A 115,343-nucleotide genomic window follows, 5' to 3' on the forward strand; every position below is an offset into this window, starting at 1 on the left:
TTTCTGGTGAAATGCGACGAGTGATGGGTAGAGAAATCCCCGACACCATATTCCACCAATTAAGTCCGGTTGAGTTTATGAATTATGACAATAAACCGGTTAAATTCCTAGGTACTGACACAGCCGTTTCAGTAGTTCATTTATTCTATACCAGAGATCAAGGTCTTTCTAAGCAATTGGTTCATGATATGAGTACCATTGCAGCTAGATTCAAATCGAATCCGAAGGTGGAACTTTATTCTATATCAGTTGACCCGAATGATTCTTCAGCAGATTTGGAAAAGTTTATTGCGCCTTACAAGAAAGACAAAAATCCACATTGGTTTGTCGTGAACAAACCAAGTGTAGATATCTTTGAATTTGCAAGAACCGCGATGCTCATTGAAGCCATGCCGGTACCAGCGGATAGCACAAAATTTATTATCAGCAACCAATTTGTCTTGATAGATTCCGAGAAAAGGATCAGAGGTTTCTATGATATCAGTCTTCGGTCAGAATTGGATCGCCTAGAAGATGAGATCAAGGTACAGTTGGTTGAAGAGGTTAGAAATAATCCATTAAAAGTAGAGAGAAAGTAATTATGGGAATGACTGAAGAAGAAAAGAAATATAAAGGCGTAATCTGGACCCTGTCTGTAATTATTCCTTTAGCGGTTGCTGCCTTATTTGGCATAAACCTACAAAAGATGGGCTATGATGTGGAACCCCTTAGTTTTCTGCCTCCGATTTATGCTACCATCAATGGATTGACAGCAGTATGTTTGGTAATCGCAGTTGCAGCTATCAAAAGAGGAAATGTCAAGATGCACGAAAACTTGATTAAGTTGTGCATGGTTTTCTCTTCCTTGTTTCTGCTGATGTATGTAGCTTATCATATGACTTCCACTTCAACAAGTTATGGTGGAGAAGGAGCAATTAAATATGTGTATTTTTTCATTCTTGTGACACATATCATTTTATCGATCGTCATTATCCCATTCGTATTATTTACTTTTGTTAGAGGGATTGCTGGTGCCTATGAGCGTCATAAGAAGCTAGCACGCATCACTTATCCTATGTGGCTTTATGTTGCAGTTACAGGAGTAATTGTGTATCTCATGATTTCTCCGTATTACACGCATTAATAAATTGAGATATGAAGAAAGTTTGGATTTATCAGGCAGATCGATTTTTCACACAACCCGAGCATGAGATCGCTCAAGCAAAATTAGATTCCTTTATCAGAGAATGGACTGCGCATGGTAGTCAGTTAGCAGGCAAGGCAGAAATTATCAATAACCTTTTTATTATATTAACTGTTGACGAAGAGATCGCTCAGGTCACTGGATGTTCTATTGATAAGTCAGTAAGGATCCTAAAGGAGCTGGAGGAAGAATTGAACATTGGTCTATTCAACAGAACCTTGATCAGTTACCGTGATAGTGAAAACAATATACAATTGGTTTCAAGGGATGTTTTTGAAGCGCTGTGCAAAGAAGGTGAAGTAAATGCTGAAACCATTGTCTTCAACAATTTAGTGCAAACAGAAGAAGAATTAAAGAGCAATTGGCAGGTCCCAATGAAAAACAGTTGGCATGCCACTGTATTTAAATAGAAATTCGAATCAAGAAAACCAGAAGGGCTTTGCAATTTGCAAAGCCCTTCTGGTTTTATAACTGTTATTTCGATTACTTTTTGTCGATGCTAAGTTTTCCAGGACCCATAATGGCGAATGCGATATAAACGATCATAAATTCAATCGCGTGTGATGCTCCAGACAGACCATCACCTTTGGCAAGATGGTTCAATGTAGCCACCAACATGGTCAAGGCCAAAATAATGGCCGCTGGTCTTGTCCACAAACCTAATATTAACAACAGAGATCCCAGGGACTCTGCTAATCCTGCGGTAAATCCAAAAATAGTAGGCATAAAGTCAATTCCTAAGTTTCCCATTGATTTACCAATTGCAGTCCATTTTTCTGGACCACCCATTAACTTCTGTAGGCCGTGAAAGGCAATCATGGTCAATCCGAATCCTATGCGAATTATTAATAGACCTAAATCTGTTCTTGAATTTTTCATATTGAATAATAAGTGTCTGTAACTGAAGCGAAGATACATATTTTCAGAAATAGCCTCCATTATCATAGATCAAGAAGATAAACTTTTTAAATAATGAAATTATTTTTTTGTATTCTTCATGAAAATCACCCTAGAAATAGCAGAATACTCCAATTTGCCTTATCTTTGTTCTCTGAGCTGAAAATGGCTCGATATTAATCATTAATTGCAATCAAATTGGATATATTCAGTAAACAACGTTATACCATTACATCTGCATTGCCGTATGCCAATGGTCCACTTCACATAGGCCACCTTGCTGGGGCTTATATTCCAGGAGATATTTTCGTGCGATTCTTAAGATTAAACAACAAAGACGTTGTTTATGTTTGTGGATCTGATGAGCATGGCGCTGCAATCACGATTAAAGCCAAGAAGGAGGGCGTAACTCCTCAAGAAATCATCGATAAATACAACCAACAGATTAAAGAGAGTTTTGAGCAGTTTGGTATTTCTTTCAATATCTATCACCGTACTTCTGAGCCTATTCACCATCAATTGTCCCAAGAATTCTTCTTGAACCTTTATGAAAAAGGAGAGTTTATCGAACGATATTCAGAACAATATTATGATGAAGAATACCATCAGTTTTTAGCAGACCGTTATATCGTAGGAACTTGCCCACACTGTGGAAATGAAGGTGCCTATGGTGACCAATGCGAAAAATGTGGGACGTCACTTAACCCGACAGATCTGATCAACCCTAAATCAACCCTAAGTGGTAAAGCTCCGGTTCTAAAGGAAACAAAACATTGGTATTTGCCATTGGATAAATATCAACCTTGGTTAGAGAAATGGTTGATCGAAGGGAAGAAAAACGAATTAAAATCAAATGTATTCGGACAATGCCAATCATGGTTGAAATCCGGATTGCAACCGCGTTCTATGACCCGCGATTTGGATTGGGGGGTAGATGTTCCTCTTGATGAAGCTGAAGGAAAGAAATTATATGTTTGGTTGGATGCACCAATCGGATATATCTCTGCGACCAAGCAATGGGCTATCGATGAAGGAAAGGATTGGGAGAAATATTGGAAACAACAATCCAACCCTGAGGACAATTCAACATTGATCCATTTCATTGGAAAAGATAATATTGTTTTCCACTGTATCATTTTCCCAGCGATCTTACATGCTCATGGCGAGTATATCCTCCCTGAGAATGTTCCTGCCAATGAATTTTTGAACCTAGAAGGTGATAAACTTTCCACATCAAGAAACCATGCCGTATGGTTGCATGAATACTTAGAGGAATTCCCAGGTAAACAAGATGAATTGAGATACATGCTGACCTCTATCCTTCCTGAAACCTCAGATTCTGAATTTACTTGGAAAGACTTCCAGGCACGTGTAAACAATGAGCTTGTGGCCATCTATGGTAACTTCGTTAACCGTGTGATGGTACTTTCCCATAAATATTTTGAAGGAAAGGTACTATTGGGTTCTCCATTGACTGAATCTGATCAAGCGGTCTTAAATGAACTTGCTACCTATCCAGGATTAATCAAGCAATCGCTATCCCAATACAGGTTCCGTGAGGCCCTTGCGCAGTTTATGAGCGCAGCTCGCTTAGGAAATAAATACTTGGCTGATGAAGAACCTTGGAAAGTAATCAAACAAGACGAAGAACGTGTTAAAACCGTATTATTCGTAGCAAGTCAAATTGTTGCAAACCTTGCATTATTAGGCCAGCCTTTCTTGCCTTTTACCTCTACGAAAGTCTTTGAAATGCTAAACTTGGCCGCTCAGAATTGGGGTGAAGCTGGAAAATCTGATCTATTGGAATCCGGTCATCAATTAGGAGAAACCCAATTGTTGTTTGATAAGATTACTGATGAACAAGTAGAGTTTCAATTGAATAAATTGGCCAATGCCAAAGCAAGCAATGCTTTAGCAGCACCTAAAGCGGAACAAAAACCGAATATCAACTTCGATGAATTCATGAAAATGGATATCCGTGTTGGTCGAATCCTGACTGCAGAGAAAGTCGCTAAAACTAAAAAGCTTTTGAAACTGACCATCGATACAGGCATTGATAAGCGTACAGTCGTTTCTGGTATTGCGGAATACTTTACGCCTGAAGAAATCGTAGGTAAGCAAGTGTCCATCTTAGTCAATCTCGAACCAAGAGAAATTAAGGGAATCCAATCTCAGGGTATGATCTTAATGGCTGAAGATGCAGATGGCCGTCTAGACTTTGTTAGACCAAATACAGATATTTCCGCTGGAAGTATTGTAAGATAGTCAATAGCATTATTGATAAATGAAAAGGCTGGTCACATCGACCAGCCTTTTCATTTATAGCATTTTTTCTTCTTCTTTTTTGTGCCCAGTACCTGTAACCAAGATCAACAAAACAAACAACACAAAGGAAGGGACTACCCAACCTAATTCATATTGAAAGAATGGAATATGGTTCAGGGTTGAAATCATGCTTTCACTCAATAAGTTGAAATGTTTGGCCAATGATAAACAGGCAATAACGGTTGAACCGATCAAAGCAGCCACATAAGGCTTTTTGTTTTTCACAAAGCTTCCAAAGAAAACCGTGTATAGAACCAATGTGATGACAATCGGATAAACAAAAGTTAGGATAGGATAAGCAAAGGAAATAATATTATCAACTCCTGTAATAGAAAGCACACAAGATGCTATACAACATACAGTCACCAAAAGCTTATAGCTCAATTTTCCTTTTGTCAGTGAGGAAAAGAAGGTTCCCACAGCAGAAGTCAATGCAATGGCAGTAGTCAAACAGGCCAGAGCGATACTGACTGCGATAGCAATGGTTCCAAATGGTCCCATGATGGCACGAGAAATACGGATCAGCAATTCCGATCTCTTGATCGCTAAATCCTCGATTCCAGAAGTTGCACCAAGATAGATCAGACCTCCATATATTATAAAAAGACAGGATGCAGCCAAAATACCAGCTGCGATTACCACTTGGTTCTTTGATTTCACGCTCGTATAGCCCTTTGTGCGGGATGCCGTAATGATAATCCCAGCAAAGATCACAGAAGCCAGTACATCCAAGGTTTGGTAGCCATCTACAAAACCTAAGGTAAAGGACTGCGCCGTATCCAAGGAAGATTCACTGAAATCTCCCATAGGGGAGAATATGCCCATGGCAATCAAGCTAATCAATAAGACCAGCAGCAATGGCGTCAATAGATTCCCGATAATATCTACCACTTTTGATGGTGCAATGGTCAGTAACCAAGTCACTGCAAAGAAGGCAATCGAGGTCCAAAGGGGATCTGCATTAGGGAATGATGGCAATATACCAACTTCAAAGGTTGTAGCTGCTGTCCTTGGAATGGCAATCAGAGGCCCAATGCAGAGCATGATGACGGTTCCTAAGATAGGCGAAAGGAATTTGTTGATCCTAGTCCCAAGATCCTCAAATGATTCCCCTGAATTTACAACAGAGAGTATTCCGAAAAAAGGCAATAATATTCCGGTCAGACCAAATGCCAAGATGGTGATCCAGACATGGTCTCCAATTTGTATTCCGATGTAAGGGGGGAGTAATAAATTTCCAGCTCCGAAGAACATGGCAAATAAGGCAAAACCTATCGTGATTATGTCTCTAGTTTTCTTCAAAATGATTAGGTATAAAAAATTTCAATTAATTGTTTGGCCTCCTTGACATCATGGCCCCTCAATATTTGGGCTCCACGTTCTAGAAGCAAGGTGTTAAGTGCGATTGTTCCAGGTAATACTTGGTCAGGGGTAGATTTTATTTTTTTGTAGAGCATCGATTTTCTGGATATACCTCCTAAAAGGGGCAATCCGAAATAATGTAGCTCTTGGATGCGCATCAGTAACTCATAATTCTGGTCAATGGTCTTGGCAAAACCATAACCAGGATCAAGGATGATATCCTTTACCCCTAATTCCCTGAGTTTTGCAACACTGTTTCCCAGACTTACCGCTACATCATTTACGACATCATCATAATCAGTCATTTGCTGCATGGTAGCGGGTGTTCCGCGCATATGCATCAAAATATAAGGAACTTGAAGCCTAGCAACCATATTGAACATATCCGCATCTAGACTCCCACCTGAAATATCATTGATGATATGGACCCCAGCCTTTACGCAGGCCTCGGCAACATCAGCTCGAAAGGTGTCAATGGATAGAATAGCTTTTGGAAATTGCTTATGTATAGCTTCAATAATTGGTATAGCGCGATCTAATTCTTCTTGATGACTTATTTCCTTTGCTCCAGGTCGGCTTGAGTAAGCACCGATATCAATGATATCTGCCCCTTCGCCAATTAATCTCTCCGTATGCTCCAAGGCCAATTCCAGCGATTGGTGCTGGCCCGCATCATAAAATGAATCTGGAGTCAGATTGAGAATGCCCATGATCCTCGGGACTTCAAAAGTCATAAGTTGATTACCAAGGCGAATGCTTTGACAAGGAACAGGCTGAAAAACTGACATTTACGTAAGATTAATAAAAAAATAAGGCTGCAAATTCTCATTTGCAGCCCCCAAAATAAGTCTTTTGCGTCTACTTTACAACAAGAACACCATCTGCAACCAAAGAAATATCTTTTCTTGGCTGGTTAATTTTAGCAATTTCTTCTTTGCTCTTGCCCATATCCTCAGCATAATGCTTTTGCCACTCTACTGTGGTTTCTTTCACTTTTGCCTTGCCTTCCAATACCACAGTCTTGCCAATGATATCTTGAGGAACGAAATAAGCATAGTCTGTAAAACGTACCATGATCGGTTCCTTGCCTTCTTCTGTTTTCAGCGTCAGGAAACAACCTTTTTTCGTACATACCTGAACAACCTCGCCTTGAACTTTCCCTGTATAGGATTCTTTTCCAGTTAGGTTCTTTTCAAGTTGTTTGACAGAGATAGCGCCATTTTTATCTATTTTCTTGCCATAGCTAACACCAGCTTTTGCTGGTTGAATGGCAGTTTGTGCATGGCTAAATGCAATGAATGCAACTGCACAGATCAGTAAAGAGATAATCTTTTTCATATTTATTTTCTAATAAATTCAAATTTTCCACTCGGATCCAATTTCATGATCGTCGATGCCGTACCATTTGATGGATCCTGTTGCCCAAATTTAACGACATAGTCCACTCCATTTACAATCTCATCAGAGACTTCCACGAAATTCCTTGCTGAGGCATCACCGCTGATGTTTGCCGAGGTAGAAACAATAGGTTTTCTGAACCTTTGTAACAACTGCTCGCAAAATGGATGGTTCACAATACGGATTCCAATACTGCCATCCTCTGCCACGACATTGGCGGCCAAGTTCTTTGCTTTGGAATAGATAATGGTCAAAGGCTTATCCGTTGCTTCCAATAATTCATAAGCAACTTCAGGAACCTCGCTCACATAGCTTTGTAATTGATTGTCATTGCCCAAAAGGATGATCATGCTCTTGCCTTTATCTCTTCCTTTCAATGCAAAAATCTTTTCAACAGCTTCCGGATTAGTCGCATCACAACCGATTCCCCAAATGGTATCGGTAGGATACAAGATCAATCCCCCAGACTTCAGTGTTTCCAAAGCCTGATTCAAATCCTCTTTATCTATATAAGGTCTTTGCATCAGTGTGCTATACTGCTACATTATGATCACGAAGCGCATCGTTTAATGAAGTCTTCTTATCGGTAGATTCTTTTCTTTGCCCAATGATCAATGCACATGGTACTTGAAATTCTCCAGCTGGGAACTTCTTGGTATACGAACCTGGAATTACCACAGAACGCGCAGGTACATAGCCTTTGTATTCTACAGGCTCAGAACCTGAAACATCAATAATTTTGGTTGATGCTGTCAAGACCACGTTAGCACCTAATACAGCTTCTTCCTCAACACGAACGCCTTCAACGACAATCGCTCTTGACCCAACGAATACGTTGTCTTCAATAATTACTGGCGCTGCTTGTACAGGTTCTAATACACCACCAATACCAACACCACCGCTTAGGTGAACATTCTTGCCGATCTGAGCACATGAACCAACGGTTGCCCATGTATCCACCATCGTACCTTCACCAACATACGCACCAATATTGACATAAGAAGGCATCATGATGACTCCCTTAGACAAAAAAGCACCGTAACGGGCTGAAGCTCCAGGGACAACACGAACACCTAACTCCTTGTAGTTTGTTTTTAATTTCATTTTGTCATGGTAGACAAAAGGATCATTCTTGATCACCTCCATATTACGGATAGGGAAATAAAGAATTACAGCTTTTTTAATCCAATCATTGACATACCAAGATTCTCCAACAGGTTCAGCAACACGTAATTCGCCTTTGTCCAAGTGCTGAATTACGAATTCAATCGCCTCGTAGTATTCTTTGTACTCCAATAACTGTCTGTTCTCCCAAGCTTCTTCTATTAATTTTTGAAGGGTTGTATTATCTACCATAATATTCTTAAAAGTAATTTTAAATTATTAACAAATATGGAGATTTTTAATGATATGTAAGTTACAGAAGGGGCAAAATTAAGAAGATATGACTATTTTTGTAGGATGGCAGAGGCAGCAGACAAATTGCGGATTGATAAATACTTATGGGCAATTCGTATATTCAAAACCAGAAGTTTGGCAACAGAAGCTTGTAAAGCAGGGAAAGTTAAACTCAATGGCCAAAATGTAAAACCTTCAGCAATCGTCAAAGTAGGGGAAACCTATAGTATTCAGAAGGGAATTGAGCGTAAGGTCCTTAAGGTTACTGGATTGCTCGAACGTAGGTCTGACGCCAAAACGGCCGTGCAATTTTATGAAGATCACACACCAGTAGAAGAAACCTATGCTTTCAAATCATCATTCCACGCACCTGTCCTGAAAAGAGACCGTGGAACTGGTCGGCCTACTAAAAAGGATAGAAGGGAAATTGATGATCTGAAAAGTGATTGGTGGGAAGAAGATAATGATAACTAAACTTGAATTAAAGAAAGTATTCTTTTCTATTTTATATTTATTGGCACTGGTAGGACAAACTTCCTTTGCCCAATCTGTCGTGGATGTGAGCCCTAAAGACTCTGTGGAAAGAGAACTTAAAAAGGTGCTAGGCAGAAAGATTGAATTTGAAAAGGAAAAATTGATGAAGATCTTCGAAATCAAGGAACGCCTGAAACTAATGCCTTCTCCTGCCGATCGGTATAACTTCCAAGACAAACTTTATAACGAGTTCAAGACCTATCAAATCGACTCTGCTATCTTTTATGTCAATGAAAATAAAAAGCTAGCCCTACAATTGAATGATAACTTTAAAAAGAATGAAGTCGATATCCAATTGGCAAGCTTATATTCCTCTGCGGGGCGATTCATCGAATCAAACGAAATCTTAAAAGGTATTCCAAGACATAGCCTCTCCAGTGAACAGGAGGCTGATTATTACCGGGCCTTCTCCGATTTCTATTCCCATTATGGACAAAGTACCAACCACTATAATTATTTTAGCCTGAGCGAAGTCTACCGCGATTCCTTGCTCAACGTTCTTCCTACTGATTCCAAAGAACATCGAATAAGTTCTGCAACAAGAGCATTATTTGGAAATAATTTCGAAAAAGCAGAAAAAGAACTCCTGCAATTATTGAGTGAATATAAAGACACCGACCATGAACGTGCTGTAATTGCCTATTTATTAGGGCTACTCTATAAAAACAAGGATGACCAAGAAAAACAGATTTACTATTTAGGCCTTTCTGCCATCACCGATGTTAAAAATACGGTTAAGGATAATGCTTCTATGCAAAGTCTTGCTCTGGTCTATTTTGAAAGAAATGAAATCGATAAGGCCTACCTCTTTATTCAGGAAGCCATGGAAGACGCCCTTTTCTGTAATGTGAGATTTAGGACCATAGAAAACTCCTCTTTTTATCCGATTATCAATTCTGCTTTTCAGGAAAAAGAACAAGCAAATAAAAATCAGCTCAAAAACTTCCTGTACACCATATCCCTGATGTCTATCCTGCTTCTGGTCGCCTTCATCATATTATATATGCAGATGAAACGGTTGAAAAAAACCAGAAAGGACCTGAAAAACCTAAATGACGAACTGCAAGGCCTTAATGCCCAATTGTTAAAAGTCAATCAAGACCTTCAGGAGTCAAACCATATTAAGGAAGAGTATATGGCGCAGTTTTTTGAATTATGCTCCGCCTATATCGATAAATTAGATAATACCCGAAAAGGGATCTTAAAAAAGATCTCCAATAACCAATTGGATGAACTCAGTAAGGAATTGAAATCCCAAGATTTTATCAAGACCGAACTTGACGACCTATATCACAACTTCGACGTGATTTTCCTGAACCTTTATCCAACCTTTATACAGGAGTTCAACAACCTGTTAAAACCCGAAGAAAGATTGAGCTTGAAACATGATGAATTGCTGAATTCCGAACTCCGTATTTTTGCGTTGATCCGTCTCGGTATTTCTGATTCCACCAAGATTGCTCGGTTCCTTCGCTACTCTTTGCGTACGGTTTATAACTATAGAGTTAAGGTCCGTAACAAAGTTTTAGGTACCAAAGAGGACTTCGATGAACAGATTAAGGAGATTGGTAACCTAAAATTTTAGCATATCCCTTTACTTTTTTTCTTTTTAAAAGCGCCTAATAACCTGTAAAACAATGCTTATTGATTTACTTTGGTTACTTTTTTGTTTTGGCCCGCCTCAAATGCTAACTAAAAATTAGCACCCTGCTTAACTTTGGAATGGGAAGTTTAGGTATACCCTAAATTATTTTATTAATCTCATAACTGATTATAAGACGTATGAAACTTTTTACTAAAGTTAGTATCGGTCTTTTCCTTTTTATGGTATCTGTTTTTTCAAATTTTGCATTCGCGCAAAATGGAATTCGAGTTTCAGGAAAGGTTATAGACGAAGCCAGCAATGAACCAATTATTGGGGCTACCATTACTGTTATCGGAGGTTCTGCATCTACCTCTTCAGATAACACGGGACTATTTACACTCGAGAATGTTCCAGCAAATTCAAAACTTCGAGTTTCTTATCTAGGCTATAAAAGCCAAGAAGTAATTGCACAAGCAGAATTGACCATCACTTTGACTCCAGAAACAAATGCGCTGGAAGATGTCGTTGTTATCGGTTATGGTGCAGTTAAAAGAAAAGATGTAACAGCCGCTATCTCCTCCGTATCCTTGGAAGACATTGACGAAAGACCAATTGTCAATGCCAACCAAGCTATTCAGGGTAAAGCAGCAGGGGTAACCGTTTCTCAACCTTCTGGTGCTCCAGGTGGTGGAACTTCTATCCGTATCCGTGGTACCACTTCCTTCAACGGAAGTAATGACCCGCTTTATGTGGTTGACGGAGTAACAGTTGACAATATCAACTTCCTTTCGCCTAATGATATCGCCGATATGCAGATCCTAAAAGATGCATCTTCAGCTTCTATCTACGGGTCGAGGGCTGCAAACGGGGTTATCTTGATCAGCACAAAACAGGGTAGAGTTGGAAATCCAAAGATTACTTTGAATGCTTTAGCGACTCAAAATAGAGTGACCAACAGCATTACGCCCTTAAACACGGCGCAATACAAAGAGTTGATGGATGAGATCGGTATTGTGAAATTGCCCGATGGATTGACAGACCAAACCGATTGGTTCGATGAAACCTTCAGCAATGGATTGACCCAAGATTATCAGCTTTCCATTTCAGACGGTTCGGATAGAATCAAATACTTCCTTTCCGGTGGCTATGTAAATGATAAAGGGATTGTCCATTCCACATTCTATAAACGTTATAACTTCAGGGGTAACATTGAAAACAAAGTGAGGGATTGGTTAACTGTGAATGCTAACTTCTCCTATGCTGACTATAACGGAAACGGAATGGTGGAAGGTACAGGTTCCAATAGAGGTGGGGTTGTCCTGTCTGCAATCAATACGCCGACTTTTGCGCCGATCATGGATCCTTTCAATCCGAAACAGTTCTACAATAACTTCTACGGTCTGAACGTGACTTCTCCACTGGAGAATTTAGCAACGACAGGAAATAACCGCAACCGTGAAAACAGATTGATTGGATCAGGTTCAGCTACAGTTCACATTACTCCAGGATTGAACTTCAAAACGTTGTTCGCCCTAGACAGAAGAAATGCTTTTTCTTCTACTTTCTTGGACCCATTGTCTACTTCTTGGGGTAGGAACCAATTCGGTGAAGCAACGGATTCTAGAAACATGAATACCGTCATCACTTTTGATAACACCTTGACCTACAATAAAAGCTTTGATAAACATAACTTCGAAGCCATGGCAGGTACAGCTTGGTTAAGCTCAAACTATACCAACAGTTATATCCTCGGTTCGCACTTTAGAAATGATTTGATCGAAACCTTGAATGTGGCCAATAAAATCTCCTGGACTGGTACCGGTTCATCAGCATCTGATTGGGCAATGATGTCTTATTTCGGACGTCTTTCCTATAATTATGATGGCAAATACTTGGTAACTGCCAATTTAAGATCAGATGGTTCCTCTAAATTACACCCTAGCAAAAGATGGTCTATGTTCCCATCGGTTTCAGCCGCTTGGCGTTTATCATCGGAGGAATTCCTAAGTGATGTGCCTTGGATGAACGACTTAAAACTTCGTGGAGGTTGGGGTCAAACAGGTAACCAATCGGGTATCGGTGACTATGCTTACTTACAACGCTATAATATTATCCGTTCACCATGGTTCGAAGAAGGTAAAACCAACGATTTAGCTTCCGTTACTCCAGAAAACCTAAGAACAATTGACTTAGGATGGGAAAGAACCACACAAACTGGGGTAGGTTTGGACTTTACAGGTTTCAATAATAGATTGACCGTGAACTTGGATTACTACTACAAGAACACAACCGACATGTTGATGTGGGTGGATCTTCCAGGTAGTGGTAATATCTCCCAAATCCAAAGAAATGAGGGTGAAATGACCAACCGCGGTTTTGAAACCAATATCAATGCTGATATCTTAAAAGGCGAAGGTCTAACTTGGTCTTCAGGTTTTAATATCTCTTTCAACAGAAATAAATTCACCAAATTGGTGCTGAAACCTGTTTATTTCGATGCTAGAACCACGGATTATGTTAATGAAACCGTAGTAAGAAACGAGGCAGGAAGACCTGTGGGTGGTTTCTTTGGTTATATCAGCGAAGGGGTAAATCCTGAAACTGGTGATATGATCTATTCCGATATCAATGGCGATGGAAAAGTGACTGTCAATGATAAAACTTACATCGGTGACCCTAACCCTAACTTCACTTTCGGATTTACCAATAACCTTTCTTACAAAGGATTGAACCTAAATATCTTTATCCAAGGTTCTCAAGGCAATGATATCTACAACGTTTCCAGAATGGAAATGGAAGGCATGTACGATGGGAAAAACCAATCTACACGTGTCCTTCAACGTTGGAGAGTCCCAGGTCAAATTACCGAAGTCCCTCGTGCAGGTTATGATATGAAAAACTCCTCATACTTCGTAGAAGATGGAAGTTATATCCGCTTGAAAAACATTTCCCTTTCCTATAACATCAAAGCTCCAGCCTTGTCAAAAATTGGAATTAACAAATTGGCTCCGTTTATCTCAGCCACCAACTTAATTACCTTGACAAAATACACCGGCTTGGATCCAGAAGTTAACCAATGGGGGAATTCAGGTAGGGTGCAAGGTTTAGATTGGGGTACATATCCTCAAACTAGGTCATTCGTGTTTGGATTAAATATGGAGTTCTAAGATTATGATGATGAGAACAATGAAATTTAATATAATGAAGAAGATGCTGATCGCAGTACTCGGTACTGTGGCCATCTCAAGCTGCTCTCTTGATAAAGATCCTCTTGGTCAATATTCTGACGTGACCGAAGGGGTAAATGAAGAAGGAAAAAAAGTAGTCTTTAAAGACAAAGCTGCGGTAGACAACTACATGCAAGGCTTATATAACATCCTACGTGATAGACAGGAACATTGGTATCTTGACCAAATGTTGATTGCTGAATCGCATTCAGATAATGCTTACGCAGGAACCACTGGTGCCGAAGTAGTGCCTTATGAAAATAACGGCATCGAAGGTTCCAATTCAGTTGTTCAGCGCGATTGGATCCGTTACCTGGAGGATGTTGCCAAACTGAATATCCTGATCGTTAATGTGGATTCGGTGGCTGACAATTCCCTGTCCTCTGCATTACGTAAGCAATACAAAGCGGAAGCAAAAATTCAAAGAGCTTTGATTTTCTTTGATATGGTGCGTTTGTGGGGCGATATTCCTTTGGTGACCACAGTGGGTAAAGATATAACCGCAGAAAATATCGAAGAGGTTTACGACGATTATTTCCCGAGCCAGACGCCTGAAAAGGAGGTTTATGAATTCTTGGCCAAGGAATTGGAAGAAGCCATCGTCGATGCGCCATCCAATAATGCCGCTAACAAAACAAAATTCTCAAAATCCGTAGCCAAAGCTTTATTGGCCAAGGTCTATGCTGAAAAACCAATCCGTAACTATGCAAAGGTTATTCAATATGTGGATGATTTGGCAGCAGATGGATTTGCTTTAGATGCAGATTATAAAAATTTGTTTGGCGTTCAAGAAGGAAATGCAGAACCATTGATCAGAAATAGCAAAGAAGCTATTTTAGAAACCCAATTCTTTGCGGGTAATGGAAACTGGGTAACCTGGATGTTTGGACGTGACCTATCAAACTACAATAGCAATTTTACATGGGCAAAATGGATCACTCCTTCAAGGGATTTAATAAATGCATTCACCCGCGAAGGAGATGAGATCCGCTACACAGAATCTATAGTGTATTATCAAGCTGGTTGGAGCAACTACTACCCGGCAAGCAACTACCCATTCATGTATAAAACTCGTTCGGCATTCAGTAACATCATAAAAATTCGTTATGCGGACCTGTTATTGCTGAAAGCTGAAGCGTTGATCAATGGCGATAGCCCTAATCTTACAGCAGCAGCTGCAATTATCGATCAAGTTCGCCAACGTGTGAAACTTCCGAAATTGAGCAATGCCGTTAAAGGAAGCAAAGACGCCATGTTAAATGCCTTGTTGAGTGAAAGAAGATTAGAATTGGCTTTCGAAGGGCAACGCTGGTATGACCTTGTGCGCTTGAATAAAGTTGAATCGGTGATGAATGCAGTATATGCAAAAGATTCAGGCAGAAAAGCCCAAGTTTATCCATTTACAGAGAACTCATATCGCTTGCCGATTCCGCAATCGATTATAGATGAAAACCCTAAAATCAAGCAAAATCTAGGATATTAATACTGAAACTATGAATAATTTAAAGAAATATATATTTGTTGCAAGCTTGTTCTCCTCGATTTTTACGGCTTGTGGAAATGACACGAATATCAATGGCGGAGACCCAGTTCCTGTAGACCCTACATCAGGAGATGTATTAATCTATACAACAACCGGATCACTAAGCCATGATTTCAAAAAATCCTATGTGGACTTTAGCAAGACCAGTAACATGGGTACTAAGACCATTAAGATCGATGAAAGCAAAACATTCCAAACCATGGATGGATTTGGTTCTGCTATCACCGGTTCTGCAGCCTTCAACTTGTTGAAAATGGCACCAGAGGACCGTACGAAATTCCTAAAAGAAACATTCTCTCCAACAGAAGGAATGGGGCAAAGCTATATCCGTATCGCTATTGGCTGTTCTGATTTCTCATTGGATGAATATACCTTGGCCGATAAACCAGGAATTGAAAACTTCGCACTTCAATCGGAAGAATTGGAATATGTGATTCCAGTTTTAAAAGAGATTATCGCCATCAATCCAGAAATCAAGATCATGGGCTCGCCATGGACTCCTCCAAAATGGATGAAAGTGAATAACTTGACGGAATTGAAACCCTACGATTCTTGGACAGGGGGGCACTTGAACCCTAAATACTACCAAGACTATGCAACCTATTTTGTAAAGTGGATCCAAGCCATGAAAGAACATGGAGTTAATATTTACTCCATTACAACACAAAATGAGCCATTGAACGATAAGAACTCGGCTTCATTGGTCATGTTTTGGAATGAGCAACAAGCATTTGTTAAAAATGCGCTTGGTCCTAAGATGAAAGCAGCTGGATTAACAACCAAAATCTACGCATTCGACCATAACTATAACTATGATAATATGCCAGAACAACAGGATTATCCAATCAAGATTTTTGAAGATCCTGCTGCAGCTGCTTATTTCGCTGGTTCTGCTTACCATAACTATGGTGGTGACAAGGCCGAGTTATTGGATATCCACGCCAAAGCACCGAACAAAGATTTGATCTTTACCGAAACTTCCATTGGAACTTGGAATGACGGCCATGCTCTAGGAAAAAGATTGTTGGAGGATATGCGTGAAGTAGCCTTAGGAACAGTAAACAACTGGAGCAAAGGGGTGATCGTATGGAATTTAATGTTGGATTCGGAAAGAGGCCCTAACCGTGAAGGTGGTTGCCAAACTTGTTATGGTGCCGTTGATATCAGCAAAGCCGATTACAAGACCATTCGCAGAAACTCACATTACTACATCATCGGACATATGTCAGCCGTGGTAAAACCAGGTGCAGTACGCATTGGGTCTGAAGGTTATACAGATGCTGGATTGTCATATGCTGCTTTCAAAAACACCGATGGTAGCTATGCTTTTGTGATTGCAAATGCAAATGGAAGCAATTCTAGAATTGTTATTGAGGATGGGAAAAATCATTTCAGTTATGATGTTCCTGCAGGTTCTGTTGTTTCTTATTCTTGGAAAAAATGAAAAAATTAATCAATTATTTAGCCTTTTCACTTCTTTTGAGCTTGATGTTCTCTTGTAAAGAAGATGAATTAATCGTGCCTTATGGCGCTGGGGAGCCTGCCATTGAAATAGTTAAAAGTCCAACTGCTTCTTTGTTTGGCGATAGTTTGCAATATACCGTGAATGTTTCGGATAAAAGCGTAGACCTTTCTACCTTAAAAGTACAATTGTTGTTCAGTGATGAAGTCGTTTCGGAACAGACCATACGTACAAAAGAAGCTGGATCGTACTCTGGGAAATTATATGTTCCTTACTTAAAGAACATTCCAAATGGTTCTGCCTTATTGAAATTTACCCTTCAAAATGTGCAGATGGTGAGTAAAACGGAAGAAAAAGTCCTGAATATCACGAGACCAGATTTTCCTTATTTAAACTTAGTAGCTGAAGGAAAGACCTATCGCATGAACAAGGTTGGGCCTAACCAGTACGAGGTTTCTGATGAATTTAAGATGAAAGCTCCGGCTTATATCGAAGCGCCTAAAGTAGGTGAGTTCGGAAATAAGATCCAATTTGGATGGGAGAATAAAGCGATCCTACAAGGGGTAAATACGCCAATTCCCTTTTCTAATGCTTTCGATGGAGTTTATAAGATCAGTTTCAATACCTTGACTTATGCGGCTTCACCTTTCCTTCGTTATGCAATCAATGATACAGATATGTCCATGGTTGAAGATGAAATCTTCTCAGTTGACCTAACGATCAACAAAGATGAAGAATTGACCTTTGAAGGAATGCCAGCGGGATGGTGGGTCGATAAGGACTATATCCGTCAAGATGGTGATAAATACTACTTCAATGCCATGTCTGGAAAATACCGCTTCATTGCCGATCTAGGAAAAAAATATATTAAGGTAGAAGCTATGAACGGAAATGATCTAGCAAGATTGAATGCCGATGGTACCGGAGCTATCTGGATTATTGGTGAAGGTATCGGTAAACCAACTGTTGCAGACAATCAGGTAGGTTGGGATCCAGGAAAGGCCATCTGTGTGACACCAATTGGAGGTAAGAAATACCAAGTGACCGTAGTGGCTGGACAATCCATCAATACCGATAATATCAACTTCAAATTCTTCCATGAAAAAGGATGGAACGGTGAATTCAAGAATACAGACTTGACAACCTCTAGTGACATCATTTTGATTGGAGATGGAACAAATGGCCGTGACCCAGGCAATTTAGGTCTTCAGGCTGGTAAAAAACTGGAAGCAGGTGCAACTTATGTATTCGTAGTTGATCTGTCTGAAGGAAATAACAAAGCAAAACTTAGTGTGACAAAACAATAAAACAACTAACAGTTTAGATTGATTAGGGGTGGATGAAGGCGTTTCCACCCCTTTTGTTTTTTAGGTATTTATTGCGTTCTTTGTTTAAAACTGAATCTAATTATGAAAAAAAGTGTAACCTACTTATTAATCTTAATGTGTGTAACGATGAATTTAACGCCTTCTTCTGCACAGAGCAATTCAAAACCAAAGTATGTTTTAGCCATTCATGGAGGTGCAGGTACGATACTAAAAAAGAATATGACGGACTCCCTGGAGAAAGCCTATATTGAGAAACTGACCGAATCCCTTCAGGCTGGTTATGAACAGATCAAACAGGGAAAATCTAGCTTAGACGCCATCGAAGCAGCTATCCATATCATGGAAGATTCACCACTTTTCAATGCTGGCAAAGGTGCCGTGTTCACAAATCAAGGAAAAAATGAACTGGATGCCGCCATTATGGACGGATCTAATCTAAAGGCTGGTGCTGTAGCCGGTGTTACCAATATCAAGAATCCTATCAGTGCAGCGAGAGCTGTCATGGATAGATCGGAACATGTCATGATGATTGGAAAAGGCGCAGAGGAATTTGCGCAGCATAATGGTATCCAAATCGTTGCCCCTTCCTATTTCTGGACCAAGCAACGTTGGGATGGACTGCAAAGGGCATTGGAAAGAGATAAAGATCGTGCTGAACTGGACCATGACGATAAAAAGGCTTTCTTGCCTCCATATAAAGATGAAAAATTTGGAACTGTGGGCTGTGTGGCCTTGGATAAACATGGTAACCTTGCGGCAGGAACTTCCACTGGGGGTATGACCAATAAAAAATTCGGTAGGGTGGGTGATGCGCCAATTATTGGTGCCGGAACCTATGCCAACAATGCCACGGTAGCTATTTCTTGTACAGGTTGGGGCGAGTTTTTTATCCGTTCTGTTGCTGCATTCAATGTGTCTGCAAAAATGCAATATGCCAAAATGGATGTAGCCAAAGCTTCGCAGGAAGTTATCGATGAAATAGGGAAATTAGGTGGCGATGGTGGATTGATTGCAATCGACAAAAATGGAGAAGTCGCTATGCCTTTCAATACCGAAGGCATGTACCGTGGAACGGTTACTGCAGACGGGAAAATCCATGTGGAAATCTATAAATAGGGAATAAATTATAGCATTACTCCGGTATGCTATAGTAATTCATATACCTCACGATGCTATTAGCTCTTCTATTAATATAATTAGAAGGTCTTCTAGCATCCCACTTTTGTGGACTAGGCAAGATGGCAATGATCAATGCAGCCTCTTTCTTGGTCAGGCTTTTAGCCGACTTATGAAAGTAATATAGTGCTGCCCCCTCGGCTCCATAAACTCCTTGTCCGGTTTCTATCACGTTCAGGTATACTTCTAAGATCCTTTTCTTACTCCAAAAGACTTCTATCAGTACCGTAAAGTAAGTTTCTAAACCCTTGCGGAGCCATGAACGTCCAGGCCATAGGAATACGTTTTTAGCTGTTTGTTGGCTTATGGTGCTTCCGCCCCTTAATCTTTTTCCTTCTTTGTTTTTCTCAAAGGCTTCTTTGATCGCTTGGGTATCAAAACCATTGTGCGTCATGAAATGAGCATCTTCACCAGCTAATGCAGCTCGCTTCAGGTTATTTGAGATGTCCTCATAGTCCAACCATTTGCGTTCCAGTTTCCAATCCTTACCATCTGCTTTCCGCTCAAAACCTCTTTTTAACATCAAATAGGTTATGGGAGGATTCGTAAAACGTAGGGCAATGACCCAAAGTATGGTCAATACGAAAAAGGCAATCACTCCCCTGATTACCCAAGGAAGGACCTTGGTCTTCAGTGTGCTCCCGAAGGATGTCTTGGTTTGCTTTTTCCTGTTCTTGCTGGTAGAACGTTTGATTGCCATTACTTTGAAATTTTATGCAAACATAAGATGTATTTTTTAATTATTATGTCATTTCACTAATGCTTTTTGGATGTAGGCATTGTTTTGCAAATCGCCACAATTCTGCTATTTTTACATCTTATACAAAAAAAGAATAACCTTGGCAAAAGCAAAGAAACAAACCCCTTTAATGCAGCAATATAATACCATCAAGGCCAAATACCCCGGTGCCTTATTGCTGTTTAGAGTTGGGGATTTTTATGAGACGTTTGGAGAAGATGCTGTTAAAGCAGCCAAGATTTTAGGAATCGTATTGACAAAGAGAGGAAATGGCTCTGAATCTGAGACTGCATTAGCCGGTTTTCCCCACCATTCCCTGGAGACCTATCTGCCTAAATTGGTACGAGCTGGACAACGGGTAGCGATCTGTGATCAATTGGAAGATCCTAAACAAACCAAAACCATCGTAAAAAGAGGAGTAACTGAACTTGTTACACCTGGTGTTTCATACAATGAAAATATAGTCCAACAGAAATCCAATAATTACCTGGCTTCTGTATTCATGGATAAACAGGCGGTAGGGGTCTCCTTTCTGGATATTTCAACCGGTGAATTCTTGGTCGCCCAAGGTTCCGTGGGATATATCGACAAGCTTTTGCAAGGCTTTAAACCTACTGAAATCATCCTTCCAAAAAAACAATATAAGGAGTTCGTGGAACAGTTTGGTTCCAACTATTACACCTATACCTTGGATGAATGGCCATATACCGGTGATTATGCCACCGAAAACCTCCTGAAGCATTTCGAAGTCAATTCCATGAAAGGATTTGGTATCGACCGTATGCCTATCGGGATAGTTGCAGCTGGAGTGGCATTGCATTACCTCAATGAAACCGAACATCGAAACCTGCAACATATTTCCAATATCTCCAGGATCGAAGAAGATCGATATATGTGGTTGGACCGTTTTACGATCCGCAACCTGGAGCTGATCAGTTCAGCCAATGAAAATGCAACTACCCTTTCCGATGTGCTTGATGAAACTTCATCGCCAATGGGCGCCAGATTGTTGAAAAGATGGATCGTTATGCCACTGAAGGATGAAAAATCCATTAATGAAAGACTTCAGGTCGTTCAGGATTTTTATCAAGATAGAAACCTAAGAGACCAATTGGTCCTAGAGATCAAACAGGTTGGTGATTTGGAAAGATTGATCTCTAAGATTGGACTGCAAAAAGCAAATCCTCGCGAAGTCATCCAACTCAAAAGGGCCCTTTATGCCGTTGAGAAATTAAAGGAGCTTTGCCAAGAACAGGAGGCGGAATCTTTAAAAGTTATTGCTGAACAGCTCAATCCTTGCCTGATTATCCGAGATAAAATCGAACAGACCGTTCAAGCTGAACCACCCGTTGCTTTGAACAAAGGCAATGTTATTGCTGATGGAGTGGACCCTGATTTAGATAAATTGAGAAAGGTTGCCTTTGGTGGTAAGGATTATCTCTTGGAAATTCAGAGACGTGAATCTGAAGCTACAGGTATTCCATCCCTGAAGATTGCATTTAATAATGTATTCGGCTATTACCTGGAAGTTACCAATACCCATAAGGATAAGGTACCTGCAGGTTGGATCCGTAAACAGACCCTGGTCAATGCTGAACGCTATATTACCGAGGAACTGAAGGAATATGAGGAGCAGATCTTAGGCGCCGAGGAAAAAATTCAAGCCATTGAGAACCGTATTTATGCAGAGCTTATGCTCGCTATTGCGGAATATATCAAACCGATTCAATTAAATGCCCAATTGCTTGCAAAATTGGACGTGCTCTTGAATTTTGCCATCATTGCGGAAAAGAATTTCTATGTAAGACCTGATGTCAATGTTGGAAAGAACATCGATATCAAAGGGGGAAGACATCCCGTTATTGAAAAGAATCTACCAATAGGGCAGGACTACATTACCAATGATACCTTTTTGGATCCCGAAGGTCAGCAGATCATTATCATTACAGGACCTAACATGGCCGGTAAGTCGGCTTTGCTGAGACAGACTGGATTAATTGTGCTGATGGCGCAGATCGGTTCCTTTGTGCCTGCTAAAGAAGCATCTATTGGTATCGTGGATAAGATATTCACCCGTGTTGGAGCATCGGATAACCTTAGCTCTGGAGAATCTACCTTTATGGTGGAAATGAACGAGACGGCAAGTATCATGAACAACCTGTCTGACCGTAGTTTGATCCTGTTAGATGAAATCGGCCGTGGTACCAGTACCTATGATGGTATCTCCATTGCATGGGCCATTGCGGAATATCTGCACAACCATCCTTCCTGTCGGGCAAAAACTTTATTTGCCACCCATTACCATGAATTGAATGAATTGAGTACTTCCATGTCTCGGATCAAGAACTTTAATGTGAGTGTGAAGGAAGTCAATAATAAAGTGATTTTCCTTAGAAAGCTGGTTCCAGGTGGCTCTGAACATAGTTTCGGTATACATGTGGCTAAATTGGCCGGTATGCCTCCAAAACTGATCGGACGTGCTGGGGAGATCCTTAAACGCCTGGAACAGGAAAGGACCGGCGGAGAAAAGATCAAGGATAGTATGCGTAAGATCCAAAAACAGGCTTATCAACTTCAGATGTTTGCCATTGATGATCCTGTGCTAGAAAAGATTCGGGATATGCTGAATAATTTGGATGTGAATACCCTCACTCCGGTAGAGGCATTGATGAAACTGGACGAAATCCAGCGTTTATTGAAGAACTAAAAAATATGCTGGTAGTTTAGTACCTACCAGCATCATATATATCATAGGAGATGTCATTTGGATCATACCCTAATCGAGGGTCGACCCGAATGATCATCGTTCCACGGAACGATTCACCGGCATATAAGGTACCAATGGGTGCCTCATTGAAAAAAGGTGCCCCATTATGTCCAACCAAGGAGAATTCTAAATAATAATCACCATCCTGTCCTTGGTAATAATCAATATTGGAAAGATTAGTTACCGCATACTCCACGCGGTAGGTATCTGGACTCACTTTATAGACATCAAAAACATCTACAGCAAAGTCTTCAGGATAAAAATAAGATCCCCCGATGTATTCTTTTGAACAGGCTGAAAATAGTCCTACGACCATGATCAAGGCTACGATTTTAAGTAATTTTGCTTTCATATGCTTGTCTGTCTTTAGGGAAATAGACTATAGGGATTCCATTTAGATTAATCCCAGCATACAAATATTTTAGCAAAGGTTCTTTTTTAGCTCAAAAACAAGCATTTAAAATTACCTTTGTGCTATGGGGAATATCTTCCAATTCAAGCAATTTTCAGTTAATCAAGAACACTGCGCCATGCGGATCAATACCGATGGGGTGTTGTTGGGGGCCTTCGCTGAACATACGCAGGCCGATTCCATCCTAGATATTGGAACGGGTACAGGGGTAATAGCACTCATGCTGGCCCAAAAATATCCGAAAGCTAAAATTTGGGCTGTGGAAATCGATAAACAAGCCTCCCAAAGGGCACTGGAAAACTTTCAAGCTTCGCCCTTTCAGGATCGTCTTTCCATTGTGCATTCTGATATCTTCCATTGGAAGACAGAACTTGAATTTGACCTGATTGTCTCTAATCCTCCTTTTTATATCAATTCGTTGCACAACCCTGATCAAAGGAAGAAAGTGGCCAAACATACCGATGTGGAATTCTTTAAGGGCTTGTTCAATTTTGCAGGCTCAAAGCTTTCAGTCCATGGAAAATTGCAGATCGTGGTGCCTATGGAACTCTTAGATTTTATGGTAACTGAAGCTAAAGGGAATCAATTATTTCTGGATCAACAGACCAATATGCAATCCTTTATTGATTCAGAGCCCTTTCGCTGCATACTGAGTTTCCAAAGACAAGAAATCAAACCTGAGCTGCAGACTTTTGTTATCTATCAGGAGAGATCCCAATATTCAGATGCCTATAAACAGATCTTACAACCTTATTTTTTAGCTTTTTAACATGAAAATCGGACTTCTTTCGGATACCCACGGATACCTAGATGATGCGGTCTTAAAACATTTTGAAAAATGTGATGAAATCTGGCATGCCGGTGATTTTGGCTCCATGGAGGTCATCGAGAAATTGGATGCCTTTAAGCCTCTTCGGGCTGTTTATGGAAATATCGATGATAAAGATATCCGTTTGAAATTTCCTGAACACCTCAGGTTCCATTCTGAACAGGTCGATGTTTGGATGACCCATATTGGTGGCTACCCAGGAAAATATAGCCCACTGGTCAAACCTGAAATCTTGAACAATCCCCCGAAGCTGTTTATTACAGGGCATTCCCATATCCTGAAGGTACAGTTTGATCCGAAGCTACAGTTGCTCCACCTCAATCCCGGTGCTGCCGGTAAACAAGGCTGGCATCAGATAAGGACCGCAATGCGTTTTGAAATTAATGGAGATAAAATTGAAAATTTGGAAGTTATAGAATTAGGAAGCAGAGCCTTATAGACTATCCCTCACTTCAATTAAAAAGCTTTTTAACCCCTCCAAAGATTCAATGATCCTTTGGTTTTCCCTTGCTTCGTTCTTGTTGCTTCTTAAGAATTCACGCGCTCCTTGTAGGGTATAACCCTTGTCCTTAACCAAATTGAAGATGATCTTGAGGTTCGCAATATCATTCTGGGTGAATAGACGATTCCCTTTTTTGTTTTTCTTAGGTTGTAGAATATCGAATTCACGCTCATAAAAACGGATTTGAGATGCATTTACACCGAACATCTCAGTGACTTCTCCCATGGTATAATACAGCTTGTTTATTTCTCGTTCTTTGTACGGCATGAACTTTTAATTTTAGTGTATTAACAAATATACAATCTAAGTTTGAAAATCAAAAAAACCATGATTGATATAAAGTTAAAGGCGATTTCGTAATTTTAAACTTTAGATGAAAGGTAAAGTAATTGTAAGTAAGTTTTGGACCAAGTTCTTTTCCATGGGAAAAGCGCAAGCTATTACCATATTTCCTTTTATCTTCCTCAAACATTCTTCTGATCGCGACAACAGGATTCTGATCAATCATGAACGAATCCACGTTCTGCAAGCCTTGGAGTTGCTCATTTTCCCGTTTTATTTACTCTATCTTTTGGAATTCAGCCTGCGAATGCTACAATACCGCAACTTTACTAGGGCCTACCTGAATATCTCCTTTGAGCGAGAAGCTTATGAAAATGAACATAACCTGAATTACCTCAAATCTAGAAAGCTTTTTAGCTTCTGGAAATATGTAACAAGGTAATTGGAGATTTATTATAGAGGGCGTATGAACTACGCCCCCAACTTTTCAACTACTTTCATTATGGCCATGATGCATGGAACATTACCATTGATCTGTTCGAAAAGGGGATACCGGTAATCCATTGGAATTATACAGATTTGGCATAGCGATCTCCGTGAATCCAAAGCGTACCGCTACTGGATTTTTGACCTCTGCAGATTCTACAATCAGCTTGTCGCCCTTAATCTTGCCTTTGGCCGCTTTGAACTGCTTGTCTGCTCCTGCAATAAATAAGTCAGTAATCTCACCTTTTGAAGTTAATTTCCCCTCTAGGTTACTAAAGCTAATTTCAATGCTGTTGCCTTTTATTTCCTGCGATTTAAAGATTGGTGATTTATAATCTTTCAGGGGTTTATGGTAAACCTCTGCAAGTGCTAGATCTGCCAACCGTTTAGCAACTGCCTTTTTCTGGATAGGATGGATGTCCTTAATATTGTCGACAAGGTCTGTAATCACGACCATGCCGGTGTTGGGCAATTCAGTTGCGGTCTTGGCCTGCTGTTCTCTTAGATAGGCTGCGAGGGGCTCTTTATTGTTATATTGGAAGGGTGCAATCTGAACGAAGTAAAAAGGAAAATCATCGTTCCAGGCCGATCTCCATGAATTGATCATGGTTTTCATCAGTTTATCATATCCATCCCAAGTTCCTACATTGCTCTCGCCTTGGTACCAGAATGCAGCCGTGATATTATAGCCTGCAAAGGGATGTACCATGGCATTCCAAAGAACCCCACTGTTGTGCGGTCGCCAATCATTCGCACTTTGTTGCTTAGCTCGCTGCAAGAGGAAAGGATCGTTATCGATTAAATAACTCGGCGTCCATACCTCTGCGGCCGTGCCACCCCAACTGGAGTTGATCACTCCAATAGGAACCTGCTGCTGGGAATTGATCTCTTTTGCAATAAAATAACCAATGGCTGAAAAAGGTTGTAAAGACTCTGAACTTAGGGTTGCCCATTTATTGGAAATCTGATCTTGAGGAGTCAATGCGCCGTTCCTGCTGATATGTAATAACCTGATGTTCGGGTTATTGGCAGTTGGCATCTCATCGATGATCTCTTTGAGGTTTTGGGCCGCTCCCCATTCCATATTAGATTGTCCTGAACACAAGAAAACATCGCCAAGTAAGATGTCTTTTAACGTAATGCTCTCTTGATTGGCCATAATCTTGATCTCATAGGGCCCTCCAGCTTTTCCTGCTGGCAAAGTGGTTTTCCATTGCCCATCACCATTCGTCTTTGCTTTTACGGTGTCCTGAAACCATGTTCCAACAATGCGGATTTCCGAACTGGCAGGTGCCAATCCCCAGAAATTGATATCGGTTCCACGCTGCAGAACCATATGGTCCGAAAAGAAATTTGGTACCCGAAGCTGGGCGAGTACATTTTGCTGAAAAGCGAATACGGCCAACAGGGAAAGTAAAAAGAGGTTTTTTAAGTTCATGTGATTTTTTTAGGTTTATTGTTATCTAAATTTAACAAAAAAATCTAAATCTTTTTTCTGTTTAGCCTTGCTGGACAATTCGTTTTCAAAAATAGGGCATGTTTTCCGGTTGATGATTTGACCTCATTCGAGGCATATTCGGAAATTTCGAATTGGCTGGAGTTTTTTGGCAAGGTTTCTCGAATATGTCTCGAATGATTCTCGAAGCAGACTCCAAAATGGAAGGGTCAAGTAAGGGAGAAGAATAGGCATAAAAAAAAGCGAGCCATGTCTAGCTCGCTTTCAAATATGTTTAGAGTAACTCTACTTTACCATTTTAAGGAAAGTGGATACTTTTTCTTTTAATTGTCTTCTGTCGACGATGAAGTCTAGGAAACCATGTTCCAGAACGAATTCTGAAGTTTGGAAACCTTTAGGAAGGTCTTTTTTGATGGTTTCTTTGATGACACGAGGTCCAGCGAAACCGATCAATGCACCCGGTTCAGCAATATTGATATCACCTAACATAGCATATGAAGCTGTTACCCCACCAGTGGTTGGATCAGTCAATAAACAGATGTAAGGTAATTTAGCTTGAGCCAAAAGGGCTAGTTTTGCCGAGGTCTTAGCCATTTGCATCAAGGAGAATGCGGCTTCCATCATACGGGCACCACCAGATTTAGAGATCAACATAAAAGGTAATTTATGCTCGATACAGTAATCGATGGATCTAGAGATTTTTTCTCCAACTACAGAACCCATTGACCCCCCAATAAAGGAGAAATCCATACAAGCTACAACAAGGTCTTGCCCGTTAACTTTACCAACGGCAGATCTCAAGGCATCGTTCAGACCCGTTTTCGCTTGGCTATCCAATAATCTGTCTTTGTAAGGTTTAGTGTCCACAAAGTTTAATGGGTCACCCGCTTTCAGGTTCGGAAATAATTCAGTGAATTCGTTGTTGTCGAATAATATGGAGAAATAGGCAGTTGATCCAATGCGGATGTGGTAATCACAGTAATGGCAAACATACTTGTTTTCAACTTGTTCCACATTCAAAAGAGGTTTTTTACAGTTAGGACATTTGTTCCACATCCCATCAGGTGCCTCTTTTTTGTTTTCTGTTGCAGTATGTATACCTGCTTTGTTTCTTTTAAACCAACTCATAGACTCATGTTAATTCGGTTTACAAATAAACGAAAAATATCTAATATGTGTATTTAGAAAACGAAATGAAGGAAATAAAGGAGAGTTTAGGCCAATAAAAAATGGGTAAGCTCCCTCTATCGCACCGCTCAACCAAATACCCTTGCTTTGTTCCCAACCTGGGGGAGTCAATGGGAGCTGGTCGTAGAGGACTTACCCACGGCAAAATTAACAAAAAATTAATCTTTTCGAAAAGAAAATCGCATTTAGGACGTATCCGGCTGAGATTCAACCTGAAAATTACATTTTGTCCTTCTGATATTCGCCCCTCAGAGCGAAATATCCAAAGACCCCAAGGCCAATCGAGATGATCGGCGTGAGGATAAACAGAATAATAATCCCAAATACAACGTCTTCCTGCTTTCCGGAAATAATTTTTGGCAAGCCAAATTTGGCAATGCAGAAATATGCCGCAAGTAGCGCTAAAGCTATCCAAAGGATCCCTAATATTTTTTTAATGCTCTCCATATCAATTCAAATCTTTTGCAACCATGTTTTTGTTGATGTATAGGGCGCCTATGACAAAACAGACCGCCGAAATAATGATGGGGTACCATAAGCCCTCCAAGTAAAAAGTCGGATCGGCCGCTGTTTTGGCGTTCGTGGCCAAATAAGTGGAAACAGCCGGCAATAGTCCGCCGAAGATTCCATTTCCGATGTGATACGGTAGGGACATGGAGGTGTACCTGATTTTTACAGGGAAGATTTCCACCAAGAATGCCGCAATAGGACCGTAAACCAAGGTGATATAGATGATCTGTATAAAGATTAATGCAATCAGTTTAACATAATTGGATCCAGCTAAAAAGACTGCTGTCTTGCTGGTACCCTTGACTGTATCGGTGTTTTCGATGCTGTGTGATCCATCATCGTAATATCGGGTCAGCGCTTTGATCTCATGCTCATTATCTGCACTCACAGGAATAATGGTTTCCGTTCTTTTATCAACCAATTCCTGTTTGTTTTGACTGTTTGTGATCTGGTACATGGCTTGGTAAATTGGCCTATAGGTCAGTACCGCCAATAACATACCGGTGAGCATGACCCATTTTCGACCGACCTTATCCGAAAGCCTGCCAAAGACCACAAAGAATGGGGTGCCAAAGAGCAGGGCAATCCCTAAAATAATATCAGCCTGATCGGAATCGAGGAACATGACCGTTTTCATAAAGCTCATGGAATAGAACTGTCCGGTGTACCAAACCACACCTTGGCCCATTGCTGCCCCAAATAGAGCCAATAGTACAAACTTTAGATTGTACCTATTTCCAAAACTTTCTTTCAGTGGATTAGTGGAGGTCTTCCCTTCTGCTTTTGCTTTCTTGAATTCCGGGGACTCATCCATGTTCTTACGGATCAGGTATGATACATAGACCATGAGAATAGAAAGAAGAAAAGGAACACGCCAGCCCCAATGGTCGAATTGGGCTTCGGTCAGAACAAGTTTAGTCAGTAAGATGACCACTAAGGAAATGAACAGTCCAAAGGTAGCCGTCGTTTGTATCCAGGAGGTCCAATATCCACGCTCTCCATTCGGAGCATGCTCGGCCACATAGGTAGCAGCCCCTCCGTATTCACCTCCTAAGGCAAGCCCTTGAAGGAGTCTCAGGATCAAGACAATCAATGGAGCCAGAAAACCAATGCTTTCATAGCTGGGGATACAACCAATGAGGAAGGTCGCTCCTCCCATAAGCATCAGGGTGACCATGAAGGTATATTTCCTTCCGATCAGGTCGCCCAATCTTCCAAAGAATAGTGCGCCGAAAGGACGGACCACAAAGCCAGCGGCAAAGGTGGCCAAGGTTGACAGGAAGGCTGCGGTTGGGTTGTCCGAGGGGAAGAATTTAGTGGAAATAACAATGGAAAGACTTCCAAAAATAAAGAAGTCATACCATTCGATCAGTGTCCCTAACGAGGAGGCACCGATCACTTTCCAAATTCCTTTTTTACTTGCTTGTTCTTGCATAAAAGAAGTTTAGGTTTAAGGTAGTTTATAACGTTTTCCTGGTAAGGTCTGAATGATTCCATTCATTTCCATCTCCAGGAGGATCATAGCTAGTTTGCTCTGCGGAAACTCGCAGTAAGCGGCAATATCATCGATATGAGACTCTTTGCAGTCTTTAAGATAGTCAAAAACTCGTTGTTCTTGTTTAGTTAATTCAAAAATTAACGGGAGCTGTACATTTTTTTTGTTCTTGCTTTCGGGTTCATCCCATTGCATCAGGTTGAGCAGGTCCTTGGCATTTCGGATCAGGTGCGCTTTATGGGATCGGATGAGTTCATTGCAGCCTGCCGAATAGTAGAGGTCGACCGAGCCTGGAAAGGCACATACATCCCGGTTATAGCTATTGGCGATATCCGCGGTGATCAGTGCGCCTCCTTTATTGGCTGCTTCCACGACGACTGTCACATCGGATAGGCCTGCAACAATACGGTTCCGCATCGGGAAGTGTGTCTTTTCAGCAGTGGTTCCAGAAGGGTACTCGCTTAAGAGGCAACCATGCCTGCTGATCTCTTCGGCTATTTCACGGTGTTCAAAAGGGTATATTCTATCCAGACCATGTGCCAGGACAGCGGCAGTCTCCAAGCCTTCGTGCATTGCAGACCGATGGGCCATAATATCGATGCCGTATGCCAAGCCACTAACCACCAAGACTCCTAATTCCTTTAGGTCATGGACCAGTTCTTCGGTTAACCTTCTGCCATAGGAGGTCGCATTTCTGGTGCCTACGATGCTGATGGATTTAGCATGGTTCAGGTTGCAATTGCCCTTTTGGAAGAGGATCAATGGAGCATCTTCACAATGCTTGAGCCGAGCGGGATAGTTCTCATCTTCAAACCATAGGAGCTGTATATCGTTCTCTTCCATAAACCGATATTCTTCTTCAGCTTCTTTCAGATAGGTTTTGGAAATCAATTGTTCGATTGCGACTTTTTGTAAACCAGGAATAAGTTTAAGTTCTTTTTGGGGGCATTTGAATATTTCTTCCAAGCTTCCACAGTAGGCGAGTAACAAACGGCTTGTTTTCGGGCCTATACCTTTGATCTTGGTTAAGGCAATTTTTTCTATTGCATTCATTTTGGTTAGCTTAGAATTAAAGATAGGGATTCGATACACCTTATGCAATATCTATAAAGTATAATTGATTACCTTTGCTGAAAAAGAAATACCATGGAAATGCAAGAACCTTTTGATATCGAAGTTGGAGGCGTAACCTATTCCGTTTTTCCGGATGAGGAGGATACCTATACTGTTTTTAAGGATGGGAAGGAATATGTACAGATCATAAAAGATACTGAAACCACTTGGTTGAAACTGAATCCAGAGACCGGTTTGCCCTTGTTTGGGATGGATGAAGAGATTAATTTGATCGGGGCTGAGATCAATAAGAACGTGGAAGAGAAGTAGGGTTGTTGAAGGGCAACATCCTGGCTTCTATGTGAGCAATAGACATAATATCATTAATCAATAGGTAATATGGACAAGAAAATCTTTACAATTGAACTGCCCGAAAAGGAAGCGAAACTATTCAAACAGCTTCTGAAGAAGCTAAATGGAAAAATTGTTTCTCAAAGCAGTATAACCAGCAAAGAGACCCTAGAAGCTATGAAGGAATTGCAGGAGGGAAAAGGGGTAAGTTTTTCTAGCGTTTCTAAGCTTTTTAAAAGTATCTTTATAAAAAAAGCAACCAATTTGTGGTTGCTTTTTTTATAACATTAAAAATCTTCTCCCCCTGTGCCTATTTCAATTCGCCTTTTTATTAAGTAGCTGAAAGTAAACAGTCAATTACATCGGGATATACATCACATACTTGGTATCAAAGAAATCTTCTTTGAAATAATGTGATATAGGGTGTAGTTCAGCTTTTACTCTGGCTTCTTTGATTTCTTCTTTCAGATCACCACCTTTCAGATAAAGGATGCCATTAGGAATACCATTTTTATCTTGTTTTTCAATTTTGTTTCTAACCCAAGGGATAAAGTCGCCTAAACGGGTAACTGCTCTGGATACCACAAAATCATATTTATAGTCCAATTGCTCGGCACGGATATGGTCTGCTTCGACATTCGTAAGGCCTAAACCTTCTGCTACTTCGCGAACTACCTTGATCTTTTTGCCGATAGAGTCCACCAAATGGAATTTAACCTCTGGAAATAGGATCGCTAATGGGATTCCAGGAAAACCACCTCCGGTACCTACATCTAGAACTCTTGTATTAGGTGCAAATTCACCCACAAACTTTCCTATTGCCAAGGAATGCAGCACATGTTTCAGGTACAGGCTTTCGATATCCTTTCTGGAGATCACATTGATCTGGTCATTCCATAAGGGATATAGTTCTTCCAATTTGGCAAATTGTTCTTTCTGGGTTTCCGTCAGTTTCGGGAAGTAGTTATAGATAATGTCGACAGTAGGGTTCACGATGTAATAAATTAAGGGTTTTTATTTCCAAGAGACCTGCTTTTTGGAACGATTGAACAATCCATTGAAGCAGATGTAAAAATAATAATATAGATCTAATATCGGCAACCAGATTAAGAGGTCGCTGACGGCTAGTTTTTTGTAGATTGGGTTGAAGATCAAGAGTTGGCAGATCAATCGGATCAAGTAAGCACCCAAAGCCAAATACCAATAGGATGGTCCATTTGCGATACAAACGATTATCATCAGATAAAACAGCAGGGCGCTGATCAATTGCGTGCCCAACATGCGTTTATGTTTGCCTCTGTAGAGAATAGATGCCCCTGAATGTCTTGCTTTTTGTTTGTAATAGCTTTTCCAGGTCCGTTTAGGATCAGAATAAACAAAGGCATCCGGATGGATATTGATCTCTACATTCGTTTTGTTGGCATTTGCATTCACAAAAAGATCATCATCCCCTGATTTGATATGCATATGCTCGGTAAATCCTTTGTTCTTAAAAAACAGCTCCTTTGTATATGCAAGATTTCTCCCTACACCCATATATGCATTTCCCTTTAAAGCATACGACAAATAGCTCATAGCGGTATGGCTAGTTTCAAAGCGAATTAGTCGATTCAAAAAGCCTGGAAATTTGAAGTATGGCGAGTAGCCCAGCACAATCTCCTTGTTTTCTTGGAAGGACCCAGCCATTTCACGCAACCAATTGCTACTAGTAGGTTGGCAATCGGCATCCGTCATCAGGAGGTAAGGATATTGGGCTCCCTTGATCCCCATCGTTAGGGCGAACTTCTTGCTGTGCTTTAATTGGATATGCTCCTTGATCTCAACGATCTTGAGGTGGGTATATTGCTCTGCAAATTCCTTTAAAACCCATTTGGTATCATCTTCTGAGCAATCATTGACTACAATGACTTCAAAATTTTGATAATCTTGCTCTAAAATAGCGGGAAGATAAGTCCTTAAATTTTCTTGTTCGTTATGTGCGCAGATAATAATAGAAACTTGCTTGTCGGCTGCATTTTCTTGCTTGGGTTTGACCTTGTAGAAAGCCAATTTTCCATATACAAACAGAATATAGTTGAGTTGGATTATCAACAAAAGCGCCAAGACTCCATAAGGAATGAGCGATAGATCGAGATCGATATAGAATATTAAACCCATAAAATTAGGTTCAAAGATACAGGTTATCGCCCAAATTTCTGTTAATTGTTAAGAAATGCGAATTAAAGGGCTGATATGCCATTCGCTAAGAATTTTATAGTATTTTTGCGGTCGATTAAGGATTACTATGAATTTTACGCTTCAAGCACAAGATAAATTTTCAAAAGCAAGGGCCGGAGAGATTGAAACTGCTCACGGAAAGATACAGACACCTATTTTTATGCCAGTTGGTACTGCCGGAACGGTAAAGGCGGTGCATCAACATGAATTGGTAAATGATATTCAAGCACAGATCATCTTAGGGAATACCTATCACCTGTACCTAAGACCAGGATTGGATGTGTTGAATAAGGCCGGAGGTCTGCATAAATTTATCAATTGGGACCGTCCGATCTTAACCGATTCGGGAGGTTACCAAGTATATTCCTTGACTGAAGTAAGGAAGATCAAGGAAGAGGGGGTGACATTCAGGTCCCATATCGACGGTTCAAAACATTTGTTTACTCCAGAGAACGTGATGGATACCCAGCGTATCATCGGTGCCGATATTATTATGGCATTTGATGAGTGTACTCCTTATCCTTGTGATTACCGCTATGCAAGAAGGTCCATGGAAATGACCCACCGTTGGTTAAAGCGTTGTTGTGATCGTTTTGATAGCACAGATCCTTTATACGGATACGATCAGACTTTGTTTCCGATCGTTCAAGGTTCGGTTTATAAAGATCTGCGTGAGAAATCGGCAGAGACCATTGCTTCATTCAATAGAGAGGGGAATGCAATCGGCGGACTTTCTGTAGGGGAGCCGGCTGAGGAGATGTATGCGATGACTGAGGTAGTGACCAATATCTTGCCGCATGATAAGCCAAGATATTTGATGGGTGTAGGTACTCCAGTGAACCTTTTGGAAAATATAGCGTTAGGTATCGATATGTTTGACTGTGTGATGCCGACCAGAAATGCGAGAAACGGAATGCTCTTTACCCAAAATGGTATCATCAATATCAAGAATGAAAAGTGGAAGGATGATTTCAGCCCTATCGAAGCGGAATCAGACTTGATGGTGGATCAGATCCATACAAAAGCTTATTTGAGACATTTGATCAGGTCGCAAGAAATTTTAGGAGCGCAAATCGCTTCATTACATAATTTACATTTTTATCTTTGGTTAGTTAATCAAGCAAGGGAAAAGATCATTGATGGAACGTTTTATGATTGGAAAAATAAAATGGTTCCAGTATTAGGTCAAAGACTATAATTCGAAAGAAAGCGCATGTTTAAGATCATCGATCGATATATCATGAAAAAGTACTTGTCTACTTTTGTTTTCACAGTGGCGATCTTCTGTGTCGTGATTGTGATATTTGATATTTCGGAGAAGATCGATGATTTCAATAAATATGGGGCAACCATGACGCAGGTATTTTTTGAATACTATGCATTGGGAAGTTTGCCTTTCTTTATCAACATGCTTACTCCGCTGTTCAACTTTATTGCCGTAATTTTCTTTACTTCCAAGATGGCCGATCAGACGGAGATTGTGCCGATCCTAAGTGGTGGAATGAGCTTTAATAGGTTGCTGAGGCCATACATGATCTGTGCAGCTTTGATATTTGGGATGACTTTGTTGTCCAATGTCTACATTATCCCTTTTACCAATAAGGTGAAGGTGAATTTTGAGAACGTCTATGTCAAGCCCAATAAGGTGAGTACAACCTCTTCTTCCATACATATGCAGGTGGATTCAAACACCTATGTTTATATGGGCTCTTTTGATACGAAATCCAAGGTTGGATATAACTTTAGTTTGGAGAAGTTTGACGGGGACAAGATGTTGGAAAAGTTGATGGCAGAGCGTGTGACTTGGGATTCCGTGGCAGGGAAGTGGAGTCTGCACACCTATACCACGAGAGAAATCAAGGGATTGAAGGAGGAGATGCTGAGTGGTGAGAAAAAGGATACAACCTTGGATATGCGGCCGCAGGATTTCGAATCCTATGAGGACGTGTTTACCACGATGGACCAGCATGAGCTCAATGAACGTATCAGTAAGGAGGAAGTTCGTGGGACCGGGATGATGAACGAATTGCTGCTCGAAAAATATAAAAGAATCATAAATCCATTTTCGGCTTTTATCTTGACCTTGATCGGAGTTTCCCTATCATCCAAGAAAGTTCGTGGTGGTATTGGCTTGAGCTTAGGACTAGGTATCGGCTTGAGCTGTATATATATCGTGCTTGAACGATTTTCAAGTATGTTCTCCATCAAAGGAGGATTGGACCCTCTGATCTCTGTATTGATCCCCAATGTCATTTTCTTGATATTGAGTTTTTATCTGTTGAAAAAGGCTCCTAAATAAGCATAACAAACCATGTCACAGTTAACCATTAACCGCAATACACTGATATTGCACTTTACCGTATTAATTTGGGGTTTTACAGGTGTTCTGGGCGAATTGATTACCGTTTCTGCCCTACATCTTGTATGGTACAGGGTGTTGATTGCTGCGGTTTCGTTGGTGCTGTACTATCTTTTTACCAAGAGGTCTCTGTTGGTTCCCAAAGATCAGCTGTTGCAGTATCTGGGTGTGGGGGTGATCGTGGGTTTGCATTGGGTTCTGTTCTTTCATGCCATCAAGGTGTCTACCGTATCGGTTACTTTGGTTACCCTTTCTTCAGTGACCTTGTTTACAGCCATATTAGAGCCCATCATAAACCGGAAACGGATTTCCATTGCTGATGTGATCGTTGGATTGGTGATCATTTTCGGAATCTATCTGATCTTTAAATTTGAGTTCAAATATTTCTGGGGTATCGTTTATGGTTTGTCCTGTGCATTCTGTGCCAGTATATTTTCTATATTGAATGCCAGAATGGTAAAAAAAGGAAGTCCGACGACGATTACCTTATATGAGATGGTCGGTGCCTGGATTGGCGTTTCTTTGGTCATGTTGTTTACAGGGGATTTCGATGAACAGATGATTCTCAGTCAATCTGATCTATTGTATCTTTTGCTATTGGGAGTGGTATGTACTGCAATCGCTTATGTGTTGGGTGTTGCGGTAATGCGTGAACTATCTGCCTTTACGGTTGCCCTGACGACAAACATGGAACCTGTTTATGGGATTATTTTAGCATTACTGATATTTGGACAGAAAGAAGCGATGAGTACAGGCTTCTATTTTGGTGCTGTTATTGTCTTGGCGGCTGTATTTGTATATCCTTATCTGAAGACAAAAATCAAGATTTAACCTTCCGTTGATTAAAGCTTTACAATAAAGTTACACTTGGTTGTTTGTGCAAACGTTTGCTTATTTTATGCAAACGTTTTCGTTGTGAAATATTCATTTAATCTTTTCTATAAACTTTTACCTTCCTGCGTCTAAGTTGTGATAGGGCCTACGGCTTATTACTAAATTTTATTTAATAGATTAATTATGATAAAGAGATTTTCAAGTCCATTTTTTCCATTGAAAAGATCTCAATTAGTTACAGGAGCCATTATTTTAGGGTTGAGTCTATCAGGTGGATATTCTGTTGCCAATGATCTTAGTAAGGATAAAAAGGAAATCCATGCTTTTCAACAGGAGGTAAAGGGAAAGGTGACTTCAGGAGGTGTCGTCCTGCCAGGGGTGACAGTAACCGTGAAGGAAGATCCTAGTAAATCGACTTCTACCAATGCAGAAGGGGAATTCAGTATCGGCGCTGAAACAGGTCAGACTTTGCTGTTTTCTGCCTTAGGCCATGAGAAAAAGGAAGTGGCCGTAACAGGTGCGACCCTGAATGTGGAGCTGAGTGCGAGTGAAGAGAATATTGATGAAGTGGTGGTGACAGGTTATTCTACGCAGAAAAAGGGAGAAATCAGTGCGTCCATCGTTTCCTTAGATCAAAAGAAACTGAAAGACAGCAAGTCTCCGAATGTTTCTAACCTCTTGCAGGGAAAGGTTGCAGGTGTGGATGTGGTTGGAACAGGTAGACCTGGGCAACAAGCAAATGTTAAGATCAGGGGTAGAAGCTCCCTTTCTTCGGGAACAAACCCTTTATGGGTAGTGGATGGTGTTATCACGCACGGTGTTGCCAATATTAACCCAAATGATATCGAGACTATTTCGGTATTGAAAGATGCCGCAGCTACCACGCAATATGGTTCCCGAGGTACCAACGGAGTAATCGTCGTGACCACCAAAAGAGCCTTGCGCGAAGGTGAAGGGACTTTCTCGGTAAACCTTTCTTCTGGTGTCAGCAAATTCAACTTCGGGCAGTTTAAGCTGATGAACTCTCAAGAGCTTTGGGATTATTATCAAACTTTTCCTAATCAAAAAGATATTGATCCGAATGTAACCCAGGATGTCCTGAACAACGATTATAATTGGATCAAAAACGGTACTCAAACCGCACCAGTGAACGACTTCTCGGCAAATTACATGGGTAAAACCGAAAAGACCTCCGTTTTTGCAAGTGCCAATTACTACGGTGAAAAGGGATCTTTGAAAGGTTATGATTTTGAAAGGATGACCGGACGTTTCAATGTGGAACATAAATTGACCGATCGCTTGACTTTCAAGCCTAAGTTGAACGCGGCTTACACCACCTATCTGGACAAACAACATTCACTATATAATATGATGTTCTATTTGCCATGGGACAACCCAAATAATGCAGATGGAACAATCAAGAATCCGCAAGATGCCGATGCCAATGTGCTTTGGTTAGGTCGTGACCATACCAACTATTTGTATGACCTACAATATAACTACGGTAAGGGGCAGACATTTGATATGCAGGGTAACTTTGATTTCTCGTATAGGATTTCAGATCGATTCACTTTCGAATCCATGAACAACCTGACCTACTATAACCTGACAACAATGAGTTATGCTGATCCGAATTCGAATGCTGGTCGAAATGATAAAGGAACAATCTACCAATTTTCTGATAAGCGCATCACTAGGTTCTTTAACCAAATGTTGAAATATAATGAAACGTTCGGCAAACATACGGTCTCAGGTTTTGCAGCCTATGAATACTCTGATTATGTGTATTCAAGTCTGAATGCTAAGGGAAAGGGGATTGCTCCAGGATCACAGATCCTAGGGAATGCAGCTAGCGTTCTTGATTTTGGCGGAACCAAAAATGATTATTCTTTCCAGTCTGGAATCTTGCAGGGTACTTATGGTTATGATAACCGTTATAACCTGATGGCTTCCTTCCGTGTGGATGGATCTTCAAGATTTGGCCAGAACCAACAGTATGGTGCTTTCTATTCCGTAAGTGGTGCCTGGAATATCAATAATGAAGCTTTCTTTAATGTTCCTTCCATCAACCTGTTACGTCTGAAAGCGTCCTATGGTGGAGTTGGAAACGTGCCGATCGATTATTATTCTTCATTCGCAACCTATGGCCTAAATGCCCAATACAATGGCGAGCCGGCAGCGATTCAGAAGAACTTCCAGAATGCAAATGTGAGTTGGGAAAAATCGTACGATGCCAATTTAGGCTTGGAACTGGGCATGTTCAATAGACTGAACCTGTCAGTTGATTTATACAATAAAAACACCAGCGGATTGCTTTATTATGTGGAGTTCCCTTCAACTGCTGGATGGGATGGGTATTGGTTGAACATCGGTGGATTGAGGAACCGTGGGGTGGAAGTTGCCCTGAGTGGTTCGGTCTTCAGTCCGGAAAACCCATTCCAATGGGATTTAGGTGTCAATGTCGCTCATAACAACAACAAAATTACCTCCTTGAAAGACGGTCAGGATATTCCTAAAGGCAATATGCGATTCTCTGAAGGTCATGATGTTGACTCTTGGTACATGCGTAAGTGGGCCGGAGTTGATCCTGAGAATGGTGATCCACTTTGGGAAACCATTGACGAGAATACTGGAGAGGTTTCAACCACCTCTAACTATAACGATGCTGCATTGCAGTTTGTTGGAGCAGCAACACCTAAGTTCCAGGGTGGTTTCAACTCGGCAATGAACTATAAAGGTTTCAACCTAAATGCCAGCTTTGCTTATCAAAACGGCGGTGTAACCTATAATGCTGCCAGAGAGTTATTCGATTCAGATGGTGCCTATGCGTCATACAATCAAATGATCCTGATGGATGGCTGGTCAAGATGGTCCGCTGAAAATCCGAATGCTACACATCCAAGAGCGGAGTACAATAATACCAGTCTTTCCAACAAAACCTCTTCTAGGTATTTGGAAAGCACGAATTTCTTGCGATTGAGAAACGTGACATTAGGCTATACCTTCTCGGAAAGCCTGGTTAGCAAATTGAAATTAAAAGGATTGAACGTTTATTTATCTGGAGATAACCTTTGGACTTCAACCAAGTTCTCAGGTCTAGATCCAGAAGCTGCGATCTTAGGAAATGATAATTCAGCAGATAAGGCTGGAGGTGGTGATGCTACCTCGCAATATCCTGCACCAAAACGCTTGATTTTCGGGCTTAACCTAACATTTTAAAAGAAAGAAAGATGAAGAAATTATTCATATTAAGTGGGGTCGTTGGTCTGTTGATGACATCTTGTTCTTTGGATAAGGAGCCTTATGATGCGATGACCAATGAATCGATCGAAAACACTGAAGGTGCTATCCAAGCTTTACATTTGGGGAATTACCACACCTTGAAAGGTTGGGTTGAAAATTGGCACCGTGTTACAGAATATCCTGGAGACAATGTCTCTTTAAGTGGAACAACTACCGATAACCTGTTTTATAACTACAACTACAAAAGAGTTGTCAATAATGCAAGGGTCAATAGCTATTGGGAAAACTCCTACCGTGTAATTGCGGGAACCAATTTATTGCTTCAGAAATTGAAAGAAGGTGAAAGTGATGAGGTCGATCAGATGATCGCCGAGAATCTTTACTTGAGAAGCCTGATGTATTTCTATTTGGCAAATGTGTTTGGCAAGCCTTATACCCAAGATCCACAATCTTTGGCTGTGCCGATTAAATTATCCGATGATCCATTCGAGATCCTGCCACGTAATACCGTTAAGGAGGTCTACGATCAACTGGAGAAGGACCTCTTGAAAGCAGAAGGTATGTTCAAATCCTATAAAAGCAATGTATATGGAAATGTTTATGCAGCACAGGCATTGTTGGCGAGGGTTTACCTGTTCAAAGGCGATAATCAAAAAGCCGTTCAATATGCGAACAAGGTTATTGAATCCGGTAAGTTTTCGCTTTTGGCGGGGGCTGATTACAATAAACTAACCGTTTCCACTCCGGAAGAGAACAGGGAAAACATCTTTGCCATCAAATTCGTAAAGGATATTGATTACCCAGATGATGGATGGAGTACGATTGGATCCATGTATGCCAATATCCAAGGATCAGGTTGGGGGGAGATGTATGCGTCCAGGACCTATTTGGAGGAAGTCAGGAAATATCCCGAAGATGTCCGCTATAAAATGATCCAGCCTGTTGTTGAAAAAGCAAATGAATTGCATGCTTATTACGTCACTGATGACTTCAAATATGCAAGCGTGCAAGTTACCCAGGCTGGAACGGATTATTCTTATACGGAAGCTGGAGCTAAAAAGAACCTGATCAAAGAATCTAACGGAGCCGGAGCTTTCCAATACTATATTCAAATTGCTGGTAAGAAAAGAACAGTTTTGATTGACAAGAAATTGGCAAACCGTAACGGTTATCTGAAATACTATGTGATGAAATGTTCCGGTCAGGAAGGTCAAGCGCATTTATGGTCGCCGATTATTTCCAGATTAGCTGAAGTTTATCTGATCCGTGCGGAAGCCAGTGCGAAATTAGGCGATGTAACTTCAGCATTGAAAGATGTAAACCTAATCAGGCAAAGAGCCGGAATTCCAACAGCAGGACTTTGGACAGCTTCCAACTTAAATGGGAAGACAGCTCTGGATGTCGTATTGGAAGAAAGAAAATTGGAGCTTGCTTGGGAAGGACATAGAAAGTTCGATGTGTTCAGGAATGGTAAACTCATGGATAGAAAATATCCAGGAACCCATACTTCAGGAACAACTCCAATCTTGACCATCGACTCGAAGAGCAATCAAGCAATAGAATTTATTCCAGAGCAGCAGATTGTACTTTCCAACGGTGTCCTGAAACAGAATCCTTAAAACATATTATTAATATCAAAAGAGCAGCTATACCAGACTGCTCTTTTGATTTACACCATCAAATCATTAAAGTTTTGGGACTTTATTTGTCATATTAAAAAAAACTTTAGAGAATTATGATATTTGCAGGGGCTGCACCTTCGTCCTGTTAATTTGCTTTCTGTGATGTGTTTCTTTCTTGAGAAGAATAGTGTAACAATTCGTTTGCATTCATGAGTTATTAAGATTTCGATTATGTTAAAAAACTCTATTATTCAACTGATTAAAGAAGTTTATCTAATAAATCAGGTTAAAATTTCCTCCTGGAATTATTTAAGTTTTAGGAATAAATTTTCTATCTTTCAGCATAATTTGACGAAGTCAGATGTCTTTGTAGAGATAATCATCTAAGTAAAATTACTTAGTGGAAATTCTATAGAGATTCTTAATAACATTTCTAACTGTTAATTTTCAAAACTATTTTTAGGCCATCCCCTTCAGGGACGGCCTATTTTTTTTCAAAAAAATAGGCCAAAGTACAATTAAAGATTTCTCCCGAGAGGAGATTGAAAAAGAGCGAAGTCTATTATTTGTCCATAAAGCTGTCATTTTCTGATTTCTCACGCAAGATGTGCGATTTATCCGTAACTTTGTACCTTTACAAGATACCTGAAAACGTTGCCGTGAGGTAACGAATAGAAAGAAATATGGCAAATATCGTAGCAATTGTAGGGAGACCCAATGTTGGTAAATCGACCTTATATAACCGTTTGACAGAGAGTAGAAAAGCTATCGTAGATGACTACAGCGGGGTTACCCGTGACAGACATTATGGACAAGCGGAATGGATCGGAAAGAAATTCACCGTGATCGACACGGGTGGTTTTGTTCATGGTTCAGATGATGTTTTTGAAGCAGCCATTCGAGAGCAAGTTTTGATTGCCATCGATGAGGCATCCGTTATTTTATTTGTAGTGGATGTCACTACTGGAGTAACCGATTTAGATGATGAGATCGCAAATATGTTGCGTCGAAGCAAAAAACCGGTATATGTCGTTGCCAATAAGGTGGATAGCGCCAAACAGACCCATGATTCAGCAGAGTTTTATTCCTTTGGATTAGGTGAGATCTTTAATATCTCATCCATGACTGGTTCAGGTACTGGTGAACTCCTTGACGAAGTGGTCTCTAATTTTGAAAACGAAGAGGAAGATGATACCGAATTGCCTAAGTTTACTATCGTTGGACGTCCTAACGTTGGTAAATCCTCTTTGACGAATGCATTGTTAGGTAAAGAAAGAAATATCGTAACTCCAATTGCAGGGACTACCCGAGATTCCATCCGTATCCATTACAATCAATTTGGACATGAGTTCCTGATGGTGGATACTGCTGGATTGAGAAGAAAATCCAAAGTGAATGAGGATATCGAATTCTATTCGGTCATGCGTACCATTAAAGCATTGGAGGATTCCGATGTGGTGATCTTGATGATTGATGCCAAAGACGGTATCGAAGCGCAGGATATCAATATCTTCCACTTGGCAGAGAAAAACAAAAAGGGTATCGTGATTTTGGTAAACAAATGGGATACCATTGAAAAAGACCATAAAACAGCCAAGGAATTTGAGCAAGCTATCAAAAACAAGATTGCTCCATTCACGGATGTTCCAATCCTGTTTACTTCCGTAACGGAGAAACAACGTATTTTCAAGACCGTAGAAACGGCTATGGAGGTTTATAACAATAAAACCAAAAAGATCCCTACTTCTAAATTGAATGATGTGATGTTGGAGATTATCGAAAGGTATCCACCCCCAGCAACTAAGGGTAAATTCATTAAGATTAAGTACGTAACGCAATTACCAGGAAGATCGCCAATGTTTGCTTTCTTCTGTAATCTGCCTCAATACATCAAAGACCCGTACAAGCGTTTTATCGAAAACAAACTGCGCGAGAACTTTGACTTTTCAGGAGTGCCAATCCAGATATTCTTTAGACAAAAATAATTAGTTTCAACCGTCGTATGGAGCATAATTTAGTATTATACAATACCCTTACCCGTAAGAAAGAAAAGTTTGTACCCATCCATCCTAACCTTGTGGGGATGTATGTATGTGGGCCCACTGTGTACAGTGATGTGCATCTTGGGAACTGTAGGACTTTTGTTTCCTTTGATTTGATTTTCCGCTACCTGTTGCACCTTGGATATAAAGTACGTTATGTGCGTAATATCACAGATGCTGGGCACTTAGAGGGAGACAATGACGAGGGGGATGATAAATTTGCGAAAAAAGCGAAGCTTGAACAGTTGGAGCCCATGGAGATCGTTCAGAAATATACCATTGGATTCCATGATGTACTGCGTTTATTCAATACCATTCCACCGAGCATTGAACCAACTGCCACCGGTCACATCTCTGAGCAGATTGAAATGGTACAGGAAATCATCAAGAATGGTTTTGCCTATGAAGTGAATGGTACGGTCTATTTCGACGTAGAGAAATACGTCAAAGAATATAACTACACCATCTTGACCAATAGAAATCTAGAAGATCTATTGAACAATACCCGCGAGTTGGGTGGACAGGATGAGAAACGCGGCAGACTTGATTTCGCCTTATGGATCAAGGCTAAACCAGAGCATATCATGCGTTGGCCTTCTCCTTGGGGAGTAGGGTTCCCCGGATGGCATATCGAATGTTCAGCAATGAGCAGGAAATATCTGGGCGATCAATTCGATATCCACGGCGGTGGAATGGACTTGGCAGCAACCCACCACACCAATGAGATCGCACAATCTGAAGCATGTAACCATACCACACCGGCAAAATATTGGATGCATACCAATATGTTGACCGTGAATGGGACAAGGATGTCCAAATCCGCAGGAAATGGTTTCCTTCCGGGAGAACTGTTTACAGGTAACCATCCGCTTTTGAATAGGGGTTATTCACCTATGGCCGTACGCTTCTTTATGTTGCAGGCCCATTACAGAAGTACATTGGATTTCTCCAATGATGCTTTGGATGCTGCGGATAAAGGCTATAAACGTCTGATGGCAGCTATCGGCTTATTAGAAAAAGTTGTACCGTCCAAATCTTCCAATTTCGGCGACTTGGATGAAATCAAGAAACGCAGCTATGCTGCCATGGATGACGATTTCAACAGCCCAGTTTTAATAGCTGAGTTATTTGAGGCCGTGCGTATCATCAACTCCATCTATGATGGGAAATTGACGATTACCGAAGCAGACCTCAACGAGCTGAAGAAATATATGCAAGAGTTTGTATTCGACATTCTAGGGCTAAAAGATGATCAGATCGGCGAAGGTGACAATATGGATGACCTGATGCAAATCATCATCAATATGCGTAATGAAGCCAAGAAAAACAAGGATTTCGTGACCTCCGATCGTATCCGCGAACAATTGAATTCCGTAGGTATCCAACTTAAAGATAGTAAGGATGGAACACTTTGGAATAAGATTTGATTAGTAAGGTAAAATTTACAGTAATGATTAATAAAAAAGGCTTAACTCTATTAGCCGCAACGCTAATTTCTTTTTCGAGTTTTGCCCAACTACCTGAGAAGGTAGGGGGGCTTCTTTCGGTTGATAGAACAGCAGCGAATCTTTCAAAAACAGAAAGTCCCTATGCTGGACTTAAATATATCATTGACAAGGAATCTACTTTCCTTGTGCCTTCACCAGTCAATGCAGCCAACTATTTAGATAATAGGCCCAATCTTCCAGATCGTCTTTCCTGGAACCCCAACTTTGTTCTTGTATCAAGGAGTCTGGACTGGGGAGTAACCTCAGGACCTACCGAATTCCAGAAGATGGGTTCTATCAAACGTTTTGGACAGTACCTTACGGTTTGGCATCGTGACAGAAAGGGAAACTGGAGAGCGCACCTTCGCGCCGAAGTAGAAAACTACGGCAAGAAGAAAGCCAGTCCTTTGGAATATTACGAACCCGATGATAAAGCATACCTAAAACATCGCTCTGTAAAGCGCTTAGAGCAGCGTGAGGAAGTCGTTCTGCAAACAGATGAACTCTTCTCTACTATTCTAAAAGCGGATACTAAAACAGGCTATAAAGAGTTTTTGGCAGATGATGCCCGGTTCTACTTCCCTTGGCAGAATGAGATCGAAGGTAGGGACAATGTATTGGCCTTCCTGAAGAAAGAAAGAATCGAGATCGATACTGATCCTACCGAGGTAGGCCGTGCCTATAGCGGTGAATATGCCTATACTTCCGGAACAGCTACCGTAGGCCTTAAGGACAAGGTGGTAAAATTCAGTTATATCCGTATCTGGCAACTAACTGGCGAGTTCCAATGGAAAGTGATCTTAGAAATGATGTTCGAAAGATAACAGGACAAAATAATATAAAAGAAAAACCCCGATCAATCGATCGGGGTTTTCTTTTATCATTTAATTTTTCTTAATCTTCTTTCGATGAGGCCAGGTTCTCACTCGCTGGCGTAATCCACATCTGCAGTTCATCACAAGTTGCAAATTCATTGTTGATGTGAACAAAGGTGTTCTTTGTTTTCTTCTCAAACCATTCACTTAAGCTTCTGCGGGTTTTATCCTCCTGAGCAGCTTCTTGGATCTTTGCAAAATCTTGCTCTAAGCTTGCTTTGTGTGGCGGAATCCTTGTTTTCAAGTAAGTGAACTTATAGCCAGACTTACCTGTTCTAGGATCTTGGAATGGGTATGGTCTAGACAATTGGCCTTCTTTCAAGGTGTCGATTGCCATGAACACTTCTTTTTCCAACATATCCACTGGGATCAAGGTAGAACGGGATGCTGATTGTTGGTTAACCACCATACCGCCATTGAATTTGGTCTCTTTATTATCTGAATATCTTGTTGCTGCGGTACTGAATGGTAATTTACCAGAATGTACGTTATCATAGATCGAATCAATTTTACCTTTGATCCTGTCCATACTAGCAGTAGTTGGTTTGGTAGTCACAAGGATGTGCCTAGCATTTACCTCTTCACCACGGCGCTCCAATACCTGTAAGAAGTGGAATCCATATTCCGTTTCAAATACAGGAGAAATCTCGCCCTCTTTCAATCTAAAGGCCATAGCCGAAAACTCTTTCACGTAGTTTTCACGCGGTGCGAAACCCAATTCACCCCCTTGCACTGCCGATCCTGGATCTTCCGAATAGAAACGGGCAACCGTTCCGAAGTCAGTCCCGTCCATGATTTGCTTACGATATCCTTCAGCTTTCTCTCTAAATACGTTTTTCTCTTCTTTGGTCAACTCCGGATAGATCACCACTTCACCGATCTCCACTTCCGTGTTGAAAGCCGGTAAGCTATCTTGGTTCAACCCTTCAAAATATTTCTTTACTTCCTGAGGAGTAACTGTAACCTTGCTAATGATGGTGTTCTGGAACTTTTCAGCTTTGATCTGCTCCGAAAGGACAGGTCTCATCTCTTCTTTGTACTGCAACAACGAACGCTTTAAAAAGGCTTCTAATCTTTCTTTACCACCTGCTCTACGCGTCATTTCACGCATACGTGCATTCAATTGGTCGTCAACTTCAGATTCAGAAACTTCCACTGAGTCCAATACGGCCTGTTGTGAAAGCAATTTGGTCATGATCAATTGTTGAAGAGCGGTACACTTGAAGTCTTCACTTGGCGTTCCGCCATTGGCTAGGTACTGCGAATATTGCATGTCAACATCTGATTGCAAAATAATTCCGGAACCCACAGTCGCCACCACGCGGTCAATCAGTTTTTCTTGGGCATTAGCCTGAAATGTACAAGCTAATAAAAGTAATATAAGGAAACTTGAAAAGTTTTTCATGCTGTCTGTTGTCACACTAAATCTAAAGTTCAATCGCAAAATTATTAAATATTATGCCTTTTTTCTACTTTTATATAGTAATAATTGTAATAACACCTAGCCTAAGCTAAGATATTCGGGCTAAAATACTTAAACGGCTTTAAACTTAAGGCGATTTAACCATATTTAACAGATGAACACACGACTGCTATTTTTCCTATTCCTTTTCATGAATGTCACATTAACTCAGGCTCAGAATACCCAAATCCCACTTTATATCGGTACCTATACTTCCCCAAATGGAAGCAAGGGAATTTACGAGTTCAGCTTTGATACTAAAACTGGAGATGCAACCTTGGTCCGCGAGACAAGTACCCCTAACCCTTCATTCTTGGACAGAAGAGGCTATTTCCTGCTTGCCGCAAATGAAATGACCGACGGTAGTCAATCTCTTTCTTCCTTTTCACTGGGCAAAGAGGGCCTGAAATTTCAGAACAAATTAGCAACTGGAGGTTCAGCACCATGCCATGTGGTCATCGGTAAAGATGCTGAATATGCCGTAGTTTCCAATTATCTGGGGGGTGCCTTGGATTTGTTTCAGCTTTCTCCAAAAGGGGAGGTCCTATCCAAGGACGATACCAAACTATATCATGGAAAAAGTGTAGATAAAGCCCGTCAAGAGGCTTCCCATATCCATTCCGCTTTTTTTGGTCCCGATAATCTATTGTATGTTTCCGATTTAGGTGCTGATAAGATTTATATCCTCGATGTTCAGAAAACCGACAACGGCAAATTCCAATTTGTTGAAAAGGGGCAACTCAATGTCAACCTTGGCGGAGGTCCTAGGCATATCGCCTTTCATCCCAATGGCAATGTCCTGTATTCCCTGATGGAAATGACCGGTGATATCGAGGTTTTCAAGAAGAAAGATGGCGTTTGGGATTCTTACCAGATTATCTCCATGCGTTCTCCAGAGTTTGAGGGAAAAAGTGGCGCCGCAGATATCAAAGTGTCCTCAGATGGGAAATTCCTGTATTCTACCGATAGAATTGATGCCAATACCATAACGACATTTGCGGTTGGCAAGAATGGGAAACTAAGAAGAAAAGAAGTGATTTCAGTACAGGGGAAAGGACCTCGAAATTTCAATTTCAGTCCAGATGAGCGATTCATCTTGGTTGGCAATCAGCTGACTGACGAAATTGTCGTTTTCAATAGGGATAAAAAATCGGGAAAATTAACGGATTCAGGAAAAAGGATCAAAGCATCCAAGCCCGTTAGTATCCTGTTTTAGTTAATCTGTTGCATCGTCGGTATCCGCGATATTGTCTGGTGCATTCTGGTCCGCTTTTTTAGGGTCGCTTTCCAGGCAGTGGGTTTCTTTATTGTACATCCCTTTCAGTTCATCGATGACTGTACCTTTCCATAGGGGAATACCAATGAAATAAGCCGCTTTTCCGATCATATGGGCTGCAATTGGTGCCGTAAGCAGTAAAAAGAAGATGATGGCAATGGATTTTGTCGTCACGGAAACATCCTCAGGGAACATGATGGCTGCACAGATCAGCAACAAGCCGACCCCTAGGGTAGAAGCCTTTACCGTTACGGATAACCGCAGATAGAAATCCGGCATTCTCAGTACCCCTATGGAGGCAAAGAGGATAGAAAGTGCACCAACAGTGCTCAGTATAGCTAGAATAATTTCAATCATCTTGTTGTTTTTCTATATAGTAAGAGAATGCAATGGTACCGAGGAAGGCAATCAGTGCCAAGATAATGGCCACATCCAACAGCACTTCCTGCTCTTGACGGATACTGTAGACCGTAATGATCCCAATACCAATGGTAATGATGAGGTCCAAGGCCATCACCCGATCCACAACGGATGGTCCCTTGAACAAACGGATAAACACCAATAAAACCGATATGGTCAAGATTGGTAATATGACAAAATCAAAGTAGGTTTCTAAACTCATCGTAATATCTCCAATAATTTCCGTTCAACCCCTGTTTTTAATGTCCTTATAAATTGTTCTTCGTCCTTGAGGTACATCACATGGATGTAAATGGCTTTCTTATCATCACTGATGTCAATAATCAGTGTGCCCGGAGTCAGGGAAATGAAAGTCGCCAATATATTGATCTCAAAATCTGTCGTGGTATTGACTGGATAACGAACGATACCCGGTTTGAAGAAGTATTTCGGCGTGATCACATCATAAGCCACCTGAATATTCGCTTTGATCAACTCAAATAGAAAGAAAAAGAAGAAACTGATGATCTTAGGCACACGATAGAAATAACGCTGATCAGTTTCATTCCTGTTCATGATCCATAGCACGCCGAACCCCAGCAAATAGCCGAAGATAAAGTTAGAATAGTACAGCGAGCCTGTCAGAGCTACCCAGATAAAGGATAGGAGCAGGTTCATTAAAAAAAACTTGATCATTGTTCAAAAGCTTTATCGCCCAAAACGGTACGGATGTAAGGGCTTGTGTCCAACAATTCATTTGTAATTCTATCGACCACCGTAATGATGTTCTCCGCATTGAATCCAATGTACAGGGTTACGGAGCACAGGATCAGGATCGGTCCCACCAACAGTATTTTCTTGAACAATGGCTGATCATGGAATTTATCCTCAACAACCACTCCAACTGGAACATCTTTCCAGAAAACATCGGCCCACATCTTGGCAATCACATACATGGTTACCAAACTGCCGATGATCAATGCTGCAATGAAGAAGTACTGCTTATCCACGAAAGCTTCCTGGAAGAGATAAATCTTTGGCCAAAATCCTGAAAGTGGTGGAATACCCACCAATGAAAACAGGACCAAGGCGATGATCAGGGAAATCAACGGATAATCTTTATATAATCCGCCAAGTTTTTTCATGTCCATGCTGCCTCTTACCAAACGTATATACCCTGCGATCAGGAACATATTGGTCTTGACCATGATGTCATGGATCAGGTAAAATACAGTTCCCATTAAAGCGAGTTTGGTAAACATGGCAATACCTCCCAGCATAAACCCGATATGGCAGACGATCAGATAGGAGAACATCCTTCTGATATTGGTCTTGATCAATGCCCCAAAGGCTCCCGTCAATACCGTCAAAACAGCCAGGACCATAAAGAGGTTTCTGGTGAACTCATCGGGTATAAAGATCAGGCTGAAAACCCTTAAGATGGCGTAAATCCCTAATTTAGTCAATAAGCCACCAAATGTCGCCGCGACGGCAGAGGGTGGAGTATGATAGGATGAAGGTAACCAGTAGTACAACGGGAATACCGCCGACTTGATTCCAAATCCTAAAATAAAAAAGATCGACGTAATGCCTACCAAAGCCTTATTATCAAAATCCCTGATTTTTAGGGAAAGATCAGCCATGTTCAAAGAACCGGTGATTCCATAAAGGATACCGATTCCGGTCAGGAAAAATGTTGAGGCCAAAATATTCATGGCCATGTACTTCACGGCACCTTCCAATTGCGCTTTTCTGCCCCCAAGGGTCATCAATACAAAGGAAGAAATGATTACCACCTCAAACCATACATACAGGTTAAAGATGTCTCCGGTCAAAAAGGCTCCGTTCAGGCCCATCAACAGGAAATGGAAGATAGGGAAATAGCCATATAGCATCCGTTGCCTGCTCAATCCAACCGATGAAAAGATGGATACGGCAAAGCCAGCAATGGAAGTCAATAAGACCATGGTCGTACTCAGCATATCTGCAACGAATACAATCCCAAAGGGAGGCTCCCAATTGGAAGCATTCATGTGCAAGGAACCTTCCGTGTACACCTTTGCAAATAAACGAATGGCAATCAGCAAACCTATAAATGTTCCACCAACGCTTAAGAAGCGCTGTGAAATAGTCTTTCGCCAAGCAATCAATTGTATGATTGCCGTAAAAAGATGTATGAATACAGGGGCTAAAATATGGTTGTCGATCATATATCTTCTTCTTCCGGCGTGTTTAAATCATCTAAATCATCTGTGTCCACTAAAGCATAAACACGTTTTAACAATACAATGGCAAAGGCGGTCAGGGCGAAACTGATTACAATTGCCGTCAAAATCAAGGCCTGCGGAATAGGGTCTGCATAAATATCCTGGAAAACATTGTGCTGTGAATCGATCACAGGCGGTTTACCCTTGGTGATCGAACCTAATAGGAAGATCAGGATGTTCGTTCCATTCCCTAAGAGCATAATTCCCAGTAATAGCTTGACCATGCTCCTCCGAAGGATCAGATAGACCCCGGCAGCATATAAAAAACCTAAAACGAGTACTAACAGTAATTCCATCTATTAATCCTTAGTAAGTGAAATAGTGAATAAAATAGTTAATACAACTCCTATCACGACCAGGTAAACCCCGAGGTCAAAAAATAAAGCCGATCCGATCATCCCGATAACCGGAATTTTTTCTTCCCACCACAATCCAGTCATGGGGGGCAGCCCAAAAAAGGTAGGCATCACCACGGCAACTGCAGAGATACCCAATCCAATGGGAATCAGGGACAAGGGTTTTCTCCCCAATATCTTCATGGTCGCTTCCGTACCATTGGCAAAACTGTGCAATACGAAGGCTATGGAGGCCACAAGACCACCCACAAATCCTCCTCCAGGATAATAATGCCCTCTCAACAACAGAAAGAAAGAGAATAGAAGTAAAATGGGTAACAGGTATCTTGTAGCTGTCTGTAATATTATACTGCGCATGATCTTATTCCTTTTCTGAAGATTTTAATCTCAATTTCAACAAACTGTACACGCCTAATGCGGCAATTCCCAAGACCACCGTTTCAAACATGGTATCGATCCCACGGAAATCTGCCAAGATCAAGTTCACCACATTCTTTCCTTTTGCCAAGATATAAGCGTTCTCTCCGTAAAAATCGCTGGTTTGCGTTTGTATTGGCTCATACAGCACTTTCAAGGCAATGATGGAAAGTATAGCGCCAAAGGCCAGTGCAACGATGCTATCCCGGTATCTTTCTCGCTTTGAAGCAAGGTTCAGGAAACTCGGTAATTTATATAGGACCAATACGAAAAGTACGGTACTCAAGGTGTCAATGGTAAATTGGGTCATGGCCAAATCTGGTGCACTGTAGAACACATACATCAAACAGATACAATAGCCGATGACACTCATCGCCACCACCGAGGTCAATCGGGAAGGTGTAGAGATAACGATCACCAAAGCACCCAAAAGGATGATCACCACGGCCACCTCGTAGATGGTCAATGGGGTCAGGTTGTCGAAATCAATCTGGATTGGGCCACTTTGCCAAAGTTTATATATCAATAGCGCTTCAGCAAAAAGGATGATCTTCATGTGGTATGACCGTAGATAGCCATTATGGAAGAAGTTACTGAACCAATCGGCAAAGCGTACGATATCATTGGCATAACCGGTTATGATCCGCTGAGGAGAAATCCTATCTAGGTTTTCCACCCGTTTTACTTTCGCTTCGCTAGGTTTATTGATGAAATAAACAAAAGTTCCTGCCCCAAGTGTTGCCAAACTTAAGATCAGCACGGTGTTGAAGCCATGCCAGATTGCCAAATGCATTTCGGTATCAGCAGCAAAGATGGAATTGGCAGTTTGATAACTCAGTAAGTTTCCGGTCAGTTCGGGGATCAACCCAAAGATTAGGCCTAAAGTGGCAAGGATCAATGGTGGAATCCACATGGATTTATAGGGAAGGTGCAGTTTCGAATAGGCTGATGGAAGCTCGCCAAAGAATGGCTTGATCCCAGCCATAAATCCAGCTGCTACCAAGCAGACATTGGTTGCGACAGCCAATATCGTCAATATCAATATCCAATTTTCCTTCGAATGTAGGGTCGCTTCATAAATGAGGTCCTTACCGATAAAGCCGAATGTAGACGGAAGGCCCGCACTGCTCAATGCGGCTAAACCAGCGGCTAGGGCAACTGGGCCCAACACTTTTCGCAAACCAGAAAGTTTCGTGATATCCCGTGTCCCAGTTTCATGATCGATGATTCCTGTGACCAGAAATAGGGTGGCCTTATAGAGTGCATGCACCAGGATAAATACACTGGCTGCAATAACAGCTTCCTTCGTGCCGACTCCCAACAAAAAGACCAGCATACCAAGGGCTGAAATGGTCGTATAGGCCAAGATAGATTTCAGGTCAATCCTGAACAGGGAGTGAACTGCGGAATATAACATGGTAAATCCGCCCACGCCTATCAAGGTATAGCTCCATAAATCCGTTCCGCTCAGCACCGGGAAAAACCTAGCTAAAAGATAGATCCCCGCTTTCACCATGGTCGCAGAATGCAGATAGGCCGACACCGGAGTAGGGGCCTTCATGGCTCCCGGCAGCCAGAAATGGAATGGGAATTGGGCCGACTTGGTAAATGCTCCAATAAAGATCAGGAATAGGATCAATGGATATTGGGGATGGTTCAAGATAACGTCCCGATATTCTATTAATTCAGAAATCCTATAGGTTCCAGCTACATTGCCTATCAAGACAAGGCCGGCAAGTAAAAAGAAACCGCCCATACCGGTAATGGTCAGCGCGGTCATCGCACTTTTTCGGGATGCCTCTTGGTCATTGTTGAACCCAATCAGGAAAAAAGAACTGATACTGGTCAATTCCCAAAAGATAAACAGCAAAAAGATATTGTCCGAAAGGACCAAACCCAGCATGGCCGACATAAAAAGATAGAGATATCCAAAAAATCGGTCAAAATAAGGGTGTCCTTTGAGATATGTTCGGGCATAAAAGAAAATTCCACAGCCAATTCCCGTGATCAACAGGCAAAACAACAGAGATAAACCATCCAACTTGAGGTTGAAGTCGACCCCTAAGGATGGAACCCAGCTGATTTCTTGGAAAAAGGTAGATCCAGCAGCAATTTTTGGGATATATCCCATGTAATAAATAAATAGAGCTGTGGGAATGAGCGGAATGATGATGCTCCAGGATGATTTAAGCTTTTTGCCAAATGGAATGAGCAAAATCGAAGAAATCAAACCTAGAAGTATCGTAAATAACATGCGCGCTCTCTTAAAGAATTAATGGGATTCGGCTAAAAATAATAAAAAACAGGCATTTTTCTCGCCTTAATTAAGAGAAAACATGATGAAATTCAAAAATAATTGCAATAAGCCAATTCCTCAAAATCCATCATGAATATTTTTGGCCCCCAATAAAAACATATACTTTCAATAAAAATCCCCTTTTCTTATTAAATTTAGATAATCAACTTTTAATCATTATGAATTTTAAATCTTTTTCAGTGCTCTCCACTTTGTTGGCGTTGCTATTGTTCTCGCAGCAGTTAATTGCCCAACAAAGCTATGTCAAACCTAAACTTACAAACAGCAAATCCTGGTCTTTGGTTTTAATTCCTGACCCGCAAACCTATGTCAAATATGACCGCAATGTGGGTATATTAAATCTGATGACCTCTTGGGTCCGTGAAAATGCAGATTCCCTAAATACCCAATTTGTACTATGTACGGGCGATTTGGTTGAACAGAATGATCTATTGAACCCAGACAGCAAGGCGGCCAACCAAAACAGCAAACAGCAATGGACCAATACCAGCGAAGCTTTCCGTAAACTGGACAACCGTGTCCCTTATGTTTTGGCAACCGGTAACCATGATTATGGCCATGTGAGCGCTGAATATAGAGCTACCCAATATGACAGGTATTTCTCAGCGGAACAAAATGGATTCAATGCAAGAGCATTGCGTGAGGTAGGCCCAAGCCTCAATGGGAATTCATCCGCTGTCAATGCAGTATATGAGTTTGAAACACCTCATCCAAAGAAATTATTGGTAATGGTCCTTGAATTTGCTCCTCGAAATGAAGTGCTTGCTTGGGCAAAGAAAACTTTGGACCAACAGAAATATGAAAACCATGATGTGATCTTGTTGACCCATACCTATTTGGATAGCAAAAGCAACCATATTCAAAAAGAAGGATATAAGATTGAGGATGCAAACTATGGTGCCGCAGTGTTTGAAAAACTGGTAAAACCTTCCAAAAATATCCGAATGGTTTTCTCTGGACATATTGGCGATCCGGATAATTTTGATGGACACATTGGTTTCAGACAGGATAAGAACGCTGCCGGGAAAACCGTCAGCCAGATGACCTTCAATGCCCAAGCCATGGGCGGAGGCTGGTTCGGGAATGGTGGTGATGGCTGGTTGAGGTACCTGGAATTCCTTCCGGATGGAAAGACTGTAAAGGTGAAAACCTTTTCACCGCTTTTTGCCATCTCCCCAGCAACCCAGAACCTAGCTTACAAAACTGAAAAAAACCAGGAATTTCAATTTTCACTGGAGGATTGATTCGATTTTCCTGACCAAAAGGCTTCGGGTTTTGCTTTGACCTCATTCGAGACACATTCGGAAAATTCGGAATGTGTCTCGAATGAGGTCAAAATATAAGCTAGGATTTTTCTAAAAAACTAGCCAGAACATTTTTCTAGATCAAATCGGCAAAACAGGACATAAAAAAATGGAGCCTACTTATTCTGTAGGCTCCATTTTTTTTATGGAATACTTATTTTAATCCTGTACGATTATTTCTTCATTTCCTTAGAACCTTCTATAATAGCTTCCACTACGTTTGGATCTTGGAGGGTTGAAGTATCGCCTAGATTATTCAATTCGCCTTCGGCAATCTTACGTAGGATCCTACGCATGATTTTTCCAGACCTAGTTTTAGGAAGGTCCGTTACGAATTGGATAATATCTGGTTTTGCAATGGCTCCAATAATACGGGTCACCGTTTGCAGGATATCTTGTCTTGTTTTTTCTGCGTCGATATGGTGGTTGGCAATGACGTATGCATAGATACCTTGCCCTTTAACAGGGTGAGGGTAACCTACGATTGCTGACTCCACTACATCCGAGTGCATATTGATTGCATTTTCAACCTCAGCGGTGCCGATACGGTGTCCGGAGACGTTCAATACATCATCCACACGACCGGTGATACGGTAGTAGCCTTCAGGACTGCGGTAACAACCATCGCCAGTGAAGTACATATCTTGGTAAGTAGAGAAATAGGTTTGTCTACAACGCTCATGATCGCCCCAAGTCGTACGCAACATGCCTGGCCAAGGGAACTTGATACATAGGTTGCCCGTCACATCGTTGCCTTGGATTTCTTCACCGTTTTCATCCATTAAGCATGGTTGAACTCCCGGTAGTGGCAACATCGCATAGCCAGGGATCTCTTTCGTTATGCCTGCAATCGGGGTAATGAGGTGTCCTCCGTTTTCAGTTTGCCACCAGGTATCTACGATTGGACATTTGCCATGTCCGACTTTATCGTGGTACCAGTTCCATGCTTCCTCATTGATCGGCTCACCAACAGTTCCTAAAACACGTAGTGAAGAAAGATCTTTTCCTTCTAGGAACTCATCGCCAAAGGCCATCAAGGAACGGATAGCTGTAGGAGCGGTATATAAGATGTTCACTTTATATTTATCGACGATATCCCAGAATCTACTTGCATTCGGGTAGGTCGGGATTCCTTCAAACATCAATGAGGTAGCACCTTGAGAAAGAGGCCCATAGACGATATAGCTGTGTCCGGTAATCCAACCGATATCAGCTGTACAGAAGTAAACTTCGCCCGGTTGATATTGGAAGGTGTTTGCAAAGGTGTATCCTGTGTAAACCATGTATCCAGCTGTGGTATGAACCACGCCTTTCGGTTTACCGGTTGATCCGGAAGTGTACAGGATAAACAAAGTATCTTCAGCGTCCATCTCTTCAGCAGGACATGCAGGATTACCTTGGGTTTCCACTTTCTTGATCTCATCTTCCCACCATACATCACGACCCTTGATCATGGAGACTGGAGTACGGGTACGGGTCAAAACGATTACTTTTTCTACAGAATCACATTGCATCAAGGCATCATCCACAATAGATTTCAGTTCCAATATTTTTTGGCCACGGAAACCACCGTCAGAGGTAATGACCAATTTACAGTCTGCATCGTTGATACGATCTGCGATAGAGCGTGCGGAGAAACCGCCGAATACCACATTGTGGATCGCGCCGATACGAGCACATGCCAAGACAGCAATGACCAATTCAGGTACCATCGGTAAATAGATACATACCCTGTCGCCTTTGCGGATATTATTGTTCTTTAGGACATTCGCAAACTGCTCAACTTTTTGCAATAATTGCTTATAGGTCAGGATACGGTGTGCCTCATTGGGATCGTTAGGTTCCCAGATAATGGCAGGTTGATCTCCTAATTTATAGATATGACGATCTAAACAGTTCTCTGTAATATTAAGTTTCGCGCCTTCAAACCACTTGATGTCTGGATCTTTAAAGTTCCAGTTCAACACATTGTTCCATTTTCTTTTCCAAAAGAAATGGTCTGCCACATCACCCCAAAACGCTTCGGGTTCTTCTACACTCCTTTTGTAAGCTTCTTGATACTCCTCAAAAGATTTAAGCTGAAAATTCATCTTTTTTTAAAAAATTATAGGTCTACATTATCTTTACGTCAGGAAATTATTTAATTCGGTCAATTAGTTATTGAATGCGGAAAAAACAAGGACCTGTATAGCTAATTTAATTTTTTTTCGATTGAAATACTAATTTTTGTAGGCTAGGAACAAATATTGAGAACAATTGTTAGGTTACCATGACAGGCATTTTGAAAAGGATATACTATTTTTTGGTTCATACGAATCTACTGATTGCCTTGGCAGCGGTGGCTCAATGTGCCTTGACCTATTATATCCTGCAGTTTCCGGTCAACAATGATATCTTGATCATTGAAGGCGCTACCACCTTGCTTCTCTATAACCTGAGCCTGTACCTGTCCCTGCCAAAAGACCCCAGTAAATCACCATTTCAGCGAACCCGATGGATCGGGAAGAACATGTGGCTTTTTTGGGGATTGAGTGGCCTGTCAGTTTTGACCACGGTTTGGGCTTTGTTACATGTGCATATCTTGACTTTGTTTTTTTTGGGCTTTATTGGTGCGATGAGTTTGGCCTATGCCGTTCCATTGGTCAAGGTAAATGACAGATGGGTAGGGATGCGGCAGATTCCCGGACTTAAAGTTTTTTATATCGCCTTAGTCTGGTCCCTAAGTAGTGTGGGACTTCCCGTAGTGGAGCTGTTTGCCAATGGCGAGCAAATAGATTGGTACTTTGCCAATTACTTAGGACTAGTAAAAATTGTATTCTTAGTGCTTTGTACACTGCCTTTTGATATCAGGGATTATGAACAGGATAGTTTGTATAACCTGAAAACAGTGCCGATCTTATTGGGAAAAGAAAGAGCGATTAATTTATCTTATGGAATAGGGGTCTTCCATTTGATCCTAATTCTCTTGTCCCCAAATACTTGGGCTGTAAAAATTGGTTTGTTGTTGACGACGATCCTCATCTTGGCCATGTTCAGGATCATTATCTTTTCAAAAGAAAAGCACTATCACCATGTCTATCTCCTAGACCTAGCTTTAGTGCTTCAATGGTTCTTTGTATGGCTATTGATACTCGTGAGCAATAACCTTATCAGCTAATACTTCGGATAGCTTATAATAACTTTCGAATGTCCAACCGGCAACATGTGGGCTCAATAGTACATTTTCTCTTTGGGTCAGGTCCTGATACCAAGGCTCTTCGGCCAAAGCAGGGAATTTCTCAACAGGCAGCACATCAAATGCCGCAGCAATAATTTTGCCTTCGTCCATTTTCTTCAATACTGCGGGGATTTTAACGATTCCCCCGCGAGCACCCATCAAAAAGAAGATGGGTTTCCTGAAATGGAATAGGTATTCGTCATCCACCATACCTCGGGTCTCACGTGTTAAAGGAATATGGAAACTTAATATATCGGCTCTCCGCACGACTTCTTCCATCGAGACCTCGCTGGCATATAGGTCAGAAAAACCAGTTTTATACTTATCGTAAGCAATGACTTTTACATCAAATCCAGATAGTTTCTTTGCCATGGCTTGACCATTATGGCCATATCCGATGAGAGCCACGGTCTTTCCTTTCAGCTCATAGCCTCTGTTTTCTTCTCTATTCCATTCGCCAGATCGAACCTCACGATCTCCACGGTTCAGGTTGTTCATCAAGCTCAAGAGCATTCCGATCATGTGTTCGCCTACTGCATCGCGGTTTCCTTCATTGGCAGGGATCAATTTGATACCCTTGCTGCTAGCGTAAGCTTCATCTATATTGTCCATTCCCGCTCCGGCTCTACCGATCATCTTGAGGTTGGGGTTGAGGTCAATAAATTCTTTGTCCACTTGGAATTTCGAACGGATGATAAGGCCATCAAAATCAGGGATAGCTTTTTCCGCTTCCGCTCTGTTCATGTCGGGTTGGTAAGAATAGGCAATTGCAGCGCGACTTAATTTCTGCAACAGAACTTCATGGATATCGTCGACTATTAAAATATTCATATTATGCATTATTTCATGAAATCTTCCTTGAACAGCTTGATCAAAGCTTTTTGGTTCATGCTGTCGGGCATGATCTTCATGAGGTTATTTCGGACTGAAATTAAGAATTTATTCTCCCATTGAGCAACATCACCGATCAATTTTGAAGTATCTGTGATATACTTGGTCCGGGATAATCTTCGATATTCAAAAGATAGGAAGGCTTGCCCTACAGATTGTTGCTTTTGTAGTTCCTGATGGAGTACCGCGACATCTTCCATGGCTTGGCATGCTCCTTGGCCCATATTGGGGGTACAGGCATGTGCGGCATCCCCAATGATCAGGATATTGCCAAATGCAAAGTTCTTTAACGGTTTGATATCTATGATATCGGACCAGATCAAATCGGAATCTAAGGTTCTGTCCAGTACTTCTTGTATAGGTTGATGGTAATTCCCAAATTGACGCTTCAGGTCCTGTACCCCATAACCCCTGAAAGTTGGGTTTTGTTGGGGCCCATTGATACATGCATACCAATAGATTCGTTTATTGACGAGTGGTGTTAGACCAAATCGGCCTTTATTTCCCCAAGTCTCCGATCCTCTGTTCAGGTTGAGTTCCGTGTTGTCTATTGTCGCTCGCCAACAGCTATAACCAGCATATCTCGGTTTTGAAGTTGGGACGAGCTGTTGTCGCAGGAGCGATTTGACACCATCAGCAATGATGAGGTATTTGCTCCTGTGCAAACTTCCATCTTCAAATTGTATTTCTACATAATCCTCTTTTTGGGTCAGATGACTTGCTCTCTTGCCAAGAGCAATGTGTTCTTGATTTACTTTTGATAAGAGGTATAAATGTAGATCGGCGCGATGGATGGCAAAATTCTTTTGCGCGTATTTATCGGATAATTTATTGGTGTTTGGGTTGACAAGGATATTTCCTTTCTCGTCAAGGATAGCAAAGGAATCTAGGTAATAACCGATCTTTTCGACTTCCTCACGGATTCCGATATATTCTAGGGCTTGCATGGCATTGGCTGCTAAGCCAAATCCAGCCCCGATACCTTTGATTTCTTTGGCTTGTTCAAAAAGAGTGAATTCACGGTTTAGGTTTTTTAGAGCAATGGCTGCGGTAAGTCCGGCAACCCCAGCTCCAATAATGGTAAATTCACTTTGTACATCCATGTCAGAGACTTTTTGAAATTTCGTTGGTCAAGGTTTCAAAATCTTGAACGGACAGGCGTTCTGCCCTTAATTCATAGAGCGGATTGTCACTCATCCTATCTTTAGGGACTACAGCTGACAGGGCATTCCTCAAGGTTTTACGTCTTTGGTTGAAGCCTGCCTTTACCACGCGCCAGAATAATTTCTCATCACAGTCCAAGGTCTCGCGATTGTTCCTTACCATGCGCATCACGCCTGAAAGGACTTTTGGTGGCGGATTGAATGCTCCTGCTTTTACGGTAAAGAGATAAGAAACATCATAGTATGCCTGCAGAAATACACTCAGAATTCCGTATTCCTTGTTACCAGGTTTGGCCACACAACGTTCGGCTACTTCTTTCTGAAACATACCTACCATTTCAACCACACGGTTTCTTTCTTCCAAGACCTTAAAAAGGATTTGGGAAGAAATATTGTAGGGAAAGTTCCCGATAACGGCCATCTTTTCACCAAAATATTGGCTGAAGTCCAGGTTTAGGAAATCGCCATGGATCAGTCGGTTGCCAAGTTCAGGGTATTTGTCTGCTAAATATTCAATGGATTCATCATCGACATCGATCAAGAAGGTTTCATAGGCCTCATTTTGAAGCAGGAAATCGGAGAGAACGCCCATTCCAGGTCCAACTTCCAAGACCTGGTTGAAGCCAAGAGAAGGAGTTAAAGCATCAACGATCCGTTGTGCTGCATTTTTATCGTTAAGGAAATGCTGACCTAAATGTTTTTTTGCGCGTACTGAACCCATAGGAATTATTTGCTACAAAGATAGTGTTTTTTAGGCGAGCAGGATTTGAATTGTATGTTCCATTTGCATGTTAATGCCATTTGAACCTTAATGTTTATGTTTTTTTGCTATTTTTGACTATATCTAATAGCATTGAAGATGAGTGAGAAACTAAAAATAGGCATTTCAGTAGGAGATATTAACGGAATCGGTTTAGAGGTTATTATTAAATCCTTGATGGATAACCGTGTTCTGGATTTCTTTACGCCCATAGTTTATGGCAATACCAAAGTTGCCTCCTTCCATCGAAAGGCGATTGGAGTGAATGATTTCAGTTTCAATGTGATCAACTCAGCGGATCAGGCAAACGCTAAGCGTCCCAATATGATCAATTGCTGGCAAGAGGATGTAAAAATCAGTTTGGGCGAGCAAAACGAAATTGGTGGGAAGTATGCCTTTATTTCTTTGCAAAAAGCTACAGAGGACCTGAAGGCTGGTTTGATTGATGCTTTGGTCACTGCGCCGATCAACAAACATAATATACAACAAGAAGGCTTTAACTTTCCTGGACATACCGAATACCTACAGGATGCTTTTGATGCCAAGGATGTCTTGATGTTTATGGTGAGCGATGACCTTCGAGTTGGCGTGGTTACAGGGCATATTCCTGTGAAAGAAGTTGCGGCTTCCATTACAGAAGAGGGCATATTGCATAAATTGAGGATGATGAATGAAAGCCTGAAGAAGGATTTCTGGATTCAAAAACCAAAGATTGCGGTGCTCGGCTTAAATCCACATGCCGGTGATGATGGCCTGATCGGTACGGAAGACCGTGATATCATAAAACCAGCTATTGAGAAAGCCAATGAAGAAGATATCTTCTGTTTTGGTCCATTCCCAGCTGATGGTTTCTTTGCGGCTGATGCCTATACCAAGTTTGATGCGGTCTTAGCCATGTACCATGACCAAGGTTTGATTCCGTTTAAACATATCGCTGCGCGTAATGGAATTAATTTTACAGCAGGCCTACCAGTTGTCCGTACTTCCCCAGATCATGGAACCGGATATGACATCGCTGGAAAAAATATGGCCTCACATGCATCTTTCTTAGAAGCTATTTTTGAAGCAGTTCATATTGTAAATAGACGTAGAGAACAAGAGGTTCTGACTGAAAATCCATTAGCTTTCCGTAGACTGTCGAAAGATCGTGACTAAGTAAAGGCTGGATTTTATAAAGGCTGACACCTGTTGTCTATAAATTTCATTACTTTTGCACTTTGTTGCTATGAGTGAGAATTTAAGTCATCCCATTTTTTCCATAATAAGAGAATTAGCCCATCAGGAGGGAGTTTCCTGTTTTGTTATCGGAGGCTATGTCCGTGATAGAATCATGGGTCGTCCATTCAAGGATGATATCGATATCCTTGTTTTGGGAAGCGGGATTGATTTCGCGAATAAACTAGGAGAAAAACTACATACGAAAGTTGCTGTCTATAAATCATTTGGAACAGCAATGTTGGTCTATGAAGGCCTTCAGGTTGAGTTTGTTGGTGCAAGAAAGGAATCTTACCGAAAAGATTCCAGAAAGCCTATCGTAGAGGACGGTACCCTGGAGGATGACCAAAATCGACGTGACTTTACCATCAACGCCATGGCTTTTTCGCTGAATGAAGCGAATTATGGCGAACTCATCGATCCCTTCCAAGGACTGAGCGATATCCAAAACAGATTGATAAAAACACCATTGTCTCCGGACATCACCTTTTCAGATGATCCATTGAGAATGATGCGTGCCATCCGTTTTGCTACCCAGTTAAACTTTAGGATCGACTCAACTGCCCTGAATGCCATCAGTGAAAACGCTGACCGTATCCAGATTATCTCCAAAGAACGGATCACTGACGAACTCAATAAAATTATCCTTGCTGAAAAACCTTCTATCGGTTTCAAGTATTTATTTGATACGGGCCTTCTGGAAAGGATATTTCCTGCCATGTATCAATTGTACGGTGTGGAATATGTGGATGGTAAAGGGCATAAGGACAATTTCTACCATACCTTGGAAGTATTGGACAATGTGGCGGAAATGTCCAATGATCTTTGGCTTCGTTGGGCAGCGATCATGCACGATATTGCCAAACCTGCAACCAAGCGCTTTGATAAAAAAGTAGGATGGACCTTCCATGGCCACGAGGACCGTGGGGCGAAGATGGTGCCAAAATTGTTTGCAGACCTGAAGCTTCCTTTGAATGAAAAGATGAAGTTTGTGCAGAAATTGGTGATGCTTCACCTCAGACCGATTGTCTTGGCCAAGGATATCGTGACAGATTCGGCGGTTCGCCGCCTGTTGTTTGAGGCTGCTGATGATATCGACGACCTGATGTTGTTGTGCCATGCGGATGTCACCACCAAAAATGAATATAAAAAGAGGAAGTACAGGGACAATTTTGAGCTCGTAAAACAGAAACTGAAAGATGTCGAAGAACGGGACCACCTGAGAAACTGGCAACCTCCTGTGGATGGTGATGATATCATGAAAACCTTTGGCATCGGACCTGGAAAACATGTCGGAATTATCAAGAAGGCTATACGTGAGGCGATTTTGGAAGGTGAAATTCCAAATTCAAGGCAAGAAGCGCTATCATTGATGATAGAAAAAGGGAAAACATTGGGCCTAACCAAAGTTTGAACGGATTGATTTTTTAAAAAAATATGTAATTTTAAAGCTTGAAATAGAGCTTGTCCAAATTAATACATTTTACGAATATGGCGATTTATAGATTTAGAGTAACTTTTGAAGACTACGAAGATGTTTACAGAGAGATTGACATGCCTTCAAAAAGTACTTTCTTAGATTTACACACACAGATTCAAAAAAGTACTGGCTACGACCAAGAGCGTTCCTCTTCGTTCTATGTGAGCAATGACCAATGGAAAAAAGGTACGGAGATTGCTTTCTTGCCGAACGATAGAAAGAAAGCTGCTGGCGTTTTGATCGTGGAAGATGTTCGTTTGAGTAAATTTATTGATGATCCGCATCAAAAGTTTTACTACACCTATAACTTTGACCGCCCGTATGATTTCCATGTGGAATTGATCAAGATCTTGAAAGAAGAGGAGGGAAAAGAATATCCTGCCCTTTTCAAGAAAGTCGGTGAAGCACCAAGAAACTTGACTGCAGCAAACTTCCCTGTTACGGCTGATGATGAAGATGATGACGATTTTGTGCCAGAAGATGCAGAGGAATATGGTGTAGATGAGGAGGATGATTATGATATGTTTGATGATGAGGAAGGCGAAGAGTCTGAAGGTGAATCAAACAAGTCTAATGAAGACGAATATTAAGATTATTCGACGATAAGATTTTAAATAGATGATAGAGCTTCTATCATCTATTTTTTTATTCTGTTAATAAGTAAAAAGGATGTCCACTGAATTGAATAGGCAAAAAACATTGATCGTAGTCGTTGGACCTACCGCTGTAGGAAAAACTGCTTTGGCAATCCAATTGGCCAATCATTTTAGAACATCCATTATTTCTGCCGACTCCAGGCAGTTTTACCATGAAATGAGCATAGGGACGGCAAAGCCCAATGCTGAGGAGTTAGCCCAAGCATCCCATTATTTTATTAATTCCCATTCCATTGCTGAGGAGTATACGGCCGGTGATTTTGAACGGGAAGCTTTGATTCGTTTGGCGGTCTTGTTCAAGAGCAGGGATGTGGTGATCGCGGTCGGTGGCTCTGGACTATTTGTGCGGGCACTGACGGAAGGCTTGGATGACCTTCCCAAAGCAGGAGATGATATCCGTGAAAGCTTGAATGAATGGTTTCGAAGGGATGGCCTGGAACCCTTGAAAGAGCGATTAAAAGAGATCGATCCTGCATATTATGAAAAAGCGGACATTGACAATCCACAACGTGTCATCCGTGCCATTGAGGTTTTTGAGGCATCTGGGAAACCAATCTCTTATTTTATGACCAATCAGAAGGCTGAAAGACCTTTTCAAGTTATCACGATTGGCTTAAATACAGATAGGGAATGGCTCTATGATCGTATTAATCAAAGGGTAGACCTGATGATGGAGGCTGGATTGTTGGAGGAAGTGAAATCCTTATTGCCATTCAGGAATAAACCCGCTCTGCTGACCGTAGGCTATGCTGAAATCTTTGATTATTTGGATGGAAACATCAGTTTGGAAGATGCAGTTTCGCAGATTAAGCAGAATTCCAGAAGGTATGCCAAGAGGCAGATTACCTGGTTTAAGAAATATGGTAATACTGTTTGGTTTGAGCCTCAGGCTAGGGAAGAGGTCATCTCCTATCTTGAGCAAAGGTTAAAGCAAGAAGGATAATTATTCCCATAAAAAAGACTTAAAAATAAAAATAGCCCAGAGAGGGCTATTTTCAAATATAGTTTATGCTTATAAGTTATTGATGAATTAGTCATTCGGTAAGTATTCATTGATATACTTGATGTCATCTTCATTCAGTCCATCTTCCGAATCGGTGATGGTCCAAAGAATATCCTGAAGTTTGCCCACTAAAGCATTATAACTTTGATCCACCTTATTATCCTTGTAATATTGTTCAATATTGATTTTCTTGTTCTTTAGTCTATTGATCAGATCATGAAGGCTTGAGGAGTTGGAAATAACGGCTAAGTCATATTTTTCATATTCTGAAGAAGCTGATTTTTTTTCATTTCCACAGTACATATGTAAATCCAGATAAATAGTCTTGTTTGCAGGGATATCGATGCTCACTTTTTTCAAAAGCACACCATTTTGATAGTCTCCAGATCTGGATTTGATAATCAGACCGGCTGGTAGTTCCAGTTTTTTAGTAGTTGAGGTGCTGTTTTTCAATTTGATTCCCAATCTGACGAAATAACCGCTTCCACGTGAGAAATCAGGAGAAAGATCTGCAGGGACTTCCGCTTTTAAGTCGGATGATCTCCTTGCTACCATCGCTTTTTTAGACCTAGCTCTGGCTGTCGTATTTATATCGCCTTCGTATCCAGTGATCTCTCCTTGCAGTTCGATGCCTTCAGGTAGGCTATATTTTTGACCAGTAGGCTCGCCATCGGTATTCCCAAGTCCTGGTATCTTACCGGGTTTGTCCTCTACAATTTCTATGTCATTGTCTTTGTCGTCCTTGCTGCAGGAGCTTACTGCGAAAGCTAACATTAAGGATAATAATACGACAATTGGCATGCTGATTTTCTTTTTCATGTTTTTTACAGGATTGATTTTATGTGATGTTTCAAAGGTATTGCTTAATGAAAAAAGGGTAAATACCTGTATTCGGGTAATTCTACTTACTGACTTTGTTACGAAAACCATTTCGCTGTTCATGCAATCGATTGATAGTTTGAGGGCTATATGAATTCAGTATATTAGATTTATATAAATCTAAAACGTGAATTGATCTATACCAATGAACAGAATACTAAAACCGATATTCCTTGCAGCATTAGCCCTGGCTTTTAGTCAATACGCCTATGCTCAATGGACAGGACCAAAGGTTAAACCCACAGCGCATACCGAAGTGAGATATGGGTCCCTGACGCCTGAGCACCGTACGGATGCCGATATGGAAGCCTTCCGTAACTATGGGCTTGGCCAATTTATCCATTGGGGTTTATATGCCATTCCCGGGAATGAATGGGAAGGGGTGAGCGCCAGAAAAGGTGCTGCTGCCTCGGAATGGATCAGGACCTGGTCGGGTCCAACTGCGCCTAAGAATTGGAAAGAAACCTATGATAACCTATATAAAAAGTTTGATCCCAAGGACTTTGATGCCAAGAAATGGGCCAAGCAAGCTAAGGATATGGGTGCAAAATACATGATCTTTACCACTAAGCACCACGATGGTTTTGCTTTGTGGCCAACCCAATATTCAGGGTACAATATCACCAAATCACCTTATAAGAAGGATATCGTAAAGGAAGTCGTAGATGCCTATACGGCTGAAGGAATCGATGTATATCTTTATTTCTCCATTCTGGAATGGAACAATCCTGATTATCTTTCCAAGGAACCCAAGACAGAGGAAGAAAAGAAGAAATACGATCGCTTCTTACAGTACACTAAAAATCAACTGTTGGAACTGTTGGCAAACTATCCCCAGATTAAGGGTTTCTGGTTTGATGGTACTTGGGATCAATCCTGGATCAAGGCTTATGACTTTACCTACAATCTGGAAAAGGAACTGCGGGCAAAGCATCCGGGTTTGATTATCGGGTCTCGATTTAGAAATGATGAACATGGCAAAAGGCATTTTGATAGCAATGGGAAGATCCTTGGCGATTATGAACAGGGCTGGGAAAGAAAGTTGCCGCAGGAATTTGAATGGCTCGATGGCAATGATTGGGATGCGGTCATGACCATTCCTCCCAATGGTTGGGGATATATGAAAGATTGGTCAGGAATCTATACCAAGACCACGGATGACCTATTGGACATGTTGATGCATACAGTTTCCATGAACGGAAATTTTGTATTGAATTTTGGGCCTGATGGTCAAGGGTTGATGCATCCTGAAGAGGATAAGATTGCAAAGGAACTGGGGGATTGGATGAAGGTGAATGCTGAGGCCGTTTACGGGGTGAGGCATGCAAATCTTCCAAAAACGAAATTAGGCTACTTAACGCAAAAGGATAAGCATTTATATCTAACGGTATTCAATAGGCCGGTTAACAATATTGCGAGGATTGCTATCCCTAAAAAGGCTACGGAAGTTCCGGTATCAGCTGTTTTGCTCACCAATGGACAGAAGCTGCAGGTCAAGCATGCCGATATTGGACTTGATCTGGATAAGAATACCTACTACGATGTGATTATTCCAGCTGATTTTAAATCAGAGCGAGCATTCGTCATTAAGATGGAAATGGGCGCTCCTGAAACAAAGTCTGAGAAGCTGATGGATGCCAAGATGTAGACTGAAGATTAATTTTTCTCCTGAATACTGGCTTCGAGGTCGCTGAGCTTTTTCTTCGGCTTCTTGACGGTGTCATCTTGGCCGGCAAGCTTGTTCCAGATATTTCTAGACTCCTTGGTCAATAAGGGTGAAATAATGGAAAGGATCAGGACATAGACGACCACAAAGGATTGGATAACGGGCAGGAGTTTACCTGCTTTACCAATGTTGGCCATGATAATGGAAAATTCTCCCCTCGCAGATAGGGTAAAGCCGATGTCTACTGAGTTTTTGGGTTTCAATCCTGAGAAGCGGCTAGCAAAATATCCAGAAGCCACGTTGCCTACTATGGTAATGGCAGCGGCAAATGTTGCCCAGCCTACGGCACCTCCAAGGCTGTACATATCAATGGAAAGACCAAAGCTAAAGAAGAACATGGCGCCAAAGAAGTCTTTGAACGGCAACACCATTCCTTCGATTTTCTTGAGGTATTTGGAGTCTGCAAAAACCAATCCTGCCATCAAGGCTCCAATGGCTTCTGCTACATGTATGGTTTCAGAGAAGCCAGCAATGACAAACAGCAAGCTGAATATGAGCAGGATAAATAACTCCGAGGATTTCTCCTGAAGGAGCTTGTCAATGAATGGGACAAGTTTCCTGCCTAGGATCAGGAAGGACAAGATAAATCCTAGGGCCAATAGGGAAGTCCCAGCAACGGTCCAGAACGATCCGCCACCCGTTAGGATCAACCCTGAGAGGAAGGAAATATGCATGGCGATAAACAGGTCATCAAACATGATCATCCCCATGATTACCTCAGTTTCAGGATTGGCCGTCCGTTTCAGGTCTGTCAGTACCTTGGCTACAATGGCCGTAGAGGAACTGGTCATGATACCACATAGGACCATCATTTCCTTGAAAGGAAGGTTCATCATCCAACCCACCAAGAGGCCAGAAAAAAAGTTGAGGACGACATAGATGCTACCGCCTGCAACAATGGATTTCCCTGATTTGATGAGCCTACCGACCGAAAACTCGAGCCCTAAATAGAATAAGAGAAATAGCACACCCAAGCGCCCCATAAAGTCTATGAACGGTTTACTTTCGGTAAAGGTCAAAAAGGACCAAACCGAGTCGACAGCTGAGGTTAAGTTCTCGTTGTTGACATTCGCCAAGAAGTCTGCTACGAATTTTGGATAAGATTGATTGCCCAGTACCATTCCGATCACAATAAAAAAGGGGATCACCGAAAATTTTAGTCTATTGGCAAGAAGGCCAACTGAAGCTACCAATAATACTGCGATTCCTATTTCTATGATGAGGTTACTGTGCATATAATTCTTATAGTAATATTTCCTTTAAAAGTTTGATGTTCTTCTGCTTTCCGGCGATTACCAGGGTGGTTCCCGGAGTAATAACATAGTCGGGTCCTGGGTTAATGACAGTTTCCTCTTCGCGGATAGCGGCGATAATGGAAGCTCCGGTGCGTTGCCTTACTTCCAATTGTCCGATACTCTTGTTGACCCCGTCGTTAGACTCGCCAACCTTGTACCATTCAATGCGAAGGTCGTCCAATGCCACCTCAATGGTTTCCAATGCCTTGGGTTTATAGGATAGTCCTCCTAAGATTCCGGCAACCTGACGAGACTCTTCATCCGACAATGTCATCACACAGTGGGTTTCGTTGTCTTCATCCTCATGGCGGTATAACTCTCTCCGTCCGTCATCGTGGATGACAACCACCATATTGTCTCCAGCATCAGTTTCAATTTGGTATTTCTTACCGATACCAATTAGGTCACTTTCTCTAACTATCGACATGATTTCCTTTTATTTAATTAAAAATTAGATAAATTATTTTTCGTTATCCTCAAATATATCGATTCTGAATGGATTATTCGGCATTTACAATCTTATAACTGCCGTCTGGCTTCTGTTCAGGCCGTCCTACCGCGATATTTTTTGAATGGTAAAATAAAAATACCCATCCCTCAGGAGCACCTGCAGCCCAATATTCTGCCCTTAGGTCCCGTGCTTTTCGGCCATCAAAATCGTACTTGGCGATAAAACTCCTGAAGATTTCCTCAGGTTCCGGTAATTCATCTCCACCAAAGAAAAAATGTTCACCTTCGGTCTCCACATGGAATACCTGATGGAATTCGCTGTGACCGCCTGAAAGTTCATAGCGGATCTCTGGAGTCAATTGTCCGTCGCCATCCACAAACAGGATATTCCCGCTTCTTTGCAGTACATCAAAAACCTCAGTACGGTAGGAAGGGGATTCGGAACTGTAAGCTGCTTCCCATTCTTGTTCCTGGATGACATATTCAGCATTTGGGAATGCCAAACGCTTCACGCCATCCTTGATGTCCACCATGCCGCTTGCATGGTCTTTATGAAGATGAGACATCAGTACATACCGCACGTCATCTATTGAAAATCCTAGTTTTTTGATATTCTCGTGGATGACCAACTCGTCGTTTTCATTGCGTAATCCTAGGCCGGTATCAAGGACGATAAGGCCGTCTTTTGTTTCAATTAAAAAGGGGTGGACATGAATGAACAACGATCCTGGTCTATCTTTTGGATCATCTTTTTTTGGGTCGAAGGGGATAAATTGCTTGCTTATATCTACAGAGTAGGAACCTTCAAATAGTGAATGCGCTCGAGCCATTTGTATTTGTTTGTTATCTTGACAGTTATGTGTGCATATCATTTTACATCGGGCTCCTCATTAGGTAAGTCCCCTGATATAATGTATCTTTACACGTTTATTAGAAGGCAAAGATATGCAAAAAAGGTGGGTGCTGAAACCTAAAAAGAACGTAGAGCAAGCGAAGAAGCTACAACAGGAGCTGGGTGTAAACCATATAATTGCAGAACTTTTAATAAACCGTGAGGTCGAAACCTTTGACCAAGCGAAAGACTTTTTCCGCCCTTCTATCGACAATCTCCACGACCCTTTTCTAATGAAAGACATGGACCGCGCAATCGATCGGATTGAGCGTGCCATCGGGAATAAGGAGAAAATCTTGATCTATGGTGATTATGATGTCGATGGCACCACCGCCGTTTCCGTAGTCTATAGTTTCTTTCGCGACTTCCATACCGGCCTGGAGTTCTATATTCCGGATCGCTATGCAGAAGGCTATGGTATTTCCAATAGAGGTATCGATTATGCAAAGGAGAATGGATTCTCCTTGATCATTGCCTTGGACTGTGGTATCAAAGCAGTCGATAAGATTGAGTACGCGAATGCGAAGGGCATTGATTTCATTATCGGTGATCACCATTTACCGGGAGATGAGCTTCCGAATGCCGTTGCGGTACTTGACCCAAAGCGAAATGACTGTCCTTATCCCTACAAAGAACTTTCAGGCTGCGGTATCGGGTTCAAGATCATACAAGCATTCATCAAGCAAAATGATATGCCGATGGAATTGGCATACCAATACTTGGATTTGGTGGCAGTTAGTATTGCCTCCGATATTGTTCCCATTACTGGTGAGAATAGAATTTTGACCCATTTCGGATTGAAAAAGCTGAACAGCAACCCTTGTTGCGGTCTTCAGGCCCTGATCAATCTTTCTACCCATAAATCCGGACATTTTACGGTTAACGATATTGTGTTTCAGATTGGTCCGCGTATCAATGCCGCCGGACGGATTGACCATGCAAAGGATGCCGTCAAATTATTGATTGCAAAGACATTGGCTGAAGCTGCAGTGTTCTCTGCCAGTGTTGACGATCAGAACAATACCCGAAAGGGCTATGACCTGAAAATTACCGAAGAGGCATTGGCTCTGCTGGATAACAACGCCCACCTGCAAACCAGAAAAACTACCGTCCTATATAAAGAGGATTGGCACAAAGGAGTGATCGGTATCGTTGCATCCCGATTGACGGAAAGATATTATCGACCTACCATTATCCTGACGAATACCAATGGTCATATCGCTGGCTCTGCAAGATCGGTGCTGGGTTTCGACCTATATGAGGCACTAAGTGAATGTAGTGATCTGTTGGATCAATATGGAGGTCATAAATATGCCGCTGGATTAACCATGCCAACCGACAATATCGGTCTCTTTCAACAGCGTTTTGAAGAAGTAGTCAGCAAGAGCATCAAACCGGAGATGCTTCAGCAGGAGGTTTCCATCGAAAAGGAAATCAGGTTGGCAGAGATAGATTCTAAATTTTACAGGATATTGCAACAATTCCAACCTTTTGGTCCTCAAAATGAAGCCCCAACCTTCATCAGCAAAGGGGTAACCATGGGTTATAATGCCTATATCGTTGGCAGTACACACCTTAAGTTTTCCGTAAAACAGGAGGATTCTACTATATTTGAATGTATTGGTTTCGGGTTAGGCGAGTATGCTGACCTGATCAATTCGGGAAAAGCCTTTGATATTTGCTTCAATATTGAGGAAAACTCTTGGCGAGGCAAGAAGAATTTGCAATTAAATGTAAAGGCAATTCGATTTTAAAAAATATATTTGCAAATAAGGGTTTATTCACATGATTCTAAGAGCAGAACATTTAATCAAGAAATATAAACAGCGAACAGTAGTAAACGATGTATCCTTCCATGTTGAACAGGGAGAGATCGTAGGTCTTTTAGGTCCAAATGGTGCTGGAAAGACAACTTCATTTTATATGATCGTTGGATTGATTAAACCAAATGATGGTCATGTCTTCTTAGATGATCTCGAAATTACCCAAGATCCCATGTACAAGCGTGCGCAGCGTGGTATTGGTTATCTTGCGCAGGAGGCTTCTGTGTTCAGGAAACTTTCTGTTGAAAACAACATCCTTGCCGTATTGGAAATCCATTACCCAAACAAGGAAGAACGCAAAGCAAAACTAGAAGAGTTATTGACGGAGTTCAGTCTGCACCGCGTGCGCAAGAACCGTGGTGACCTTTTATCGGGTGGTGAGCGTAGAAGGACTGAGATTGCCAGAGCCCTAGCTGCAAACCCTCACTTTATCCTTTTGGATGAGCCATTTGCAGGAGTTGACCCCATTGCGGTGGAAGAAATCCAAACGATCGTAGCCAAATTAAAGACCAGAAATATCGGAATCCTCATCACTGACCACAACGTTCAGGAAACTCTTTCCATTACCGATAGAGCATACCTGTTAACGGAAGGGAAGATCATGTTGACCGGTACGCCAGAAGAAATTGCCGACAACGAGCTTGCCCGTAAGTTCTATTTGGGTAGACATTTCGAATTAAGACGTAAAAAATTCTAAATAAAATATAGCATAAAACTAACCTATGGCTTTATTGAATTCTCTTTTTACTTGGATAATGAAAAAGCGGATGCATCAGATTGATCTATTCATGAAGTATCCCCACGACGTTCAAGATGAATGGTTTCAAAGCCTGATTTCTGCTGCCGAAGCAACAGAATGGGGAAAGAAATACGGCTATAACAGTATTTATACTCCTGATGAGTTTAAAGAACGGGTTCCCATCCAGGATTATGATGACATCAAGGTGTATGTAGATCGCATGATCAAGGGCGAACAGAATATCCTTTGGCCATCTGACATCAAATGGTTCGCAAAATCTTCAGGAACGACTTCCGATCGCAGTAAATTTATTCCTGTCAGTATCGAAGCATTGGAAGAGTGCCATTATCAAGGTGGTAAGGACATGCTTTCAATCTACTGCCATAATAAACCTGAAAACAAGGTCTTCACCGGAAAATCCGTTGTCATTGGCGGTTCATCGCAAATCAACAATTTCAGCCCGGATTCCTATTACGGTGATCTGTCATCCATCCTTATCCGCAATCTCCCTTTCTGGGCTGAGTTTAAGCGGACACCAAACATCGAGGTGACCCTAAACCCTAATTTCGAAGAGAAGATTGAACAGATTGCCCAGATTACCATCAAGGAAAATGTAACGAGCTTGGCCGGAGTGCCGACCTGGAACATGGTCATGGCAAACCGTATCCTTGAGATTACTGGAAAGGATAATCTATTGGAAGTATGGCCAAATCTTGAATTCTACAGCCATGGTGGCGTTAGTTTCAAGCCCTATAGAGAGCAGTTCAAGAAGTTGATCCCTTCTGATAATATGTACTATCTGGAGAACTATAATGCCTCCGAAGGCTATTTTGGACTGCAGGACCGTTCCGATTCCGAGGATCTCCTGTTGATGCTGGACTATGGAATCTATTATGAATTCCTTCCAATGGAACAGATCAATGAAGAGCGTCCGAAAACCCTTTGCTTACATGAAGTGGAATTGGGCAAGAACTATGCTTTGATCATCTCCACCAATGCGGGGCTCTGGCGGTACAAGATTGGTGATACCATCCGATTTACCTCTTTGTCTCCTTATCGTTTTCAGATCTCAGGAAGGACAAAGCAATATATCAATACCTTCGGTGAGGAAGTGATCGTGGACAATGCTGAACAGGCATTGCAGGTCGCTTGTAAAGCTACTGGGGCAACTATCCAAGATTATACGGCTGGTCCAGTCTATTTCAATGACAAGACTGCAGGGGCGCATGAATGGATCATCGAGTTTGAGCAAGAGCCAGATGATTTCCAACGATTTGGCGAAATCCTAGACGCCACACTCCGAGAGATCAACTCCGACTACGACGCTAAGCGGTATAAAAACATGGCTTTATCCTTTCCTATCATCCATAATGCAGCGAAAGGAAGTTTTTATACCTGGATGAAAAGTAGGGGTAAGTTGGGAGGACAGAACAAAGTTCCTCGATTGGCTAATAGCAGGGAATACCTGGATCCACTATTGAAGTTAATCCAAGCTTCTTAATTATATTATTTTTTTGCCTAATTAGGCAGTTCAGTAGATGTATGGGTAATATGTTTTATTATTTGGAGCAGCTATTTATTTGGGACGAATTGCGGTATTGTACAGGTAGACGAAAAAGCCTAGGATAAATTTCCAAACTCCAACTGTCGGAGCGGCTTGAGCATTAAAATCAGTCGATTCTCTTTCCATTTTCGGATTACTTAGTTAAACCTTTAATTATATGCCTTTTATTTTTAGCAAACCATCCATTTTATTTTAGCAGACTGTCCGGAAACAGAAATAAAAAATCATCTTTTGCACTTACAATTCTTGGTTAGAAATCCTTTTCAAAGATTTGCTAAAAAGCATAAGCCCTATTCCAAATACTGTACCGAGAAAGAAAACAAGTAATAAACAATAGAATTCGACATATTAGGACAATGCCTGTATAGCAAACAGTATACAGTGATGGATAGGAAAACATACATATTTCATTATAGCTAAAATGCTCAATTCATAAGAAATCTAAGGGGAAGGCCTGTATTTGTGGAGATTGGACGATTATAAATCCACAATTCATTTATGCTTTTGTTTTTTTTACCTAAATTGCACAGCAATAAATATTCTTTTTGATATGAGTGCCATAGATAATTTCACTATTCAAGTAGAGCCTACCCAACAATCAAGAATTTCGCAAGTAGACTTTGATCATTTAGTTTTTGGAAAAATAATGTCTGACCATATGCTGGTTGCCAATTATGACAATGGGCAATGGGAAGATGTCAAGATAGTGCCTTATGGAAACCTGAGTGTTAGCCCTTCGATGTCCGCCTTGCATTATGGACAGGCCATCTTTGAAGGTATCAAAGGTTATAAATTCCAAGATGGTACCGTGAGTATCTTCCGTCCTGATAAAAACTGGGAGAGATTCAATAAATCTGCAAGAAGACTTGAAATGCCTGAGGTTCCTGAAGAAATCTTCATGGACGGCTTAAAAAAGCTATTGGATGTAGATCGTAACTGGATCCCATCCAAAGAAGGAACTGCCCTTTATATCCGTCCGTTTATGTTCGGTACAGAGGCTGCCCTAGGTGTTCATCCATCTAAATCTTACCAATTCATTATCATCACCTGTCCTGTTGGTGCTTACTATAGCAAACCGATCAGTCTAAAGGTAGAAACACATTATACGCGTGCTGCTGAAGGTGGTGTTGGATTCTCTAAAAATGCTGGTAACTATGCTTTGTCCCTTTATCCTACCCAGTTGGCCAACAACGAAGGATATGACCAGATCATGTGGACAGATGCATTGGAACATAAATACATTGAGGAAGCTGGTACAGCTAACTTGATCTTCCGTATTGGTGATACCATAATCACGCCTCATGGAGACACTATCTTACATGGTGTTACCCGACGTACCATTATGGAACTTGCCGAGAAATGGGGTTATAAGGCCGAGCAGAGAAAAGTTTCTGTACAGGAGCTGATCGATGGAATCAAAGCAGGAGATGTAACAGAAGCCTTTGCTGCTGGTACCGCTGCAACCATTACGCACATTGACAGAATCGGTTTCAATGGCCAAGACTATACCCTTCCTCCGGTAGAAGGTCGTGAATTCTCAAACAAGGTATTGGCGTATCTAAATGATTTGAGATACGGTAAGATCGAAGATCCATTTGGTTGGAACTTTATCGTGAAGTAATTAGGAATAATCCTATTCAATAAAAAAAAGACCGGCACAACGCCGGTCTTTTTTATTGATATAGTTTTATCTTAATCCTCATAACCAAACCTCTTCAGGTAGTTTTTCTTGCTTCTCCAATCAGGCAGCACCTTCACAAAAAGTTCCAGGAAGACCTTTCCGCCAATAAACTCCTCAATGTCCTGACGGGCATAGGTTCCGACTTTCTTGATCATGGCCCCAGCCTTTCCGATGATAATGTTTTTCTGTGAATCACGCTCCACGATGATCTCTGCTGCAATACGGGTGATATGAGCTTCCTCCTTGAAAGAAGTGACCACGACCTCCGTGCTATAAGGGATTTCCTTGTCATATAGCTTAAATACCTTTTCACGGATAATCTCCGAAACAAAGAAACGCATGCTCTTATCGGTCAGTTCGTCTTTCTCGTAATAGGGTGGGTGCACCGGCAATTTACTTTTGATATAAGCCATGACCGCTTCCACATTATAGCCTAGCAAAGCCGAAATAGGGAATACCGTATCCGGATTGATCTTCTCTTCCCAGAATGCAATCTTGGCTTTCACCTCTTCTTCCGAAGATTTATCAACTTTGTTGATGATCACCGCAACTGGAGAACTGGTGTTCCTTAATTTTTCCAGCACGTCATTTTCATCATACTTTTCATGGATGTCTGTAACAAATAAAATAACATCAGCATCGATCAATGAACTCATAACAAAGTTCATCATGGACTCTTGAAGATCATAATTTGGTTTTATTACGCCAGGGGTATCAGAAAATACAATCTGATAGTCTGCATCGTTGACAATTCCGATGATACGGTGTCTAGTTGTCTGAGCCTTAGGGGTTATGATGGACATCTTTTCACCCACTAGGGCATTCATCAAGGTCGATTTACCCGCATTAGGTTTACCGATGATACTCACGAATCCTGCTTTATGTGACATTATTTGATTTTTTATTTGTTTTACAAAGAAACAAATAATATCTTTGTGCTCCAATTCGGAGATAGTATAATCTACTTTTAACAAATACCAACGTAGATTTCTAGAAAATATATTGCGGGGTGGAGCAGTTGGTAGCTCGTCGGGCTCATAACCCGAAGGTCATCAGTTCGAGTCTGGTCCCCGCTACTAAAAAACAAAAAAGGATTGAGCGCGAGGCTCAGTCCAAAAGAAATTCTAAAATACATTGCGGGGTGGAGCAGTTGGTAGCTCGTCGGGCTCATAACCCGAAGGTCATCAGTTCGAGTCTGGTCCCCGCTACTACTAAGGTTTCAATCGAAAGATTGGAACCTTTTTTTTGTATAGACATAAGACAATAGACACAAGACATAAGAACTTTCTGGGGTCAAGGTAAAAGATCATGACATAGGTATTGTTTGATGTTGGTTTGTATTTTATTTGAAATCACCTCGCAAAAAAAGGAGCTGTTTTAACAGCCCCTTTAAAAAATGGAAATAAACTTATATGTTTTGAAAATCCTGTCATTATCCATTTGAAACGTCTGAAATTTCTCCTGTCTAATGTCTTTTGTCTAGTGTCTTTTGTCTATTGTCTTATTTAGGCTGTGGCATAAACCGCCTCCTTGCTTTCCAGGACCGAAGTGCCCATCAGGTATTCATCAACCTTTCTGGCGCATTCTCGGCCCTCAGAAATGGCCCAAACGACCAAAGATTGTCCCCTTCTCATATCGCCAGCCACAAATACTTTGTCCACACTGGTTTTGTATTCCGTTTCCGTAGCGTCTACATTTCCTCTATCGGTTGTCTTTATGCCCAATTGGGTCAAGAGTCCTTCATGCTGAGGGTGTAAGAAACCCATGGCCAGGGTCACCAGTTCGCAAGGGATTTCACGTACTGATCCCTCCACTTCCTTAAAGGATAGCGGTCTGCCAGAAGGATCCAATTCCCATTCCAGGTCAACGATCAATGCAGCCCTTAAGTTTCCTGCTTCATCACCTAGAAATTCCTTGGTGCTGATGCTCCAATGGCGTTGGCAACCTTCCTCATGCGAAGTGGTGGTTTTCAACAGCATCGGATAGCTTGGCCAAGGCATGGCTTCCGTACGAGCTGTAGGAGGGGTTGGCATCAGCTCAAATTGTGTTACAGATTTCGCCCCATGTCTATTGGATGTACCCACACAGTCTGAACCTGTATCTCCACCGCCGATTACCAATACGTTTTTATCCTTGGCATGGATCTCCTCTACTTCAATTGGAGAACTGCCGACGCGCTTGTTCTGTTGCTTTAGAAATTCCATGGCATAATGAACGCCCTTCAGTTCCCTGCCTGGTATATTCAGATTCCTAGGAATAGTTGAACCTCCAGCCAATACAATGGCGTCAAATTCATCCAGCTCGCTTGCAGGGACATTGTTGCCCACTTCGGCATTGGTCCTGAATACTACGCCTGATTGCTCCATGATCTCGACTCGACGGTCAATGACCGATTTGTCCAATTTGAAGTCTGGAATGCCATATCGCAACAGACCACCGATTTTATCATCCCTTTCATACACGACTACATCATGCCCAGCTTTGTTCAGCTGTGCTGCTGCCGCAAGTCCGGAAGGACCCGAGCCAACCACGGCTACACGTTTTCCCGTCTTCAGATAGCTCTTGTTCGGTTTCACATAGCCTTTTTTATAGGCAATCTCGATGATGTGCTTCTCAATTTCCTCAATGGCTACCGGGTTTTTGTTGATCCCCAATACACATGCCGATTCACAAGGAGCCGGACAGATCCTGCCAGTGAATTCTGGGAAGTTATTGGTGGAAGAAAGGATTTGGTAAGCCTCCTCCCAATTGCCATCATAGACGGCATCATTAAATTCCGGTATCACATTCCCAAGCGGACATCCAGAATGGCAGAATGGAATCCCACAATTCATGCAACGTGCCGCCTGTTTATTTAACTGTTCCTCGCTGAACGAATGAACAAACTCTTGATAATTCTGCTTTCTGCTTTCCACAGCATCTTTCTGAGGAAGCGCTCTTTCAAATTCTAAAAATCCTGTTGGTTTTCCCATGTTGATGTTCCTCCTTGATTATGCTGTTACTAATTTTTTGTTCACCACATTCTTGTACTCTCTTGGGTACACTTTGATGAATCGGTTCTTTTCCGATGCCCAATTTTCCAAGATAAAGCTGGCCCGCTCACTTTTGGTTAGGTGGATATGGCGTTTCAGCAAGGCGATGATGGCAGTTTCATCCTCGGTTTCCAATGGATCCAGGTCAACCATTTCCTTGTTGCAGTTCTCTTTGAAGGTGCCCGCAAGGTCATAGATCCATGCGATACCACCACTCATTCCAGCGGCAAAGTTCCTTCCGGTCTCGCCTAAGATCAAGGCCCTTCCGCCGGTCATGTATTCACAGCCGTGGTCACCAACGCCTTCCACAACGGCAGTCGCTCCCGAATTCCTTACCGCGAAACGCTCTCCGGCCATTCCGTTGATAAATAGGTGGCCAGAAGTTGCACCATAAAGGGCCACATTGCCGATAATGATATTATCCTGTGGCACCAAATTACTTTCCTTTGCAGGATATATGGCCAACTGTGCTCCTGAAAGCCCTTTTCCTACGTAGTCATTGGCTTCGCCTTCCAGTTCAAAGGAGATTCCCTTGGTATTGAATGCGCCAAAGGACTGCCCGGCAGAACCCTCGAACTTAAAGTTGATGGTATTGTCCGGAAGACCTTCTGAACCATAGATCTTCGAGATCTCATTGGATAATAGGGTTCCGATGGTACGATCGGTGTTTTTCACCTTAAAGGTGCCAAAAACTGGAGTCTTGGTTTCCAGCGCCAATTTTGATTGGTTCAATAATCCCCAATCCAAGATCATGCTCATGCCATGGTCCTGTTCTTCCGTATTGTACAGGGTTTCTCCGTTTGCGTTTGGAGCTACGTGTAATATGCCCGAGAAGTTGATTTTATTTACTTTCCAGTGGCCTAGGTTTTCTCTTTTCTTCAGGAATTGAGCTTTACCTACCATTTCATTGATGGATTTAAATCCTAACTCTGCCATGATCTCGCGCATTTCTTCCGCCAAAAAACGGAATAGGTTCACGACATCGTCCGGTTTTCCGGTGAATAGCTTTCTCAGTTCGGGATCTTGGGTTGCAACACCTACGGGGCAGGTGTTCAGATGGCATTTACGCATCATGATACAGCCGCCAGCTACCAGCGCTGCTGTGGCAACGCCCCATTCTTCAGCGCCTAATAAAGTGGCGATCACCAAGTCTCTACCGGTCTTCATCTGTCCGTCTGCTTGCAATACCACACGGCTGCGAAGTTTGTTCAGTACAAGGGTCTGATGAGCTTCGGCCAAGCCTAGTTCCCAAGGTAGTCCTGCATGTTTGATGGAGCTGATTGGAGAGGCTCCAGTTCCGCCATCATAACCTGCAATCAGGATCACGTCGGCATGTGCCTTGGCAACCCCTGCTGCAATGGTACCTACTCCAGCTTTCGACACCAATTTTACATTGATGCGCGCTTGTCTATTGGCATTCTTCAGGTCGAATATCAATTGCGCCAAATCCTCGATGGAATAGATGTCGTGGTGTGGAGGCGGGGAGATCAGGCCTACTCCAGGTGTAGAATGTCGCACTCTCGCGATCCAATCATCTACTTTATGTCCCGGTAGCTGTCCTCCTTCTCCTGGTTTGGCCCCTTGAGCCATTTTTATCTGTAATTCATCCGCTTGGGTCAGGTAATTGGATGTTACCCCAAAACGTGCCGAAGCAACCTGTTTGATTGCCGAACGCATGGAATCTCCGTTGGGTAATTTTTGATAGCGAATTTCATCTTCACCACCCTCGCCCGTATTGGACTTCCCACCGATGCGGTTCATCGCAATGGCCAAGGTACTGTGGGCCTCATGCGAAATCGATCCGAAGGACATCGCACCAGTGGCAAAGCGTTTCATGATTTCGCTCGCCGGTTCCACCTGGTCGATGGAAATCGGACTTCTATGTTTTGCAAAATCCAATAATCCCCTCAAGGTGAACATACGTTCCTTTTGGTTGTTGATCAGTGTTGCATATTTCTTGTAGGTAGAAAAATCATCTGTCCTGCAGGCCTGTTGCAACAAATGCACGGTCTGCGGATTCCATAAGTGACCTTCACCTCTTCTTTTCCATTGGTAGATTCCACCTTCCGGCAATAGGGTAGGTGCCGATCTGCTGTTTTCAAATCCTCGCCAATGTTTTGCCAGGGCTTCCTTAGCGATATCATCTAGGTTCAAGCCGCCAATTCTGGAGACTGCACCACAGAAGTAGCTGTCCACGACTTGGCTGTCTATTCCTAGTACCTCAAAGATCTGGGCACCATGGTAAGATTGCAGGGTTGAAATACCCATCTTCGAGAAGATTTTCAACAAACCGTTGCATACGGCCTTTACATAGTTCTTTTTCAGGTCATCCCAGGTCAGTTCGGTTTCCAGATGGCCGATCTCTTTCATGGTCCGGATACTTGCCAATGCCATATATGGGTTGATGGCTGTAGCTCCGAAAGCCAATAGACAGGCAAAATGATGAACTTCCCATGCATCTCCAGCTTCAACGACCAAACCTACGGCGCCACGGTTGCCCGTTTTGATCAAGTGGTGGTGTACTGCCGAAACAGCTAGTAGAGAAGGGATAGCACAGTGCTGGGAGTCGATCGCCCGGTCAGACAGGATGATCACTTCAAAGCCATCACGTACGGCATCGTCTGCATAGCGGCAAAGCCTTTCCAGACCAGCTTCCAAGGAACCTTCCTTGCCGTCAGCTCGGAAATAACTCTGAATGGTTTTCGCCTGGAATACACCGGTGTCGATGGAGCGTAGTTTCTCCAATTCACTGGATGTCAAGATCGGATGTTCTAGGGTTACACAGTGGCAGAATTTCTTGTCTTCCACCAAAATATTGCCGGAGTTTCCGATAAAGGTTGCCAAGCTCATCACCAAACGTTCGCGGATCGGGTCGATCGGTGGGTTGGTAACCTGAGCAAAGAATTGCTTGAAATAACTTGAGATATGCTGTGGCTGATCAGAAAGGACGGCCAATGGAACGTCCGTTCCCATAGAACCGATCGGCTCATAGCCGGTCAAGGCCATTGGGGTCAGAATCGTTTCGAGGTCCTCTCGAGAATAGCCGAAGGATAATTGATATTTGAATACAGATTCCTTGGACAGGTAGGTAAAGGTTACCCTTGGCTCTGCCAATTCCTCTAATTTGATTTTATAGTTGTTGATCCATTCTCCATAAGGTTGTTGACGGATCAATTCGCCTTTTACTTCTTCATCCGAACGGATCTTTCCAGCTTCCATATCCACCACGAAGATCTTGCCCGGTTGCTGTCTTCCTTTTTTGATGATCAAGGCTTCATCAATTGGCAATGCACCAGCTTCTGAAGCGACCACCACACGGTCATCTGAAGTTACTGCGTAGCGCAATGGACGCAGACCGTTTCGGTCTAAGGTCGCACCGATGATTTTTCCATCGGTAAAACATAATGCTGCCGGACCGTCCCATGGCTCCATCAAGGTCGCATGGTATTCATAGAAAGCTTTTTTCAGTGGGTCCATCTGCTCGTTGCCATCCCATGCCTCTGGTACCAACATCAACATGACATGCGGCAAGCTACGGCCACTATGAAGCAAGAGCTCCACCACATTGTCCAAACATGCCGAGTCTGACTGTCCGCGGTCTACTACGGGCAATAGGATTTCCATCTCCTCTTCGGTAAAGAATGGGGATGAATAAGCCCTAACACCAGCGTAAAACCAGTTTAAGTTTCCGGTCAGGGTGTTGATCTCCCCATTGTGCGCAATCATGCGGAAGGGTTGAGCCAGTGACCATGAAGGGAAAGTATTGGTGGAGAACCTAGAGTGGACCAAGCCAAATGCCGATACCACACGCGGATCCCTCAGGTCTTCAAAATATGACCCTACCTGGTAAGTAGTTAATTGTCCTTTGTAAATTATGGTTTTGCAAGATAGAGAAGCGATGTAGAGTGGAAGGGGGTACTCTTGGTGAAGTTTGATTTTTTGGATGATTAAGCGTCTTAAGACAAATAATTTCCGTTCAAAATCTTCGGTGTTTGCCACCCCTGCCGGCCTGGAGATGAAGAACTGAACGATTTCTGGTTCTGCACCTAAGGCGGTTGGACCTATGCCTTCTCGATTTACCGGAACAGCTCGGAACCCCAATAGTTCCATGCCTCTTTCATTTGCAGCTTCGGCAATGACATCACGGCAGATACGGTTCATGCTTGCCTCCTTCGGGAGAAACAACATCCCTACTCCATAATATCCTGGTTCCTGAAGTTGGATGCCCAACTCAATACATTCTTCCCAAAGAAATTCATGAGGTAACTGGATCATGATCCCCGCGCCGTCGCCCGACTCTGGATCGCAACCACAAGCTCCACGGTGTTCCATGTTCTCTAACATGGTAAGTGCATCTTTAACCTGTTGATGTGACTTCTGACCCTTGATGTGGGCTACAAATCCAACACCACAGGCATCGTGCTCAAACGCTGGGTTGTAAAGTCCTTCTTGCTGCATTGTAATATGATAATTAGATAAAATAACAAACGAGTTTGCTAATATATGAATAAAAACATAAAATATTTGCAATAATGATAAAAAATAATCAAAAACGTTGAGGTTAATATAAATTTAAAGCTGTTTGATAATTGAAATTGTATTTGTTTCGCCATTTGCTTATAAAAATGGAATATCATTCGTTACATTTGCTATTTGAACTAATAAATTATGTTGATCAAAGAAATTGAAATTTATAGGTTGAGTATTCCCATGGAACCCTTTGTCATTGCAACGGGAGTGATGGAGTTTGCTCAGAACACTTTTGTGAAGGTCATTTCGGATGAAGGCCTTTACGGAGTGGGTGAATGTTCTGCCTTTCCGATGATTGTTGGGGAAACGCAAAACACCTGTATCGCTGTGGCCCAGGATTTTGCAAAGATCTGGATCGGTAAGGACCCTTTGGCAATTGAAGAGCGATTGGCCGAATTGCACCTTTACATTGCCAAAAACGCGACCATTAAGTCGGCCTTTGATATGGCCCTTTATGACCTAGCTGCTAAGAAAGCAGGTGTGCCACTTTATCAATTCTTGGGTGGAAAGCCAAGAGAGATCGTAACGGATATTACCATTGGTATCGCTAGCCCGGAACAAATGGCGGCTAAAGCCAAGGATCTGCACGATCATGGTGCCGTTGCCTTAAAAGTGAAATTGGGCAAGAAACCTCAGGATGATATTGCCCGCATTAAAGCTATCCGACAAGCTGTTGGATTTGATATCCCTATCCGGATTGATGCCAACCAGGGCTGGAGCTATGAAGAGGCCATGGAAGCATTAAAAGGGCTTGAACCTTTGAAGATCCAATTCTGTGAACAGCCAATGCGTACCTATAACGATCATCTATTGCCCCAGTTGAGGTCTGAAACCATCGTTCCGATCATGGCTGATGAGTCTGTCTATGACCATCATGATGCAGAACGCCTATGCAGGACAGACAGTTGTGACTATATCAATATTAAGTTCTCCAAATCCTCGGGGATTGCGGAATCCTTAAAGATCCAGGCGGTTGCGCAAGAATTTGGTATCCCTTGTATGATCGGAGGCATGTTGGAAAGCCGTTTGGCACTTGCCGCTAAGACCCATTTTGCTTATGCTGCGCCTAACGTGAAATTCTTTGACCTGGATACCTGCATGGTAGGACATCTTGAGGATCCTGTTATTGGCGGAATTCAATATGATGGCTATTCCATCAAGATTACCGAAGGACCAGGTATAGCAGCGGATATTGACCCTGCATTCCTGGAGAAATGTGAAAAATGGACAATTTCCTAAAATCATACCGATATGCTGAATAATGACACCTGGAACCTAGGAACGAATGAGATCATCATCTTGTTTATCCTGATCGTAATTGTCGTTTTTTTCTTTTGGCTTTTTTCCAAGCTTTTAAAGAGAAAGTAACAAGCAATATTTAATAAGGAAAAACAGCTCCAAAAAATTAAGGTTTGGAGCTGTTTTTCTTCTGACCAGCTCGGTCTGCAATCAAGCTCTTTTCACAGGCCGATTTTTGCAGTTCAGATTCTAACCATTTTAGGGGTTTCATTCGAGACACATTCGAGAGATATTCGAGAATGCTTCGGAGATCGGAGCACATTGCTGGCTCCATCTTTGTGAACATTTTGCGAATTTTCGGAATATGTCTCGAATAAAACCAACTTATGTCCTCGGAATTTCCATTGCCGGTTAGCATTAAAAATGCTTCAAATGTAATCGAAGGGATTACTGTTTGGGTCTGTCTCCACCTGCATGAGCCTTTGGATTGGTTATTTCATAGCCTCCAAGCCTAATTAAGAGCATTTTTTAACATTTGTTAAAAAACAGGCTTATAAGCCGAATTAACTGCTTTTTTGAATGCCTATCGAATGGATATTATTATAGCTTCCGCTCAAATTTCTTTGATTGCAGGAGATTCGGGGCGTTTAGCATGCATAGCGCTCAGTAATTCTTGAATAAATCAGTACCTTTGTGAACATTTATTTGAATATAAGATTATGAGTACACAAAGAGGTCCTATTTCTCAATTTATTGAGAAAAACTATCTTCACTTCAATGCCGCTTCCTTAGTTGATGCCGCAAAAGGTTATGAAACCCACCTAGCAGAAGGTGGTAAAATGTTGGTTTCACTAGCAGGTGCTATGAGTACTGCTGAGCTTGGAATTTCATTAGCTGAAATGATCCGTCAGGACAAAGTGGCTATCATTTCCTGTACTGGTGCAAATCTGGAAGAGGACGTGATGAACTTGGTAGCGCACTCACACTATAAACGTGTTCCTAACTACCGTGATCTTACTCCTCAAGACGAATGGGAATTGTTAGAAAACCATTACAACCGTGTTACTGACACCTGTATCCCTGAAGAAGAGGCTTTCAGAAGATTGCAAGTTCACCTTGAAAAGGTATGGAAAGATGCTGAAGCTGCTGGCGAACGCTATTTTCCACATGAATTCTTATACAAAGTAGTATTATCTGGCGTTTTGGAACAACACTATGAAATTGATCCAAAGAACTCTTGGATTTTGGCTGCTGCAGAAAAAAACATTCCTATCATCGTACCGGGATGGGAAGACTCCACAACAGGTAATATCTTTGCTTCATATGTCATCAAAGGTGAATTGAAAGCGCATACAGTGAAAACTGGTATCGAATACATGATCTATTTGACAGAATGGTACCGTGCTAACTCAGGTGGCAAAGGTGTAGGTTTCTTCCAGATCGGTGGTGGTATCGCTGGTGACTTCCCAATCTGTGTGGTTCCTATGATGTACCAAGATCTTGAATGGCATGATGTTCCTTTCTGGTCATACTTCTGCCAAATCTCGGATTCAACAACTTCTTATGGTTCCTATTCTGGTGCAGTGCCAAATGAGAAGATCACTTGGGGTAAATTGGATACCGAATCGCCTAAGTTTATTGTAGAATCGGATGCTACGATCGTGGCTCCATTGATTTTTGCTTGGGTATTAGGTCAATAAGATAATTACAACGGCGCAAGGAAATAGGATGGACAAGAACCTTACGACAGATAATCCAATAGCGATTCAGGCCTTGATGTCTGAAACGGTATTTGCTATCCCCGGTTCTGTCATGCCCATCGTAGAGACCCAAACCGTTGGCAACCAACATACATCTCCTCAGCAAGGGCATTTTGAAGCCTCTGCTGAGGAGTTTGTTTATCAAGGGGACAAGTCGACCGGCGTGCTGTTTATCCTGCGTTATCCGGACTATCCTTACTTCTCGCCACAGGCAGAAGAAGCATTTTTGAAAACCATCGGTGCCCTACAATTGAATGCGGATAATGTTGCGGTGCTGAATCTGGCAAACCCCCATAACCCAAATGAGTGGAAGCAGATCATGCAGTTTTTCCAACCCAAGAAAATTACGCTTTTAGGTGTGGAACCTACCTCCCTAAAGCTTCCAGAAATCGGCCATAACTCCTATATGCGCGGTAAGATCGCGACCGTGTTCAATACCTTCAGCTTTGAAGAGATGTTTGCTGATGTCCAGAAAAAGAAACTGTTCTGGAATGAGTTCAAGACCTTTATTCAATCCTAGTTTTTCCCATTTTTTCTTTCTTCCTTTCTTGATTGCTTAAATAGAATGCTATTTTTGAAGCTTAAATTTAGAGCTATGGAATTGGTATTTGCTACAAACAATGCGCATAAACTGGAAGAAGTACAACAGATGGTGGGAGATAGGTTTGTCTTGAAATCATTGGCTGATATAGGTTGTGATGATGATATTCCTGAAACTGGAGTTACTTTTCAGGAGAATGCCCAACAAAAAACAGATTACCTATTCCAAAAGTATCAAGTGAATTGTTTCGGAGACGATTCGGGTTTAGAAATTGACGCCTTGAATGGGGAACCTGGGGTATATTCTGCCCGTTATTCAGGGTCTAGGGATATGGAAAAGAACATTGACCTGGTTTTGGAAAAGCTACAAGACCAAGAAAACCGCAGGGCAAGATTCAAAACGGTTATTTCCCTGTTCTTAAATGGAGAGCAGCATTTCTTTGAAGGTACTGTAGAGGGAAGGATCATTGCAAGTCGGACAGGAACGGAAGGCTTCGGTTATGATCCGATCTTTATTCCGGAGGGTTATGATCAGACCTTTGCGGAAATGAGTTTGGAAGAAAAAAACAAGATCAGTCATCGCTCGCAAGCCGTGGCAAAGTTGGTTGGTTTTTTAAACTCAAAAGAATAAATATTAATTATAAAATAATTGATGAATTACGGGTATGTTAAAAACTATGTTTTTTTCACATGTTAACATACTTTTAACATAATTAAGCAACAAAATCTATTTTTGATGCAGAGTAGGCGGAAAATTAGCGGATCCGCCTATTTTTTATGTCTTAATTAACAATTTTCTCATTGTTTAATTACCTAATCTTTTTATTGTGTTAATGTTACCTTAAATGTGCGGGGCTACTTTTACGGCAAAATATTAACCCACATTTCAATGAGATTAATTAAAGCTCCAAAGCTGTATTTAGCGGCTTTTTTGCTTGTAGGATTTCAAATCCCAAGCTCCCATAGTATGGGTGAGGTTCTATCCATTGTCCAGGACCAGGAGGTCTTTACGGGCAAAGTCATGGATGAATCTGCTCGCCCAATCCAAGGTGCCACTGTAAAGAATCTGAACGCTGGAATTTCTACCCAAACCGATGAAAATGGCCAGTTCAGTTTGCGGGCAGCTAAAGGAGAGTCCATCCAGATCAGCTCCATTGGTTATGACAGCAAAATCTTCGTCATTGCTGATCAGAACAATTTTACCCTGAATTCCAATTCCTCAAATCTGGAGGAACTGGTGGTCATCGGTTATGGCTCCCAAAAGAAAGTCAACCTTTCCGGAGCTGTTGATTATGTCAGTGGTAAAGAACTGGAGAGCCGTCCTATTGCCAACGTTTCCCAAGGATTGCAAGGTTTGGTGCCCAACTTAAATGTACAGTTCAATTCTGGTGCTCCTGGAGAGGCTGCAAAGATCAATATCCGTGGTATCACGTCCATCAATGGTGGGGACCCATTGATTTTATTGGACAACGTGCCTATCAGTTCGGCAGAACTGAACAGGATATCACCACAAGATATTGAATCCATGTCGGTGATCAAAGATGCTTCTGCTGCTGCGATTTACGGAGCTAGGGCATCCTTCGGGGTTATCTTGATTACCTCTAAATCAGGTAAAGGAGCCCTAAAAATCAACTATAGCAATAACTTTACCTGGAATACGCCGACCGTCATTCCAGATAAGATTACAGATCCCTACGTTTTCTCACGTTTATTGGAGACATCAACCGATAATACACCTTGGGATAACGTGAATTTCTCGGAGCAATATTATCAATATGCCAAGGAAAGGTCGGATAACCCTAGCATCGCTGATGTAAGGATTGACCCTAGTAACCCAAAACAATGGGAATATATGGGTAATAGAGATTGGACCCGTTATTTCCTGTCCGACTGGAACAATACCCATAACCATGACCTTTCGATTTCAGGATCCAGTGATAAGGTCAATTATTATATCAGTACGGGCTACAACCGTCAAAATTCTCCCATTAAAATCGCTGATGATTATTTTGATCGATACAGTATCCGATCCAAGGTAAACTATAAGCTGAACGATTACCTTTCTGTGGGTAATAATACGGTTATTGGATTGAACGAAAGGGTAAATCCATCCTTGTACAGTTCATCCAGTTCCATGGCTGAAATCTACCATGTTTTCCCAACGAGCACCTTGAAAAACCCGGATGGTAGTTGGGCGTATTCCGATGTGGATCGAAATGTTGGTGCAGGCCGTATTGCCGCCAAAATGGTCGATGGGGGACAGATGAGGACCAAACGCAATGACTTACAGTCTACATTCAATGCTGAATTGCGTTTGTTTGAAAACAAGTTTAAGATCAATGCAGACTATACGTTCCAAAGGAATACCAGGAACTTAAACAGATACACGACCAGATATAAAATTGGTTATGGTCCGGATGATATCCGTGAGGAAGGAATTTCATCAGCCTATCGTGAGGCGGGATTCTCTTACTATAATGTCTACAATATCTTTGGAACCTATAATCAGACCTTTGATAAACATCAGGTAACTGCCGTCCTAGGTTTCAACCAAGAGGATTATCGATGGGAAAATATCGTTGCAGAGAGACAAGGATTGATCTCTGATCTCTTCCCTACCGTGGCATTGGCAACCGGTACTGCTGAAGTAGGAGAGGAAATCGACAAGTATGCCCTGCGAGGAGCATTCTACCGCTTGAACTATATCTATGATGATAAGTATATCTTGGAATTGAATGGTCGTTATGATGGTTCTTCAAGATTTCCAAAGGCTAGCCGTTTCGGTTTCTTCCCGTCGGGGTCCATAGCATGGTTGATCAACAAGGAAAACTTCTTGTCGGATGTCAATTGGTTAAGCCAATTGAAGGTAAGAGGTTCATATGGTGAATTAGGTAACCAGGCGGTATCCAACTTTGGTTATATCCCAACTATGGAGCCTTTTGAATCTCCATATTTGATCGGCGGCAAAGTGAATCCATCGATAAAAGCACCAGGTTTAGTGTCTAACCATTATACATGGGAGAAGGTAAAAACCTACAACTTAGGTTTGGACTTTGGCTTTATGCAGAATAAGTTTAATGGTTCATTTGATATCTACCGTAGAAATACCATGGGCATGTTGACCTTCGGAAAGGAGCTTCCTAAGATCTTAGGGGTAAAGGAGCCGAATGAAAATGCGGCTGACCTGGCAACCAACGGCTGGGAATTGACCTTGTCCTATAATGATTCGAAAGATGTCTCGGGCTCAATCCTGAATTTCGGGGCCACTTTTGTGCTATCGGATTCCTACGCCAAGATTACCAAATTTGACAACCCGAACCAGAGAATTACCCAATTCTATAAGGGTATGGAACTGGGCGAAATCTGGGGATTGGAAAGCGATGGTTTCTTCCAAAATCAAGAAGAGATCAATAAGCTGGACCAAACCTCGATCATTCCATGGGGTGCCTTATCGATTGTTCCGGGATGGCCAAAGTTTGTCGATCAAGATGGTAATGGCAAAATTGAAAAAGGCTATGTATTGGGTGATACCAAGGACTTGAAAATTATTGGTAATTCTACCCCACGTTACAATTTTGGTCTGAACCTGAATGCCAGCTGGAAAGGATTTGATGTGCGGGCATTTTTACAAGGTATCGGGAAGCGAGATTATTATCCTCTGGATTACCTTTACTGGGGTGTTTACCAACAGCCTTATGGAAATATCTATTCCCATCTCATAGATTTCTATCGTCCTAACAATGATTCTGATGCTGACCGTGCGAAACATTCCGCTTCCTATTTAGCCTTAGGTTTGGCAGACCAGAATCTGGATGCCAAATATCCTGTCCTTCAATCTTGGTTGGCGGATCTGAACTTAGGAACGCGTGTCAATGAGGCTCAGGGTGCTGCTATTCCACAGACACGATACTTATTGAATGCGGCATATTTGCGATTCAAGAATGTCACCATTGGCTACACCATTCCAAATCATTTGTTGGAAAGAGCTAAAGTGAAGAACCTTAGGGTTTATGTCAGTGCAGAAAACCTGATGGAATGGTCGGCAGTAAAGAGATATTTTGACCCCGAGGTTTTGAACATCAACACCTATACAGATCCAACCGTAGCAAGAACGAGGGAGGGTAATGGAGCCATGTATCCATTCCAACGTAGTTTTTCTGCTGGTCTACAATTAACCTTTTAAAATAATGAAACGATATATCAAATTAAGTTTATTGACTGCCTCCTTGCTTACGTTTGCAGGGTGTAATGACAGTTACCTTGACCGATTGCCTGAAACGATGGTGCAGAAGGAGAATTTTTTCAAGACGGAGTCCGATCTGGACATGTATGCCTTGAACCTCTATGATTTTCTGGACAACGGTTTTTATGAGCAGGATGCAACTACCGACAATGCGAGTACCACAGGTAATAAGGAGATCAAAAACATCATGCTCGGAACAGCTTCAGCAGCAAATATTACCGAAGGATGGAATTGGGAGAAGTTGAGAGATATCAACTTTATGTTGGAGAATCTTCCACAGGCGAAGATCTCAGAAGCGAAGCTGAAGCATTATGAAGGTTTAGCAAGATATTTTAGGGCTAGGTTCTATGTGAATAAAGTGCAGCGCTTTTCGGATGTGCCTTGGGTAGATAAGGTGGTTAAGGTGGAAGATCAGGCAGCTTTGTTTGGCAAAAGAGATCCTCGAGAATTGGTGGTGCAGAAAATCATGGAAGACTTTAAGTTTGCCTTTGAAAATGTGGAAGCAACCAAGGTTCCTGGAAAAGTGAATAAATGGGTGATCGGGCAGGAATATAGCCGCTTTGCCCTATTTGAAGGAACCTACCGTAAATACCATAAATACTTAGGCTTGGACAAGACCGTGGATAACTTCTTGACCATTGCATATCAAACTGCCGAAAACATCATGAGCAATGCTGGTTATGCTATTCATAACACAGGGAAGGCCGAGTCAGATTATGCCTCCTTGTATAATAATCCAAATCTTGAAAATAACAGCGAGGTAATTCTGGGTCGATTTTATGCCAACAATGTCATCAATCGTTCGGATTGGCCCGGGATGTTTGGGAATTATGAATACTATCCACTCCGCGATGTGGTGCAGAGTTATCTGATGAAGGATGGTTCGATCTATACCAATAAGGCGGGTTATGAGAAGTTCTCCTTTGTGGAAGAGTTTAAGGATAGGGATCCTAGGCTGGCCCAAACCTATGCTGCACCCGGTTGGAACCTGGTATATGTCAGTACCTATTCGCAGGGGCCAGGTTTATATGTACAGCAATTGAGTAAGAACTTTTCGGGATATCACCAGATCAAGGGTTTCTTAAATACCAGTGTTCAGGAAGAGAGATACAATGTCGATATCCCACTTTACCGCTATGCAGAAGTCCTGTTGACCTTTGCAGAAGCTAAAGCCGAATTGGGAATCTTGAACAACCAAGCGGATTTAGATAAATCGGTAAACCTATTGCGAAAAAGAGCGGGTATGCCGGATATGACCTTGAACCCGGTGTTGGATACAAAAATGGCCAACGATTTCAAGGAGACTGCTGGACCTAACCAAAGTTTGATCCTGGAAATAAGAAGAGAACGTAGGGTGGAATTGGCATTTGAAGGATTCCGTTTCAATGATTTGATGCGCTGGAAAGCAGGTAAGCTTTTGGAAAGAAAACCACAGGGAATCTATTTCAAAGGATTGGGCAATCACGACGTGACGGGTGATGGAATTGCGGATATCAAATTGATCGGAGCCAGTGAATCCTTACCTGAGGTTAGAGAAAAGAACAGTTTAGGGGTCACCTTAAGATATTATAAGGTCGGCAGAATAGGACAGGATGTTTCTGTATTTTTAAGTGACGGAAATTCTGGATATATTGATGTCGTAGATAAGGTTGGTGGTTTTGAAGAACCTAAATATTATTATAGACCCATTCCTAAAAACGATGCAGATATCAACACCAATCTCAAACAGATCTTTGGGTGGTAATATTATAAAAGAATCATTATGAAAAAAATCAGTTTGATCCTTGCTTGCCTCTGTAGCATCAGCTTGATCTATGCGCAAGCTCCGAAAGCTAAAAAAGCAATCGTCATCATCGTGGATGGTATTCCGGCGGATGTTAAGGAAAAGGTAAGTACGCCATTTATTGATGCCGTAAGCCAAATAGGTGGCTATACCCGTGCGACCATGGGCGGCGAGAAGTCGGGTTATTCCCAGACGCCTACCATTTCAGCGGTTTGCTATACCAGCATGATCACTGGAACCTGGGGTAACAAGCACAATGTTTGGGACAATGGTCTGGAAGACCCAAACTATAATTATTGGACCATGTTCAGGTTTCTGAAGAATGACCAGAAAGACAAGAAAATCGGGATTTATTCCACTTGGTTGGATAATAGGACAAAATTGATCGGTGAGGGCCTACCGCAGACCGAACATTTGAAGTTTGATTATCATTATGATGGTTATGAATTGGATACCGTTCGTTTTCCGCATGATAAACAATCAAAATATATCAACAATATTGATGAAGAAGTAGTGAAGGAAGCGAGCCAGAGCATCAGGAAAGATGCGCCTGATTTCAGTTGGGTCTATCTTCAGTACACCGATGATATCGGTCACCATTTTGGGGATAGTCCTGAAATGGAGAAGGCGGTACAGATAGCGGACCGTCAGGTGGGTGACCTATTTGCAGCAGTGCAATATAGAGAGCAGTATTATAATGAAGATTGGATGTTTGTCGTGATCACGGATCATGGTAGAGATGTGGCAACCGGTGAAAGCCATGGTGGTCAGACCGATCGTGAAAGGGGAATCTGGATAGCAACAAACAAAAAGGAGTTGAACAAGCATTTCTATGCGCATACACCTGAGATCGTTGATATTTTGCCTTCCATGGCAAGACATTTAGGTGTGAACATTTCCAAAGAGCAGCAATATGAATTGGATGGTGTGCCATTTGTAGGTGAAGTTTCCATTGCGCATCCAAAGGCTATGCTGAAAGATGATAGTTTGATACTCAGCTGGACCAGTCTTCAAAAAAATGATAAAGTGAAGATACTGGTATCAGGAACGAACAACTTCAAGCAGCAAGGCGTAAAGGGGAATGATAAGTATATTGATTTAGGTGAGTTTGAGCAAAGCTCAGGAGCAGTGAAAGTCAAATTGCCTAAGGAGTTGAAAGACAGCAAAATGTTGAAGGTAGTGTTTGAAGGGAAAGACAATACCTTGAACCGCTGGATCGTGAGATAATAAGTAAAAAGGATGATCAATAACAAGAAAGAGGCTGCATCATGCAGCCTCTTCTAATTTACTATTAACTTAATATTTATTATTTACTTACTCCAGGGTTGGTGATTGTTTCCCCTAGTGGAATTGGGAAAACATAACGCTCGTCAGAAGGTTGAACCAAACGGCCGGCACCTTCGGAATTGATTGGCATATTTCTACGCTGTAAGTCTGGTACACGTAGACCTTCACCCAAGAACTCAATTCTACGTTCTAATAAGATGGCATCTACCAAAGCCGCTTTGTTTGCAAATGCTGGGAAGGTATAAGCCGCATCAGAACGATTACGAACCGCTTTCAATAAGGCCAAGGCTCTAGTTTGAGAACCCGCTTCTGCTTCAGCTTCTGCCAAGTTCAAGAGTACCTCTGAATATCTGATTGCAGGGATCCAGTCCAAATAAGGTGAAGCACTGGAGAACTTCGTTAATATATTCAACTTGCCATCCGAAGATTTTCCAGTCAAATCTTTCTTACGTGCATCGGTTGCTGGCCAAGCAGCGTTCGAAAAGATACCATCTGCAGCCAATGAATACTCGATATTTCCTTCGTTGTAGTAATAACCCAATTGGTTTTGTGTTCCAGGGGCATTGTTAGCTTCAAAAGGGAAACTTAAGATACGCTCGTTGATCGTGAAGTTCGAAAATACATCGGTAATGGCAGGTGCCAATTGATGTTGGACACCAGAGCTAGCCTTGAATGGTGCTGCGGCACTTACGATTTTGTTTGCTTCCGAAATTACCTTTGCATAATCCTTCATGGCTAGATAGACACGGGTTTTGAAGGCAATAACGGTGTTTTTATGCGCACGGGTACTTTGAGATTCTGCATCTCCATAAGTAGCTGGTACCGCGGCTTCCGCTTCATTCAAATCTTTTAGGATCTGTGCATAGATGTCCTTTACAGGGCTTGCTGCTAAATCATTGTTATCGGAGTTTCTTTCTGCCAATAAACGCAGCGGAATTCCTCTAGAAATACCATTGTCCGCTGCATATGGCTTAGCAAATAACTGCACCAAGGAATAATAAGTCAGCGCACGGATGAATTTAACCTCCGCAATCAATTGAGTTTTCTTGTTGGCATCCAAGATATCGGTACCAATTGGCTCCACACCTTCCAAAAAGATATTGATGCGGTTAATGGTCAAATAACCTCTTACCCAAAAGTCTGAAACATAGCTGTCTGTTTCATCATTGGAGAATTGATAGGTCGAATAACCCGTTACGTTATTCTGTCTTTGATTGACAAATTCTTCCGAACGGATATCATTATAGATTAAGTAACGGCCGCCATAAAACTGACCATTCTTGATCGATGAATATATACCTACTACTTGAGATTCGATACGGTCTGCGCTAGAGAACACGAATTCACTAGGTATCGATAGTTCAGGGGATAGTTCCAAAAAGTCCTTTTTACAAGAGACGGTACTGAACAACAGTGGCGTTAGAACTAATAGCCCTGCTAATTTATTTTTGATTTTAAATCTTCTCATGACACAATTAATTAAAAGCCTAGATTAATACCGAAAGTGAATGTACGTCCATTAGGCATAGAGTTACGCTCTACCCCTGAGTTTAAGTTTCCATTACCATTGGAAGAGATCTCAGGGTCAACACCAGTGTATTTGGTGATCAAGAAAGCGTTGTTTACTGATGCATAGATCCTTAAGCTTGAAATACCTGAATTTCCAAAAATGGTTCCTGGAAGACGATAACCTAATGATGCAGTCTGTAACCTGATGAAGTCACCTTTTTCGATGTTCGATTCGATTGCGAAAGCAGAACCATTAGAAATGTTGTCACCATAGATCGCTCTTGGGATATCCGTGTTTCTATTCGTCGGGGTCCAAGCGTTCAACATGTCTACTGAGTTGTTCCAGATACGTTGGTCTCTTAAACCAGCTCTTGAACCATTGTAGATATAGTTACCTCCAGAGAAGGTGAAGTTAATGGTCGCATCAAAGCTTTTGTATTGGAAGTTGTTGTTGAAACCACCGAAGTAGGTAGGTAATGTGTTACCTGCTGCTACGGCATGACCTGCTACTGATCCAGCTTTTGTGCCGTCCATATAGCTGTATGAGTAGAAGCCTTCTGTGTTAGGCGCATTGTGTAAGTATTGGACTTTCTCACCATCCAGATTGACAAAGATTCTTCTACCGTTTTCTGGGTTGATTCCAGTGGTAGGCACGGCATAGATCTGTGCTGCAGATTTTCCAACTTCGGTGATACTTGTGGTTTCAAGTCCTGAAGTTGTTGCGATCAAAGGTCTGCCTTGGTTATCCAAAGCTGTTACCTCGTTTTTATTGGTAGAGAAGTTTAATGTCGTTGTCCATTTGAAATTCTCTTTTTCTACCGCTCTTACATTCAAGGCAAACTCAAATCCTCTGTTGTACATCGAACCGATGTTCATCAAGATGCTGTTACCTGGGATACCTTTTGAAGGAGTCTGCGGAACGGCAAGGATTAATCCATTGTGGTCTTTGTTGTAATAGTTAGCTTCTAAGGAAACTCTATTATTCCAGAATCCTAAATCTATACCGATGTTTGTTTGGTCTGCTGTCTCCCAAGTCAGTTCTCTGTTACCTGCTTGTGAGAATACCATACCACCTACATTTCCATATATTGCTGGATCATAAGTATCGAAAGATCCGTAAAGATTGGAGATAGCACTGTTACCTACGCGTCCCCAGCTTCCTCTTAATCTGAAATTAGAGAATACATTGCTTAAAGAACTTGATTTAAAGAATTCTTCTTCAGATACGGTCCATCCAGCAGATACACCACCGAAGTTACCCCATTTTCTACCTGGTGCTAATGATGATAGACCGTCACGTCTGAAGTTAGCCGTAAAGAAATATTTATTAGCATAGTTATAGTTCAGGGAAGTGAAGTAAGATTCCAAATTAAGTTCGCCAATTCCATTACCACCTGCATCGTTGGTTAAGTAGTTACCTTGGAATTGATCAAAGAAACCATCAGTTAGGTCATAGCGAACGGCACCCCAGTTCTCGATACGTGTACTTTGCGCTTCATGTCCTGCTAATGCTGTAAGGTTGTGGTTTCCAAAAGATTTGTTGTAAACCAAGGTGTTGAAAATTAGCCAGTTGTTGTTTTTCGCTTGGTTGTTGTAAGCATAACCATTGTAGCTATATCCATCACCATTGATTGGGTTCCAGAATTGTTGGTTGGTCGTATTTCTTAAATCCCAGTTGAAATTGTTGTTTAAGGTCAGTCCATCCAATAATTTAATTTCGGCACTCACATTTGCGAAGAAACGGCTAGTTTCTGAAGTGTTTTTGTCCAAATCTCTGATAGGAAGTGGGTTAGGGTAGTTTGGTGCTAAGATATTGGCTCCTTTTCCGATGGCACTACCTGAAACGTTGTAATCTCCATTAGGAAGGAATGCTGGAACGTTTGGTGCTTGTACCATGGCGATACGACCAAGACCTGAAGTATTGAAGGCAGCACCCGCAACTGAACCTGAGTTTGGTGATCTGTTGTCACTGTTGGTGAAAGTTAAGTTCGTTCCTAATTTGATCCAGTCATTTAGTCTGTGATCTAGGTTTGCTCTTACACCTTTACGTTTGAAGGTGTTATTGAACAAGATACCGTCTTGGTCAGATAAGTTACCTGAGAAGAAGTACTTGGTTTTTTCAGTACCACCACTTACACTTAAGTTGTGGTTGTGCGAGAATCCATCTCTATATACATAGTCGTACCAGCGTGTATCTACTGGATTGCCATTTTCGTCTAAAGTTGGGAAGAAACCACCACCTACTGGATAAGATCCTGTTGATAGTTTAGGGTTGATTTCCCTAGCATTTGCTATTGCACCATTTTTATGGGCAATATATTGAGCTGCGTTCAAAAGTTCAGGAAGACGCACGGCTTTGGAAGTTCCAAACCAGCCATCATAAGCAACTTTTGCAGCACCTGATTTACCTTTTTTCGTTGTGATGATCATCACCCCTGATGCACCACGTGATCCGTAAATAGCTGTTGAAGCAGCATCTTTTAAGATGTCGATGGATTCAATGTCCTCGGGGTTGATGTCCCCCAATGGGTTGTTTGCTGAAGAGTTTGCAGAAACGTCACCCGTAGCGATAGGAATACCATCCACAACGACCAATGGGAATGAGTTCAAGGAAAGTGAACTTAATCCGCGAACACGTACAACCGGAGGGTTGTTCAATACGCCTGAAGGCTGGATAATGTTTACCCCTGAAGCCTGTCCGGTAAGACCTTGTGTAAAACTTTGCAATGGTCTGTTGGCTACGGTTTCACCACCTACTTTAGCAGAAGATCCTGTAAAGTCTTTTTTCGATTGAACCAAGTAACCTGTTACCACCACCTCGTCCAGGGTCTCATCATCTGAGCCTAGTTCTACGTTGATTACCGATCTGCTTCCAACAGCGACTTGGAAAGTTTGGTAACCGATGTAAGTAAAGGATAGGGAACCATTGTTGTCAGGAACCGCGATGGAATACGTACCATCACCGCTGGTTTGAGTTGCCGCGGAAGTCCCAACAACTCGAACGGACACTCCAGAGATCGGAGCGCCATCTGCTGCAGACGTTACCTTACCGGTAACCTGCCGATTTTGTGCATAGGAACTGCCAATAAGCAGCACGCACAGCACAAGCATGCTAAGTAATCTTTGTTTCATGTGTTTGTTTAGTTAATATTAGTTAGTAAATAATGCCAAGCAGACCATAACTTACTGGTTTGCAAAGAATCTCTAGAATTTTCTCTGCGGCTTCAAGATGTTTAATAATTTCAACTAATCAAACGTGTGCATTCAAGAAAATAAAGTAAAAATTAGGAAAGTTTCATTTTTTGTTAATGTTTAATTAACAATAGCGTGGGCGCTGTTAATAATATGAATTGCTGGTTTTTATATTTTATCTATCAATGTGATTTATGGTTAATTAAGATAAATTGAGGAAATAATTTAAATCGACAAGGTTAAAATTATAATTAACGTAATAGTTTTTTAAAAAATTATTTAGAATAATGCTCTATTTTCCATTTTTTAATAGATTTAGGGTTCAATTGTAACAATAAGGTTGATATAGGGGGTTATTTTCGGGAGGGATTGAAAAAATTGTAATAGAATGTCTGATTGTTTAAAAAATCAGTTCAAATGCATTTAATTTGATTGTTTTTTTTCATTTTTTTGTTGCTTATTTTTTTGATTGATCGGAATTTTATTTCGGTACTTGTAAACACCATAAAAAAGGCCGCCCGAAGGCAGCCTCTTTCCGAAGTAATTAATGAAATTTAATTGTTAACACCTGGATTTGTTATAGTCTCTATTAATGGAGTTGGGAAAATATATTCAGTATCTGTGGGTTGAATTAATTTTCCAGCTCCTTTTGACGGGATTGGCATATTCCTGCGCTGTAAATCTGGGACACGCCTACCTTCTCCCAAAAATTCTATCCTTCTTTCGAGAAGAATGGCTGCTACCAGCTCATCTTTATTTGAAAATGCAGGAAAATTATAGGCAGCATCTGAACGATTTCGAACTGCTTCTAGTAACGCCAATGATCTCGCTTGGGATCCAGCTTCAGCCTCTGCCTCTGCCAAGTTTAACAAGACCTCAGAATACCTGATGACAGGTATCCAATCTAAGAAAGGAGAGGTGTTGGAGAACTTGGTTAATAAATCGAGTTGATTATCTGATGACCTTCCTGTTAATTCACTCTTTCTATCATCAGAGGCTGGCCAGTTTGCATTTCCGAGAATGCCTGCTGGATCTAAAGAATATTCAATGTTTCCTTCATTGTAATAAAATCCCAATTGGTTTTGTGTGCCTGGGGCGTTATTGTTCTCAAATGGGAAGCTCAATATCCTTTCTGGGTTATAAAAGTTGGAGAAGACATCACTAATAGATGGTGATAACTTATGATTAACTCCTGAGCCTGCTGTAAATGGCGCAGCGGCGCTTACTATTTTGTTGGCTTCGGTAATGACTTTTGGATAAACTCTCATGGTCAAATACATCCTGGTCTTAAGAGCGATGACTGTGTTTCTGTGCACGCGTGTTGCCGTTGCTTCCTGATCCTGGTAATTTGCGGGTACTGCGGGTTCTGCTTCATTCAAGTCTTTCAATATTTGTGCATAGATATCCGCAACAGGACTTGCCTGTAGGTCATTGTTCTCGGAACTCCGTTCTGGCAGTAAACGCAATGGAATTCCTTTGGAAGCTCCATTGTCTGCTGCATATGGTTTTGCAAATAATTGCACCAAGGCTGCGTAGGTTAATGCACGGATGAACTTGACTTCGCCGATTAGCTGAATCTTTTTTTCAGCAGAGATAATGTCTGTACCTACCGCTTCTATGCCTTCTAAAAAGATGTTAATCCGGTTGATCGTTAAATAACCAACAACCCAAAAGTTTGCTATATAGGAATCCGTTTCGTCATTTGTAAATTGATATACTGAATTACCGGTTACATTGTTGGGTTTTTCGATGCTGAATTCCTCTGAGCGGATATCATTATAAATTAATAACCGGCCTCCATAAAACTGACCGCTTTTTATGGTCGCATAAATACCGGTAACCTGTGACTCTATACGTTCTTCACTCGAAAACACAAACTCGCTCGGAATAGATAGTTCCGGGGAGAGGGTTAGAAAGTCCTTTTTGCACGAATATGTGCTGAATAATAGGGGGATTAGTACGAATAACCCCAAGTAATTATATTTTATTTTTAATCTTTTCATGACCGAAATTTTAAAAGCCTAAATTGATACCGAAAGTGAATGTCCGACCGTTTGAGATCGAGTTACGTTCTACACCTGAGGACAGGTTGTCATTACCATTGGTTGATATCTCAGGGTCGACACCGGTGTATTGCGTGATAAGGAATGCATTATTTACTGATGCATAAACCCTCAAGCTTGATATACCAGACTTACCGAAAACGGTAGCAGGCAGTCGGTAACCTAATGAAGCGGTTTGAAGCCTAATAAAATCTCCTTTTTCAATATTGGATTGGATTGCAAATGAAGAGCCGTTAGAAATATTGTCGCCGTATATTGGTCTTGGGATATCAGACCCTTTATTTTCAGGGGTCCACGCGTTTAGCATGTCCACGGAATTGTTCCAGATCCGTTGATCTCTTAAGCTTGCCTTCGATCCGTTGTAGATATAGTTACCTCCAGAGAATGTAAAGTTTAGCGTGGCGTCGAAATTCCAGAATTCAAAATTGTTGTTGAACCCTCCAAAATAGGTTGGGATGGTGTTTCCAAGTGCAATAGCTGATGTTGCTACGGAGCCAGCTTGAGTTCCATCGAGATAGGTATAGGCGAAATTTCCAGGAGTTCCTGGTGCACTATGTAGATATTGGACCTCTCTACCTTCCTTGTCTACGAATATCCGTCTGCCGTTTTCTGGATTGATTCCATTGGTTTGTACAGCGTAGATTTGAGCGGCGGATTTACCTACTTCGGTGATGTTTGTTACCTCTAGAGATGCTGTGGAGGCAATCAAAGGTCTGCCTTCGTTGTCTAGTGCAGTGACTTCATTTTTATTGGTCGATACATTTAGTGTCGTTGTCCATCTGAACTTTTCCTTTTGGACTGCCCTGACGTTTAAAGCAAATTCAAATCCTCTGTTGTACATGGAGCCGATATTCATGAGGATGGAGTTTCCTGGGATACCTTTGGAAGGTGTCTGCGGAACGCTCAGGATTAAGTTATTGTGATTTTTGTTGTAATAACTTGCTTCTAAATTGATGCGATCGTTAAATAAACCCAAATTAAGTCCGAAGTTGGTCTGTTCGGATGTTTCCCAGCCCAACTCTTTGTTTCCCGCTTGGCTAAAGCTCATGGAACCAACACTGCCGTAAATGGATGGGGAGTAGATATCAAATGATCCGTAAGCATTAGGAAGGTTGCTATTTCCAACTCGGCCCCAGCTCGCATTTAATCTAAGGTTTGTAACGACATCAGCAATGGAGCTCGATTTGAAGAACTCTTCTTGGGAAATGGTCCAGCCTCCGGATACTCCTCCGAAATTACCCCATTTATTGCCCTCTGCCAAGGCTGATAAACCATCGCGTCTGAAGTTTGCGGTTAAATAATATCGATGTGCATAATTGTAGTTCAATGAAGTCAGATAAGATTGGATCCTGTTTTCTGAGATTCCATTTCCATTGGCAACATTGATTAGGTAATTACCTTGGTATTGGTCAAAGTAGTGATCTGAAAGGTCGTATCTTGCACCACCCCAAGATTCCCATCTTGTAGACTGAGCTTCTTGACCCGCTAATAACACAAGGTTATGGTTGCCAAATGACTTGTTATAAACCAAAGAGTTTAGAATTAACCAATTATTGGTTTTAGCTTGTCTATTAAATGCAATACCGTTATAGGAATATCCGTCACCATTCAGTGGGTTCCAGAATTCGATGTCTTCTGTGTTTGCTAGATCCCAATTGAAATTGGTATTGAAGGATAGTCCGTCCATTAGGTTGATGGAAGTGTTGAAATTAGAGAAGAAACGATTGGATTCTGAAGTGTACCTGTCATTGTCTATGGAAGGCATTGGGTTAGAGAATGTAGGCGGTAGGTTGTTTTCTCCATAGCCAATTGTGTTTCCTGCTAAATAATAGTCGCCATTCGGTAAATAAGCCGGTAAATTTGGAAGCTGAGTTACGGCCAATCGACCAAGTCCTGAGGAGGCAAATGCAGACCCTGGTACTGAACCGGAATTCAAGGAATTATTTACGCCATTAGTGAAGTTGAAATTTCCTCCTACTTTTAGCCAGCTGGTTAGTTTATGGTCAAAATTTGCACGAACTCCCTTTCTCTTAAAGCTATTTCTAACTAATATTCCGTTCTGATCAGACAAGTTTCCCGAGAAATAATAGGTAGTCCTATCATTTCCGCCTGATACATTAAGGTTATGGTTGTTAGAAAATCCGTTCTGGTAAATGTAGTCATACCAACGGGTGTCAATGGTGTTTCCATTTTCGTCTAACATAGGTGCAAAGCCAACCTGAGGTAAGTTTGCTGCTGCAAAAGTTGGATTTGACTCGTATACATTTGTGATGGCTTTGTTCTTGAAGGCAATATACTGTTCAGCGTTAAAGACTTCTGGTAACCTAACTGCCTTGGTTGAACCGAACCAGCCGTCGTAGCTGATTTTAGCCACGCCTGATTTTCCTCTTTTGGTGGTGATCAGGAGTACGCCTGCCGCACCTCGGGATCCGTAAATTGCCGTAGAAGCCGCATCTTTTAAGATGTCCATGGTTTCGATATCTTCCGGATTGATGTCTGACAAAGGGTTGTTTGCAGCTGCGTTTGAGGAGGCATCTCCTGTAGAGATTGGTATTCCATCAACGACAACCAATGGAAATGAGTTTAGGGATAAGGAGCTTAGTCCTCGAACACGAACCACAGGTGGGTTGTTTAAAATACCACTAGGTTGGATAATGTTTACCCCTGTAGCCTGACCAGTTAGACCTTGGGTAAAACTTTGCAATGGACGGTCAGCAATAGCTTCTCCAGAGACCTTCGAGGTGGAACCTGTAAAGTCCCTTTTACTGGTAACCATGTAACCTGTTACCACAACTTCTTCCAAGCTCTCTTCATCTGGAAGTAATTGGACGTTGATCACGGACCTATTGCCAATTGATAGTTCGGCGCTTGAATATCCAATATAAGAAAAGGATAGGGTGCCATTGTTGTCAGGAACCTGAATGTTGTAGGTACCATCAGCAGCGGTCTGAGTGGAACTAGATGTTCCCGAGACTCTTACGGACACTCCTGCTATAGGAGATCCATTGCTGGCGGAGGTTACCTTTCCAGAAACCTGCCGATTTTGAGCATAAGTACTGCCAATAAGCAGCATGCTCAGCAAAAAAATGCCAAGTAATCTTTGTTTCATATATTTTGGTTTTAGTTAAAAATTAATCTGCATACAATATTATGTAGGTTAATATTTATTGGTCGTTATTTAAATGTCCTGTAAGGACTTATGAAATGAAGATGTTTAAAATATTTAATTTATCAAATGCTTAATTTTAAATTATTTAATAAAAATAAGCCTAAAAGGATATTTGATTTCTTTAATAATTATGATTATTAACCATGTACACTTTAATATTTCTAAAAATATTGCAATATTTTCCGCTAATTAAAACCTTTAGTTTAATAATGGAATGATAGGAGATAAAAAGAGTCGAATTATTTAAATCACAGCACTTGATGGTGTTTTTTATAGTTTTTGTGTTATAATTTCGCTTTAATTCAAAAATTAACTAATTAATACCATAAATGTAACATCGGGAAAAAATAATATGTTTTTTGAAGTTTTGGTTTTGTTTTTCAGGTATTTATATAGGAAAAGCAATACAATGGGGTGTAGGTTAATTATTTGGCAATAATAAGTGTGCTATGTTAGGAAAAAAGAATTGAGAAGTAAATTCCTCTTTATTTTTTAATTGTGCTGTCTTGGTTTGCTTTTATAACCGAATCTGGTAGAACTTTCAAGGTGCTATCAGGCTTGAGTTTTAAGGTACTATCCGCTGGAGTAGCAGGTTTGCTTTGAGGCGTCAGCGTTGGTTTTGAGTCCTGAGTAGGAGCCAAAGGATTCTTTTCTGAACTCGATTTTGGAGTTACAGTATTTCCATCGGCCTTTACATCGGGCTCAGATACAGTATCCCCATTAGGGTTGCCATTCTCTCCAGGACTTCCTTTTTGATCGGTTACAGGGGCTACTTTGGTCCTCTTGCGGTTCAACATATCTTCTACAGATTTCGGTCGATCCTCCGGCTTCCATTGGAATCCTGGTAATACCTCTATTTCTTGGGTGACTAACCTAAATGGATAGACTTTTTGGTCTACTTTACGGATAGATACATAGTCAATTACTTTCTTGCCCTCCATCTTGACCTTAATACGGCTACTTCGGTCATGGAACATCTCTGTAATCGTATTGGTTTTGTCATTGGTGGTAAAGACCAAGTTTTCCGCATTTCCGTCAACAAAAAGACGATCAATATTATTATTAGCAAAGAAGGCCGTGATTTTCCTTCCCTTAAGCTGGTTGAATTTCAAAGTATCCAACACCGCATTCACCATAAATGCATTGTCCTTTAATAGGGCATTGTCCATTTTATTGTTCTTGATCTGCATATAGATGGTGTCAGCATTGATCTGTGATCCCTCTGACCAGATCATCGGGGAGCCCATAAATCGGAACATGGAGTCTACCATACCATAATAAACAGAGTCTGCTACAGCTTGTAAGTCAGATTTGAATACCCGCACATTATAATAGGCCTTCACAATTCTGGTTCTTGCCGTATCGGCGTAGATTTCGGTCGAGTCCTTCAATAATGTATCAGCAGTTTGGGCGGACTGCAGGGCTTTCCGCATCAGGCTATCTTGTTCTTGTCCCGTTGGCATGACGGCATTTCTACGCAATACGCTATCGGCCTTGCTAGTGGCTTGGATAGTTGCGGCATCCACAGGCTTTGGTTTTGCTGCAGGTTTATTGGCAGGTTTCTTTGCTCCCTGCTTAATGACTGCAGGCTCTTTTTTAACAGGGCCAACTTTCGTCAATTCCTTCGTTCCCACATTGCCAACTTCGGTAGAATCACCGGTTTCAAATAGATCAATCTGATCGATGTCGCCATAATCCACTTCCGTAGTATCTTCCAGTTGGCCACCATCCCTATCTATCTTAAGGTCCAGGGGTTTATAATCCCTGACAAATATGACTTTAGAAAATAAGGTGTCCGCGGTCATATAAGCTGTATCAATTTTACTTGTCTGTCGGACTGGAGGAGGGGCTATACTATCGGTTTCCACCGGTTTTATTGCCGCGTTTTTTAATTCCTCTTGTTTTTCCTTCTCGGCTTCTTCTATTTTCTCGCGTTCCTTCTCTTCTGCCTTTTCAAGTCTTCTTAATTCTCTTCTGGATAGGTTTTCCCGGTTCACAGTATCCACCTGTACAGAGTCTTGAGAATTATCCGTTGAATCAGTCCTGACCACATATTTGATCAATGGCTTATCGGTCATCAGGATAGATTGGTCGCTCTCTAGGTATTTTCCGTATTCCCCGCTGGCATAGAACTTATCTAAGGTATCTACAAACAATACATTTCGAAAAGCTTCACCAATACCTTTGTCTCTATCGTAAAACAAACTGTCGCCTTTTAAGAACCGGCTACCTTCCGTATAAAGATTGTTCTTGTTGAATTTTGCAACTCCAAAAGCCGTATTGTAGGTTCCTTTTTCTGTGTAAAGTTTTTCGCCTTTTCTACCATTAATGGTTGTTGGACCAAAGAAAAAAGCATCTCTGTACATGGTATTATACTGCATGGAGTCCGTATAGATAATGGTGCTTTCATTTCTCACAACAACTTTGTTGTTGAAATAGGCATCCTTGGTATTTTCAAAGTAGTAAGCCCTTTGGGAAGTGATGGTGTCTCCTTGCCCAACAATCCTACCGCCACCGGTATATGTTCCTTGCTGGCTTCTTAGGTTGTAAGTCAGGTAGTTGGTGGTCAGTGTACTCTGGTCATCGACCATTTTCACGTTTTTGGTCAGCACGGCATGTTGCGAAGATGCATCGTAATGAAGATGTGTACCTTGGATTACAGTCCCCGAAGGCTGGGTAATCACGATATTTCCATGAGCTTCAAAGAACTCATTTCCAATATCATCTTTATAAAGGTCGCCACTGTCAGCAGCCAAGGTCGAACCCTTGTGCTCATACACCGCGTTGTAACTCCTTAATATTTTCTGATTTATAAATCTACTGCTTGATGAAGATACCAAGCGCATGGGGGCATTGTCCGCGCCAGCATTCACGGGTGTAAACTCGTCCTGTGCATAGGCAGACAGGCATATCATGCTTATTAATAGTACTAATAGGTATCTCACAAGCGCAAAAATATAGAATTAATTAGCAAAAAATTGTTAAACAATAAATTTTAATGCCTCTAACACAAGATTATTTATAATCTGTAATTTTGGACTATGTCAGTTTCAGAAAGATTAAAACAGTTTATCATCGAAAAGGAACTCCTTGACAGGAATGATAAGATTCTCTTGGCCGTCAGTGGCGGTAAGGATTCCATGTTGATGGCTAGGTTGTTTCATGATTTAAAGATGAACTGCATAATAGCCCATTGTAATTTTCAATTGCGCGGAGAGGAATCTGATAAGGATGAGGCATTAGTCGTGGATTATGCAAAAGAATTAGGCTTTCCAGTGTTTCTAAAGAGATTTGAAACGGAAGCTTATGCCTCAGAGCATAAAGTCTCCATTCAAATGGCTGCTCGCGAACTGCGATATCAATGGTTTGAGGAACTGAAATCTGAACAGGCTTGTCAAAAGATTGCCATTGCACAACATGCCAATGACCATTTGGAAACCATGTTGTTTAATTTAACACGATCAACCGGTATCCAAGGGCTTTTGGGTATTCAAGCTAAACGTGGAGCTATTATTCGCCCTATCCTTTTTCTATCGGCCAATGAAGTCGCTCTTGAAGTGCAAAGCCTACAAGTCCCCTATAGAGATGACCAGTCCAATTTCTCAACCAAATATGCGAGGAACAAAATAAGGTTGGAGATCATTCCTAAGTTTAAGGAGATCCAACCAGACTTTGAAGCTATCCTAGAACAGAACATCAAACATTTTGAGGAAAGCCACCGCTTTATCCAGAATCAGGTGGACGCTATCCGAAAGCTTATTTTCCGAAATGAAGGAAATCAAATAAAGATCCGACTTGAGGCCCTGCAAGTCCATGCAAGCGACCCCTTTCTCATCTTTGAACTATTCAGGCCTTATAATTTCCAGAGAAATGTAACCGATGATCTCATCACAGTCCTTGATAAGGGAATGGGACAGATATTTGAATCCTCTAGTCATGAACTTCTCTTGGATCGAGATGAGTTAATCCTTAGGGAAAAGGTCATTGACAGTCCATTTACTATAACCATTGAAAACCTTCATGCTAAGGTGAATTATAACCACAAGGGCTTTTTCATTGTCGAATCGCAAGGAATGGAAATTGAGCGAGATGAAAACCAAGTCCAAGTCGATGCGGATTTGATCAAGTTTCCATTGGTATTAAGGCCTTGGCAAATAGGAGATACCTTTAAACCCTTGGGGATGGAAGGTTCAAAAAAGCTAAGTGATTATTTCATCCAGAAAAAGCTGAACCGCTTTCAAAAGGAGGAAGTCCCAATTTTGGTCAATGCCGATGGGCAATTGATTTGGATAGTGGGTATGCGCTTAGATAATCGCTTTAAAGTGACAGAAAATACAAAGAAAGTACTTACTTTAGTATACAAATAGCAAATATGGAAGAAGAACAAATCTTATTTCAAGAAAAACAATATCTAGGAAGGGATTGGACTTGGATTAGCGTACGATTGATCTTAGCATTGTTTTGCTTTGTTGCCTATTACATCAACTGGGAACATGTTGTCTCTCAACAACTGTTCTTTATCGTGGGGGTTGGAATCCTGATCGTTTCCATCATCATGCTCTACATGGTCAGTTATCGGACCACAGTTACCAAGACTCATATCATCTTAAGCGGACTCTGGACCACCAGTTTGGTGAAGATCGATCTTAACTCCATCAAGAAGATTGAAAAGGATAGGTATTCCACCTTCTTTTTTAACAACCCCGTTTATAACCTGCACAAGAATGGCAAAATCAGATTCTATTCAGGTGGTAAGGAAGCATTATGGCTTACAGATAACGACGGATTGGTTTATGTAATTGGTTCACAGCATCCTACCCAGCTTCTTCAGGCTGTTTTGAAAGCTAAAGCAGAAAAGTAAAAAAATGTTAACTGAGATTTACTTGACAATCTCTTAAACTTTCATTTCGATTATTTGTTAAATTTGATGAAAAGCATTTAAAAATGACATTTATATATTTCCTTATATCAGCAGTTATATTTTACTACCTATTTAAAATTGGTGTGCGTCTTCTGATGCCTTTCTTTATGAAGAAGGTGGCAGAGAAAATCATGAATGGCGCTCAAGGACAATATGCTAATCAAGGTCCAAATCAACAAAACTATAACGATCCTTTTTCACAGTTTAAGCAACAGCAACGTCCTGACGGAAAAGTTCGTGTGGAATATACTCCTCCGAAAGAAAACAATTCCAGAAAAGGTACGGAAACTGCAGGTGAGTTTATTGACTTTGAAGAGGTAAAATAAAGCATAGCCCGACGAAAAAGCATATCTTTGTGTTGCTATGTGGCTAAAACATCTATCCGTTTTAAATTTTAAGAACTACACTGAATCTTCATTAGATTTTCTGCCAGACACCAATGCCTTTACAGGACAGAATGGTTCGGGGAAGACTAATCTATTGGATGCTATTCACTATCTATCACTTTGCAAATCCTATTTTAATCCCATTGACTCTCAGCATATCAAAAAAGGAGAGGATTGGTTTATGGTACAAGGGCAATTTGATAAGGAAACCGTATTGGATGCCGTTTCCTGTAGCATCAAAAGAAATCAGAAAAAGCAGTTCAAGAAGAACAAAAAAGAATACGGTCGTTTAGCCGATCATATTGGGCAGTTCCCTTTGGTCATGATCTCACCGAATGATAGCTTTATTATCATGGATGGGAGTGAGGAACGAAGGAAGTTTGTCGATAATGTGATATCGCAAACCGACAATCAATACCTTGACATCCTGATTACCTACAACAGGATTCTATTGAACCGCAATATCATCCTGAAGAACATCCGTGAAACTGGCGTTTTTGACAAAGGACTACTTGAAGTTCTCAACCTACAGCTCGTGGAAGCCGGGGAAAAGATATTTTCACGCAGGCAGAAGTTTATGGAGGAGTTCCTTCCGGAATTCCGTCGCTACTATCAATTTCTTTCCGATGATGTCGAGCAGGTAGACCTAGTCTATGAATCTCAACTTCAAGACCAAGATTTCTTGGATCTTCTTAACAAGCATTTGGAAAAGGATAGGGCTTTGGAGCGCACGACTGTAGGAATTCACAAAGACGATCTACAGTTTAGCATCCATGAAGGGATGCCATTAAAGAAGTTTGGCTCCCAAGGGCAGCAAAAGTCTTTCTTGATCGCTCTGAAGTTAGCTCAATATGCTTTTCTGAAAAACAGGAAGCAATATAAGCCCCTCCTGTTGCTGGACGATATCTTTGATAAGCTGGATGAACAGCGGACCAAAAAACTGATGCAATTGGTGTCTGAAGACGAATTTGGACAGATCTTCCTGACTGATACGGACTCCGACAGAATAAGGAAAATATTTCAAGAAATAGGAAAGCCAATTCGTATCTTTGACATACAAGGAGGTCAGATCAATGGCGAAGTATAATGATGATGCATTTAGGAGAAGTGATGATGTAACCATCAAACAAGCAGTGGAGAAGTTATTGGATGTATACCGTCTCAGACGTAAATTCGATGAAACCTCAATTGTTACCGCCTGGCCTGAGCTTATTGGAAGTGCAATCGCCAACCGAACCCAACAGATTTATATTAGAGATAAGAAATTGTTTGTACGCGTAGAATCAGCGGTCATCAAGAATGAACTGGCCATGATGCGCAGACAGATTATCGGACGTGTCAATGAATACGTTGGAAAGGTGGTCATCGAAGAGTTCGTTATTCTTTAAGGCTTTTACTCTTTATCTATAATATGAAATATTACCTGTCAGCATTGACAGGCTTTATCATCTGGGGAACATTCGCCTTGGTCTTGAAGCCTCTCAGTGACTATGGAGCCCTCGATATATTAATCCACCGTGTCCTATTTGCCTCAATCTGTATACTATTGGCCTGTTTTATCTTCCGAAGAAAACAGACACTAGCCAGTATAGAATACCTTAAAACCAGTAATTCCACAGAAAGAAAACAACTCCTTGTCAATGTACTGGCAAGTGCCGTCCTCTTGGGGATGAACTGGTTCCTGTTTATTTATGTGATGAATGCAGTCAGCGTCAATGCAACTTCCTTGGCCTATCTCATTTGCCCCATATTGACAACCGTATTGGCCAGTATTTTCCTCAAGGAACGACTCAACAAAGGACAATGGTTTGCTGTAGGCCTCAGCATCGTTAGTTGTATCCTATTGGCTTATGGGCATTTTCTTGACCTTTTCTATAGCTTCATCATCGCACTTTCCTATGCAGGCTATCTTGTCCTGCAAAAGAATAAATTCAAGCTTGATAAATTCTTTACCCTGACCATCCATATTTTGGTTAGCACTATTTTATTGCTGCCAATCCTTTATGTTGTGGACAGCTCCGTTCCCAAGACCGATGAGTTTTATACCTATATCCTCATCATTGCCATTGGATATACCATTATTCCACTGTTCTTGAATATCTATGCCCTGAAGGGGCTAGACTCCTCTGTAGTGGGTATATTGCTGTACCTTAACCCGATCATTAGTTTCTTTCTGGCAGTTCTATATTACAAGGAGTCTATCAATACGGCCCAAATCATAGCCTTTGGGATGATATTTATAGCTGTAGTCATTTTTAATATTGCCTATATTTATGAAAGAAGACGTCAGACTCAACTTAAAATGGAAGGCTCATGAAATTTAAACAGCAGTTATTACAGATGTTCGAACTCTCTGATGAACAAGCCGAATTGATTATCTCCAGGTTTGTTCCCGAGGAGCTCAATAAGAATGAATTGTTCCTGGAAACAGGAAAATCCTGTAAAAAGCTGAGTTTTATCGAAGAGGGTATCTGTAGGGTTTTCAAATGGACAGATAGCAAGGAAGTGACGCAATGGATCGGAGGTGATGGCTATTTTATCACGGATTTAGCTTCCTTCTTTTTCGACAACCCTTCCAACTGGTCGATTGAAGCATTGACACCTACCAAGCTATGGACCTTAAATAAGTCAGATTACCTCGATATACAGCAGTCCATACCCAATTGGAATGTGATCGAAAAAAGATTCATCGCGAAATGTTTTATGCAGATCGAGCATCGGGTATTCGATTTTATAGCTTTATCTGCCGAAGAACGCTATCAAAAGTATTTTGAACAGAATAAACAACTGTTCAATCAGGTTCCCTTACAATACATTGCCTCTGTATTGGGCATGAGCCCAGAAACCTTAAGCCGCATCCGGAATAAATTATCTTCTTGATAAATGTCAAGTGCTTCTGACTACCCCAAGGCTAACTTTGAGGTATGAAAGAACAGATAGAATCACAGATTATCATAAATGCTCCTGCAGAAGCTGTATGGGCTATATTGGCCGATTTCAAAGCTTATCCGGAATGGAGTCCTAGCATCGCTGAATTTTATGGAACTCCTCAAGTTGGCAAACGGACCCAGGTCCTGCTGACCCAACCAGGTGGTACCAGCATGAAGATGAATCCAATCTTTTTAAAGATAGAAAGCAATCAGGAACTTCGTTGGAAAGGAAAGCTTTTTATCAATGGGTTATTTGATGGCGAGCATTATTTTATCCTGAATAGGATTTCAAACGATCAAACACAGCTTATCCAAGGGGAAAAGTTTTCAGGCATACTGGTGCCACTCTTCAGGAAAATGATTCATGGAAATACCAAGAAGGGCTTTGAACTCTTCAATGCCGCCATTAAAGAAAGGGTGGAGTCTAGGCTATAGATATTGTTCTAGATCCCCTTTGCCTTCACGGATGATTTCAAAGTCGCCTGAGGTCACATCAACAACTGTCGAAGGAACGTTGTCGCCATACCCACCGTCAATTACTAAATCTACCTTTTCCTCGAATTTCTCATAGATCAATTCAGGGTCGGTAGAATATTCGATGATCTCATCATCGTCATGGATGGAGGTAGTGACGATTGGGTTACCCAATTCCTTGACGATATCACGGACAATATTGTTGTCCGGAACACGGATACCTACAGTTTTCTTTTTAGAGCTCAACAGTTTAGGGACTTGGGAGCTCGCATTGAAGATAAAGGTAAATGGACCAGGCAATGCTTTTTTCAATACCCTAAAAACGGTGGTGTCAAAAGGTTTGGTATATTGAGAAATATCTGTCAGGTCATAACAGATAAAGGAAAGGTTAGCCTTGTCCGGTTTCAGTCCGCGGATCGAGCACACACGCTCTATGGCCTTCTGGTTTGTAATGTCGCAACCAATACCATATACCGTATCTGTTGGATAGATAATCACGCCTCCTTTTCTTAATATCTCCACAGCCTCTTCGATAGCCTTTGGATTCGGATTGTCATTGTAGATTTTTAGTAACATGGATTAGTTAATTAAATTGTTTCAATATTACTGAATAAACAAAAACCGTCAAAATAATGTTTGTTTTGACGGTTTTTTAAATTTATCTAGTTTTTAAAACTCTGCGTTATTTGGTGTTCTTGGGAAAGGAATGACATCACGGATATTGGTCATTCCAGTGGTAAATAATACCAACCTTTCAAATCCAACTCCAAAGCCAGAGTGAGGAACCGAGCCAAAACGGCGGGTATCCAAGAACCACTCCATCTCTTCTGTAGGAATTCCAACCTCACCCATTCTGGTGATCAGTTTTTCCAAGTTTTCTTCACGT

94 protein-coding genes, 2 tRNA genes and 1 other RNA gene (2 of these 97 running past the window's edge) are annotated in these 115,343 nt (G+C 41.5%); 54 read left to right on the plus strand and 43 right to left on the minus strand.

The window, feature by feature from the left end; genetic code table 11:
* The 3 genes in view from ACWIB3_RS01190 to ACWIB3_RS01200 are tightly spaced (at most 11 nt apart) and all read left to right on the plus strand, a layout consistent with a single transcriptional unit that may run on beyond the window.
* Positions 1–578, plus strand: partial view of an SCO family protein gene (locus ACWIB3_RS01190; RefSeq protein WP_254526541.1) — the 3' portion only. It extends 49 nt beyond the left edge of the window; only the last 578 of its 627 coding nucleotides appear in the window; the start codon falls outside the window, past its left edge; the stop codon is at positions 576–578.
* A gap of 8 nt (positions 579–586) precedes the next feature.
* Positions 587–1,123 (plus strand): DUF420 domain-containing protein, encoded by a 537-nt coding sequence (locus ACWIB3_RS01195; RefSeq protein ID WP_237219418.1) that lies wholly within the window; start codon positions 587–589, stop codon positions 1,121–1,123.
* A gap of 11 nt (positions 1,124–1,134) precedes the next feature.
* Positions 1,135–1,593: an ABC transporter ATPase gene (locus ACWIB3_RS01200; RefSeq protein WP_185215894.1), complete on the plus strand. Its 459-nt coding sequence runs from the start codon at positions 1,135–1,137 to the stop codon at positions 1,591–1,593.
* 73 nt (positions 1,594–1,666) lie between these two features.
* On the opposite strand, the gene ACWIB3_RS01205 is transcribed toward ACWIB3_RS01200, so the two are convergent.
* Positions 1,667–2,062 carry a DoxX family protein gene (locus ACWIB3_RS01205; protein WP_185211305.1) on the minus strand — a complete coding sequence of 132 codons (396 nt, stop codon included), beginning with the start codon at positions 2,060–2,062 and terminating at the stop codon, positions 1,667–1,669.
* A 216-nt stretch (positions 2,063–2,278) separates the two neighbouring features.
* Here ACWIB3_RS01205 and metG point away from each other — a divergent pair, with 216 nt between their 5' ends.
* Positions 2,279–4,345 carry a methionine--tRNA ligase gene (gene metG, locus ACWIB3_RS01210; RefSeq protein WP_454290680.1) on the plus strand — a complete coding sequence of 689 codons (2,067 nt, stop codon included), beginning with the start codon at positions 2,279–2,281 and terminating at the stop codon, positions 4,343–4,345.
* Between the two features lie 54 nt (positions 4,346–4,399).
* Here the strand turns inward: metG and brnQ are convergent, their stop codons facing one another.
* From brnQ to ACWIB3_RS01235, 5 genes are all read right to left on the minus strand, one after another.
* Entirely contained in the window at positions 4,400–5,707 is a 1,308-nt protein-coding gene (gene brnQ / locus ACWIB3_RS01215) for a branched-chain amino acid transport system II carrier protein (RefSeq protein ID WP_254526538.1), read from the minus strand.
* A 5-nt stretch (positions 5,708–5,712) separates the two neighbouring features.
* Positions 5,713–6,555, minus strand: a complete 843-nt coding sequence (gene folP, locus ACWIB3_RS01220; protein ID WP_454290681.1) for a dihydropteroate synthase — start codon at positions 6,553–6,555, stop codon at positions 5,713–5,715.
* A gap of 70 nt (positions 6,556–6,625) precedes the next feature.
* Positions 6,626–7,105, minus strand: a complete 480-nt coding sequence (locus ACWIB3_RS01225; RefSeq protein ID WP_454290682.1) for a DUF4920 domain-containing protein — start codon at positions 7,103–7,105, stop codon at positions 6,626–6,628.
* Between the two features lie 2 nt (positions 7,106–7,107).
* Entirely contained in the window at positions 7,108–7,689 is a 582-nt protein-coding gene (locus ACWIB3_RS01230; RefSeq protein WP_313260961.1) for an L-threonylcarbamoyladenylate synthase, read from the minus strand.
* A 7-nt stretch (positions 7,690–7,696) separates the two neighbouring features.
* On the minus strand, positions 7,697–8,521 hold the full coding sequence (locus ACWIB3_RS01235; RefSeq protein ID WP_254526534.1) for a 2,3,4,5-tetrahydropyridine-2,6-dicarboxylate N-succinyltransferase: 825 nt from the start codon (positions 8,519–8,521) through the stop codon (positions 7,697–7,699).
* A 105-nt stretch (positions 8,522–8,626) separates the two neighbouring features.
* On the opposite strand from ACWIB3_RS01235, the gene ACWIB3_RS01240 reads away from it, so the two are divergent.
* From ACWIB3_RS01240 to ACWIB3_RS01270, 7 genes are all read left to right on the plus strand, one after another.
* A complete protein-coding gene (locus ACWIB3_RS01240; protein ID WP_454290683.1) occupies positions 8,627–9,037 on the plus strand; it encodes an RNA-binding S4 domain-containing protein in 411 nt (136 codons plus the stop codon).
* Positions 9,027–10,682 carry a DUF6377 domain-containing protein gene (locus ACWIB3_RS01245; protein WP_237219419.1) on the plus strand — a complete coding sequence of 552 codons (1,656 nt, stop codon included), beginning with the start codon at positions 9,027–9,029 and terminating at the stop codon, positions 10,680–10,682. The genes ACWIB3_RS01240 and ACWIB3_RS01245 overlap by 11 nt, the downstream gene beginning before the upstream one ends.
* Positions 10,683–10,879: 197 nt before the next feature.
* Positions 10,880–13,849 carry a SusC/RagA family TonB-linked outer membrane protein gene (locus ACWIB3_RS01250; protein ID WP_454290684.1) on the plus strand — a complete coding sequence of 990 codons (2,970 nt, stop codon included), beginning with the start codon at positions 10,880–10,882 and terminating at the stop codon, positions 13,847–13,849.
* 34 nt (positions 13,850–13,883) lie between these two features.
* The gene (locus tag ACWIB3_RS01255) at positions 13,884–15,392 is read left to right on the plus strand and encodes a RagB/SusD family nutrient uptake outer membrane protein (RefSeq protein ID WP_237219420.1); all 1,509 of its coding nucleotides are present in this window, start codon (positions 13,884–13,886) and stop codon (positions 15,390–15,392) included.
* A gap of 10 nt (positions 15,393–15,402) precedes the next feature.
* Positions 15,403–16,896 carry a glycoside hydrolase family 30 protein gene (locus ACWIB3_RS01260; protein WP_185215902.1) on the plus strand — a complete coding sequence of 498 codons (1,494 nt, stop codon included), beginning with the start codon at positions 15,403–15,405 and terminating at the stop codon, positions 16,894–16,896.
* A complete protein-coding gene (locus tag ACWIB3_RS01265; RefSeq protein WP_254526531.1) occupies positions 16,893–18,221 on the plus strand; it encodes a DUF5125 domain-containing protein in 1,329 nt (442 codons plus the stop codon). Before ACWIB3_RS01260 ends, ACWIB3_RS01265 begins: the two co-directional genes overlap by 4 nt.
* A 102-nt stretch (positions 18,222–18,323) precedes the next feature.
* Positions 18,324–19,358 carry an isoaspartyl peptidase/L-asparaginase family protein gene (locus ACWIB3_RS01270; protein WP_454290685.1) on the plus strand — a complete coding sequence of 345 codons (1,035 nt, stop codon included), beginning with the start codon at positions 18,324–18,326 and terminating at the stop codon, positions 19,356–19,358.
* Positions 19,359–19,374: 16 nt separating this feature from the next.
* Here the strand turns inward: ACWIB3_RS01270 and mtgA are convergent, their stop codons facing one another.
* Positions 19,375–20,118, minus strand: a complete 744-nt coding sequence (gene mtgA / locus ACWIB3_RS01275; RefSeq protein WP_454290686.1) for a monofunctional biosynthetic peptidoglycan transglycosylase — start codon at positions 20,116–20,118, stop codon at positions 19,375–19,377.
* Between the two features lie 139 nt (positions 20,119–20,257).
* Here mtgA and mutS point away from each other — a divergent pair, with 139 nt between their 5' ends.
* Positions 20,258–22,864, plus strand: a complete 2,607-nt coding sequence (gene mutS / locus ACWIB3_RS01280; RefSeq protein ID WP_454290687.1) for a DNA mismatch repair protein MutS — start codon at positions 20,258–20,260, stop codon at positions 22,862–22,864.
* 16 nt (positions 22,865–22,880) lie between these two features.
* Here the strand turns inward: mutS and ACWIB3_RS01285 are convergent, their stop codons facing one another.
* The gene (locus ACWIB3_RS01285; RefSeq protein WP_185211290.1) at positions 22,881–23,276 is read right to left on the minus strand and encodes a hypothetical protein; all 396 of its coding nucleotides are present in this window, start codon (positions 23,274–23,276) and stop codon (positions 22,881–22,883) included.
* Between the two features lie 124 nt (positions 23,277–23,400).
* Here ACWIB3_RS01285 and ACWIB3_RS01290 point away from each other — a divergent pair, with 124 nt between their 5' ends.
* Entirely contained in the window at positions 23,401–24,105 is a 705-nt protein-coding gene (locus tag ACWIB3_RS01290) for a tRNA1(Val) (adenine(37)-N6)-methyltransferase (protein ID WP_454290688.1), read from the plus strand.
* 1 nt (position 24,106) lies between these two features.
* Positions 24,107–24,604, plus strand: a complete 498-nt coding sequence (locus ACWIB3_RS01295; RefSeq protein WP_454290689.1) for a metallophosphoesterase family protein — start codon at positions 24,107–24,109, stop codon at positions 24,602–24,604.
* Here ACWIB3_RS01295 and ACWIB3_RS01300 read toward each other — a convergent pair.
* Positions 24,599–24,934, minus strand: a complete 336-nt coding sequence (locus ACWIB3_RS01300; protein ID WP_093100690.1) for a MerR family transcriptional regulator — start codon at positions 24,932–24,934, stop codon at positions 24,599–24,601. The genes ACWIB3_RS01295 and ACWIB3_RS01300 overlap by 6 nt on opposite strands.
* A gap of 106 nt (positions 24,935–25,040) precedes the next feature.
* Between ACWIB3_RS01300 and ACWIB3_RS01305 the strand changes: the two genes are divergently transcribed.
* Entirely contained in the window at positions 25,041–25,391 is a 351-nt protein-coding gene (locus tag ACWIB3_RS01305) for a hypothetical protein (protein ID WP_237219421.1), read from the plus strand.
* An 81-nt stretch (positions 25,392–25,472) separates the two neighbouring features.
* Here ACWIB3_RS01305 and ACWIB3_RS01310 read toward each other — a convergent pair whose 3' ends face one another.
* From ACWIB3_RS01310 to dprA, 6 genes are all read right to left on the minus strand, one after another.
* Complete coding sequence (locus ACWIB3_RS01310; protein WP_454290690.1) at positions 25,473–26,873, minus strand: sialate O-acetylesterase; 1,401 nt, start codon at positions 26,871–26,873, stop codon at positions 25,473–25,475.
* A 303-nt stretch (positions 26,874–27,176) separates the two neighbouring features.
* Positions 27,177–28,019, minus strand: a complete 843-nt coding sequence (accD, locus tag ACWIB3_RS01315; RefSeq protein ID WP_094255578.1) for an acetyl-CoA carboxylase, carboxyltransferase subunit beta — start codon at positions 28,017–28,019, stop codon at positions 27,177–27,179.
* Between the two features lie 100 nt (positions 28,020–28,119).
* Positions 28,120–28,217, minus strand: an RNA gene (gene ffs, locus ACWIB3_RS01320) — signal recognition particle sRNA small type.
* Positions 28,218–28,298: 81 nt separating this feature from the next.
* A complete protein-coding gene (locus tag ACWIB3_RS01325) occupies positions 28,299–28,526 on the minus strand; it encodes a DUF6814 family protein (protein WP_185211286.1) in 228 nt (75 codons plus the stop codon).
* 1 nt (position 28,527) lies between these two features.
* The gene (locus tag ACWIB3_RS01330; protein ID WP_454290691.1) at positions 28,528–30,024 is read right to left on the minus strand and encodes an MFS transporter; all 1,497 of its coding nucleotides are present in this window, start codon (positions 30,022–30,024) and stop codon (positions 28,528–28,530) included.
* 15 nt (positions 30,025–30,039) lie between these two features.
* A complete protein-coding gene (gene dprA, locus ACWIB3_RS01335) occupies positions 30,040–31,137 on the minus strand; it encodes a DNA-processing protein DprA (RefSeq protein WP_313260935.1) in 1,098 nt (365 codons plus the stop codon).
* 93 nt (positions 31,138–31,230) lie between these two features.
* Here dprA and ACWIB3_RS01340 point away from each other — a divergent pair, with 93 nt between their 5' ends.
* Together ACWIB3_RS01340 and ACWIB3_RS01345 are read left to right on the plus strand one after the other, a co-directional pair.
* A complete protein-coding gene (locus ACWIB3_RS01340) occupies positions 31,231–31,467 on the plus strand; it encodes a hypothetical protein (protein WP_185211283.1) in 237 nt (78 codons plus the stop codon).
* A gap of 69 nt (positions 31,468–31,536) precedes the next feature.
* The gene (locus tag ACWIB3_RS01345) at positions 31,537–31,773 is read left to right on the plus strand and encodes a hypothetical protein (protein ID WP_454290692.1); all 237 of its coding nucleotides are present in this window, start codon (positions 31,537–31,539) and stop codon (positions 31,771–31,773) included.
* Between the two features lie 72 nt (positions 31,774–31,845).
* On the opposite strand, the gene rsmG is transcribed toward ACWIB3_RS01345, so the two are convergent.
* Positions 31,846–32,481, minus strand: coding sequence for a 16S rRNA (guanine(527)-N(7))-methyltransferase RsmG (rsmG, locus tag ACWIB3_RS01350; RefSeq protein WP_454290693.1), 636 nt, complete (start codon positions 32,479–32,481; stop codon positions 31,846–31,848).
* A gap of 21 nt (positions 32,482–32,502) precedes the next feature.
* Positions 32,503–33,645 (minus strand): glycosyltransferase, encoded by a 1,143-nt coding sequence (locus ACWIB3_RS01355; protein WP_454290694.1) that lies wholly within the window; start codon positions 33,643–33,645, stop codon positions 32,503–32,505.
* A gap of 127 nt (positions 33,646–33,772) precedes the next feature.
* Between ACWIB3_RS01355 and tgt the strand changes: the two genes are divergently transcribed.
* The 8 genes from tgt to ACWIB3_RS01395 all read left to right on the plus strand — a co-directional run bounded on the left by tgt (position 33,773) and on the right by ACWIB3_RS01395 (position 46,116).
* Complete coding sequence (tgt, locus tag ACWIB3_RS01360) at positions 33,773–34,903, plus strand: tRNA guanosine(34) transglycosylase Tgt (protein WP_185211279.1); 1,131 nt, start codon at positions 33,773–33,775, stop codon at positions 34,901–34,903.
* A gap of 15 nt (positions 34,904–34,918) precedes the next feature.
* Positions 34,919–36,004 (plus strand): LptF/LptG family permease, encoded by a 1,086-nt coding sequence (locus ACWIB3_RS01365; protein WP_093100532.1) that lies wholly within the window; start codon positions 34,919–34,921, stop codon positions 36,002–36,004.
* Between the two features lie 12 nt (positions 36,005–36,016).
* Positions 36,017–36,895 carry a DMT family transporter gene (locus ACWIB3_RS01370; RefSeq protein ID WP_185211278.1) on the plus strand — a complete coding sequence of 293 codons (879 nt, stop codon included), beginning with the start codon at positions 36,017–36,019 and terminating at the stop codon, positions 36,893–36,895.
* 186 nt (positions 36,896–37,081) lie between these two features.
* Positions 37,082–40,117 carry a SusC/RagA family TonB-linked outer membrane protein gene (locus ACWIB3_RS01375; protein WP_454290695.1) on the plus strand — a complete coding sequence of 1,012 codons (3,036 nt, stop codon included), beginning with the start codon at positions 37,082–37,084 and terminating at the stop codon, positions 40,115–40,117.
* Positions 40,118–40,128: 11 nt separating this feature from the next.
* Positions 40,129–41,760, plus strand: coding sequence for a RagB/SusD family nutrient uptake outer membrane protein (locus tag ACWIB3_RS01380; RefSeq protein ID WP_454290696.1), 1,632 nt, complete (start codon positions 40,129–40,131; stop codon positions 41,758–41,760).
* A 686-nt stretch (positions 41,761–42,446) separates the two neighbouring features.
* Positions 42,447–43,748, plus strand: coding sequence for a ribosome biogenesis GTPase Der (gene der / locus ACWIB3_RS01385; protein ID WP_185211275.1), 1,302 nt, complete (start codon positions 42,447–42,449; stop codon positions 43,746–43,748).
* 17 nt (positions 43,749–43,765) lie between these two features.
* On the plus strand, positions 43,766–45,232 hold the full coding sequence (cysS, locus tag ACWIB3_RS01390; protein ID WP_185215914.1) for a cysteine--tRNA ligase: 1,467 nt from the start codon (positions 43,766–43,768) through the stop codon (positions 45,230–45,232).
* 23 nt (positions 45,233–45,255) lie between these two features.
* Positions 45,256–46,116 (plus strand): YybH family protein, encoded by an 861-nt coding sequence (locus ACWIB3_RS01395; protein ID WP_185211273.1) that lies wholly within the window; start codon positions 45,256–45,258, stop codon positions 46,114–46,116.
* Positions 46,117–46,186: 70 nt separating this feature from the next.
* Here ACWIB3_RS01395 and ACWIB3_RS01400 read toward each other — a convergent pair whose 3' ends face one another.
* Positions 46,187–47,572: a peptidylprolyl isomerase gene (locus ACWIB3_RS01400; protein WP_185211272.1), complete on the minus strand. Its 1,386-nt coding sequence runs from the start codon at positions 47,570–47,572 to the stop codon at positions 46,187–46,189.
* Between the two features lie 208 nt (positions 47,573–47,780).
* Here ACWIB3_RS01400 and ACWIB3_RS01405 point away from each other — a divergent pair, with 208 nt between their 5' ends.
* Positions 47,781–48,845 (plus strand): lactonase family protein, encoded by a 1,065-nt coding sequence (locus ACWIB3_RS01405; protein ID WP_454290697.1) that lies wholly within the window; start codon positions 47,781–47,783, stop codon positions 48,843–48,845.
* Here ACWIB3_RS01405 and mnhG read toward each other — a convergent pair whose 3' ends face one another.
* From mnhG to ACWIB3_RS01440, 7 genes are read right to left on the minus strand one after another with little or no spacing between them, the layout of a single operon-like run.
* Entirely contained in the window at positions 48,846–49,262 is a 417-nt protein-coding gene (gene mnhG, locus ACWIB3_RS01410; protein WP_185211270.1) for a monovalent cation/H(+) antiporter subunit G, read from the minus strand.
* Positions 49,255–49,527 (minus strand): monovalent cation/H+ antiporter complex subunit F, encoded by a 273-nt coding sequence (locus tag ACWIB3_RS01415; RefSeq protein ID WP_093100515.1) that lies wholly within the window; start codon positions 49,525–49,527, stop codon positions 49,255–49,257. The genes mnhG and ACWIB3_RS01415 overlap by 8 nt, the downstream gene beginning before the upstream one ends.
* Complete coding sequence (locus ACWIB3_RS01420) at positions 49,524–50,000, minus strand: Na+/H+ antiporter subunit E (protein WP_094255556.1); 477 nt, start codon at positions 49,998–50,000, stop codon at positions 49,524–49,526. Before ACWIB3_RS01420 ends, ACWIB3_RS01415 begins: the two co-directional genes overlap by 4 nt.
* Positions 49,997–51,514 carry a proton-conducting transporter transmembrane domain-containing protein gene (locus tag ACWIB3_RS01425; protein WP_454290698.1) on the minus strand — a complete coding sequence of 506 codons (1,518 nt, stop codon included), beginning with the start codon at positions 51,512–51,514 and terminating at the stop codon, positions 49,997–49,999. The genes ACWIB3_RS01420 and ACWIB3_RS01425 overlap by 4 nt, the downstream gene beginning before the upstream one ends.
* The gene (locus tag ACWIB3_RS01430; RefSeq protein WP_185211268.1) at positions 51,511–51,867 is read right to left on the minus strand and encodes a Na+/H+ antiporter subunit C; all 357 of its coding nucleotides are present in this window, start codon (positions 51,865–51,867) and stop codon (positions 51,511–51,513) included. The genes ACWIB3_RS01425 and ACWIB3_RS01430 overlap by 4 nt, the downstream gene beginning before the upstream one ends.
* A 3-nt stretch (positions 51,868–51,870) precedes the next feature.
* On the minus strand, positions 51,871–52,284 hold the full coding sequence (locus tag ACWIB3_RS01435; protein WP_093100507.1) for a Na+/H+ antiporter subunit B: 414 nt from the start codon (positions 52,282–52,284) through the stop codon (positions 51,871–51,873).
* A gap of 4 nt (positions 52,285–52,288) precedes the next feature.
* On the minus strand, positions 52,289–54,598 hold the full coding sequence (locus ACWIB3_RS01440) for a putative monovalent cation/H+ antiporter subunit A (RefSeq protein ID WP_454290699.1): 2,310 nt from the start codon (positions 54,596–54,598) through the stop codon (positions 52,289–52,291).
* A gap of 221 nt (positions 54,599–54,819) precedes the next feature.
* Between ACWIB3_RS01440 and ACWIB3_RS01445 the strand changes: the two genes are divergently transcribed.
* Positions 54,820–55,905 carry a metallophosphoesterase gene (locus ACWIB3_RS01445; RefSeq protein WP_454290700.1) on the plus strand — a complete coding sequence of 362 codons (1,086 nt, stop codon included), beginning with the start codon at positions 54,820–54,822 and terminating at the stop codon, positions 55,903–55,905.
* A gap of 233 nt (positions 55,906–56,138) precedes the next feature.
* Here ACWIB3_RS01445 and acs read toward each other — a convergent pair whose 3' ends face one another.
* Positions 56,139–58,055, minus strand: a complete 1,917-nt coding sequence (gene acs / locus ACWIB3_RS01450; protein WP_454290701.1) for an acetate--CoA ligase — start codon at positions 58,053–58,055, stop codon at positions 56,139–56,141.
* Positions 58,056–58,246: 191 nt separating this feature from the next.
* Here acs and ACWIB3_RS01455 point away from each other — a divergent pair, with 191 nt between their 5' ends.
* Positions 58,247–59,122, plus strand: a complete 876-nt coding sequence (locus tag ACWIB3_RS01455) for a hypothetical protein (RefSeq protein WP_454290702.1) — start codon at positions 58,247–58,249, stop codon at positions 59,120–59,122.
* On the opposite strand, the gene ACWIB3_RS01460 is transcribed toward ACWIB3_RS01455, so the two are convergent.
* The 3 genes from ACWIB3_RS01460 to rsmA are packed head-to-tail and all read right to left on the minus strand — an operon-like array spanning position 59,087 to position 61,957.
* A complete protein-coding gene (locus tag ACWIB3_RS01460; RefSeq protein WP_454290703.1) occupies positions 59,087–60,022 on the minus strand; it encodes an NAD(P)-dependent oxidoreductase in 936 nt (311 codons plus the stop codon). The two genes, ACWIB3_RS01455 and ACWIB3_RS01460, sit on opposite strands and share 36 nt — an antisense overlap.
* Entirely contained in the window at positions 60,022–61,176 is a 1,155-nt protein-coding gene (locus ACWIB3_RS01465) for an FAD-dependent monooxygenase (RefSeq protein ID WP_454290704.1), read from the minus strand. The genes ACWIB3_RS01460 and ACWIB3_RS01465 overlap by 1 nt, the downstream gene beginning before the upstream one ends.
* 1 nt (position 61,177) lies before the next feature.
* The gene (rsmA, locus tag ACWIB3_RS01470; RefSeq protein ID WP_185215922.1) at positions 61,178–61,957 is read right to left on the minus strand and encodes a 16S rRNA (adenine(1518)-N(6)/adenine(1519)-N(6))-dimethyltransferase RsmA; all 780 of its coding nucleotides are present in this window, start codon (positions 61,955–61,957) and stop codon (positions 61,178–61,180) included.
* 138 nt (positions 61,958–62,095) lie between these two features.
* Here rsmA and pdxA point away from each other — a divergent pair, with 138 nt between their 5' ends.
* The 4 genes from pdxA to miaA all read left to right on the plus strand — a co-directional run bounded on the left by pdxA (position 62,096) and on the right by miaA (position 66,290).
* Positions 62,096–63,151, plus strand: a complete 1,056-nt coding sequence (gene pdxA, locus ACWIB3_RS01475) for a 4-hydroxythreonine-4-phosphate dehydrogenase PdxA (RefSeq protein WP_185215923.1) — start codon at positions 62,096–62,098, stop codon at positions 63,149–63,151.
* Between the two features lie 70 nt (positions 63,152–63,221).
* Positions 63,222–64,625: a CCA tRNA nucleotidyltransferase gene (locus tag ACWIB3_RS01480; protein WP_185211259.1), complete on the plus strand. Its 1,404-nt coding sequence runs from the start codon at positions 63,222–63,224 to the stop codon at positions 64,623–64,625.
* A 77-nt stretch (positions 64,626–64,702) separates the two neighbouring features.
* The gene (locus ACWIB3_RS01485) at positions 64,703–65,281 is read left to right on the plus strand and encodes an IS1096 element passenger TnpR family protein (RefSeq protein WP_185211258.1); all 579 of its coding nucleotides are present in this window, start codon (positions 64,703–64,705) and stop codon (positions 65,279–65,281) included.
* A 79-nt stretch (positions 65,282–65,360) separates the two neighbouring features.
* On the plus strand, positions 65,361–66,290 hold the full coding sequence (gene miaA, locus ACWIB3_RS01490) for a tRNA (adenosine(37)-N6)-dimethylallyltransferase MiaA (protein WP_454290705.1): 930 nt from the start codon (positions 65,361–65,363) through the stop codon (positions 66,288–66,290).
* An 87-nt stretch (positions 66,291–66,377) separates the two neighbouring features.
* Here the strand turns inward: miaA and ACWIB3_RS01495 are convergent, their stop codons facing one another.
* Positions 66,378–67,169, minus strand: a complete 792-nt coding sequence (locus ACWIB3_RS01495) for a hypothetical protein (RefSeq protein WP_454290706.1) — start codon at positions 67,167–67,169, stop codon at positions 66,378–66,380.
* Positions 67,170–67,374: 205 nt separating this feature from the next.
* On the opposite strand from ACWIB3_RS01495, the gene ACWIB3_RS01500 reads away from it, so the two are divergent.
* Positions 67,375–68,877: an alpha-L-fucosidase gene (locus ACWIB3_RS01500; protein WP_454290707.1), complete on the plus strand. Its 1,503-nt coding sequence runs from the start codon at positions 67,375–67,377 to the stop codon at positions 68,875–68,877.
* An 8-nt stretch (positions 68,878–68,885) separates the two neighbouring features.
* On the opposite strand, the gene ACWIB3_RS01505 is transcribed toward ACWIB3_RS01500, so the two are convergent.
* The 3 genes from ACWIB3_RS01505 to ACWIB3_RS01515 all read right to left on the minus strand — a co-directional run bounded on the left by ACWIB3_RS01505 (position 68,886) and on the right by ACWIB3_RS01515 (position 71,530).
* Entirely contained in the window at positions 68,886–70,190 is a 1,305-nt protein-coding gene (locus ACWIB3_RS01505; protein WP_454290708.1) for a cation:proton antiporter, read from the minus strand.
* A gap of 7 nt (positions 70,191–70,197) precedes the next feature.
* Entirely contained in the window at positions 70,198–70,677 is a 480-nt protein-coding gene (locus tag ACWIB3_RS01510; protein ID WP_185211253.1) for a cation:proton antiporter regulatory subunit, read from the minus strand.
* A 73-nt stretch (positions 70,678–70,750) separates the two neighbouring features.
* Complete coding sequence (locus ACWIB3_RS01515; RefSeq protein WP_254526502.1) at positions 70,751–71,530, minus strand: MBL fold metallo-hydrolase; 780 nt, start codon at positions 71,528–71,530, stop codon at positions 70,751–70,753.
* A gap of 115 nt (positions 71,531–71,645) precedes the next feature.
* Here ACWIB3_RS01515 and recJ point away from each other — a divergent pair, with 115 nt between their 5' ends.
* From recJ to ACWIB3_RS01535, 4 genes are all read left to right on the plus strand, one after another.
* Complete coding sequence (recJ, locus tag ACWIB3_RS01520; RefSeq protein ID WP_313260907.1) at positions 71,646–73,346, plus strand: single-stranded-DNA-specific exonuclease RecJ; 1,701 nt, start codon at positions 71,646–71,648, stop codon at positions 73,344–73,346.
* Between the two features lie 31 nt (positions 73,347–73,377).
* On the plus strand, positions 73,378–74,112 hold the full coding sequence (lptB, locus tag ACWIB3_RS01525; RefSeq protein ID WP_185211250.1) for an LPS export ABC transporter ATP-binding protein: 735 nt from the start codon (positions 73,378–73,380) through the stop codon (positions 74,110–74,112).
* Positions 74,113–74,137: 25 nt separating this feature from the next.
* Entirely contained in the window at positions 74,138–75,655 is a 1,518-nt protein-coding gene (locus ACWIB3_RS01530; protein ID WP_185211249.1) for a GH3 auxin-responsive promoter family protein, read from the plus strand.
* A 613-nt stretch (positions 75,656–76,268) separates the two neighbouring features.
* Positions 76,269–77,339 (plus strand): branched-chain amino acid aminotransferase, encoded by a 1,071-nt coding sequence (locus ACWIB3_RS01535; protein WP_185211248.1) that lies wholly within the window; start codon positions 76,269–76,271, stop codon positions 77,337–77,339.
* 71 nt (positions 77,340–77,410) lie between these two features.
* Here ACWIB3_RS01535 and era read toward each other — a convergent pair whose 3' ends face one another.
* On the minus strand, positions 77,411–78,289 hold the full coding sequence (gene era / locus ACWIB3_RS01540; protein WP_185215929.1) for a GTPase Era: 879 nt from the start codon (positions 78,287–78,289) through the stop codon (positions 77,411–77,413).
* A gap of 113 nt (positions 78,290–78,402) precedes the next feature.
* Here era and ACWIB3_RS01545 point away from each other — a divergent pair.
* Both ACWIB3_RS01545 and ACWIB3_RS01550 read left to right on the plus strand, forming a co-directional pair.
* A tRNA-Met gene (locus ACWIB3_RS01545) sits at positions 78,403–78,475 on the plus strand.
* A gap of 59 nt (positions 78,476–78,534) precedes the next feature.
* Positions 78,535–78,607: transfer RNA gene (locus tag ACWIB3_RS01550), tRNA-Met, on the plus strand.
* 297 nt (positions 78,608–78,904) lie between these two features.
* Here the strand turns inward: ACWIB3_RS01550 and ACWIB3_RS01555 are convergent.
* Both ACWIB3_RS01555 and gltB read right to left on the minus strand, forming a co-directional pair.
* Positions 78,905–80,371: a glutamate synthase subunit beta gene (locus ACWIB3_RS01555; protein ID WP_313260904.1), complete on the minus strand. Its 1,467-nt coding sequence runs from the start codon at positions 80,369–80,371 to the stop codon at positions 78,905–78,907.
* 18 nt (positions 80,372–80,389) lie between these two features.
* Complete coding sequence (gene gltB, locus ACWIB3_RS01560; protein WP_454290709.1) at positions 80,390–84,889, minus strand: glutamate synthase large subunit; 4,500 nt, start codon at positions 84,887–84,889, stop codon at positions 80,390–80,392.
* Positions 84,890–85,099: 210 nt separating this feature from the next.
* Here gltB and ACWIB3_RS01565 point away from each other — a divergent pair, with 210 nt between their 5' ends.
* From ACWIB3_RS01565 to ACWIB3_RS01595, 7 genes are all read left to right on the plus strand, one after another.
* On the plus strand, positions 85,100–86,200 hold the full coding sequence (locus ACWIB3_RS01565) for a mandelate racemase/muconate lactonizing enzyme family protein (RefSeq protein WP_185211244.1): 1,101 nt from the start codon (positions 85,100–85,102) through the stop codon (positions 86,198–86,200).
* Between the two features lie 719 nt (positions 86,201–86,919).
* Entirely contained in the window at positions 86,920–87,900 is a 981-nt protein-coding gene (locus ACWIB3_RS01570) for a deoxyhypusine synthase family protein (RefSeq protein WP_185211243.1), read from the plus strand.
* A gap of 28 nt (positions 87,901–87,928) precedes the next feature.
* Complete coding sequence (locus tag ACWIB3_RS01575; protein WP_185215932.1) at positions 87,929–88,480, plus strand: hypothetical protein; 552 nt, start codon at positions 87,929–87,931, stop codon at positions 88,478–88,480.
* Positions 88,481–88,555: 75 nt separating this feature from the next.
* On the plus strand, positions 88,556–89,131 hold the full coding sequence (locus tag ACWIB3_RS01580) for a non-canonical purine NTP diphosphatase (protein WP_185215933.1): 576 nt from the start codon (positions 88,556–88,558) through the stop codon (positions 89,129–89,131).
* Positions 89,132–89,389: 258 nt separating this feature from the next.
* On the plus strand, positions 89,390–92,683 hold the full coding sequence (locus tag ACWIB3_RS01585; RefSeq protein ID WP_454290710.1) for a SusC/RagA family TonB-linked outer membrane protein: 3,294 nt from the start codon (positions 89,390–89,392) through the stop codon (positions 92,681–92,683).
* A gap of 4 nt (positions 92,684–92,687) precedes the next feature.
* The gene (locus tag ACWIB3_RS01590) at positions 92,688–94,487 is read left to right on the plus strand and encodes a RagB/SusD family nutrient uptake outer membrane protein (RefSeq protein WP_454290711.1); all 1,800 of its coding nucleotides are present in this window, start codon (positions 92,688–92,690) and stop codon (positions 94,485–94,487) included.
* 18 nt (positions 94,488–94,505) lie between these two features.
* Positions 94,506–95,753, plus strand: a complete 1,248-nt coding sequence (locus ACWIB3_RS01595; RefSeq protein ID WP_454290712.1) for an alkaline phosphatase family protein — start codon at positions 94,506–94,508, stop codon at positions 95,751–95,753.
* Positions 95,754–95,832: 79 nt separating this feature from the next.
* Here ACWIB3_RS01595 and ACWIB3_RS01600 read toward each other — a convergent pair whose 3' ends face one another.
* From ACWIB3_RS01600 to ACWIB3_RS01620, 5 genes are all read right to left on the minus strand, one after another.
* Entirely contained in the window at positions 95,833–97,281 is a 1,449-nt protein-coding gene (locus tag ACWIB3_RS01600; RefSeq protein ID WP_185215935.1) for a RagB/SusD family nutrient uptake outer membrane protein, read from the minus strand.
* A gap of 11 nt (positions 97,282–97,292) precedes the next feature.
* Positions 97,293–100,454, minus strand: a complete 3,162-nt coding sequence (locus tag ACWIB3_RS01605) for a SusC/RagA family TonB-linked outer membrane protein (RefSeq protein ID WP_454290713.1) — start codon at positions 100,452–100,454, stop codon at positions 97,293–97,295.
* Positions 100,455–101,068: 614 nt separating this feature from the next.
* Positions 101,069–102,517 carry a RagB/SusD family nutrient uptake outer membrane protein gene (locus tag ACWIB3_RS01610; RefSeq protein ID WP_454290714.1) on the minus strand — a complete coding sequence of 483 codons (1,449 nt, stop codon included), beginning with the start codon at positions 102,515–102,517 and terminating at the stop codon, positions 101,069–101,071.
* Positions 102,518–102,527: 10 nt separating this feature from the next.
* Positions 102,528–105,686: a SusC/RagA family TonB-linked outer membrane protein gene (locus ACWIB3_RS01615; RefSeq protein WP_454290715.1), complete on the minus strand. Its 3,159-nt coding sequence runs from the start codon at positions 105,684–105,686 to the stop codon at positions 102,528–102,530.
* Between the two features lie 545 nt (positions 105,687–106,231).
* Entirely contained in the window at positions 106,232–108,661 is a 2,430-nt protein-coding gene (locus ACWIB3_RS01620) for an OstA-like protein (protein WP_454290716.1), read from the minus strand.
* 126 nt (positions 108,662–108,787) lie between these two features.
* Here ACWIB3_RS01620 and tilS point away from each other — a divergent pair, with 126 nt between their 5' ends.
* From tilS to ACWIB3_RS01660, 8 genes are all read left to right on the plus strand, one after another.
* Positions 108,788–110,113 (plus strand): tRNA lysidine(34) synthetase TilS, encoded by a 1,326-nt coding sequence (tilS, locus tag ACWIB3_RS01625; RefSeq protein WP_454290717.1) that lies wholly within the window; start codon positions 108,788–108,790, stop codon positions 110,111–110,113.
* A gap of 5 nt (positions 110,114–110,118) precedes the next feature.
* The gene (locus ACWIB3_RS01630) at positions 110,119–110,607 is read left to right on the plus strand and encodes a hypothetical protein (RefSeq protein WP_185211233.1); all 489 of its coding nucleotides are present in this window, start codon (positions 110,119–110,121) and stop codon (positions 110,605–110,607) included.
* 83 nt (positions 110,608–110,690) lie between these two features.
* Positions 110,691–110,993, plus strand: coding sequence for a DUF4834 family protein (locus ACWIB3_RS01635; RefSeq protein ID WP_185211232.1), 303 nt, complete (start codon positions 110,691–110,693; stop codon positions 110,991–110,993).
* 37 nt (positions 110,994–111,030) lie between these two features.
* Positions 111,031–112,140 carry a DNA replication/repair protein RecF gene (recF, locus tag ACWIB3_RS01640; RefSeq protein WP_185211231.1) on the plus strand — a complete coding sequence of 370 codons (1,110 nt, stop codon included), beginning with the start codon at positions 111,031–111,033 and terminating at the stop codon, positions 112,138–112,140.
* A complete protein-coding gene (locus ACWIB3_RS01645; protein WP_093101548.1) occupies positions 112,127–112,441 on the plus strand; it encodes a DUF721 domain-containing protein in 315 nt (104 codons plus the stop codon). Before recF ends, ACWIB3_RS01645 begins: the two co-directional genes overlap by 14 nt.
* A 23-nt stretch (positions 112,442–112,464) precedes the next feature.
* Positions 112,465–113,370, plus strand: coding sequence for an EamA family transporter (locus ACWIB3_RS01650; protein WP_454290718.1), 906 nt, complete (start codon positions 112,465–112,467; stop codon positions 113,368–113,370).
* Complete coding sequence (locus ACWIB3_RS01655) at positions 113,367–113,933, plus strand: Crp/Fnr family transcriptional regulator (protein ID WP_185215941.1); 567 nt, start codon at positions 113,367–113,369, stop codon at positions 113,931–113,933. Before ACWIB3_RS01650 ends, ACWIB3_RS01655 begins: the two co-directional genes overlap by 4 nt.
* Positions 113,934–113,977: 44 nt before the next feature.
* Complete coding sequence (locus tag ACWIB3_RS01660) at positions 113,978–114,418, plus strand: SRPBCC domain-containing protein (protein WP_313260878.1); 441 nt, start codon at positions 113,978–113,980, stop codon at positions 114,416–114,418.
* Here ACWIB3_RS01660 and ACWIB3_RS01665 read toward each other — a convergent pair.
* Both ACWIB3_RS01665 and asnS read right to left on the minus strand, forming a co-directional pair.
* On the minus strand, positions 114,413–115,033 hold the full coding sequence (locus tag ACWIB3_RS01665) for an L-threonylcarbamoyladenylate synthase (protein ID WP_093101542.1): 621 nt from the start codon (positions 115,031–115,033) through the stop codon (positions 114,413–114,415). The two genes, ACWIB3_RS01660 and ACWIB3_RS01665, sit on opposite strands and share 6 nt — an antisense overlap.
* 93 nt (positions 115,034–115,126) lie before the next feature.
* Positions 115,127–115,343: the 3' portion of an asparagine--tRNA ligase gene (gene asnS / locus ACWIB3_RS01670; RefSeq protein WP_185211227.1), read on the minus strand. It continues 1,229 nt past the right edge of the window; only the last 217 of its 1,446 coding nucleotides appear in the window; its start codon lies beyond the right edge, outside the window; its stop codon occupies positions 115,127–115,129.

Source organism: Sphingobacterium sp. NPDC055431, assembly GCF_053644255.1.

Coding starts and splice junctions, on each gene's coding strand:
- ACWIB3_RS01375 (WP_454290695.1), top strand. CDS start 37,082: ATGATAAAGAGATTTTCAAGTCCATTTTTTCCATTGAAAAGATCTCAA.
- ACWIB3_RS01610 (WP_454290714.1), bottom strand. CDS start 102,517: ATGAAAAGATTAAAAATAAAATATAATTACTTGGGGTTATTCGTACTA.
- ACWIB3_RS01435 (WP_093100507.1), bottom strand. CDS start 52,284: ATGCGCAGTATAATATTACAGACAGCTACAAGATACCTGTTACCCATT.
- ACWIB3_RS01485 (WP_185211258.1), top strand. CDS start 64,703: ATGGCGATTTATAGATTTAGAGTAACTTTTGAAGACTACGAAGATGTT.
- ACWIB3_RS01265 (WP_254526531.1), top strand. CDS start 16,893: ATGAAAAAATTAATCAATTATTTAGCCTTTTCACTTCTTTTGAGCTTG.
- recJ (WP_313260907.1), top strand. CDS start 71,646: ATGCAAAAAAGGTGGGTGCTGAAACCTAAAAAGAACGTAGAGCAAGCG.
- ACWIB3_RS01325 (WP_185211286.1), bottom strand. CDS start 28,526: ATGGAGAGCATTAAAAAAATATTAGGGATCCTTTGGATAGCTTTAGCG.
- ACWIB3_RS01380 (WP_454290696.1), top strand. CDS start 40,129: ATGAAGAAATTATTCATATTAAGTGGGGTCGTTGGTCTGTTGATGACA.
- miaA (WP_454290705.1), top strand. CDS start 65,361: ATGTCCACTGAATTGAATAGGCAAAAAACATTGATCGTAGTCGTTGGA.
- ACWIB3_RS01240 (WP_454290683.1), top strand. CDS start 8,627: ATGGCAGAGGCAGCAGACAAATTGCGGATTGATAAATACTTATGGGCA.
- ACWIB3_RS01595 (WP_454290712.1), top strand. CDS start 94,506: ATGAAAAAAATCAGTTTGATCCTTGCTTGCCTCTGTAGCATCAGCTTG.
- ACWIB3_RS01655 (WP_185215941.1), top strand. CDS start 113,367: ATGAAATTTAAACAGCAGTTATTACAGATGTTCGAACTCTCTGATGAA.
- ACWIB3_RS01585 (WP_454290710.1), top strand. CDS start 89,390: ATGAGATTAATTAAAGCTCCAAAGCTGTATTTAGCGGCTTTTTTGCTT.
- ACWIB3_RS01405 (WP_454290697.1), top strand. CDS start 47,781: ATGAATGTCACATTAACTCAGGCTCAGAATACCCAAATCCCACTTTAT.
- ACWIB3_RS01260 (WP_185215902.1), top strand. CDS start 15,403: ATGAATAATTTAAAGAAATATATATTTGTTGCAAGCTTGTTCTCCTCG.
- ACWIB3_RS01605 (WP_454290713.1), bottom strand. CDS start 100,454: ATGAAACAAAGATTACTTAGCATGCTTGTGCTGTGCGTGCTGCTTATT.
- rsmA (WP_185215922.1), bottom strand. CDS start 61,957: ATGGGTTCAGTACGCGCAAAAAAACATTTAGGTCAGCATTTCCTTAAC.
- ACWIB3_RS01565 (WP_185211244.1), top strand. CDS start 85,100: ATGTTGATCAAAGAAATTGAAATTTATAGGTTGAGTATTCCCATGGAA.
- ACWIB3_RS01445 (WP_454290700.1), top strand. CDS start 54,820: ATGAATTTTAAATCTTTTTCAGTGCTCTCCACTTTGTTGGCGTTGCTA.
- ACWIB3_RS01645 (WP_093101548.1), top strand. CDS start 112,127: ATGGCGAAGTATAATGATGATGCATTTAGGAGAAGTGATGATGTAACC.
- ACWIB3_RS01250 (WP_454290684.1), top strand. CDS start 10,880: ATGAAACTTTTTACTAAAGTTAGTATCGGTCTTTTCCTTTTTATGGTA.
- ACWIB3_RS01650 (WP_454290718.1), top strand. CDS start 112,465: ATGAAATATTACCTGTCAGCATTGACAGGCTTTATCATCTGGGGAACA.
- dprA (WP_313260935.1), bottom strand. CDS start 31,137: ATGAATGCAATAGAAAAAATTGCCTTAACCAAGATCAAAGGTATAGGC.
- ACWIB3_RS01615 (WP_454290715.1), bottom strand. CDS start 105,686: ATGAAACAAAGATTACTTGGCATTTTTTTGCTGAGCATGCTGCTTATT.
- ACWIB3_RS01285 (WP_185211290.1), bottom strand. CDS start 23,276: ATGAAAGCAAAATTACTTAAAATCGTAGCCTTGATCATGGTCGTAGGA.
- ACWIB3_RS01480 (WP_185211259.1), top strand. CDS start 63,222: ATGAGTGAGAATTTAAGTCATCCCATTTTTTCCATAATAAGAGAATTA.
- ACWIB3_RS01590 (WP_454290711.1), top strand. CDS start 92,688: ATGAAACGATATATCAAATTAAGTTTATTGACTGCCTCCTTGCTTACG.
- accD (WP_094255578.1), bottom strand. CDS start 28,019: ATGAGTTGGTTTAAAAGAAACAAAGCAGGTATACATACTGCAACAGAA.
- tilS (WP_454290717.1), top strand. CDS start 108,788: ATGTCAGTTTCAGAAAGATTAAAACAGTTTATCATCGAAAAGGAACTC.
- ACWIB3_RS01430 (WP_185211268.1), bottom strand. CDS start 51,867: ATGGAATTACTGTTAGTACTCGTTTTAGGTTTTTTATATGCTGCCGGG.
- ACWIB3_RS01195 (WP_237219418.1), top strand. CDS start 587: ATGACTGAAGAAGAAAAGAAATATAAAGGCGTAATCTGGACCCTGTCT.
- ACWIB3_RS01295 (WP_454290689.1), top strand. CDS start 24,107: ATGAAAATCGGACTTCTTTCGGATACCCACGGATACCTAGATGATGCG.
- ACWIB3_RS01345 (WP_454290692.1), top strand. CDS start 31,537: ATGGACAAGAAAATCTTTACAATTGAACTGCCCGAAAAGGAAGCGAAA.
- ACWIB3_RS01370 (WP_185211278.1), top strand. CDS start 36,017: ATGTCACAGTTAACCATTAACCGCAATACACTGATATTGCACTTTACC.
- cysS (WP_185215914.1), top strand. CDS start 43,766: ATGGAGCATAATTTAGTATTATACAATACCCTTACCCGTAAGAAAGAA.
- ACWIB3_RS01535 (WP_185211248.1), top strand. CDS start 76,269: ATGAGTGCCATAGATAATTTCACTATTCAAGTAGAGCCTACCCAACAA.
- folP (WP_454290681.1), bottom strand. CDS start 6,555: ATGTCAGTTTTTCAGCCTGTTCCTTGTCAAAGCATTCGCCTTGGTAAT.
- ACWIB3_RS01235 (WP_254526534.1), bottom strand. CDS start 8,521: ATGGTAGATAATACAACCCTTCAAAAATTAATAGAAGAAGCTTGGGAG.
- ACWIB3_RS01200 (WP_185215894.1), top strand. CDS start 1,135: ATGAAGAAAGTTTGGATTTATCAGGCAGATCGATTTTTCACACAACCC.
- ACWIB3_RS01530 (WP_185211249.1), top strand. CDS start 74,138: ATGGCTTTATTGAATTCTCTTTTTACTTGGATAATGAAAAAGCGGATG.
- ACWIB3_RS01420 (WP_094255556.1), bottom strand. CDS start 50,000: ATGATCAAGTTTTTTTTAATGAACCTGCTCCTATCCTTTATCTGGGTA.
- ACWIB3_RS01305 (WP_237219421.1), top strand. CDS start 25,041: ATGAAAGGTAAAGTAATTGTAAGTAAGTTTTGGACCAAGTTCTTTTCC.
- mtgA (WP_454290686.1), bottom strand. CDS start 20,118: ATGGCAATCAAACGTTCTACCAGCAAGAACAGGAAAAAGCAAACCAAG.
- ACWIB3_RS01290 (WP_454290688.1), top strand. CDS start 23,401: ATGGGGAATATCTTCCAATTCAAGCAATTTTCAGTTAATCAAGAACAC.
- ACWIB3_RS01255 (WP_237219420.1), top strand. CDS start 13,884: ATGAAGAAGATGCTGATCGCAGTACTCGGTACTGTGGCCATCTCAAGC.
- ACWIB3_RS01300 (WP_093100690.1), bottom strand. CDS start 24,934: ATGCCGTACAAAGAACGAGAAATAAACAAGCTGTATTATACCATGGGA.
- ACWIB3_RS01630 (WP_185211233.1), top strand. CDS start 110,119: ATGGAAGAAGAACAAATCTTATTTCAAGAAAAACAATATCTAGGAAGG.
- ACWIB3_RS01505 (WP_454290708.1), bottom strand. CDS start 70,190: ATGCACAGTAACCTCATCATAGAAATAGGAATCGCAGTATTATTGGTA.
- ACWIB3_RS01660 (WP_313260878.1), top strand. CDS start 113,978: ATGAAAGAACAGATAGAATCACAGATTATCATAAATGCTCCTGCAGAA.
- ACWIB3_RS01340 (WP_185211283.1), top strand. CDS start 31,231: ATGGAAATGCAAGAACCTTTTGATATCGAAGTTGGAGGCGTAACCTAT.
- era (WP_185215929.1), bottom strand. CDS start 78,289: ATGTCACATAAAGCAGGATTCGTGAGTATCATCGGTAAACCTAATGCG.
- ACWIB3_RS01510 (WP_185211253.1), bottom strand. CDS start 70,677: ATGTCGATAGTTAGAGAAAGTGACCTAATTGGTATCGGTAAGAAATAC.
- ACWIB3_RS01245 (WP_237219419.1), top strand. CDS start 9,027: ATGATAACTAAACTTGAATTAAAGAAAGTATTCTTTTCTATTTTATAT.
- gltB (WP_454290709.1), bottom strand. CDS start 84,889: ATGCAGCAAGAAGGACTTTACAACCCAGCGTTTGAGCACGATGCCTGT.
- ACWIB3_RS01365 (WP_093100532.1), top strand. CDS start 34,919: ATGTTTAAGATCATCGATCGATATATCATGAAAAAGTACTTGTCTACT.
- ACWIB3_RS01620 (WP_454290716.1), bottom strand. CDS start 108,661: ATGATATGCCTGTCTGCCTATGCACAGGACGAGTTTACACCCGTGAAT.
- ACWIB3_RS01515 (WP_254526502.1), bottom strand. CDS start 71,530: ATGGCTCGAGCGCATTCACTATTTGAAGGTTCCTACTCTGTAGATATA.
- ACWIB3_RS01495 (WP_454290706.1), bottom strand. CDS start 67,169: ATGAAAAAGAAAATCAGCATGCCAATTGTCGTATTATTATCCTTAATG.
- ACWIB3_RS01230 (WP_313260961.1), bottom strand. CDS start 7,689: ATGCAAAGACCTTATATAGATAAAGAGGATTTGAATCAGGCTTTGGAA.
- ACWIB3_RS01465 (WP_454290704.1), bottom strand. CDS start 61,176: ATGGATGTACAAAGTGAATTTACCATTATTGGAGCTGGGGTTGCCGGA.
- acs (WP_454290701.1), bottom strand. CDS start 58,055: ATGAATTTTCAGCTTAAATCTTTTGAGGAGTATCAAGAAGCTTACAAA.
- ACWIB3_RS01665 (WP_093101542.1), bottom strand. CDS start 115,033: ATGTTACTAAAAATCTACAATGACAATCCGAATCCAAAGGCTATCGAA.
- ACWIB3_RS01460 (WP_454290703.1), bottom strand. CDS start 60,022: ATGCATAATATGAATATTTTAATAGTCGACGATATCCATGAAGTTCTG.
- ACWIB3_RS01440 (WP_454290699.1), bottom strand. CDS start 54,598: ATGTTATTTACGATACTTCTAGGTTTGATTTCTTCGATTTTGCTCATT.
- ACWIB3_RS01635 (WP_185211232.1), top strand. CDS start 110,691: ATGACATTTATATATTTCCTTATATCAGCAGTTATATTTTACTACCTA.
- ACWIB3_RS01600 (WP_185215935.1), bottom strand. CDS start 97,281: ATGAGAAGATTTAAAATCAAAAATAAATTAGCAGGGCTATTAGTTCTA.
- ACWIB3_RS01580 (WP_185215933.1), top strand. CDS start 88,556: ATGGAATTGGTATTTGCTACAAACAATGCGCATAAACTGGAAGAAGTA.
- ACWIB3_RS01355 (WP_454290694.1), bottom strand. CDS start 33,645: ATGGGTTTAATATTCTATATCGATCTCGATCTATCGCTCATTCCTTAT.
- ACWIB3_RS01575 (WP_185215932.1), top strand. CDS start 87,929: ATGGACAAGAACCTTACGACAGATAATCCAATAGCGATTCAGGCCTTG.
- lptB (WP_185211250.1), top strand. CDS start 73,378: ATGATTCTAAGAGCAGAACATTTAATCAAGAAATATAAACAGCGAACA.
- ACWIB3_RS01310 (WP_454290690.1), bottom strand. CDS start 26,873: ATGAACTTAAAAAACCTCTTTTTACTTTCCCTGTTGGCCGTATTCGCT.
- ACWIB3_RS01270 (WP_454290685.1), top strand. CDS start 18,324: ATGAAAAAAAGTGTAACCTACTTATTAATCTTAATGTGTGTAACGATG.
- ACWIB3_RS01415 (WP_093100515.1), bottom strand. CDS start 49,527: ATGAGTTTAGAAACCTACTTTGATTTTGTCATATTACCAATCTTGACC.
- mnhG (WP_185211270.1), bottom strand. CDS start 49,262: ATGATTGAAATTATTCTAGCTATACTGAGCACTGTTGGTGCACTTTCT.
- ACWIB3_RS01555 (WP_313260904.1), bottom strand. CDS start 80,371: ATGGGAAAACCAACAGGATTTTTAGAATTTGAAAGAGCGCTTCCTCAG.
- ACWIB3_RS01400 (WP_185211272.1), bottom strand. CDS start 47,572: ATGAAAAACTTTTCAAGTTTCCTTATATTACTTTTATTAGCTTGTACA.
- ACWIB3_RS01395 (WP_185211273.1), top strand. CDS start 45,256: ATGATTAATAAAAAAGGCTTAACTCTATTAGCCGCAACGCTAATTTCT.
- ACWIB3_RS01225 (WP_454290682.1), bottom strand. CDS start 7,105: ATGAAAAAGATTATCTCTTTACTGATCTGTGCAGTTGCATTCATTGCA.
- pdxA (WP_185215923.1), top strand. CDS start 62,096: ATGAGTGAGAAACTAAAAATAGGCATTTCAGTAGGAGATATTAACGGA.
- ACWIB3_RS01205 (WP_185211305.1), bottom strand. CDS start 2,062: ATGAAAAATTCAAGAACAGATTTAGGTCTATTAATAATTCGCATAGGA.
- ACWIB3_RS01500 (WP_454290707.1), top strand. CDS start 67,375: ATGAACAGAATACTAAAACCGATATTCCTTGCAGCATTAGCCCTGGCT.
- ACWIB3_RS01570 (WP_185211243.1), top strand. CDS start 86,920: ATGAGTACACAAAGAGGTCCTATTTCTCAATTTATTGAGAAAAACTAT.
- ACWIB3_RS01425 (WP_454290698.1), bottom strand. CDS start 51,514: ATGATCGACAACCATATTTTAGCCCCTGTATTCATACATCTTTTTACG.
- recF (WP_185211231.1), top strand. CDS start 111,031: ATGTGGCTAAAACATCTATCCGTTTTAAATTTTAAGAACTACACTGAA.
- tgt (WP_185211279.1), top strand. CDS start 33,773: ATGAATTTTACGCTTCAAGCACAAGATAAATTTTCAAAAGCAAGGGCC.
- ACWIB3_RS01330 (WP_454290691.1), bottom strand. CDS start 30,024: ATGCAAGAACAAGCAAGTAAAAAAGGAATTTGGAAAGTGATCGGTGCC.
- der (WP_185211275.1), top strand. CDS start 42,447: ATGGCAAATATCGTAGCAATTGTAGGGAGACCCAATGTTGGTAAATCG.